We start from the raw sequence: 113,628 nt of genomic DNA on the forward strand, positions 1-113,628 counted from the left end.
GACACGTAGGTGAAGTCCGAGACCCATAACTGATTGGGCCTGTCGGCATGGAAGTGGCGATTGACGCGATCCAGTGGGCATGCCTGCGAACCGTCGGCAATGGTGGTGCGCACCCGCTTGCCTCGGCGCACGCCCTGCAGACCCAGGTGACGCATCAGGCGCTCAACCGTGCAGCGGGCCACGGCAATGCCTTCGCGCTGCAACTGGTGCCATACCTTGCGTACGCCGTAGACTTGCATGTTGGCTTGCCAGACACGCCGAATCTCAGCCATCAAACCCTCGTCGCGCTGGCTGCGCGCACTGCGCAGCTCCGGGCATCGTTGGCGGGCGGCATGACGCCGATACGCCGATGGGGCAACCTGCAACACCTTGCAGATCGGCTCGACCCCGTAGACGTCCCGGTGCCGGTCGATATAGGCGTTTACTTCTTCAGTTCGCGGTCGAGCGCCGCCTGGGCGAAAAAAGCACTGGCCGACTTCAGGATCTCGTTGGCCCGGCGCAGTTCTTTGACCTCGCGTTCCAGAGCCTTCATGCGCTCTCGTTCACTGGTGCTCATGCCATCACGCATGTCGCTGTCGATCTCGCTGCGCTTGACCCATTCCAACAGCGTGGCCGGCACGCAGCCGATCTTCGGCGCTATGGACTCGACGGCCGCCCACAGCGATGGATACTCGCCACGATGCTCTTGTACCAGACGCACGGCGCGGTCACGGACTTCCGGGGAAAACTTGTTCTGCTTGCTCATAAGGGCTCCATTCTCTCAAAGGTTGGAGCCTCCGCAAAACCCGGGGCAATTCAGAATCCCTGGGGGAACGAAAGCAAGGCGCGTGCGGATGCGCTGGTCGATGCCGGGCTGCTGAACAAGCAGGATACCGAAACCAAGGCGATGCTCGGCAACAGGACGGCGCCGGCCAGACGCAAGGCAGCATTCAAGGCAAGGCCGCGCTCGTGCTGACCAATGATGGATGGATGTACGAACGCTTGTTCCGGCACGGATCTGCAGCAGCCGGGCCGCCCCTCTTATTAAAAAAAGCAGCCCTGGCGACGCAGGCTCTGAACAACCCTGGCCCGGCAGGCAGCCCGCTCACGCCGAAATCAGCGTACGTCTTCTTCCACGTGTAAAAGGTCGCCTCCGACACGTCAGGCTGGCGAGATATATGTCGCCCCCCGCCTGCCACTCGCTGAGAAGCAGCCTTACCTCCGGTTCTGACCTGTACGGATTTCCCGAAGGCACGTCACTGCGGGCCAATACCAAAGAGCTGCGCAATAGTTTTATGCGCAAGCCGAAGCTCATGCCGGCCGCCTGCCGGGATTCAGGAGCGGCGTCACGGCGGGCGGCATCTTCTTTGACGAGCTGGCGCCAGGGATTCAGAAGCGCCAGCTCATATTCGCCTTTAATCCATGCTCCTGTTGCAAGTTTGCGATCTGCCCCATGTATGAGAGCCCGAGGATCATGGTTTTGGAGACCTTGGCGTCGAAGCCCGCCTCAAGCTGCAAGGCGTTCTTCGCAATGGGGGTCCCGAGAATATCGAATGCGGAACCGCCCGCAAATGCAAAGTTCGAGTCCGGGCGGACATCGCCGAACGCATGGCGCCAGCCGAGGGCGCCGCGAGCAAGGACGGAAACGCCATTATCGAAGGTGTGGGTCGTCTGCCCACGCAGACCCAGCGTGGTGTAGGTAACGCTGTCATTGGCGCTGCGCGATGAGAGCCGCGCAATGCCTCCCCGCTCGGTGAAGCCGTCGGTGTCGAGATTGACATAGGAGAGATTGACGAATGGTTCGAGTGCCGCCGCGCCAAGCGCTGTGCGGCCGAGATCGAAGCGGTATCCGAATTCTCCGAAGACCTGCGTGGTCCGGGCAGAATAATCGGCCGACAGATGATCCTGGAAACCTGGGAAGACCGCCGACCGTTTCGTCGACAGCCGATGCCAGGTCAGGGCAACGCCGCTCCTGAAGGAGAGATTGTTCCGTTGCGCGCCAGCATATGCGCCGAGATGATAGTTGTCGCTGTCGGCCGACGAGGAACGGCCACCGACCCGGAGATCGGTCTCGGAGTAACCGCCCAAAGCGCCCACGCGCCAATGATCGCTCACTGCACCATCCGCGCCGATGAAAATGCCTCCGATAGACCGGGACATGCGGGCGGCGTTTCCGTCGCCATCGACATGTCCCCACGCCCCGAAACCCTGCGCCCAGACCGCCGCCCGCTCGCCATGCGCCGCTGAGCCGGCCGTACCCGCGCCACCCGCAGCCGGTGTGCCGGCCGTGCCCACTGCGCCAAAGGCATAGCGCAGGCGTTCGTTCATCGCGCCGCGTATAAAGCCGCTGTCATCGAAAATGGCGGCCTTTGCCGATGCGTGGATTTCCCCGGAAAGCTGGTCGAAGGCATAAGCCGCCGCCTTCCCGTCGGTTTGGGAAGCCACGTTGTCGTAGAGGGCATCGCCCTGGCCGAGGCTCTCCACCCCATTGGCTATCGCACATTGATTGTGGTTGAAGCCGGGCAGGCAGAATGCGATGTCGTTTCGCTGAATATGCAGATAGACGTTGTTGGGATCATATTCGAGCATCAGCCCGACGTAGGGCAGGTTTTCGGAAATCGAACCGAAAGCTCCCGAAACGGCGCCGCTCGCATTGAGTATCGTCCAACGGCTTCCCGGCACATAGACCCCGCCGATCTTCTCGACCGCGACATTGCCTCCCTCGATCGTGGCCGAGCCGGAAACGTTGACACGGTCTGACGCCGAAGGCGAAATATCGACCGAGAACGTCGATCCGGACTTGAACGTCAAGTCGCCACTTACGGCCAAAGTGCCGAGTGTTTCGCCGCCGATCGAGTCCTTGCTCAGCAAGGGCTGCCCCGGCGACAGAACGCCGCCTGCTTCGATCGTCGTGGAGCCTGCCGTCCCGGCTCCGCCGAGCGTGCCCCCGCTGGCGACAGCGACCGATCCTCCCAGCGTGCCGTTCACGTAGAGGGTTCCCGCATTGACGGCAGTCAGGCCCGAAAAGGCCACATTGTCTTCCAGCAGAAGCAACGCAGCCCTGCCTGCCTTTTCCAGGGTGCCGCTGCCGGAGATAAGGCCGGCATAGCTCGCATTCACGTCCTGGTCGAACGTCATCGTACCGCCACGGAGGTGCACGTTACCGTCGAAGCGCTCGGCCGAGGAGATCAGTTTTCCGTCGTCGACCGTCCAGTCGAGGGCCGAATTGCCCGAAAGCCTCAGCGTTCCCCCTCCCCTCTTCACCATCACCCCTTGTGTTTGCGAGAGGCCGGCGATGTTTCCCGCAAAGGTTCCGCTGGTGGACTGGTCGAAGATGGCGATCCCCGCGTTGCCAATGCTTTCGGAAATCGAGTTCGAGTCGCCGATCAGCGTGCCCGCGAGCACGCCCGTGTTCCGGTAGGCATTGGCCCCCGTCAAGGCAAGGGCGCCGCCGCCGAGTTTCATCAGATCGCTGGCGCCCGACACGGGTCCGGCAAGGTCCAGCGTGGTTCCGCCGTCCACGTCAAAAAAGCCGGTGGTATTGAGGGCGACCGGGCGCGACATGCCGAAGCTGGATGTGGTGTGCAGCACCCCGCCATCGAAGTCGAAGGCGAGTTTGCCGCCAGCCGCGCCAAGATTGGCGTCGGCGCTGATCTGCAAGGTGCCGCCTTCGATCGATGTACCTCCGGTATGGTTGTTGGCGCCGCTGAGGACCAGCGTGCCGCCGTCCGCTTTCACCAACATGCCGTCGCCGACGAGCGGGGAGGCGATTTTCGCCGCGAAGTTCGCGCCGGACGCGCTGCCATCGCCCACTCGTATGGGCGTTTCGCCGCTCAGCAAGGTAACGGCGCCGCCCTGGATGCGATAGCCGCTCGTCGCGAACTGCATGCCCCCCACCATGACGGGGCCGTGCGTGTTATCGACCGTCACGGTGCCGGCCGCGCCGCTGAATACGGCATAGGCGCCATCGCTCAAGGCGCCGTTGAGGGCTCCGGTCTTCTCTGTCCAGTTGTCGTTGCCACCGGACGCGTGCCAGATGCCGTTGCCGCCGTCGATGACGCTATTGAATTTGGAGCCCGCGTCTCCATCCCAGAACCGCAGGGCCGGCCCCGAGGCGTTGATGAGGTTGACCTGGCCAGCCACCGATGTCTGAATGGAATTGGAACTCCCCGCCGGCATGGCCCCCAAGGCCAGGCCGTTATCCGTCAGCGTGCCGCCATAGTTGATCAACCTGTATATTCCGGCGCCGAAAGCGCTGCCGGTGGTCGAGCTGACATTCAGGACGCCGTCCAGCGTCAGATCGCCGCTGACGTTGACCAGGTCATTCAGCGCGCTGCTGCCTTCCTCGTCTGGCGGCTGCCCGACCAGCCTTGGCCGCCCAAGCTGGAAATTGAGGGCGGAGCTTGACGCCAGGACGAGGTCGCCATTGACGGTCAATGTGCCGACCTCTCCCTCGGCTCCGGGAGCGATGGTGCCAAGGTTAGAGACATTGCCGTTTATGGTTCCGCCGCCGCCGAGGATCGTCCCGGCCTTCACGGACACCGAGGGCGAGCTGAGCGTGCCGTTGACGGTAAGGCGGCCTGCCGTCACGTTGGAGGATTGCGAGAATGAGGAATCGCCTGTGAGCCTCCAGGCCGCGCCGTTGATGCTCAAGGTTTCGAAATTCTGGAACTTGCCGCCGTCCTCGATGCCGCTTCCGAGAAGGAGGAGGCTGTCGCTGCCTGCGCCACCCAGTACCTTGCCATGCAGAACGGAGCCGGTGTCCAGCGTCAGCGAGTTGGAACTCGCGCGCGTCTGATCAAAGCGGATGGCGACGCCGCCGGACCCGGCAATCGTTCCGGAATTGGTGATGAATGCGGGCGCATCATTGACCGAAATACCAGTGTCGCCCTGGATGGTGCCGGCATTGACGATCGACATCGCCGGCGCATCATCGGGCTCGAGCGCGCTGCCGCTATAGATGCCATATGCGCCGCCCTGGATAATGCCACCGGCGAGGTTGCGGATCGAACCGCCCGCGGCGGCCGCGCCAACGTAGACGCCTGCGCCCACTCCCGCCTCGAGGCCGTCGCCTCCGATGAAAGTCGTCCCGGTTGCGGTGATGGTTCCGTCATTGGTGAGGTCGACATCGCCATACCGGCTGCGCGTATAGGAGACGCCCCCGAGGCCCGAGATCACGCCGTCTTCGAAATTGGTGATCATGCCCCCGCCGTAGGTCCAGACGCCGAGGCCGTTCGTGCCCTCGATGGCGCCCCAATTGTTGAGCAGAATCTCGGTCGACAGGTCCCCGCCATGAATCCCATGCAACCCTGCCTTGATGATACTGCCGCTTCCATTGGTGACGGTGCTCGATCCGAGCGCCACATACAGCCCCACGCTTATGGCATCAGTCGCCAGGATCTGGCCGCCGTCGAAGTTCCGGATCGTGTTGGTGGACCCGGGATCGGAGTTGCCTAAGAGGCGAATGCCCACCTGGCGGCCCTGAAGGGTGCCGGTGTTCCGGACGTCGGCGCCGAACCTGCCTGACCGCTGGCGGCCTTCAACCGCGGTGAATTCCGATATTATGGATCCCGCATTGTCGAGCGTAAGCGGTCCGTAGGTTTGCACGCCGGCATCTTTGCCGGAGATCCTGCCTCCGGCTTCATTTCGCACGAACAGGTCCGATCTGCTCCAAATCCCCACCCCGCCGGAGATCTGTCCATGGTTGATGACGCCGCTGCCGGGACCGTCCAGGCTAATCCCGTCCGAGTGCGCCTCGACGGAGCCTTGGTTCGTGAGGATCCAGGTATCGCCCGGTGCCCCTTGTATCCCATTAGCACCGCCAAATCCCAAGGAGGAGGCCACGGAAATCTCGGCGCCCGGCGCCACGAGTACGGTCGTCCCGGGCTTGGCGAGAAGGACCATACTCGACTGATTGGCGTTGATGGTCTGGTCGTAGCTCTGCGCAGAAGCGCTGCAAACCGAGACTGCTTGAGCGAATAGCGCCACGGCATATGACTGGGTTAAAAGTGAATTCCGTTTCGACGAGATCATGAACACCTTCCAATTTTCGCCTCCAAAACGTGCGGATTCTCCGTGAATATCGTTAACGACTACCGGAAAATTACTGTGGAGTGCGCTGGTGGCCATGATAGTCAGCGCGGATGATCTACCCAGCGAAGAAAACCTAGTACAAGTACGATCAGCGCGTAAATTCGCAAGATATAAGACCAATCCCACGAATAATTTTTCTGTAATACAGAACTGTGTCTCACCAGCCCCGAGACGAACGTGCAGAAGGCGACGAAACCCATAAGACGATTCCGTGGCACCGCAAGAATAATGCGACAGCCCTACCTGGCGGCATTCAGAATAATCGCCAGCGCGTCCACGCAGACATGAAAATCTCCGAATACCAACAAGTTGATCGAGGTGATTTAAAAAAGAAAATTTATAAAGGAAGAAAAAACCAATGATCCGCACCATATGAAATACAAACGGCGCACAGGCGTTCCGTGCCCGGCGCCTGTAAAAACGGAAAATGAATGCAGATTATCTGGCTTGAAGGCAAGCGCATCGTCGCTTGCCCAAAATTCCAATGGCGGCCCTGCCCGTTTTAATCTTCTTGAACAGCAGAGGTTCCGAAAGCATGGGTGCACACATGCCGACACGCCGGGGGGAGCGCGCCGTTGTCATGGCCTGCCAGCCCTCAAGCCGCCGGCAATATCAACATCACCCTCAACCCGCCCAGATCCGGCGACCTGAGCGCCTGGACGTCGCCGCCATAGGTGCAGGCCAGGTCGCGCACGATGTCCAGGCCCAGGCCGGAGCCGGGCTGTTGTTCGTCCACGCGCACGCCGCGCTTGAAGATGCGCTCGCGTTCGGTGTCGGCAATGCCGGGGCCGTCGTCGTCGACGTGGATGGAGAGACGGCCCCGGGCATCGCGCCGGGCGGTGACGCGCACCTGCCGCCTGGCCCATTTGCAGGCGTTGTCGAGCAGGTTGCCCAGCATCTCCTGGAAGTCGTGCAGTTCGCCGCGAAAGCACAGGTCGGCCGGCTTCACGGCAAGCGCGATGTCGAGCTGGCGGTCGGCGTGCAGGCGCCGCATGGCGCGCAGCAGCCCTTCCAGGGGCTCGCGCACGGGGGTGCGCAGGTCCGTCGCGCCCGAGGAGGCCGCGGCGCGGGCGCGGGCCAGGTGATGGTCGATCTGCCGGCGCGCCACGCCAACCTGTTCGCGCACCAGGTCCGCCAGCGGCCCGCGTTCGGCGGCCGCGGCGTTGGCGAGAATGGCCAGCGGGGTCTTGACCGCGTGGGCGAGGTTGCCGGCCTGGGTGCGGGCGCGCTGGATGATCTCGTCGTTGACGGCGAGTACGCGGTTGAAGTCGTCCACCAGGGGCTGCACTTCGTCGGGGTAGCGGCCTTCGATGCGCATGCTGCTGCCGGGCGGCTGCTGCGCGAGCTGGCGGCGCAGGCGCGCGAGCGGGCGCAGTCCGATGACCACTTGCATGATGGCGGCCAGCACCAGCCCTCCGGCCAGGCCGCCGAGCGAAATAACGAGTATGTGGGTGAAGCGCTCCATGGGTTCGGCCAGCACGGTGCGGTCGGCGGCCACGACCAGCCGCAGCCGGGGCGCGTCGGTTTCGGCGGGCGTGAGCAGGCGCGCCACGGCGTAGAGGTCGCGCCCTTCGGGGCCCGTCAGCTCGTATCCGTTTTCGGCGCCGGGCGGCGCAGCGGGCAGGGTCTGGTCCCACAATGAGCGGGACCGCGCGACGCCGGCGCGGGGGCCGGGGCCGAGGCGGTCGATCTGCCAGTAGAGGCCGGACAGCGGCTGGTCGAATCTCGGGTCGCTGAGCGGCGGGGACACCCGCACCTGCGCGGCGGGCCCGAGGTTGACGGCGGCCGTGAGCTGGTTCAGGTGCAGCATCAGCTCCGAACGCAGTTGTTCGGTGATGTGCTGGCGGAACAGGTTGGCCAGGCCCCAGCCCGCCACGATGACGGAGAGGGAGATCCAGGCCAGCGTGCCGATCAGCAGGCGCCAGCGCAGCGACCCGGCGCCGTCCAGCCCGGCCCGCGGGCGCCGCGGCGCGGCGGCGCTCATGATCCGCCCGCCAGCCGGTAGCCCAGCCCGCGCACGGTCTCGATGGTGTCGGGCGGAAGTTTCTTGCGCAGCCGGCCGATGAATACGTCGATGGTGTTGGAGTCGCGGTCGAAGTCCTGCGCATAGAGATGCTCGACCAGCTGCTGGCGCGACACGACCTCGCCGGCATGCTGCATCAGCATGGCCAGCACCTTGAATTCGTGGCTGGTGAGCGAAACCGCGACGCCGTCCAGCGTCACCCTGGCCTGCCGCGTGTCCAGCATGAGCGGACCGCAACGCCATTGCGCGCTGGCGTGCATGCTGTCGCGCCGGATCAGGGCGCGCACGCGCGCCAGCAGCTCTTCCATGTGGAACGGCTTGGCGAGGTAGTCGTCGGCGCCGGCGTCGATGCCGGCGACCTTCTCGTGCCAACTGTCGCGCGCGGTGAGGATCAGCACCGGCATGTTGCGCGCGGCGGCGCGCCAGCGCTTGAGCACCGTGAGACCGTCCAGCACGGGCAGGCCCAGGTCCAGCACCACGGCATCGTAGGTTTCCACTTCGCCCATGTAGTGGGCGGTCTTGCCGTCGGCGGCGCGGTCCACGGTGTAGCCGGCGTCGTCCAGGGCGCGCTCGAGCTGCGCGGCCAGTGTCGGTTCGTCCTCGATCAGCAGGATGCGCATCAGTCGTCGTCCCGGAATTGCATATGCTTGCCCTTGACGCCCAGCACCCGGCCGTCGCGGGCGTCGATCTTCAGCTTGAGCAGATTGCCGCTCGCTTGCAGCAGCCGGATCTCATAGAGATATTCGCCGTCGTCTTCCTCGAATTCTACCTTGACGACCTGCCCGGGATAACTGCGCTCGACGATGTCGAGCACCGTGCGCAGCGGCAGGATCTTTCCTTCCTGCAGGGCCTCGCGCGCGCGATCGTGATCGTCGTCGGCCCTTGCGGGAGACGGCCCGACCAGCGTCGCGCACGACAGGAGAATCGCAAGACAGGAACGCAGCGGCATGGGGAATCGGACGGGAGATCGGCTCATCGGGAAGGCATGCCGGCAATGCGGCGGATGTGCCGCACGTTATACCGCGGCCAACATGAACGGCGGGTGAACGGGGGCTTCAGACCGGGTTCATGAGGAGGTTTCCATAATGTCGTCCAGGGTCTGCAAGACCTGTCCCGATCGATTCGATCTCAATCCGCAAGACCAAGGAGTCCCACATGAAGCTCATCCGCACCCTCGTCTCCGGCGCCGTCCTCGGCGCCGCCGCCCTGGCCGCCCACGCCCAGACGCAGGCTCCCGCCCCCGCTCCCGCGCCGGCCGCGCGCACGGCGCCGGCCTCGATACTGTCGATCAGCCAGATCCATGACGCCATCACGGCGGCCGGCTACCGCGACGTCACCGAGATCGAGCTGGAACACGGCCGCTACGAGGCCAAGGCGCGCGACGCGCAGGCCCAGCGGGTGAAGCTCTACGTCAACGCGCATACCGGCGCCATCGAACGCACCAAGTTCGACGACTGACGCCTACGGCGGCCGCGCGCCCCGCCGTCCGCCCCCCCCTTTCTTGCGGCCCGCGCGCCCGCGCGGGGCCGCCGTTGCACCGGACACGTTTCATCATGCATACCCGTACCGCTATCGGCCTGTTCCTGGGCGCCCTCACGCTGGCCTGGGGATGGGATCTCGCCTGGCAGGCGCCGCTGCAAGGCGGCTGGCCGTGGCTGCTGCGCCAGCAGGGCCTGTACCTTACCGGCATCTGGTCCATCGGCCTGATGTCGCTCGCGATGATCCTGGCGCTGCGCCCGCGCCCGCTCGAGCGTCCGCTCGGGGGCATGGACAAGGTCTACCGCCTGCACAAATGGGCAGGCATCCTGGCCGTGGCCACGGGCCTGGCGCACTGGCTGATCGAGCTTTCCAAAGGCCCGTTGAACGCGCTGGCCGGCATTGCCGGCCGACCGCCGCATCCGGCGTCCGTCACGCTGTTCGACAGCGTCCGCGGCTACGCCAAGGACTTGGGCGAATGGGGGCTGTATCTGTTGCTGGCCATGCTGGTCATCACGCTGTGGCGGCGCTTTCCGTATCACGCATGGCGCTGGGTCCATCGCGCCATGCCGCTGCTCTACCTGGCGCTGGTGTCGCATGCCGCGGCGCTCTTGCCGCGCATGCACTGGCAGGGCGTCACCGGCGCGCTGCTGGGGCTGCTGATGGCCGGCGGCACCTGGGGCGCCGTGTCCGCGCTGGCCGGCCGCATCGGGCGGCGACGCCGCCACGCGGGCACGGTGGCCGCCGTGCGGCGCCAGGATCCCGGCGTGCTGGAAGTCGTGTGCGAACTCGATGCCGGCTGGCCGGGGCATAAGCCGGGCCAGTTCGCGTTCCTGACGCTGGACGAGCGCGAAGGCGCCCATCCCTACACCATTGCCAGCGCGCCCGGACCGGACCGCCGGATCGCTTTCCAGATCAAGGCGCTGGGCGACTATACGCGCGGCCTGGCCGCCCGCGTGCAGGAGGGACAACGGATCACGGTCGAAGGCCCCTACGGCTGCTTCCGGCCGGCGCCCCCGGAGTCCGGCACGACCCAGGTCTGGATCGCGGGCGGCATCGGCGTCACGCCTTTTCTGTCCTGGCTGGAATCGATGCAGGCCGATCCGGCCGGCGCGCCCCGGGCGCATCTGCACTATTGCGTGCGCGACGCGGGCGCCGATCCGTTCGTCCCGCGCCTGCGCGCGCTGTGCAATGCCCTGCCGTCCGTCGCGCTGACGGTGCACGACAGCCATGCGGGCCAGCGCCTGGACGCCTCCCGACTGGCGTCGGACGCCGCCGGGCACGCGCAGGACATCTGGTTCTGCGGCCCGCCGGGGCTGGCCAGGACGCTGCGCCGCGCGTGGCGGCGGGCCGGAGGGGCCGGCGAGGGCTTTCATCAGGAAGCGTTCGAAATGCGATAACGCCGGAAAAGCCGGCGTCATGCGAAAGGCGGACGGGACGCCTGCGCGCAAGCCCCGCGCGCTCAGTTGCCGAATACCCGCCGCAGCCGCGCGGATTCCGCGCGGTTGAGCCGCTTGGCTTCTTCTTCGGCGTAGTCGCGCTCTCCCGGTTCGTATGAGCCCTCGTAGAGGCAGCGGCTGCGATTCCCTCTGCATTCGTCGCTGACACGGGCGGCGGTTCGCTCGCGGTCCGAATCGCCGGAGCCGAAGAAAGAACAGCCGGATACCAGCGCGGCGAGAAACAGCGCGACGCCGCACCGGCTCAGTGTTTGCATGGACATGTGCTGACCCTGGAGAGATACCGTAGACCTCTTTATAGCAACCTGGCGCACGCCCCTACAAACCACGGGCGGTTTCGCCGAAGCAGTCGTGGCGGGGAATCCGGCCCTACGCTGCCGCGCCCGGGGAAAACGGCGGCCGCCCGGCGCCGCCGCCGTTTCCGGCCGCCGCGCCGCGCGTCTTGCCCTCTACCCCGCCGGCAGCCATTCCTCCAGCGTGACCTCGAAGGTCATGCAGATGGGGTTGGCGCCCGGCACGAAAGGCCCGCCATGCACCTCGCCCCGCGGGTCGGCGACCACGCCCGACAGGCTGGCGCGCAGGGAGCCATCCGGCTGGGCCCGGACTTCGCCGGCGAGACTGACGATTTCCACGGCGGGGCCGGCGATGCAGCGGTAGTCGCCTTGGGCGGTGTAGAGGCAGGCGTCGACCAGGCTGCCCAGGGCGCCGCGCACGAAGGCGTGGCGAAAGCCGAGCGAGAGGCAGAATTTCTCCACGCCCCGCACCAGGTCTTCGTTGGGGCCGATGCGGGCGTAGGCGACGCGGCCCATGCTGCCGCGCTCGATTTCAGCGTCGTCCATGGAGGTTTCCCCTGAAGGGTTGCAGCAGCCGGATGTGGGTTTCTTCGTCGTAGCGGGCCCGCAGCTCGAAGCCGTCCAGCGAGGTGGCGAGTACGGCGATGGCGCGGGGACCGATGATGCTGGTCTGCGGCACGATGTGGCCGCCGGCGAGGCGGCCGGCCCGGTCGCGGAAGACGGCGTGGCAATGCACCAGGGGCGCGCCGCTGTCGGATGCGCCCAGGGTGGCGTTGCCGAAGACGAGGTCGGCCGCGCCGGCCTCGATGGGCGCGGTGTAGGCGACCACGGCCTGGCGGGAGGGATCGGGCGGCGCGGTGCAATAGTCGAGCCGCGCGAAGGCGCCGCCCAGCAGGGTCATGGATGCGCAGGCGACGCCGGCGCCGGCCAGGGGGCCGACCAGGGCGTCGTAGAGGGTGGCGCCCGGCCGCAGCGCCAGGCGGATGTGACGCCCCCGCGGGGCGGTGCAGCTGTGGATGCGCACCGGGTTGTAGGCGCCCGGGTGGATGAGGGTCCGGGGACGCGGCAGGACGCCGCCTCCGGAACGATGCACGGTGGTGTATCGCATTGCAGGGCTCCCCGCGCTTGTGGCGCAGTTCGTGGAACGAGGGGTGGTCGCTGGCTTCAGTGGGCGAGCATGCCGGCGGCGGTGAAGCCGCCGTCCACGCAGATGATCTGCCCGGTCACGTAGCTGGAACGGCTGTCGTCGAGCAGCCAGGACACGGCGCCGTTGAGTTCCTCGGGCGCGGCGTAGCGGTGCTGGGGCACGACACTTTCCCAGGCTTCGCGCGCCTTGCTGGTGTGCATCTGCGACACCAGCGGGGTTTCGACGGGGCCGGGCGCGACGGCGTTGACGCGGATGCCGTAGGCGGCCAGTTCCACGGCCATGACGCGGGTAAGCGTGACCACGCCTCCCTTGGACGCGCCGTAGGCGGCGCGGCCGGCATTGCCGCGCAGGCCGGACACCGAGGCGATGTTGACGATGGCGCCTCGGCGCCGCTCGCGCATGCGGCGCGCGGCTTCGCGGGCCACGACGAAGGAGCCCACCAGGTTCACCTCCAGAATGCGCCTGAGCAGGGCCGTGTCGGTGTCGAGAAACGGCACGTCGCGGCCGATGCCGGCTGAGTTGACGAGGCCGGAGATCGGGCCGAAATCCTGCTCCATGCGGTCCAGCGCCTGCAACACGCTGTCTTCGTCGGCCACGTCCATGAGAATGCGCCCGAGCCGCGCGGGCGGCGCGAGACTGGCGATGGCGTCCAGCCGCTCCTGGGCGACGTCGGCCACCAGCACGCGGCGTCCGGCCTCCAGCAAACCCTGCGCCACGGCCAGGCCGATGCCCGAGGCGCCTCCCGTCACGAGTACCGCTTCCTGCGTTGCTTGCATGTCTGCTCTCCTTTTGGGGTCAGGCGGCCTGGGATAGGTGGCCGCGTTCGTACAAGGCATCCCGCACCAGCTTTTTTGTGATCTTGCCGTAGCCCGACCGGGGCAGCGCTTCCCAGAAGAAGATGCGCCGCGGCAGCTTGTAGCGCGCCAATCGGGGCGCGAGCCATTCCAGCAGGGCCGCTTCGTCCAGGGCGTGGCCGGCGCGCAGCACGCACACCATGACGCCGACCTCGCCCCAGACCGGATCGGGCACGCCCAGCACCGCGGCTTCCGCGACGGCCGGATGGGCGAGCACTTTTTCTTCGATTTCGCGCGGATAGATGTTGGAGCCGCCCGATATGTACATGTCGGACTGGCGGCCCGTGATGTAGAGAAAGCCCTCGGCGTCGAGATAGCCCAGGTCGCCCGTGCGGAACCAGCCGTTGCGGAAAGACTTGGCATTGGCGTCGGGATTGGCGTAATAGCCCGCGAAGACCGCCGGCCCGCAGACGCAGATCTCGCCGCTTTCTCCGGCGGGCAGTTCGCGGCCGCTGTCGTCCTGGATGCTGATCTGCATGCCGGTGCGGGCGTAGCCGCAGCTGCCCACGCGCGCCTCGGGGCCGTCTTCGGCGCGGTGCAGCGCAGGCGGCAGCACGGTGATGTTGCCGGTGACTTCGCCCAGGCCGAAATACTGCGCCAGCACCGGCCCCAGCTTGGCCAGGGCGCGCTTCTGGTCTTCGCGGTACATGGGCGCGCCGGCATAGATCACGTAGCGCAGGCTGCGGTGGTCGTAGCGGTCCACGGACGGGTGCTCGACCAGCATCTTGACGATGGTGGGCACGGTGAACATGTTGCTCACGCGGTGGCGCTCCACCAGCGACCAGATCGTTTCGGCATCGAATTTGTCCTGGCCCGGCAGGACGCTGCGCGCGGCGCGCGCCACCTGGGTCAGGAAATGGATGCCCGCGCCATGCGAAAGCGGCGCCACCACGAGGCTGACGTCTCGCTCCGTGGTGCCGGGCATGAGGTCGCACAGGTGATTGGTGATGACGAACGCCATCTGGCCGTGGGTGAGCACGGCCGCCTTGGGACGGCCCGTGGTGCCGGACGTGAAGAAGAACCAGCACGGGTCGTCGCGCTCGACGCCGGCCGCGGGGCGGGCCTCGGCCGCATGCGCGGCGATCAGCGTGGCGGTGTCGGTTTCGCCGAGCTCGCCGTCGCCCAGGCGCGCCAGCAGGCGCAGGTCCGGCACGGCTTGGGCCACCGCGCGCGCGTGCGCCTCGAACAGGCCGTCGCACAGAAAAGCCTTGGCGCCCGACGCCGTGGCCAGATAGGCGGCCTCGTCCGGCGAAATGCGGAAATTGGTGGGCACCCATACCGCGCCCAGGCGCAGCACGGCGAACAGGGTTTCGATGTAGGCGATGCTGTTGCGGCCGTGCACCAGCACGCGGTCGCCCTTGGCGATGCCGCGCGCGGCCAGGGCGGCGGCCAGCGCGCCGCAGCGCGCGTGCAGCTCGGCCCAGGTGATGTCGCGCTCGCCTTCGGAGACGGCGATGCGCGCGGGGTGGCGGCGCGCGGCCTGGGCCAGAAATTCGGCGAGGTTCATGACGCGGCGCGACACGGGCGCCACGCCGCCGTCGGGTGCGGTGTGCGGCTGGCTCATTTGCGGCGCTCCAGCAGGCTGACGTAGTTGGCGACGGCCGCGCCGCCCATGTTGAACACGCCGGCCAGCGCAGCGCCGGGGATCTGCATGCCGCCCGCCTCGCCCATGAGCTGCATGCAGGCCATGACGTGCATGGACACGCCGGTGGCGCCCACCGGATGGCCCTTGGCCTTGAGGCCGCCCGAAGGATTGACGGGCAGGCGCCCGTCTTTTTCGGTCCAGCCCTCGCGCAGCACTTTGTACCCCTGTCCGCGCGGGGCCAGCCCCATGGCTTCGTACTCCAGCAGTTCGGCGATGGTGAAGCAGTCGTGCGTTTCGACCAGGCTGAGGTCGTCGAGCGTCAGCCCGGCGGCCGACAGCGCCTGGCGCCAGGCGCGCGCCGCGCCTTCGAAGGCCGTGGGATCGCGGCGGCTGAGCGGCAGGATGTCGTTGACCTGCGCCCGCGCGCGGAACGCGATGGCGCGCGGCAGGCCGGCTGCCGTGTCTTCGTCGGCCAGCACCAGCGCGGCCGCGCCGTCGGAGATCAGGGAGCAGTCGGTGCGGCGCAAAGGCGGCGCGACGTAGGGGTTCTTGTCGGAGACCGTGCGGCAGAAATCGAAGCCCAGGTCCTTGCGCAGCTGCGCATAAGGATTGTCCACGCCGTTGCGGTGGTTCTTGGCCGCGATGCGCGCCAGCGCGTCGCCCTGGTCGCCGTGGCGGGCGAAATAGGCTTGCGCGATCTGCGCGAACAGGCCGGCAAAGCCGCCGTCCACGCCGGCTTCTTCCTTGCGGTAGCTGGCGTTGAGCAGGATGTCGCCCACCTCGGCCGTGGGGCGGGCCGTCATTTTCTCGGCCCCCACCACCAGGGCCACCCGGCCCCGCCCGGATTCGATGAAGTCCATGGCGGCATACAGCGCGGCCGATCCGGTGGCGCAGGCGTTCTCCAGGCGGTTGGCCGGCACGTGCGCGAGCGCGGGCAGCGAAGTGGCCACCAGCGCGCCCTGGAAGTCCTGCTTCTGAAAGCCGCTGTTCATCACGCCCACGTAGACGCCGTCCACGGCCGAGGCGTCCAGGCCGGCGTGTTCCAGGGCGGGGCCGGCCACCCGCGCCATCAGGCTCTCGGTGTCGGGGTCATCCAGTTTGCCGAAGGGGATGTGTTGCCACCCCACGATTACGGCGCGCTTGCTCATTGCTGTCTCCTCAGGTTGTGCCCGAGGCCCGCCCCGTCTGGCGGACTCAGGACTTGGGTCGGTTCGGCGGGTCCGCCGGATGCAGCTGGGCCTGCAGGCGCCTGACCTCGCGCGCCAGCAGCTTGGCCAACTGGAACAGCCTGTCTTCGTCCATGCGCGACTCCACGGCGGCAATGCTGAGCGCGCCCAGCACGTGCCCCGCGGCGTCGCGCACGGGCATGCCGATGCCCCACGATCCCGGGATCACCAGGCCGCGGTTCACGGCGTAGCCCTGCTCGCGCGCCTCCCGGACCAGGCTGCGCAGCAGGGGCAGGGAGTAGCGCGGATAGCGCGCCTCGATGAGCGCGGCGTTGGCCTGCAGGCAAGCCTCGGCGTCGTCGTCGTCCAGCGCAGCCAGAATGGACAGGCTGCCCGCGCCCACGCCCAGCGGGTGTCGGTCGCCCGGCATGAGCACGTGGGTCTTGAGCGGGTAGTCGCCGTCTTCGCGCATGGCGCACACGGCGAACACGTCGCGCCGGATGGAGAAGAACGCCGAGTCGCCGCATTCGTGGGCCAGGCGCGCCACGATGGGCGCGGCCAGCCGGTTGATGCCGAAGCGGGCGCTGGCGATGCTGCCCAGCACGTGGCACTCGGGGCCCAGGTAATAGCGGCGCGAGACGGGGTCTTGCTCGACCATGCCCTCGGCGGCCAGCGCGGCCAGCAGGCGGTGCACGGTGGGCTTGCTCATGCCGGTGTCGCGCGTGAGCGCGAGCAGGCCCGCGCCGTCGCCGCGCGACACCGCGCGCAGCACCTGCATGGCGCGCGCCAGGGTCTGCGCGCCTTCCACCTGGGCGGGGATCTCCTGCACCTTGTCTCCAGAATCGCTTTTATAAGGTCCATTTTGTGGACCAGCCTTTTTAAGACGCTTGATCACTTGGCCTCCGATTTTACGCATTTACGCTTGATATTCAATATGCTTAAATAAATCCAGACAGAATTATATGGTCCATATATTGGACCCAGCAATTCAGAATTGCAAAGATGCCGCACACGGCACACCCCAGGGCGACCGCCCTTCCACACAAAGGAGACAGCATGGACAAGACCCGACGCAATCTCATGCGCGCCACGGGCGGCGCGGCGCTATTGGCCGTTGCGCCCTTTCACCGCGCCCTGGCCGCGCCGCAGTACCGGTACAAGTACGCCAACAACCTGCCCCCCACGCACCCCATGAACGTGCGGGCCCGCGAAGCGGCGCAGAACATCGCCCGCGATACGGACGGCCGCTTCGAGCTGGCCATCTTTCCCAGCAGCCAGCTCGGCTCCGACACCGACACCCTGAGCCAACTGCGTTCCGGCGCGGTGGAGTTCTTCACGCTGTCGGGCCTGATCCTGTCCACCCTGGTGCCCTCGGCCTCGATCAGCGGGGTGGGCTTCGCCTTCCCCGACTACGACGCCGTCTGGAAAGCCATGGACGGCGCGCTCGGCGCCCACATCCGCAGCGAGATCCGCGCCAAGGGCCTGCACGTCATGGACCGCATCTGGGATAACGGCTTCCGGCAGGTCACGACCAGTTCGCGCCCCATCAACGGCCCGGCCGACTTCCAGGACCTGAAGATCCGCGTGCCGGTCAGCCCGCTGTGGACCTCCATGTTCAAGGCGCTGGGCTCGTCGCCGGCCAGCATCAATTTCAACGAAACCTATTCGGCGCTGCAGACCAAGGTGGTCGATGCCCAGGAAAACCCGCTGGCCATCATCCAGACCGCCAAGATCTACGAAGTGCAGAAGTACTGCTCGCTTACCAACCACATGTGGGACGGCTTCTGGTTCCTGGCCAACCGGCGCGCCTGGGAGAAGCTGCCGCGGGACATCCGCGAGGTGGTCGCCCGCCACATCGACGCCGCCGGCATGGCCGAGCGCGCCGACGTGCTGGCCCTGAACAACCAGCTCCAGACCAAGCTCGCCGAGGAAGGGCTGGCGTTCAACCAGCCCGACCCTGCGCCCATCCGCGCCGCGCTGGCCAAGACCGGGTTCTATGCCGGCTGGAAAGAGAAGTACGGCGACCGGGCCTGGGCGCTGCTGGAGCAGTCCGCGGGGAGCCTGTCATGAGGGCCGCCGGCATCGCCGCGCCGGCGCGCGCGTCGGCCCAGGGCCAGGGCGTGATCGCCGCGCTGGACCAGGCCCTGGGCTGGCTGGTGGAAGTCCCGGCCGCCATTCTGGTGGTGGCCGAGATCGTCATCCTGTTCGCGGGCGTGGTGGCGCGCTATGCGCTGCACACGCCGCTGGTGTGGTCCGACGAACTGGCCTCGCTGCTGTTTCTCTGGCTGGCCATGCTGGGTGCGGTCGTGGCCCTGCGGCGCGGCGAACACATGCGCATGGCGGCCCTCGTCAACCGCGCCGGTCCGGCCGCGCGGGCCGTGCTGGAAATGGTGGCCATCGCCGCGGCGCTGGCTTTCCTGCTCATGGTGCTGGCTCCAGGCTACGACTATGCCCTCGAAGAACAGTACGTCACCACCGCGGCGCTGGAGATTCCCAACATCTGGCGCGCCGCCGCGCTGCCGGTGGGCACGGCGCTGATGATGGCGGTGGCGCTGCTGCGCTTGCTGGCCCAGGCGCAATGGCGCGTCACCGGCGCGGCGCTGCTGCTGGTGGCGGCCGTGGTCGGCGTCATGGCGCTGCTGCAGCCGGCGTTCGCGCCGCTGGGCAACGCCAACCTGCTGGTCTTCTTCGTGGGCATCGTCGCCGCCTCGGTGTTCGCGGGCGTGCCCATCGCCTTCGCCTTCGGCCTGGCCACGTTCGGCTACCTGGCGCTGACCACCGACGTGCCGCTCATGGTGGTGGTGGGCCGCATGGACGAGGGCATGTCGCACCTCATCCTGCTGGCGGTGCCGCTCTTCGTCTTCCTGGGGCTGCTCATCGAGATGACGGGCATGGCCACCCGCATGGTGGCGTTCCTGGCCAGCCTGCTGGGCCATGTGCGCGGCGGGCTGTCGTATGTGCTCATCGGCGCGATGTACGTGGTGTCGGGCATATCGGGCGCCAAGGCGGCCGACATGGCGGCGGTGGCGCCGGTGCTGTTTCCCGAGATGCGCAAGCGCGGCGCCCGGGACGGCGAACTGGTGGCCCTGCTCTCGGCCACGGGCGCGCAGACCGAAACCGTGCCGCCCAGCCTGGTGCTCATCACCATCGGCTCGGTGACCGGGGTGTCGATCACGGCGCTCTTCACCGGCGGTCTGCTGCCCGCCGTGGTGCTGGGCGCCATGCTGTGCATGGTGGTGTGGTGGCGGCACCGCCGCCACGACCCGGGCCGGGTCCGCAAGGCCACGGGCCGCGAGATCGGCCGCAGTTTCGTCGTCGCGCTGCCGGCGCTGGCGTTGCCCTTCGTGATCCGCGCCGCCGTGGTCGAGGGCGTGGCCACCGCCACGGAGGTGTCCACCATCGGCATTGTGTACGCGGCGCTGGTGGGCCTGCTGGTGTACCGCTGCTTCGACGCCAGGCGCCTCATGCCCATGCTGGTCGATACCGCCTGCCTGTCCGGCGCCATTCTGCTCATCATCGGCACGGCCACCGCGATGGCCTGGGCGCTGACGCAGTCGGGCTTTTCCAGCCAGCTCGCCCAGTTCATGGGCGGGCTGCCGGGCGGCGCCTATACCTTCATGGCGGTTTCCATCGTGGCCTTCATCGTGCTGGGCAGCGTGCTCGAGGGCATTCCGGCCATCGTGCTGTTCGGCCCGCTGCTCTTTCCGATCGCGCACCAGATGGGCATACACGAGGTGCACTACGCCATGGTGGTCATCCTGGCCATGGGCATCGGCCTGTTCGCGCCGCCGTTCGGCGTGGGCTACTACGCGGCCTGCGCCATCGGCAAGGTTTCGCCCGACGCCGGCATCCGGCCCATCATCGGCTATATGTGCTCGATCGCCGCGGGCACCGTCATCGTGGCGGCCATACCCTGGATCTCGACGGGGTTCCTGCGCTGAAGCCAGCGCCGACGAGGCGCCCCGGCCCGCCGGCCGGGGCGGCCGCTGCCGCTCGCCGGCGGGCCGGGGCTATCCGCGGCGACGGTTGTCCGGGTGCCGGTCGTAGCGGTTGGGGATGCCGTCGCGGTCGCGGTCCCAGCAGCCGGCGGCATACACCCAGCGCCCCTGGGCGCGGCGCCATTCGGGCGCGTGGTACACATAGCCCGGACGCGCCCTGAGCCAGTTGCCGCCTATCCACACATGATGGTTGCCGCGCCATTCCCAGTGGCCCGGCGCCCAGACATAGCCGGCGCGGGGCGGAGGCACGACCTCGACGCGGGGAGGCGGCGGCGCCGCGCCGATGCTGATCGACACGGAGGTGTGCGCGGCGGCGGGCATGGCCGCGGCGCCCAGCGACAGGAGAGCCGCGATGCCGCCGGCCATGGCGATTCTGGCGAGTCTGTTCATGTTGGAACCTCTGCGGTAAGCGCCCTGCTTCTGGCGCGGTGAAACCAGTTTGCCGCCGCAACCTTGTCGCAATGGTTACGCGCGCGGCGTAAAAATTTCAGCGCGTTTCGGGTGAAAGCGCACCATATGGGTGCGACGCGGGGGCTCGCGCCGGGCGCGCGGCGGATTGCGCCGCGGCTTCCCCGCGAGAGACAGGCGCGCGCCGCCGGAAAGAGGGCCCGATCGCGCCCCGGCGCGCGCGAAGCGGACTATCATCTTCCACCTATCCCGACTCCGCGCGCCTTGCGCCGCGCGGCCACGCCGAAGCTGGGCCATGCGTTATAGACTTCCTCCCCTGAATACCCTGCGCATCTTCGAAGCCGTGATGCGGCAGGGCTCCATCCGCCAGGCCGCGGGCGAGCTCTGCCTGACGCCGCAGGCGGTAAGCCAGCAGCTCAAGCACCTGGAATCGCACCTGGCGCGGCAGCTTTTTCACCGTGACGTGCGCAGCCTGAAGCCCACGGCGGCGGCGCAGGCGCTCTACCCGCACGTGCGCGACGGGCTGGACCGTTTCGCCGAAGGCGTGCAGGCCCTGCAGGCCGCGCGCGGCCAGCAGCTCTATCTCTATGTCAGCCCGTACTTCGCGACGGAATTCCTGGTGCCGCGGCTGGGGCAGTTCACTGCCTCCATGCCCGAGCTGGATTTCCGCATGGCGGTGGGCGTGGATCTGGTGGAGCTCGACGCCAAGGGCATGGACGCCGCCATCCACTGGGCCTACAGCGCGCCCCCCGGCTATGTGGAAACGCCGCTGCTGGACGACCTGAAAGTGCTGGTGGCCACGCCGGCCCTGCTGGAACGCCTGCCCGTGGATGAGCCGCGCGATCTGCTGAAGCACAGCGTGATTTCCTCGCTGGTGGCCAATACGCTCTGGGAAGACACGCTCGACCTGCTGGGCGTGCACGAGCGGACCGCGCAGCCCATCATGCGGCTGCACACGCACGCCGCCATGATGGAGGCGGTGCTCGCGGGGCTGGGCGTGGGCTTCATCTCGTATGCCGACGCCGTGCGCAACGTGAAGGCCGGCCGGCTGGCGGCGCCCTTCGGCATGGACCTGCTCAAGCAGTTGCCGCTGGGGCACATTCCGCGCTTCAGCCTGCTGGTCAAGCCGGACCATCCTTACTCGCCGGTGCTGGAACGCTTCCGCCAGTGGCTGCTGGACGACGTGTGCACCGAAGCGGTGGCCGGCTTCGCCTCGAAGTGCCGCCAGGCCCCCATGCCGGAGCCCGGCGGGGCGGCGGCGCGGCGCGCCTGAAGGCGCGGCGGCCGCGCCGCTTCAGGGCCGTGCCTCGTCGCCCGGCATGGGCTGGCCGGTGCGGTCGCGGCTGTGGAGCAGGGCCACGATGCCCATCGCCGCGCCCAGCATCAGGTAGTAGGCCGGCATCATGGCATTGCCGGTGCGTTGGATGAGCCAGGCATTGAGCATGGGCGCGGTGCCGGCAAACAGCGCCACCGACACGTTGTAGCTGACCGCCATGCCGGTAAAGCGCACGCGGGTGTCGAACAGCGCCGGCACGGCGGCGAAAATGCAGCCCAGCAGCGCGGCCAGGCACAGGTTGAGCACCAGCAGCGCCGCGACCTTGGCCCCGTAGCCGCCTTCGGCCAGCAGGTGAAAGCACGGCAGCGCCAGGACCAGCACGCCGATGCTGCCCAGCAGCATGGTGGCCTTGCGCGAAATGCGGTCCGCCAGCGCGCCCATGACCGGAATCATGGCAATGAGAAACAGCTGCGGCCCCAGAGACAGCAGGAACCCGTCGGACGCCTTCATGGACAGCGTGCTGATCAGGTAGGTGGGGACGTAGGTCGTGACGGTATAGAGCGTGATGTTGGTCACGATGATGAAGCCGCAGGATTGCAGCAGCTCGGCCCGGTGCGTGGAGAACAGGTGCGCCCAGCCCGAGCGCGGGTGGGAGTCGCGGCTGGCGCGCACGGCCTCGAAGGCCGGGGTTTCTTCCAGGCGGTTGCGGATGTAGAGCCCGATGGCGCCCAGCGGCAGCGCCAGCAGGAACGGCACGCGCCAGGCCCATTGGCCGATCTGCTCGGCGGTGAAGAACGCCGTCAGCACCGTGGTGATGGTGGCGCCGAACGCAAAGCCGCTGATGCAGCCGACTTCGATCCAGCTCGTGATCGCGGTGCGGCGCTTGTCGGCGCAGTATTCGGCCACGAAGATGGCCGCGCCGCTGCCCTCGCCGCCCGCCGAGATGCCTTGCAGCAGGCGCAGCAGCACGAGCAGCACGGGCGCCGCGATGCCGATGCTGTCGTGGCTGGGAATGAGACCGATGGCGAAGGTCGCGATCGCCATCATCAGGATGGTCACGGTGAGCACCTGCTTGCGCCCGTAGCGGTCGCCGATCGGCCCGAAGATGAAGCCGCCGAAGGGCCGCGCGAAGAAGGCGATGGCGAACGCGGCCAGCGAGGCGATGAGCTGGGTGCCGGGCGCGCTGGCCGGAAAGAACACCTTGCCCAGCACGCCGGCCAGATAGCCGTAGACCGAGAACTCGAACCACTCCACGAAACTGCCCACCACCGACGCCAGGACGACGCGGTTGAGCTCCTTCTTGCCGACCTGCCGCACGGCGCCCGCGCCGCGCTCCGGATTGCCGCGGGCGACGGCGGCCGCCCGCGGGGCCGCTGCCCGCACTGCATTGGTATTCATGGATTTCCCCTTGTGATTGATGTTGCGTCCGCCGGGCCGGGCAGGCGGGCGCGCCGGCCCGCATGCCGCCCCGCCCCGCTACTCGAAGGCATGCGGATAATCCCGCCGCGCCTGCGCTTCGCTGATGTACCCGTAGGCCACATCGCGCCGCACGAGTTCCACCGGCCGCGCCGAGGGATCGCCGTATCCGCCGCCGCCCGGCAGTTCCAGCACCAGCCGCCGGCCCTCCGGAACGAGCTGCGAGCCCTTGGCCTTCATGGCCACGCCATCGTCCATGCCCACCCGGCCGGCCGCGCCGCTGCCGCCGCCCCGGTGGCCGCGGGCCGGATGGTCGACCCGGTCGAACATGGCATTCAGCGTGAACTGGTAGCCGTCGTGGGCGCCGATCTCGATGCGCTGGCCCAGCCCGCCGCGCCACGCGCCCGCCCCGCCGGAGTCTGGCCGCAGCTCCTTGCGCCAGATCACGATGGGACCGATGCTCTCGGTCACCTCGGACGACATGGAATGCACGCCGCTCGGAAAGGCGGTGGCGCTGAGGCCGTCGCTGGATGGCCGCGCGCCGGTGCCGCCGGTATTGAATATGAGCATTTCATGGCGCGACCGGCGGTTCTCCGCGCGCGTGCCCTGGAAACGCATCTGCAGGTTCCACAGCGCGCTGGCGCCTTCGGCCGGGATCAGCTCCGGGCGGCAGGCCTGCAGTGCCCCCAGCACCACGTCCGGGATCAGGTGGCCGAGCACGTGGCGCACGGCCACCGGGTATGGCCTGGGCGCGTTGAGGATGCAGCCTTCGGGCGCGGTGATCTCGAACGGCCGCAGCGACGCCCAGTTGTTCGGGATGTCGGGCGCGATGGCGCACTTGAGCGCGTAGCAGGCATAGGCCTTGGTGTAGGTCAGCGGCACGTTGATGCCGAAGCGGCTGGGGCCCGAGGTTCCGGCGAAATCGGCATACATCGTGCCGTCGCGCGCCTGCACCCGCACGCGCAGGTCGATGGGCCGCTCGTAGCCGTCGACCCGCATCTCGTACCCGTGCAGGCCGCCCGGCAGGGCCGCGATGCGCTCGCGCGTCGCGCGCTCGCTGTGGCTGAAGATGAACTCCGCCAGCTCCTGCAGATCGGTCAGGCCGAACTCATCCATCATGGCTTCCAGGCGGCGGCGGCCGGTTTCGTTGCAGGCCACCAGCGAATGGAAGTCGCCTATCACCTGGTCGCGTTCGCGCACATTGCTGCGCAGGATCCCGATCAGGTCTTCATTGAGCGCGCCCGCCTTGTAGAACTTCATCGGCGGAATGCACAGGCCCTCTTCGTAGACTTCGCCCGCGTCCGGGCCGAAGCCGCGTCCGCCGATGTCCACCACGTGCGCGGTGGACGCGAAGAAGCCGATCAGGCGCGCCGCCGCGCCCTGCCCGCCCGGGCGGAAAACCGGCGTCACCATGGTGATGTCGTGCAGGTGACCGGTGCCCATCCAGGGATCGTTGGTGACCAGCACGTCGCCGGGCGACAGCGCATTGCCGAACCGGCGCACGAAATGCCCCACGGACTCGGCCATGGAGTTCACGTGGCCGGGCGTGCCGGTCACGGCCTGGGCGATCATGCGGCCCTGCGCGTCGAACACGCCGGCCGACAGATCGCCCGCCTCGCGCACACTGGTGCAGAAGGCGGTGCGCACCAGCGTGACGGCCTGCTCCTCGACCACGGCGATCAGCCGGTTCCACATGATTTGTTCGCGGACACGTATGCTTGCGCTCATCTCACGCCCCTTCGTTTTCGTTGCGTTGGACCAGCAGGCAGCCGTCCTGCTGCAGGACCAGCCCATAGGCCGGGCTGACATAGGTGGAGGTTTCTTTCTCGGTCACGATCAGCGGCCCCTCCAGCCGCACGCCCACCGGCAGGCTGGCGCGGTCGTGGATGGCGCAGTCCAGGAACTTCCCGGCGCGCGCGTCGAATACCCGTCGCCGGTCGATGGGCGGGCGGCTCTGCCCGGCGTCCGCCGTGCCCGGGTCGGCGCGCATGCGCTCGGGCGCAGCGACCTCGCTGCGCAGCGACAGCGCCCAGCTCACCACCTCCACGTCCAGACCCTCGACCTCGTGCCCGAAAAGCTGGGTGTAGGCCTGCACGAAATTCCGGCGCAGGGCTTCCAGCGCCGCGTCGTCCATGAGGCCGGCGGGCGCGTCCACGGGTATTTCCCAGCCCTGTCCCGCATAGCGCATGTAGGCGCGCAGCTCGCGCAGCGTCTGGCCCCGGTGTCCCGTCTCCCGCAGGAAGCCCGAGACTTCGTCGTTCATGTCGGCAATCATCCGGTTCACGACTTCCGCATCGAAACGGCTCAGGCGCATGACCGCGCTGCGCAGCGATTCATAGCCGAAGGGCGCGCGCAGAAAGCCGATGGCCGAGCCCACGCCCGCGCCCGGCGGCACCAGCAGCCGGTCCATGCCGAGCTTTTCGCATAGCCGGGCGGCATGCAGCGGCGCCGCGCCGCCGTAGGCGATCATGGTGAATTCGCTCAGGTCGCGGCCGCTCTCCACGGCATGCATGCGCGCGGCGTTGGACATATTCTCGTCCACCATCTCGGCCACGGCATACGTACGCGGCCTGCACGGCGTCGCCGTCCAGCGGCCCGGCCACATGCCGGCGCAGCGCGGCCTGCGCGGCTTCGGCGTCCAGCGTGATGGAACCGCCCGCGAAACGCCGGGCGTCCAGCTTGGCCAGCACCAGGTCCGCATCGGTGACCGTGGGGCGGTCGCCGCCGCGCCCGTAGCAGGCCGGGCCCGGCTCCGAACCGGCGCTTTCCGGGCCCACGCGCACTTGCCTGAGATCGTCCACGTGCGCGATGGAACCGCCGCCCGCGCCAATCTCCACCATTTCGATCACGGGGATCGAGATGGGCATGCCGCTGCCCTTCTTGAACCGGTAGGTGCGCGCCACCTCGAACGTGCGCGCCGTCTTGGGATGCAGGTCTTCGATGAGGCAGATCTTGGCCGTCGTGCCGCCCATGTCGAAAGAAAGCACGCGGTCCAGCCCGTAGCGCGCCGCCACGTGGCTGGCGTAGATGGCGCCGCCCGCGGGCCCGGACTCCAGCAGGCGCACGGGGAACTCCGCCGCGCTGGCCAGCGACATCAGGCCGCCGCCGGAATGGATCATGTACAGCGGGCAGCACATGCCTTCGGCTTCCAGCGCGTTGGCCAGCCGCCCGAGGTAGGAGGACATCAGCGGCTTCACGTAGGCGTTGGCGCAGACGGTATTGAAGCGCTCGAACTCGCGGATCTGCGGCGAAACCTCGCACGACAGGGAAACCGACACGTCGGGCAGCGCCTGGAGCAGGCGCTCGCGCACCAGCCGTTCGTGCGCCCCGTTGCGATAGCTGTGCATCAGGCCCACCGCCACGCTTTCGAAGCCGCCGGCGCGGATCGACGCGATGATGCGGTCCAGTCCGGCCAGGTCCAGCGGCACCAGCTCCCGCCCGCCCGCATCGAGCCGGCCCGCAAGCGCATAGCGGTCGCAGCGCGGAATGAGCGGAGCGGGCAGCTGGATGGAAAGATCGTATTGCTCGAAGCGGCCCTCGTTGCGCATCTCGATCACGTCGCGAAACCCTTCGCTGGTGATGAACGCGGTGCGGGCGCCGCGCCGTTCGATGAGCGCGTTGGTGGCCAGGGTGGTGCCGTGCACGATGGAACGGATCGCCGAAGGCGCGATGCCGGCCTCGCGCGCGGCCAGCTTCAGGCCCTGCACGATGGCCCTCTCGGGTTTCCCGTAATCGGTGAGCACCTTGGCGGTGTACAGCCGCCCTTCATGTTCCAGGGCGACGTCGGTGAACGTGCCGCCGATGTCCACCCCTGCCCTGCATGCGGTTTGCGTATCTTTCATGGTCTGCCGTGTGACGATGATTCGGACCGGCGGCGGACCCGGAAGAACCGGACGCGCCGCCGTATGCCGCGCCATCATGGGCTGAGCACAAGAACGATGACAAACAAGAAATTGCGGGGTCCAGGACAAGCTGCGCTGTGCCCGCAAATACCCGGATAGGGTTTGCCCATGGCCGCCTGCCGGCGCGGGACGGGAGGGCCTTATGCGTCCCCATTGCAAATACGTTACTCTTTCCGTTTAGCCCCAAGAAGGAGCCTCTCATGGCACAAGCCACTGCCCGCCACATCCTCGTGTCCACCGAGGAAAAGGCCAACGAACTGAAAACCGCCATCGAGAACGGCGCGGATTTCGCCCAACTGGCGAAGGAAAATTCGAGCTGCCCGTCCAGCCGCGACGGCGGCAACCTGGGCTCGTTCGGCCGTGGCCAGATGGTCAGGGAATTCGACGAAGTCGTGTTCACCGCCCCGGTCGGCAAAGTCCAGGGCCCGGTGAAGACCCAGTTCGGCTACCACCTGGTCGAAGTGACCAGCCGCAAGGACTGATCCGGCATCGCGTGCGCCCGGCCTGCGCCGGGCGGCACGGAAAAGCCCCGCCATGCGCATACCGCGCGCGGCGGGGTTTTTTTGTGCGCCAGGCGCGCGCCTGGGCGGCCTCGCGCAGGCACTCGGAGAAAGCGGCAAGCGCGGGGCTGTCGCGGCGGCGCGAAGCGGAAAGGGCCACGGCATTCCTGGCGATGGGGAAGATGCGCCGATTGCAGGGGAGGCCCGCGGGATCGGCCCCGGGGCCCGCCGCCCTTCGCTGCGCCGCAACACCGGAATCCCTATCAATTGATAATTTCTCTTCAGCTGACAGGGCCGGCGGGCTGCGACAGAATGAGCCACGCCCGGAGGAGACGACCTGGGCCCAGACCGCGATATCTACAACCACACAGGCGCGCCGCGCGCCCCAGGCCCATGAAGACACCCCGCAACAAGGTCATCATCACCTGCGCCATCACGGGTTCGGTGCATACCCCGTCGATGTCGCCCTATCTGCCCGTCACGCCGGAAGAGATCGCGCAGTCCGCGCTGGATGCCGCCGAGGCCGGCGCGGCCATCGTGCATCTGCATGCGCGCCAGCCCGGGAACGGCCGGCCCACCCAGGACCCGGCGATCTACGAACGCTTCCTGCCGCGCATCAAGGATGCCTCGGACGTGGTGGTCAACATCACCACGGGCGGATCTCCCGTGCTGCCGGTGAGCGAACGGCTGCAGCCCGCCGCACGCTTCCAGCCGGAAGTGGCCTCGCTGAACATGGGCTCCATGAATTTCGGCATGTACGAGCTGCTGGAACGCTTCAAGGAGTTCCGGCACGACTGGGAACGCCCATACCTGGAAGGCAGCGCCGACCTCATCTTCCGCAATACGTTCAAGGACATCGCGCACATCCTGGCCGCCTGCGCCGACAACGGCACCCGCTTCGAGATCGAGTGCTACGACATCGGCCATCTCTACACGGCCGCGCATTTCGTGGACCGCGGCCTGCTCGAGCCGCCGTTCCTGATCCAGTCGGTGTTCGGCATCCGGGGCGGCATCGGCACGCACCCGGAAGACGTGATGGCAATGAAGCGCACGGCCGACCGCCTGTTCGGCGACGCCTATGTCTGGTCGGTGCTGGCGGCCGGACGCAAGCAGACGCCGCTGGCCACCATGGCCGCCACCATGGGCGGCAACGTGCGCGTGGGGCTGGAGGACTCGCTGTGGGACGGCCCGGGCGAGCTGGCCCGCTCCAATGCCGACCAGGTGCGCCGCATCCGCGGCATTCTCGACGGCCTCTCGCTGCAGCCCGCCACGCCGGACGAGGCCCGGCAGATTCTCTCGCTCAAGGGACGCGACAACGTCGCCTTCTAGGGCGCGTTGACGCGTCCCGGTCGGCGCCGCCACGCGCATTCACAATAAAACCAGGGAGACAGACAAATGAAAAACACACTGACCGCCGCCGCGCTCGCCATGCTGCTGGGAACCGCCACGACGGCCCGGGCCGACGACGGCGTGATCCGCATCGGCTTCATTACCGACATGTCGGGCCTGTCGGCCGACGCCGACGGCCCGGGAGGCGCCGAGGCCATCAAGATGGCGGTGGCGGACGCGGGCGGCCTGGCGGCCGGCAAGCGCGTGGAAGTGCTGGTGGCCGACCACCAGAACCGCGCCGACATCGCCTCGTCGCGCGCCCGCGAATGGCTGGACCAGAAAGGCGTGAACATGCTGATCGCGGGCGCCAATTCGGCGGCCGCGCTGGCCATGGCCAAGGTGGCCCACGAGAAGAAGACCCCGTTCTTCGTGGTGAGCGCCGGGGCCTCCGAACTCACCAACGCCCAGTGCACCCCCTACACGGTGCACTACGCCTACGACACGGTGTCGCTGTCGCGCGGCACGGCCACGGCCATGGTGAAGGAAGGCCACAAAGACTGGTTCTTCCTGACCGTGGACCACGCCTTCGGGCACGCGCTCGAGCGCGACGCCGCCAAAGTGGTGACGGCCAATGGCGGCACGGTGAAAGGCCGGGTGCGCCATCCGCTCAACGCCTCGGATTTCTCGTCCTTCATCCTGCAGGCGCAGGCCTCCGGCGCCACGGTGCTCGGGCTGGCGAACTCGGCCAGCGACACCAGCAACGCCGTGAAGGCGGCCGGCGAGTTCGGGCTCACCCCGCAGATGAAGCTGGCCGGCCTGCTGGTGCTGCTGACCGACATACACGCGCTGGGCCTGCCGGCCGCGCAAGGCATGTATCTCACCACGGCCTGGTATTGGGACCAGGACGACGCCTCGCGGCAATGGGCGGCCCGCTTCGAACAGGTCATGAAGAAAAAGCCCACCATGCTGCAGGCGGCCGACTATTCCGCCGCTTCCACCTATCTGAAAGCGGTGGCGGCCACCGGCGGCACCGATGGCGACGCCATCATGAAATGGCTGCGCGCCAATCCCGTCAACGACTTTTTCGTGCAGGGCGGCAAGCTGCGCGCCGACGGCCTGCTGGTGCACGACATGTACCTCATGCAGGTCAAGAAGCCGTCCGAATCCAAGGGCCCGTGGGACTACTACAAGCTGGTTTCCCGCGTGCCGGGCGACCAGATCTACACCTCGCCTTCCGAGTCCGCCTGCCCCCTGATGAAGCCCTGACGCGATGAATACGAACCCTCAGCCGGATGCCCTGCCGGTGGATTTCCAGGGCAAGCGGGTCATCGTGACCGCCGGCGCGGCCGGGATCGGCGCGGCACTGGCCGGCGCCTTCGCCGCGCGCGGCGCGCGCGTGCACATCTGCGACGTGGACGAGGCCGCGCTGGCGGCCTGCCCGCATCCCTGGATGCGGGCCGACGTGCGCAGCCACGCACAGATAGACGCCTACATGCGCGCCGCGCTGGACCACCTCGGCGGGCTGGACGTGCTGGTGAACAACGCCGGCATCGCCGGCCCCACCGCGGGCATCGCCGAACTCGATCCGGACGAGCTGGCCGACACGCTGGACATCAACCTGGCCGCGCAGTTCCACACGCTGCGGCACGCCGTGCCCGCGCTGCGCACGGCCGGAGGCGGCAGCATCATCAACATCAGCTCGGTGGCCGGGCGCATGGGCATTCCCATGCGCACGCCGTATGCCGCCACCAAATGGGGCGTGGTGGGCCTGACCCGCTCGCTGTCCATCGAACTGGGCGGCTACGGCATCCGCGTCAACGCGCTGCTGCCGGGCCTGGTGGCGGGGCCTCGCATCGAGCGCGTGATCGCGGCGCGCGCGCGCAACATGGGCATCAGCGTGGAAGAGGAAACGCGGCTGGAGCTGGCGGGCGTGAGCCTGGGCCGCTTCGTGCAGCCGGCCGACATCGCCAACATGGCGCTGTTTCTCGCCAGCCCGTTCGGCGCCATGGTAAGCGGCCAGGCCATCAGCATCGACGGCGACCTGCAATCGCTGCCCTGGCAGCCGCCCGCCGGCTGAGCCGCGCGGGTCAGTCCAGCAGTTCGATGGCGTCGCGGAACGGGCCCGCTCGGCGGGCCTGCGCCTCGGCGCGCAACACCTCCAGCATGCGGGCCTGCAACTGCGGATTGGCGGACTCCTTGCGCGAGATGAGCAGGAAGTCGAACCACTGCCGCTCCGCCAGCGGCACGGCCACCAGGTCCGGGTACAGCGCGACGATGTCGCAGGCCGATACGGCGTTGACCAGCGTGACGCCGCGAAAGGCGTGCACCATGCCCGGCAGCAGCAGCATGTGGCCCTGCATGGCCGAGCGCAGGCGCGCGGACTCGCCCGTGTCGCCCTGGGCCACCACATAGTCGGACCACAACGGCCGGACGAAGGTATCGGCCGGGATGTCGCCTACGGCCACGTACTCGCGCCGCGCCAGCGGGTGCTCGCGATGCGCCAGCGCCACGATGTAGGCGCGGGCGTAGGGCCGCACGCTCAGGCGCGCGCTGTCGCTGCCGACCGCGCCCACCCCGAAATCGGCGCGCATCGTTTCCACGGCGCTGACCAGCTGCACCGACGACTCGGTGTCGAGCGAGAACGGGCGCGCGCCATGCTCGCGCACATAGCGCCGCATGGCGTCGGGCGCATACTTCATGGCCAGCGCGGGCGACACCGACACGCGCAGGTTCTGGCCGCCGAACTGCTGGATGCTGTGCAGCGCCTCGTCGATGCGCACCAGCTCGTCCAGCACGGCCCTGGCCTCGCCGTGCAGGTAGAGGCCGGCCTCGGTGGGACGCAGGGTCTTGTTGGAACGGTCGAAGAGCTGCACGCCCGTGGCGCTCTCCAGCCGCGAGATCGCGTGGCTCACGGCCGGCTGGGTCAGGTGCAGGACCTGCGCCGCCTGCCGCGCGGAACCCGTGGACACCACGGCGGAGAAGATGCGCAGATCGTGGATATTGAAGTTCCGCTTCATACGGCCTCGACGCCTGCCACGTGCCGGCGCCCCGTCAAAGACGCAGCGCCGCGTCGCTCTGCGCGCCCACCGCGCGCGAGAGATAGTCGTTGCCCAGGGTGGCGCGATTGCCGCGCAGCGGGCGGGCGTCGCCGGCCAGGGCCTGGCGGCGGGCGTCGATGGCTGCCTGGCCCTGCTGCATGCCCTGGGTCATGGCGCGCCGCAGGCCGGGATGCAGCCGCTGCGGGTCGATGGGTTCTCCCGGCCGGATGCCGATGCTGGCGAAACGCTCGCGCGCCCACGCCTCGGTATGGATCTCTGGCGCGAATTGCAGCAGGAAGGCCAACTGGTCGTAGAAGCGCAGCGAGGTGCGCGCCTCGGTTTCGTCGAGCGGCCTGGGCCAGGAAACGTCCGACGCGGGCGCCGGCGCGGGCCGCCCGAGATAGGCGGAAAGCGGCTGGACGGAAAGCCCCGCGGGCGCCGCGCCCGCGGCGCCCGGCGCCCGCTGGACGCCCAGGCTGGCGAGCTGCGTCTCGGAACGGATGACGGCGGCGATGCCCGCCGGCGCGTGTCCGCTCCAGCCGGGACCGGCGACGAGATAGCGCCCCCCGGTCCGGCCGAGCGTGGCGAGGCGGAAGGTGTAGAGGTCGTCCACGTGCACCGCCGGCGCGGCGCCGGCGGGCGCGGGCACGGCGACGACCACGGGCTCGGCCCGCAGGTCGAGCGCCGCGTAGGCGGCGACATCGCCGCGGGTTTTCGTGCCGTCCAGCCCATGCAGCGTATTGAACGGCCCCAGATAGGCCGGGCCGGCGCGGTCGATGGCGCGCTCGTACATGACGCGGTAGCTGGCGATGAGAGGCGTGCCGTAGAGGTAGGCTTCCCTGGCGATGGAACGCGCTTCCTGGGCCGTGACGCCGATAATGCCGGCGAACTGCGAACCGCTCGCCGCATCGGGCGAGGTGAACGAGCATGCGGACAGGCCCAGGCAGAAAAAAACGCTGGCTGCCAGCAGGCGGCCCGCCCGCGGCGGCTGTCCGCAGCGGCGATGAACGTGCATGGATGACTCCGGCTTTGCGGCATGACGCGCGCCAGCAAGCGCGCGCCGGGCTTCTGTTTCAACGAAGCCCGCGGGGATTCTGGCACATTTCGATTTCACCGAGAAGCGCGCGGGCGCGAACGCAACACCGGCTTCTGCGCGGCGTCAAACCGCCGTGGCGCCCGCCTGCGCGCCGTCGAGCGCCACGCGGCGCGGCTCGATGGCCGCGATGGCGCTTTCGAAGGCGGTGGCCCCGGTGGACAGGTGCTGGATCAGGTCCAGCGTGGTCGACCGGCGCGTCAGCATCAGGCAGGCGACTTCGCCGTTCGCCACGCGGGTGGCGTGCCAGCACCCGGGCCGCATGCACACGCCCTGCCCCTGCCTCACGCGGAATGCCGCCAGCGTGGAAAGGTCGGGGCCGCCGTCGGCGTCGCTGCGGGCCACCACGTGGATGATTTCGCCGGTGAGCGGCACCACGGCCTGCTGCGTCAGCAGGTGCTTTTCGAGGCTGGCGATCTCGGGCGAGGCATCGCGGTAGTTCACCCAGAGCACTTCGGCGTCGCCGCCGGCGCCCGTATTGAACAGGTGCTCGCGCCAGAAATCGGTGGTTTCGCAGGCATAGCTGGGCACGCCGTTGCCGGCCGGCCGGGGCTTGCCCAGCATCCAGCCATAGGGCGCAAAGGCTTCGGGAACGAGATCGTCGGGTTGCAGCAGATCGGTGTCGCTCGTCATCATGGTTCCTGGGCAGGCGGACGGGCGCCGGAGCGCCGGGGGAATTCCCGGGCGTAGTCGAACTCGCCCCGCTCGATGGCGCGCAGGATCGCCGCGCGGCGTTCGGCCGCGCGCTTCAGGTTGGCGGCCGTGGGCTTGGCGCGGATGCGTTCCACGCAATGGCGGCCCTGATAGGTGAAGCCGATCTCGATGGACGATTCGGACGCGGGACGCACGCCCTCGAATCCGGAATGCATGGTGCGGTTCCTCATTTCCCGGGAACGTCACTATATCGCCAGCGGCCGTTGATACGTGGATGGCTTTAGTTACATTCTCAGGGCGCATAGCGGCCATCCGTGGTTGCAGCGCCGGCTTCGCCCGCTGCCCTGTCCGGCCATGCCGCGCCTTCCGATTCCGCGCTTTCCCGTCCGACCCGCGTCCGCTTCCCTCTCCGCGCCGCCGCGTCCCGGGCTCGCGCAAGCCGCCGTGCCGGCCGACGGCTCCATCGTCACGGACCCGTCCTGGAGCGGCCTCGTCGAACTGGGCGCCGAATCCGATGACGACGGCATGCAGCTGCTGGATGCGCGCGGCCGGCCCCTGCCCCTGCCCCTGCCGCCGCAGCAGCACATCGGCCGCTTCCACCAGGGCTATGCGCTGGTCTACTCGCGGGGCGCGGCGCGCATGGCGGACCGCGCCGGCAAGACCTATGCCCTGCCGGACGCGTTCGACACCGAAGTGGCGGCGGCCGGCCTCGTGCGCTTCGCGGCAAGCGCCGCCGAAGACGCGCCCTGGGGCCTGTACGGTTTCATCGAGGACCGCGAGGCGGCCGCGCCGCAATATACGAGCATAGGCTCGTATCGTGGGGAGCGGGCCGCCGCCTCGCTGGGACCGGACCGCCCGAGCTGATCCACCCGGCCCAGGACGGCGAAGGACCGCACGCCGAACACTACGACGCGCAGGGCAGGCGGCTGCGCAGCGTAAAAGCGAAGGCCGCGCCTGCGCGGGCAGCCACGGCGTAACCGTCGCCGCGCAGCGCTACCGCGCCGTGGACGCGCAGGGTCGGATTTCCGGCCCCCGCTTCGGCCACCTGGACGCGCCGCGCCCCGGCGGGCCGGATCAGTCGTCGTGCGATTCGTGAACGGCCGCGGCGCCGCGTTTCCAGTAGCTGGCGGCCCGGATGCGGGACTTGTCGATGCCGTGGCGCTCCACCATGACGGCGCGCACTTCCCTGGCGACGGCGGACTCGGCGGCGACCCACACATAGCCCTCGCCGGCGGGCAGCCGCAGCTCGGCGGCCGCCTGCGCCAGGCCGGGGCCGCCCTCGTCGCGCGGCAGCCAGCGGACCTGCGCCCGGGCCCGACACGCCAGCGGCATCTGGTTGCGGACCGAGGGCACTTCGATCAGCACGATGGCCTGGGCCTGCCCGGGCAATTCTTCCAGACGCCGCGAAATGGCCGGCAAGGCGGTTTCGTCGCCGATGAGCACATGCCAGTCGAACGCGAGAGGCACCACGAAGGAGCCGCGCGGCCCGCCGATGCCCAGCTTCTGGCCGGGGCGCGCCTGCGCGGCCCAGGCGCCGGCGGGACCGTCGCCGTGCAGCACGAAGTCGAGCACGAGCTCGCGCGCGGCGGCGTCGTAGCGGCGCGGGGTGTAGTCGCGCGCGGCCGGCCGCGGCGCGCCTTCGGGAAAGCGCAGGCCGTCCGGCCCGATTTCGGGCAGCGCCGGCGGCTGGGACGGATCGGCGGGAAAGAACACCTTGACGTGGTCGTCGAAGGAAGCGGAGACGAAGTCGCGCAGGCCGTCGCCGGTGAAAGTAATGCGCGCCAGCAGGCCGCCGGCGAGCGTCTCCACGCGAGCGACGGTGAGTTCGCGCATTTTCAGCGGATGACGCACGCGCTCGACGCGCAGGTCGGTTTGGCTCATGGATTCTCCAGTTGAAATCAGGAACAGGCGGGCTCGTTGATCTCCCGCACCGCGCGGCGCAGGATGGCGGCGACGCGGCGCTGCTCGGCGGGCGCGGCGCCGCTGGTCTTCAGCAGCGCGTGCCGCAGCGCCGAATGCGCCTGCACGTATTCCTCCACCCAGCCCGTGGCCAGGTCCTCGCCTTCGGGGCCGGTTTCGCGCGGCTCGCCGCTCCAGGCCTGGCGCATCCATTCCATTTTGCGGGCGATGTGCCTGAGCTTGTCGAACATCAGCGACAGGCGTTCGCGATTCGCGTCCAGATGGGCGCGGCCCGGCTCCGCCAGGTGATAGCGTTTCTTCGCGCCGGCCTGCTCGACCGTGGCGTAGCCCAATTCTTCGAGATAGGTCAGCGCGGGGTAGACCATGCCGGGGCTGGGCGAGTAGTAGCCGTTGCTCAGCGTACCCAGCGCCTTGATGAGCTCGTAGCCGTGGCTGGGGTTCTGCTCCAGCAGCCCCAGCAGCATGAGCTGGAGATCGTCGGCGCTGACCTTGCGGCCGCGCGTCCAGCCCCGCCCGTCGCCGAAGCCATCGGGGCCGCCGCGGTGGCCGGCAAAGCCGGAGGATCTTCCGCCTGCCGCGCTGGCGTGCAGCGGATGGCGGCCCTGGCGGCCGCCGCGGAAATGGGAGCCGCCGTGGGGGAAGCCGGCCGGAAAATGGGGAGAGTGGCGCATGGGAAGCCTCGATATATATCTTAAAATATATATCGTAAGATATACCCGCGCCTGACCGGCCGTCAACCCCGGCGTGCGAGGCGCTCAGGGCGGCGTGCGCCTCCAGCGCACCGCGCCCGCATCCAGCGCCTCGACGCGGCAACGGCCCAGCAGCCTGAGGGTGGTTTCAAGTTCGGCGCGCAGGATCGACAGCACTTCGCGCACGCCAACCGGCCCGCGCGCCGCGAGCCCGTAGAGGGGCGCGCGCCCCAGCAGCACGGCGCGCGCGCCCAGCGCCGCAGCCTTGGCGATGTCGCTGCCGCGGCGCACGCCGCCGTCCACCAGTATTTCGAGCGACCTGCCCAGGCTCGCCGCGACTTCCGGCAGGATTTCCAGCGGACAGGGCGCGCTTTCCAGCTGCCGGCCGCCATGGTTGGACAGGACGATGCCGTCCATGCCGCAAGCCTGCGCGCGGCGCGCGTCGGCCAGCCCCTGAATGCCCTTGACGACAATGCGTCCGCGCCATGCGCGGCGCAGCCATGCGAGGTCTTCCCACGTCAGTGCCAAGTCCATCTGGCGGCTGAGGACCGCGGCCTGTTCGGTGATGTTTTCGCGCGCGTTGGCGCTGACCGCCAGGTTCTTCAACTGCGGCCCGCCATGGCGCAGCATGCGCCAGCACCAGCCCGGATGCGAGGCCAGGTCCAGCAACAGGCGGCGCGACGGCCGCAAGGGCAGCTTGAAACCATTGCGCTTGTCGTGATCGCGGTTGCCGTGCACCGGCACGTCCACGGTAAGAAAGAGCACGGTGTAGCCATTCCGCCAGGCGCGGTCCATCAGATGCTCCGCGATGCGGCGGTCGCGCTGCACATAGAGCTGCAGCCAGAGTTCGCCGCTCGTGGCCGCGCGCACCGCTTCGAGCAGGGAGGTGGAAGCGGTCGACAGCACAAACGGCAGGCCGGCTTCGTGCGCCGCGCGCGCCAGATGGATGTCCGCCTCGGGCCAGAACAGGCCGTTCAACCCGGTCGGCCCGACTATGGCAGGCATGGCCGACGCGGCGCCAAGCACCTGCGTCTCCAGCCGGCATTCCGACACGTCCACCAGCACATCGGGGCGGAACTCGAGTTCCGCATACGCCGAGGCATTGCGCGCCATCGCGATGCCGTCCTCTGCGCCGCCCTCCAGGTAGTCGAACGCCAGCCGGGGCAGGCGTTTCCGCGCGCGCCGCCGGTAATCCATCACATTGGGCAGCATGTTCCTTCCCTTTCCCCGTGCGTTGGGTTTTTGAATCGTATAACGAGCGATTCAATTGTATTTCGATTGTTTTTATCACAACAACCGGGCGCACTGCTTTTCTTTCCCGCGCGGCCGGCCCGGCGGCAATCTCCCGGCCAATGTGCTAGGACATACCCTAAATTTAATCGCAATAAGATTATTTAAATCGAAGAGCGATTCAAGCGATCGTATGCTGTGCCTGAACGCGCTCGGGCGAAGTCGATGGCCCGGGCCCCCTCCGGAACCACAGATATGACCGACGGCATGACTCTGCGAAACGCGCTGGCCCAGACCCTGGGCGAAAACGCCCTGCTTCATTCCGAGGCAGACCTGGCTGGCTATACCGAAGACTGGCGGGGCCGGTACAAGGGCCCGGCGCTGTGCGTGGCGCTGCCCGGCGATACGGGACAAGTGTCGGAAGTCGTGCGCCTGTGCCGCGCGCACGGCGTGCCCGTATTGCCCCAGGGCGGCAACACCAGCCTGTGCGGCGGCGCCGTGCCGGCGGCCGAGGGTCCGACGCCCGTCATCGTCAACCTCTCCCGCATGCGCCGCATCCGGAACCTGGATGCCGCCAACAACACGATGGAGGTCGAGGCCGGCTGCATATTGGCCATGGTGCAGGAGGCGGCCGAGGCCGCGGGCCGGCTGTACCCGATCAGCCTGGGCGCGGAAGGCTCATGCCAGATCGGCGGCACCATCGCCACCAATGCCGGCGGCACCGGCGTGCTGCGCTACGGCAACACGCGCGACAACATCCTCGGTCTGGAAGTGGTGCTGCCCGACGGCGCCGTCTGGAACGGCCTGACCGCGCTGCGCAAGAACAACACGGGCTACGACCTCAAGCACCTGTTCATCGGGGCCGAAGGCACGATGGGCATCGTCACGGCCGCCGTGCTGAAGCTCCATCCCCTGCCCACCGCCCACGCCGTGGCCTGGCTGGCGCCGGGCAGCCCGCAAGACGCGCTGCGCATCCTGGACCTGTTCCAGCGCGCCTGCGGGTCGCGCCTGTCAGCCTTCGAGATGATCGACCGCAACCAGCTTGACGTGGTGATGGCGCACGTGCCGGGCCGCAAGAACCCGCTGGCCGGCGTCCATCCCTGGCATGTGCTGGTGGAACTGTCCGACACGGGCGGCGACGCCGGACTCCAGGCCCTGCTGCTGCGGATCCTGGAGCAGGCCGCCGGGCTCGGTCTGCTCCAGGACGCGGTCGTCGCCAGCAACGGCGCCCAGCGCGCCGCGTTCTGGGAAGTGCGCCACAGCGTGTCCGAAGGCAATAAGAAGGCCGGCGTGGGCCTCACCACCGACACCGCCGTGCCCGTGTCCACCGTGCCGCGCTTCATCGACGAAGCCACGCAAGCGGTGCACCGGCTGGTGCCGGGCCTGCCCGTGCTGATTGTGGCGCACCTGGGCGACGGCAACGTGCATTTCATTCCGTTCTTCAGCTTCGATGCCTGGAACGCCCTGCCCGACCGCGACGCCATGGCCGCCGCCATCCGGCGCGCCGTCAACGACGCGGCCCACGCGCTGGGCGGCACGTTCAGCGCGGAACACGGCGTGGGCCGCAGCTCGCTGGCCGAAATGGCGCACTACAAGTCGCCGGTCGAACTGGCAATGATGCGCGCTGTGAAACAGGCTTTCGACCCCGACCGTCTTTTCAACCCCGGCCGCTTGCTGCCCTGAGCCGTCGTTCTCGACCCGTAGGAGCCCTCCATGAAACCGACCTCCCTTAACGCCTCGCGCCGCAATGCGCTCAAGACGGTGGCCGCCGGCGCGGCCGCCCTGGCCCTGCCCATGATCTGGACGCCCTCGCGCGCGGCTTCCAAGCGCATCGTCGTGCGCGACGACGGCGGCATCTACAGCAAGGCCTACGGGGCCGTGTTCTACCGGCCCTTTACCGAAGCCACCGGCATCCAGGTGGTGGGCGTGCAGGCCAATGCCGAACCCACTGCGCAGATCCGCAGCATGGTGGAGACTGGCAACTACACCTGGGACATGGCCAAGATCAGCCAGCCCGCCATCCTGATGCTGACCGAAGGCGGCAAGGTGTACCTGGAAAAGCATGGCCTGGAATCCGATCCGGTCGTGGCCGCCATTCCCGGGCAGTACATGTCGCCATACGGCGTGGGCAACAACGTGTATGCCACGGTGCTGGCCTATCGCGCCGACGCCTTCAAGGGCCGGCGCGCGCCCGCCTCGTGGGCGGATTTCTGGGACGTGAAGAACATCCCCGGCCGGCGCGGCCTGCGCAAGCATCCGTTCGACACCATCGAGGAAGCGCTGATGGCCGACGGCGTGCCCACCGGCAAGGTCTACCCCTGCGACATCGACCGCGCGCTGGCCAGCCTGGACAAGATCAAGCCCGCCGTCGAAGTGTGGTGGAACACCGGCGCGCAAGTCGAGCAAATGCTGGGGTCCGGCGAGGTGGACATGATCGCCACCTGGGTATCGCGCGCGCAGTCCGCGATCGCCAATGGCGCGCCCGTGCAGATCGTGTGGGACCAGAACATCTGGGGCTGCGACAACTGGTCCATTCTCAAGGGCACGCCGAACGCCGACGCCTGCCGCGAGTTCATCAAGTTCGCCTCCGACCCCAAGCGCCAGGCCTCGCTGGTCGAATACTTCGCCGCCGGCGTCACGCAGCCGGCCGCCTTCGACTACATCAAGCCCGACGTGGCCCGCGATTGCCCTACGCACCCCGACAACATCAAGACCGGCCTGCACATTAACGCCGCCTATTGGCTGGAAAAACAGCGCGACGTGCTTGAGCGCTTCAACAGCTGGGTCCTGAAGTAATTCCTTTCCGACTGAACGCCATGTCTTCCTCCAATCTGCAAATCTCGGGCCTGGGCAAACGCTATGGAGACTTCGTCGCCCTGGCGCCCACGCACCTGGACGTCGCTCGCGGCGAATTCCTGACCCTGCTGGGCCCTTCCGGCTCTGGCAAGACCACCCTGCTCAGCCTGATCGCCGGCCTGGCCCGGCCCGACGAGGGCCGCGTGCTGATCGACGGCGCCGACGTGACCTACGGCGCGCCGTACGAGCGCGACATCGGCATGGTGTTCCAGAACTACGCATTGTTCCCGCACATGACCATCGAGGAAAACATCGCGTTTCCGCTGAAGATGCGCAAAGTGCCGGCGGCCGAGGCGCGGCGCCGCGCGATGGACGCGCTGGAGATGGTGCGCCTGCCGCACGTGGCGGCGCGCCTGCCGCGCGAGCTTTCCGGCGGCCAGCAGCAGCGCATCGCGCTGGCCCGCTGCATGGTCTACCGCCCCGCCATCATCCTCATGGACGAACCGCTGGGCGCGCTGGACAAGAAACTGCGCGACCAGATGCAGCTGGAAATCAAGCGCATCCACCGCGAGCTCGGCACGACCATCGTCTACGTGACGCACGACCAGGAAGAGGCCATGACCATGTCCGACCGCATCTGCCTCATGAACGGCGGCGCGATCGAGCAGCTGGGCACTCCGGCCGACCTGTATTTCCGTCCGCGCACCCTGTTCGTGGCCGACTTCCTCGGCGAATCGAATCTGCTGCGGGGCGAAGTCGCCTCGGTGGACGGCGACATGCTGTCGGTCAGGCTGGAACGCCACGGCATAACCGGACCGGCGCTGTCCAACGGCGCGCCCATCAAGGCGGGGCAGAAAGTCACCCTGATGCTGCGTCCGCAGAACCTGCGCGTGCGCGAGGCCGGCGACGGCGGCCCGCTGCTGACAGGCAAGCTGCTGGACGTCATGGTCACCGGCAGCCTGACCAAGCTCTATCTGGACACGGGCGCGGCGGATGCCGCCCCCATCGTGGTGGCCTACCCCACCCGGCGCCATGCCGATCACTACGCCATCGGCCAGTCCCTGTCGGTCGGCTGGCAGGCCGCCGATGCCGTCGCCATCCCGGAGTAAGCCATGACCTCCTCCGCCTCTTCCCGCAAGCGCGCCGGCCAGGGGCGCCGCCATTTCCTGATGGCCGCTCCCCTGGCGGCGCTGCTGCTGGCGCTGCTCATCTATCCGGTGGGACAACTGCTGCTCCTGAGTTTCCACGGCGACCAGGGTTTCTCGCTGGCGCAATACCACCGGCTGTTCCAGTCGACGGTCTACGTGAACGTGCTGCTCATCACGCTGAAGATCTCGCTGTGGACGACGTTCTTTTCCGTAGTCGCCGGCTATCCGGTGGCCTACCTGATCTCCGGCCTGTCGGCCCGGCGCAAGACCTCGCTGCTGTTCTGGGTGCTGCTGTCGTTCTGGACCAGCTTCCTGGTGCGCACCTTCGCCTGGGTGGTGCTGCTGGGCCGCAACGGCGTGGTGAACCAACTGCTGCAGGCGCTGGGCATCCTGGATGCGCCGGCCAACCTGCTCTACAACTTCGGCAGCGTGCTGGTGGGCATGGTGCATGCGCTGATGCCGCTGGCCGTGCTGACCATGCTGTCGGTCATGGAAAACATCGACCGCAACCTGCCGCGCGCCGCCGCCACCCTCGGCGCGCGCCCCGGCACGGCGTTCTGGAAGATCTATTTCCCCCTGTCGATGCCCGGCGTGGCCGCGGCCGCCATCATGGTGTTCGTGACCGCCATCGGCTTTTTCATCACGCCCGCGCTGCTGGGCGGGCGCAAGGAGACGATGATCACGCAAATCATCATCGACCAGGTCCAGCAGACCATGAACTGGGAGTTCGCCGGCACGGTGTCCGTCCTGCTGCTGGTGGTGGTGCTGGCGGTGTTCGCCATCTACGACAAAGTGCTGGGGCTCTCCACGATGACCGGCGCCGCCTCGGCCCGGGTCCGCGCATCGGGCGGGGCCAGCCTGAGCCGCCGGGCCGGCGATGCCGTGCTGACGCTGCTGGCCGGCGTCTCGGACCGCCTGTTCGACCTGCTGCCCCGGCGGCTGCGGCGCTCGGTGTCGGGCACGGGGCAGTCACGCACGCTGTGGTGGATCGTGCTGCTGGTGCTGGCCTTCCTGGCCGCCCCCGCCTTCCTGATGATCCCGCTGTCGTTCGATTCCGGATCGGGCCTGACCTGGCCGCCCAAGGGCTTCTCGCTGCAATGGTATGAGCAGATGTTCACCTCCGCCGTGTGGATGCAGGCGATTACCCGTTCGCTTATCGTCGGCGTGGGCACGGGCCTGCTGGCCATGCTGATCGGCACGCCCGCCGCCTTCCTGCTGGTGCGCGCCGACCTGCGCGGCAAGTCGGCCATGCTGGCCTTCGTGCTCTCGCCCATCGTGGTGCCGCGCATGATCATCGCCGTGGGCATGTTCTATTTCTTTGCGCGGGTCGGCCTGGTGGGTTCGAGCATCGGCCTGATCCTGGCGCATACGGTAGTGGCCGTGCCCTATGTGGTGATCACCATGATGGCGGTGCTGCGCAACTACGACACGCGCCTGGACCTCGCGGCGCAGAGCCTGGGCGCGGGCCCGTGGGCCACGCTGCGGTTCGTCACGTTTCCCATCCTGGCAGCGGGGCTGATGTCGTCGTTCCTCTTCGCATTCGCCACCTCGTTCGACGAGCTGACCATCGCGCTGTTCGCAACCGGCGGCCTGAACGCCACCCTGCCCAAGCAGTTCTGGGACGAGGTGACCTTGCAGATTTCCCCGGTGATCGCGGCCGTCTCCACTTGCCTTTTCCTCTTTATCGCCACGCTGATCTGGCTGGCCGACCGGCTGCGGCGCCGCAGCCTGGCCGGCTGATCCGCGCCCGTCTCATCTCTCAGGACACGATTCATGCTGAACGCAACCCGACTGCGCGGAATCTTCCCCGCCATCCCCACTCCCGTCAACGCCGACGACACGATCAACGTCCCGGCCGCCCGGGCCCTGGTCGCCTACCTGCTCAAGCAAGGCATCGACGGCATCGTCCCGCTGGGCGGCACCGGCGAATACGGGGCCCTGGCGCGCGACGAACGCGTGCGCATGTGCAAGCTCACGGTCGACGCCGTGCAAGGCCGCGTGCCGGTCGTCCCCGGCGTGCTGGACCCCGGCTTCCACGATGCCCTGCAGGCCGGCCAGGCATTCGCCGACGCCGGCGCCGACGCCTTGATGGTGCTGACGCCCTACTACACCACGCCCACGCAGGCCGGCATCCGCGATTACTTCCTGCGCTACGCGGACGCCTCGCCGCTGCCCGTGATGATCTATGAGATCCCCTACCGCACCCGCATCGCCATCGCGCCGGAGGTCCTGCACGAACTCTCGCGCCATGAGAACATCATCGGCATGAAGGCCTGCAACACGGACATGTACCATTTCCTGCGCACCGTGGCCGGCGTGGACGAGTCCTTCGCGGTGCTCAGCGGCGAAGACACGCTGTTGCCCGTCCATCTCGCCGCCGGCGCGCGAGGCGGCGTCGTGGTCACCGCCAGCCTGCTGCCCACGGCCTGGCGCAAGGTCTACGAGCTGGGGGCCCAGGAACGCACGCGCGAGTCCATGGCGCTGCACCGCCGGCTGATCCCGTTGATGAATCTGGCTTTCGCCGAGACGAACCCGGGGCCGATGAAATCGGTGATGGACTTGATCGGGGTGGATGCGCCGGAAGTGCTCGATCCCCTCGTGGCGCCGGCGGATGGACTGCGGGCGGCGCTGCGGGCGGAATTGATCCCCTTGCTCAAGGAGTTCGAAGGGATTGCCTGAGCGCGGCGCCGGCGCGGGGCCCGGCGGCCTCCTATCTCGAATACCCTGAAAACTTGGACTTGGAAATCGAGGTGGCCGCCACCTGCACATGCGGCGCCAGTTCCGCCTCGACCCGCGCCACCGTCCAGCGCGTCGTGGGCACGGAGATATTGATCGCGGCCGCCGCCAGCCCGCGATGATCGATGACCGGCGCCGCCACCGAGATGTCTCCCAGCACCGTCTCGTTCGCGATGATCGCGTAGCCTTTCTCCGCCACGCGCCGCACGCGCGCCAGCAGCTTCTCCGGATCGGTTTCGGTATGGGGCGTAATGGGCTTCAGCCGCGTCCGCGCCAGGATTTCGCGCCGCTGTTCGTCCGACAAGCGCGACAGAATCGCGGTGCCCGAGGCCGTGAAGTAGGCGGGCAGCCTGCTGCCCACCGCGATATCCACATTGACCAGGTGATGGCCGGGAAACCGCGCCACGAACACGATCTCGTGGCCATCGAGCTCCTGCAGGTTGGTCGTCTCGCCCAACGTGCGGCTGATGTCCAGCAGATACGGCGAAGCCTTGTCGATCAGTTCGTTGGCGCGCACGTAGTTGTACGAAAACTGCAGCACCTTCGGCGTCAGCCCGTAATTGCGGGTATCGGGGATGCGGCGCAGATAGCCCAGCGTTTCCAGCGTATAGACCAGGCGCTGTGTGGCGCTGCGGTCCAGGCCCGAGGCCCGGGCGATATCGGCCAGCGTCATGTGGCGCTTCGGCCCGTCGAACGCATGCAGCACCTGGAAGGCTTTTTCGGTCGAGCCCACGAAAAGCGAAGACCGGGACTCGGCCGTTGCCTGCGATTTTTCCGTGTCGTCTGGGAGTGGGTTGCGCACAGGGAAGAGCCTATTCGAGTTCTGGCAGCGGCGCGGAAAACCGCGCAGGGCCGATGCCAGGACCGGCTCAACCATGCGCAGTGCGCTGACTTTAATTGTAGTTCAATTATTAATAGCAGATTCCAATCGGCATGAGCGCTATGGCGCCGGCTCCAGCGGCACCCCCGGACGCGAGGCCGAGCGCGTGCCCGGCACCGGCCGGCACGACTGCGGATGGTAGGTGTGCACCAGCGACAGCTTCACCTGGCCGCTGGCGTTGCCCTGCGCGGCATGCAGCGTGCGGCAATGGAAGAACACCACGTCGCCCGCCTCCAGCTCGGGACAGACCGCGCGCGCGATCCAGGGCGCGTTCTCAGGCAGGTCGTCCAGAAAAAACTTCTGCTCGTCGAATTGCCGCGCCTCGAAAGCGGCGGCGTGCGAGCCGGGAATGAACGACAGCCCGCCGTTCTCGCGCCGCTCCGACCCCAGGGCCAGCCAGCAGGACACCAGGGAAGGTTCGGTGAACGACCAGTAGCGCACGTCCTGGTGCCAGCCGGTGAGGCTGCCGTAGGCCGGGTGCTTGGTCATGACACAGTTGTGGTGCACCGTGGAGAGCACCGGCGCTTCGCCGAAACAGGCCGCCAGCCACGCCCCGACGCGCGCATCGGTGGCCCAGCGCGCGAACAGCGGCCCCCGGCCGTAGGCGTCGAGCAGGCGGCGCGCGGTGTGGCCGCCTTCGGCCCGGCGCGAGGCCGGCGCGCCGGGATAGCGCACGTCGGCTTCGTATTCGATGGGTTCGATCCGCTCGCGCAGATGGCGCTCGGCCTGCGCGCGCAGGGCCTGCACTTCGTGGGGACGCGCGAAACCGCGCATCACCACGAAACCCTGCTCGCGCAGGGTGGCGATTGCTTCTTCTTGCCTGGACGGGGACATCATGACTACCTCGCAACCCGCGGCATCAAGCTGCAAGCGTCTGCGGGCGGGGCAGGCGCGCGCCGGGCGGACGCCGGCCTACGCGGGGATGCCTAGGTTAGCAAATCGTGCAACCGGCCAGGGCGACCGGCCAGGCCGGCCGGCCCCGGACCGCTACGGCGCGGGCGGCGGATCGGAGGCCGCAGCCAGCCGGACAGCGTCGCGCTCCTGCACTTCGTAGCGCACCCATTCGCGCCACACGGCCACCAGCAGGGCCATGAGCACCGGCCCCACGAAAAGTCCCACCAGGCCCATGGTCTTCACGCCGCCGACCAGGCCGAAGAAGGTGGGCAGGAACGGCAGCTTGACCGGGCCGCCCACCAGCCGCGGGCGCAGGGTCTTGTCCACGATGAAGAGCTCCACGCTGCCCCAGACCATGAGCGCGATGCCCGCGGCCACGTGGCCCGAGCCCACCAGATACAGGGAAACCAGGGTGAACGAGAGCGGCGCACCGCCGGGCACCAGCGCCATGATGCCGGTGACGACGCCCAGCAGCACGGGCGAAGGCACGCCGGCGATCCAGTAGGCCGTGCCCAGCACCACACCCTCGCCCAGCGCGATCAGGCCCATGCCGGTGACGGTGGAGTTGATGGTGGCCGGCACCACGCGCGAAAAGCGCATCCAGCGCTGCGGCAGGATGCGCTCGCCCAGCACGTCGAGCTGCGCGACCATGCGGTCGCCGTCTTTGTAGACGAAGAACAGCGTGATCAGCATGAAGAGCACGGTCAGCAGCAGCTGGAATACGTTGCCCGTGGCCGCCAGGACCATGCGATAGATATTGCCCAGGTGCTCGCCGCTCACGGCCTCCACCAGCGCGCCCAGCGCATGGGGCTCGCCGATGTAGGCGCGCCAGTATTCGGCCAGCTTCTCGCCCGCCACGGGCATGGAGGTGATCCAGGCCGGCACCTCCACTCCGTGACGGTTGGCGGCCAGCGCCCAGGCCACGAACGAGCTGGCTTCCTTGATGGCATAGGAAAGCGCCAGCGACAGCGGCACGATGAGCACGCCGATCACCACCACCAGGGCCAGGCTGGCCGCCAGGGCCGTGCGGCCTCCGCAGCGCGCCACCAGCCGCTGGTAAAGAGGCCAGCTCGCCAGCCCGATGATGAGCGCGGCCAGCGCCGGCACCAGGAACCCGCTCAGGAAATACACCCCCGCCAGCAGCACGAGCAGCAATAGCCAGCGGGCGATCAGGTAGGCGGGTAGTACAGGCTGCATATGGGAAGCGGGCGATGGAAGCTTTGAGCTTGACTGTCGGACTATACAGACGTTTGCGGCGGGCGTAGCGGCGGACACCCTGGCGCCGCTATAGGGTCGCGGCGCGGGCAGGGGCGCCGGCATTTGCGGCGAAATCGTCAATTAACCCGGATTTTCCAGAAGATAGCCGATTTTGGCGCAACAAAAAACAATAAGGGCCGCACTAGCGACCCTTAAACGTTGCTGAACGAAGGTGGATCAAAGCGCGTATTCGGCGGCTTCTTCGCGTGCGCTGCGCCGCCGCGCGGCCGGCGCCTCGGCGGGCGCCTGCCAGGCGGCGAGGGCGGCGGGCCTGCCCTGGGCGCGCTCGCGCACGACGCAGGCGGCCGCCGCGGGGTCGTTCTCGTCGCGGCCGCTCAAAAGCGGGCAGCCCGCGAACAGCTCCGCCACCCAGTCGGCGAACGCGCGCACCTTGGGCGACAGTTGGCGGCTCTGGGGGTAGAGCAGGGAAATGGGCACGGAACTGGGCTTCCACTGGGGCAGCACCTCGATGAGCTCGCCCGATTGCAGATGCGGCAGCGCCATGTAGCGCGGCGTCTGGATCAACCCGAATCCCTTGAGCCCGCAGTCCAGGTAGGCGCCGGCCTCGTTCACCGCCACCGCACCCTTCATTTCGACTTCCTGGTGCTTGCCGTCCACCCTGAAGTCCCAGGCGCAGTTGCGGCCGGTGCGGCTGGAGAAATAGTGCACCGCATGGTGGTTGCGCAGGTCTTCGATGGTCTTGGGCATGCCGTGGCGCGCCAGGTACGAGGGCGCGGCGCAGGTGACGGTCTGCAAGGTGCCGATGCGGCGCGCCACCAGGCTGGAGTCTTCGAGCTCGCCCGCGCGGATCACGCAGTCCACGGCTTCCTGCACCATGTCCACCGGACGGTCGCCCATGCCCAGCACCAGCTCCACGTCGGGGTATTTGTCGTGGAAATCGCACAAAGACGGAATGAGGATGAGCCGGCCGATACAGGTGGGCACGTCGATGCGCAGCCGGCCTTTCAGGCGCAGCGCGGCCTCCTGGAAGCAGGCTTCGGTTTCCTCGACGTCGGCGAGGATGCGCACGCAGTGCTGGTAGTAGCCGGCGCCGTCGGGCGTGAGGCCGATGCGGCGGGTGGTGCGGTTGAGCAGGCGCACGCCCAGCAGGCGTTCGAGGTTCTGGATGATGGTGGTGACGGTGGTGCGCGGCAGGGAGAGGCTGTCGGCCGCTCGCGTGAAGCTGTTGCAGTCCACGACGCGCACAAACACCTGCATAGCCTGGAAACGGTCCATGTCGGCGTCCTTGGGGAGTGTCGGGGTTGAGACGGTTGACGCAGCATACCGCGAATTCTCCGTTTATTAGTCGACTGCGACGAATAGTGTTGCCGAGCAGCACAGGTTTATCCGCCCGGCCAAAACACTCAAAATTCGTTCCATCTTGAAGTGCCCTCGCCTCCCGGCCGCGTCGGAGGGCATGCCTTTTCCACGACATCCGTCCCCGCGCGCTGCGTCCCGTTCCCGGCCAGCGTTGCATCGCTCCCTCGACTCCGGATATTGCTGCAATGCAACATTCTCCGGACCGCCGGCCTGGCGCGGAATGTCCCGGCATGCCCCCGCCGCCCGGCGCTTCGTCCTCTTGTTGGAAGGAAAACATCATGGTTACGCGTCATCGCATTGCTGTCATCGCCGCCCTCGCGCTCCTGGTCGCCGCGGGCGGAGGCTATACGCTGCTGCGCGCGCCCGCCGGGGCCAGCGCCGCCGCGGCCGCGCAGGCGCCCGCCGCCCCCCAGGTGGAAGTGGCCGAAGTCGTCAACAAGACCATCGTGGACTGGCAGCGTTATTCCGGCCGGCTCGAAGCCATAGACCGGGTGGAAATCCGCCCCCTGGTTTCCGGCACGCTGACCCAGGTGCACTTCAAGGACGGCAGCATCGTCAAGAAGGGCGACCTGCTCTTCACCATCGACCCGCGCCCCTACGCCGCCGAAGTGGACCGCGCCGCCGCGGCCCTGGCCGCCGCCCAGGCCCGGGTCACCTACACGCGCTCGGAACTGGCGCGCGGCAAGCGGCTGCTGACCGACAACGCCATCGCCCGGCGCGATTTCGAGGAAAAGCAGAACGCCGCCCGCGAAGCGGAAGCCAACCTGCAGGGCGCCCGGGCCGCGCTGGACTACGCGCGCCTGAACCTGGGCTATACCCGCATCGAAGCGCCGGTCGACGGCCGCGTCTCGCGCGCCGAAGTCACGGTGGGCAACGTGGTGGCCGCCGGCGCCAGTTCGGTGCCGCTCACCACGCTGGTGTCGGTGTCGCGCATGTACGCCTCCTTCGACGTGGACGAGCAGAGCTTCCTCAGGTATGTGAACGCGGCCCGCGCCCGCGGCGCCGAAGTGCCGGTGGAGCTGGGCCTGGCCGATGAGGACGGCTATTCCCGCACGGGCTACGTACAGTCGGTGGACAACCGTCTCGACACGTCTTCCGGCACCATCCGCGTGCGCGCCGTGTTCGACAACGCCGACGGACGGCTCGTGCCCGGCCTGTACGCGCGCATCCGCCTGGGCGGCAGCGAGCCGCGTCCGGCGCTGCTGGTGGACGAACGCGCCATCGGCACCGACCAGGACAAGCGCTACGTGCTGGTGCTGGACGCGGAGAACCGCGCCGTCTACCGCCAGGTGAAGCTGGGCGCCAACCAGGACGGCCTGCGCGTGGTGGACAGCGGCCTGCAGCCGGGCGAGCGCATCGTCGTCAACGGCCTGCAGCGCATCCGCCCCGGCGACGCCGTCACGCCCAAGCTCGTGCCCATGCTGGCCTCCGAACGCCAGTCCGTGAAGACCGCGCAGGCGTCGCTGAACTGAGCGCCGCCGTCCGAGGATTCCCATGAACATCTCGAAATTCTTTATCGACCGGCCCATCTTCGCGGGCGTGCTGTCGGTGCTGGTGCTGCTGGCGGGCCTGCTGGCCATGTTCCAGCTACCCATCTCCGAATACCCGGAAGTGGTGCCGCCCTCGGTGGTGGTGCGCGCGCAGTACCCGGGCGCCAATCCCAAGGTCATCGCCGAAACCGTGGCCTCGCCGCTGGAAGAGTCCATCAACGGCGTGGAAGACATGCTGTACATGCAGTCGCAGGCCAATAGCGACGGCAATCTCACGCTGACGATCAACTTCAAGCTCGGCGTGGATCCGGACAAGGCCCAGCAACTGGTGCAGAACCGCGTGTCGCAGGCGCTGCCGCGCCTGCCGCCCGACGTGCAGCGCCTGGGCGTGACCACCGCCAAGAGCTCGCCCACCCTGACGCTGGTGGTGCACCTGATCTCGCCCAACGACCGCTACGACATCACCTATCTGCGCAACTACGCCATTCTCAACGTGAAAGACCGCCTGGCCCGCATCAGCGGCGTGGGCGAAGTCACGGTGTGGGGCTCGGGCAACTACTCCATGCGCATCTGGCTGGATCCGCAGAAAGTGGCCCAGCGCGGCATGACGGCCAGCGAAGTGGTCAACGCCATCCGCGAGCAGAACGTGCAGGTCGCCGCCGGCGTGATCGGCGCCTCGCCCACCGCGGGCGACGTGCCGCTGCAGCTCAACGTGAACACGCGCGGCCGCCTGCAGACCGAGGACGAGTTCCGCGACATCATCCTCAAGACCTCGCCCGACGGCGCCGTGACTCGGCTGTCCGACGTGGCGCGCGTGGAGCTGGACGCCCAGGAGTACGGCCTGCGTTCGCTGCTGGACAACAAGCAGGCGGTGGGCATGGGCATCATGCAGTCGCCGGGCGCCAATGCGCTGGACGTGTCCACCAAGGTGCGCGCCGCGATGGCGGAACTGGCCCAGGATTTCCCGCCGGGCGTGGAATACCGCATCGAGTACGACCCCACCCAGTTCGTGAGCGCCAGCATCGAGGCCGTGGTGCACACGCTGCTCGAAGCGATTGCGCTGGTGGTGCTGGTGGTGATCCTCTTCCTGCAGACCTGGCGCGCGTCCATCATTCCGCTGCTGGCGGTGCCGGTGTCCATCGTGGGCACGTTCGCCCTGCTGCTGGTGTTCGGCTACTCCATCAACGCGCTGTCGCTGTTCGGCATGGTGCTGGCCATCGGCATCGTGGTGGACGACGCCATCGTGGTGGTGGAAAACGTGGAGCGCAACATCGCGGCCGGGCTGACGCCGCGCGAGGCCACCTACCGCGCCATGCGGGAAGTGAGCGGCCCCATCATCGCGATCGCGCTCACGCTGTGCGCGGTGTTCGTGCCGCTGGCGTTCATGACGGGCCTGACCGGCCAGTTCTACAAGCAGTTCGCCATGACCATCGCCATCTCCACGGTGATCTCCGCCTTCAACTCGCTCACGCTTTCGCCCGCGCTGTCGGCCCTGCTGCTCAAGGGCCACCATGACGAGCCCGACTGGCTGACCCGCGCCATGAACCGGGTGTTCGGCCGCTTTTTCGGCTGGTTCAACCGTTCGTTCGGCCGCGCCTCGGAATCGTATGGCGTGGGCGTGTCCGGGGTGATCCGCCGCAAGGCCGGCGCCATGGCGGTTTACGCCGTGCTGGTGGCGGCCACCATCGGCGTGTCGTACCTGGTGCCCGGCGGTTTCGTGCCCGCGCAGGACAAGCAGTACCTGATCGGCTTCACGCAGCTGCCCAACGGCGCCTCGCTGGACCGCACCGACGCCGTCATCCGGCGCATGAGCGACATCGCCCTCCAGGAACCCGGCGTGCAGAGCGCCATCGCCTTCCCGGGCCTGTCCATCAACGGTTTCACCAACAGCTCCAGCGCCGGCATCGTGTTCGTGATGCTCAAGCCCTTCGGCGAGCGCAAGAGCGCCGAGCTGTCGGGCGACGCCATCGCGGCCTCGCTGAACCGCAAGTTCGCCGCCATCCAGGATTCGTTCATCGCGGTCTTCCCGCCCCCGCCCGTCATGGGCCTGGGCACGCTGGGCGGCTTCAAGTTCCAGATCGAGGACCGCAGCGCGGCCGGCTACGCCGCGCTGGACCAGGCCAAGGCCGCCTTCCTGGCCAAGGCGCGCGAAACGCCCGAACTGGGGCCTGCCTTCTCCAGCTACGAGATCAACGTGCCGCAACTGGACGTGGACCTCGACCGCGTGAAGGCCAAGCAACTGGGCGTGCCCGTGACCGAAGTGTTCGACACCATGCAGATCTACCTCGGGTCCATGTACGTGAACGACTTCAACCGCTTCGGCCGCGTGTTCCAGGTGCGGGCCCAGGCCGACGCGCCATTCCGGGCGCATGCCGACGACATCCTGCAGCTCAAGACGCGCAACGCCGACGGCGAGATGGTGCCGCTGTCGTCGCTCGTGACCGTGAAGCAGACCTTCGGCCCCGAAATGGTGGTGCGCTACAACGGCTACACCGCCGCGGACATCAACGGCGGCCCCGCGCCGGGCTATTCGTCGAACCAGGCCCAGGCCGCGGCCGAACGCGTGGCGGCCGAAACGCTGCCGCGCGGCATGAAGCTCGAATGGACCGACCTGACCTACCAGCAGATCCTGGCGGGCAATGCCGGGCTGTGGGTGTTTCCCATCAGCGTGCTGCTGGTGTTCCTGGTGCTGGCCGCGCTGTATGAAAGCCTGACGCTGCCGCTGGCGGTCATCCTGATCGTGCCCATGAGCATCCTGGCGGCGCTGACGGGCGTCTACCTCACCGGCAACGACAACAACATCTTCACGCAGATCGGCCTGATGGTGCTGGTGGGGCTGTCGGCGAAGAACGCGATTCTCATCGTGGAATTCGCGCGCGAGCTCGAAATGAACGGCCGCGGCCCGCTGGAGGCCGCCATCGAGGCCAGCCGCCTGCGGCTGCGCCCCATCCTGATGACCTCCATCGCCTTCATCATGGGCGTGGTGCCGCTGGTGCTGTCCTCGGGCGCGGGCTCGGAAATGCGCCATGCCATGGGGGTGGCTGTGTTCTTCGGCATGCTGGGGGTGACGCTGTTCGGGCTGTTCCTGACGCCGGTGTTCTACGTGCTGCTGCGCTCGATGGGCGCCCGCCGGCTGCACTCGGCCGCGCCCCACGAAGCCCCGGTATGCGTGCCCCACCTCGACGCCGGCGCGCCCCCGGCCGCGCACCGCGGATAAGCCGCCGCAAACCGAATACGAGAATGCCATGAAGAAAACGCAACTGATACGCAGGCTGGCCCTGCTGCCTCTGGTGCTGGCGCTGGCCGCCTGCGCCGTGGGCCCGGAGTACGAACGCCCCGCCAGCGCCACGCCGGCCGCCTACAAGGAAGCCGCCCTGCCGCCCGCCGAGGCGGGCTCCTGGAAAACCGCGCAGCCTTCGGAAGCGGCGCTGCGCGGCGCCTGGTGGAAGATCTTCAACGACGAGACGCTGAACCGCCTCGAAGACGAAGCGCAGCAAGCCAACCAGGACCTGAAGGCCGCGGCCGCCCGCCTGGCCCAGGCCCGCGCCCTGCAGCGTGAAGCGCGTTCGGGCTTCTTCCCCAGCGTGGACGCGGGCTTCGGCCCCACGCGCCAGCGGCCTTCGGCCGTGTCGCAGGGGCTGCCCGACGGCACGCCGACGCAGCCGGTGACCACCTGGCGCGCCCAGGGCACGGTGTCGTACGAGGCGGACCTGTTCGGCCGCGTGGCCTCCACCGCCGAGGCGGCGACGGCCGACGCCCAGCAGAGCGAGGCGCTGTACCGGTCGGTGCTGCTCGCGCTGCAGGCCGACGTGGCCACCATGTATTTCCTGGCGCGCGAGCAGGACGCCGAGTCGCGCCTTTACCGGCAGACGGTGCAGCTGCGCACGGAGACGCTGCAGCTCATCCAGCGCCGCTACGACGCGGGCGACATCAGCGAACTGGACCTGGCCCGCGCGCGCGCCGAGCTGGCCTCGGCGCAATCCGAGGCGCTGGGCATCGAACGCCGCCGCGCCGCCTCGGAGCATGCGCTGGCGGTGCTGCTGGGACGCGCGCCATCGGATTTCAGCCTGCCGCCGCAGCCGCTGGAAACCGTGGCCGTGAGCGTGCCCGCCGGCCTGCCCTCGGCCCTGCTGGAGCGCCGGCCCGACATTGCCGCCGCCGAACGCGCCATGGCCGCGGCCAATGCGCGCGTGGGCGTGGCGAAGTCGGCGTTCTTCCCCCGCCTGGACATTACCGGCGCGTTCGGCTTCGAGTCGTCCGAGCTGGGCAATCTGTTCGAATGGTCCAGCCGCAGTTTCCTGCTCGGGCCGCTGGTGGGCACGGCGCTCTCGCTGCCCCTGTTCGACGGCGGCCGCCGCCAGGCCGGCCTGGACCGCGCCCGCGCGGTGTACGAGGAAGACGTGGCGCGCTACCGCCAGACCGTGCTCAACGCCTTCCGCGAGGTGGAAGACAATCTGGCCAACCTGCGCATCCTGGCCGACCAGACGCGCGCCCAGGACGACGCGGTGCAGGCGGCGGCGCGCGCGGCGCGGCTGTCGCACACGCAGTACCGCGAGGGTTCGATCAGCTACCTCGACGTGATCGAGGCCGACCGCAGCGTGCTGCTGCAGCAGCGCGTGGCGGTGCAGCTCTCCGGCGAACGCGCCCGCTCCACCGTGGACCTGGTCCGCGCGCTGGGCGGCGGCTGGGAAAACCCGGTGCCGGCGGAACAGGTGGCGGCAAGATAGGCGGAGCAGGCTGGTTCTGCGCTCGCCGGCCAAGGCGCTCGCAGGCCGCGCGGGCGGCTTCGACCGGCATGCGCACTGGCGCAATGCGCCGCCCGGCCGCTGCGCGCTTGCGGAAATCCCGCAATACAATCCTGCTCCATGTCCACCATGCGCCTTTTCTACGCCCTCTGGCCCGCGGCCCCGCTCGCCGGGAAACTGGCCGAGTGGGCCAGGCAGGCCGCTCCCGCCATGGGCGGGCGGGTCATGCGCACCGAAACCCTGCACCTGACCCTGGCGTTCCTGGGCGATATCGACGCCGCCACGGCGGAGGAACTGATCGACGCCACGCCCGCCCTGCGGGTGCAGCCCGGCGCGCTCACGCTGGACCGCTACGGCGTTTTCGCGCGCCAGCGCATCCTCTGGGCCGGGCCCGCGCAGACGCCCGAAGCCCTGCAGGCGCTCTACGACGGCCTGTGGCTGTGGCTGTCGGGCTATGGCCTGCAGCCGCCCACCCAGCCCTTCCGCCCCCACGTCACGCTGGCGCGCCACATCGAGACCAAGACCCCGCCCGAAGCCGTGCCCGAACCGCTGACGTGGCGCTATGACCGCCTGGTGCTGGCGGCCTCCGAATCGCTCACCGGCGGCAGCCGCTACCGCGTTGTGGCGCAGACCGCGCCGCGCGCCTGACGCGCCGCTCTGGCAAAATCCCCAGGTCGCCACTCCCCGGATCTCCATGATCATCCTGCTCGACCAAGACGGCGTGCTCGCCGATTTCGAACACGCTTTCATCGACGCCTGGAAGGCGCGCTACCCCCACATCGCGCCCATCGCCTACGAAGACCGCAAGTCGTTCTACATCCGCGAAGACTACGGCCCCGAACTGCGCGGCATGGCCGAGGCCATTTACACGGCCCCGGGCTTCATCCGCGACCTGCCGCCGGTGCCGGGCGCGCTGGAGGCGGTGCGGGAGCTGCTGGCGCTGGGCCTGGACGTGCGCATTTGTTCCTCGCCGCTGTCCCAGTTCGAGAACTGCGTGGCGGAGAAGTATCTCTGGGTGGAAAAGCACCTGGGACGCGAGGCCACCAGCCGCCTCATCCTCACCAAGGACAAGACCCTGGTGCGCGGCGACCTGCTCATCGACGACAAGCCGCGCATCGAGGGCGCGGTGGCGCCGCGGTGGAAGCACATTCTCTACGACGCCCCCTACAACCGGCACGTGACGGACGCGCCCCGCCTCACCTGGGCCAACTGGCGCAACGTGCTGGCGGGCGAACTGTATACGGCGGACGAGTGACGCCCATCCCGGCGTCACGATTTGGGACTATTCTTTGCTGACGGCGGGCGGCGGGTACGCCGCCCCGGCGTTCCCCTGGAGGAGTCCGCGCCATGAATCTGTACCGCCTGCTCAAGCAGCGTGAATCCGACAACAAACCCCTGCGCGTCGCCCTGCTGGGCGCCGGACGCATCGGGTCCATGTTCATGAGCCAGGTGCCCCGCACCCCCGGCATCCGGCTGGTGGGGGTGGCGGACCTGGCGCCGGACCGGGCGCGCGCGGCGCTGACCCGGGTGGGCTGGCCGGCTTCGGCGCTCAACGCCGCCAGCACCGGCGAGGCGCTCAAGGCGGGCAAGGTGTTCTTCACGGACGACGCCGAGGCGCTCATCGCCAGCCCGGAAGTGGATATCGTGATCGACGCCACGGGGCAGGCGGCCGCCGGCATCGGCCACGCGCTGGCCTGCTGCGAGCACGGCAAGCACATCGTCATGGTCAACGTCGAGGCCGACGCCCTGGCCGGCCCGCTGCTGGCGCGCCGGGCGCGCGAGGCCGGCATCGTGTATTCCCTGGCCTACGGCGACCAGCCCGCCCTCATCTGCGAAATGGTGGACTGGGCCCGGGCCAGCGGTTTCGAGGTGATGGCGGCCGGCAAGGGCACCAAGTACCTGCCCGAATTCCACACCTCCACCCCCGACACGGTCTGGCCCTATTACGGCTTCACCCCCGAGATGGTGGCGGCGGGCGACTTCAATGCGCAAGTGTTCAACAGCTTCCTGGACGGCACCAAGAGCGCCATCGAGATGGCCTCGGTGTCCAACGCCACCGGACTGCTGCCCTCCCCCTCGGGCTTGCGCTTTCCGCCCTGCGGCGTGGACGACCTGGCGCGCGTGCTGCGCCCCCGCGAAGACGGCGGCATCCTGCACCATCGCGGGCAGGTGGAGGTGATTTCCTCGCTGGAGCGCGACGGCCGGCCGGTGTTCCGCGACCTGCGCTGGGGCGTGTACGTGACGCTGGCGGCCGATAGCGACTACGTGCGGCGCTGTTTCCGCGAATACGGCGTGGCCACCGACCCCAGCGGCAACTACACCGCCATGTACAGGCCCTACCACCTGCTGGGCCTGGAACTGGGCGTAAGCGTGGCCAGCGTGGGCATCCGCCGCGAGCCCACGGGCGCCGCCGCGGGCTGGCACGGCGACGTGGTGGCCACGGCCAAGCGCGACCTGGAGGCCGGCCACATGCTGGACGGCTAAGGCGGCTATACGGTGTACGGCCGCCTGATGCCGGCGCGCGACTCGGTGCGCGACGGCTACCTGCCGATCGGCCTGGCGCACGGCGTGCGGCTCAAGCAGGCGGTGCGCCAGTCGCAGCCCATACGCTGGAGCGACGTGGAATACGACGAGAACAGCGACGCCGTGCAGTTCCGCCGCGAAATGGAGCAAACCTTCGGGTGAGCGGGCAGGCTTTCGGCTGAGTCCTACACCGGCGGGGGCCGCTCGGCCTGGAACAGCCGCAGGCGGTCGGCCGCGTTGCGCAGATGCGTCTCGGCCGCGCGGCCCGCGGCGTCGGGGTCGCCGCTCTCGATGGCCGAGAAAATGGCCTGGTGCTCGTTCTGCACGGCCGCCATGCGCTCGGCGAACATGCGCGCCGTGTTGTGGCGCGCGCTGCGGATGACCCGCCGCACGTTGGCTTCCAGATAGTCGTTCAGCGCCACCAGGTGGGGGTTGTGGGTGGCCTGCACGATGGCCTGGTGGAATTGGTAGTCTTCCTCGTCGCCCAGCCGGTCGTGGAGCAGCGCGTATTCCATGCCCACCAGGGCCTGGCGGATCTTCTTCAGGTCGGCCTCGGTGCGGCGCTGCGCCGCGTAGCGCGCGGCGGTCACCTCGATGGACAGCATCAGCTCCAGGATGTGCTCCAGCTCCTGGGTGTCGCCGGGCGCGGGCGCGGCGATGCGGAAGGCGTTTTTCTGGAAGTTGGGGTCCACGAATACGCCGCTGCCCTGCTGGGAAGTGACCAGCCCCTCCGACTTCAGGCGCGCGAGGGCCTCGCGCACCACGGCGCGGCTGACGTTGTGCGCCTCGGTGAGCTGCTTCTCGGTGGGCAGGCGGTCGCCCGGGGCGAGCACGCCCTGGCGGATCTGGTCCGCCAGCGTCTCGGCCAGCCCGGCGGAGAGCGAGCTCCGGGGCGCGGGTCGGGTCGGTTCCTGGTCTTGGCTGGGCTGCATGATGCAACTTTACGCGATATAGATGCCGCCGTTGACCTGCATGACCTCGCCGGTGACGAATCCGGCCAGCGGCGAGCACAGGAACGCGATGGCGCCGGCGATCTCCCCGGCCGTGCCGAACCGGCGCAAAGGGGTGCTTTCCAGAAGCTGGGCGCCTTTCTGGCCGATGAGGTCGCTGGTCATGGACGTGGCGATGATGCCGGGCGCCACCGCGTTCACGCGGATGGCGGGCGCCAGCTCCAGCGCCAGGCTGCGCGTAAAGCTCTGCACCGCGCCCTTGGACGCCGCATACGCCGCGTGGGCGTAGCTGCCGCGCTGCGCGGCAAGCGAAGTCATCAGCACCACCGAGCCGCCGTCGCGCAAATGGGGCTGCGCGGCGCGGCACACGTAGAAGGTGCCGTCCAGATTGACCGCCATCAGCTTGCGCCAGGCTTCGTCGCTGGTGTCCTTGACCAGTTTTTCGGGGTAGATGCCGGCGCAATGCACCAGGTGGTCCAGCCCGCCGAAGTGCGCCGCCGCCTCGGCCATGAGGCGGTCGCACGCGGCCGGATCGGCCACGTCCAGCGCGCGGGCGAGTACGCGCTGGCCGCCCGGGTCCAGCTCCGCCGCCACTTCCTGCAGGCGCGCGCCGTCGAGGTCGGCCAGCGCCAGCCGCGCGCCATGCGCGGCCATCAGTCTGGCGGCGGCCAGCCCGATTCCATTGCCCGCGCCGGTGATGGCGGCCACTTTTCCTTCGAACGAAATCACGAATGTCTCCTTGTGTCTGCGTGGCCCGCGGGCGGACCGCCGATGCCTTATTGGAACGCTGCCGGCCTTGCTTGACACGCCAAAAATGCATGCCCTATGATTTATCGGACAACTTTTTAAAGTTGACTGACAACTTGCCGGCTAGCGTAATTCACCCGGAGCGCGCAGGCAAGGCCGTCGGAAAAAAACAGGGCCCCAGGCCCGTAAGCGCAACGCGCCACCAAGGCAGGAGACAGACCGCAAGACCCGCGCCGCGCGCATGCGCGCCGCATCGGGCGTGCCTGTCCCTATCCGCCAATCAACACTTCCGCCCCACGGAGGAGACACGCATGAAACTGGGACTCACCACCGGCCTGCTCTGCCTGGCGGGCCTGGCCGCCACGGCCCAGGCCGCGCCCGTCAAGGTCGGCCTGATCGAAACGCTTTCGGGCCCGCAGGCCTCCACCGGCCTGATTTTCCGGGCCGCCGTGAAGTACGAGCTGGACCGCATCAATGCCGCCGGCGGCTGGAACGGCCAGCCGGTAGAACTGGTGGAATTCGACAACCAGGGCGGGCCGGTGGGCGCGTCCGATCGCTTCCGCGCCGCCGTGGCCGAAGGCGTGCAGGTGATCGTGCAGGGCGCCTCCTCGGCGATCTCGGGCCAGCTCACCGAAGACGTGCGCAAGCACAATCTGCGCAACCCGGGCAAGGAAGTGCTGTTCCTGAACGTGGGCGGCGAGGCGCTGGAACTCACCGGCCAGAAGTGCCACTTCTACCACTTCCGCTTCACCACCAACGCCGACCTGCGCGTCAAGGCGCTGACCGCCGTCATGTCGGCCGACGGCACGCTGGGCAAGCGCGTCTACGCCATCAACCAGAACTATTCCTGGGGCCAGGACATGGAAGGCGCCACCGAGCGCTTCGCCAAGCAGTACGGCTACGAGGTGGTGGGCAAGACCCTGCACGAGGTCAACAAGATCCAGGACTTCGCGCCCTACGTGGCCCGCATCCGCGCGGCCAGTCCCGACACCGTGGTCACGGGCAACTGGTCCAACGATCTGCTGCTCCTGATGAAAGCCACGCAGTCGGCCGGCCTGAAGGTGCGCTTTGCCACCGTGTTCCTGGACCAGGTGGGCAACCTCGCCAACGCCGGCAGCGTGGCGCTGGGGCACTACATCGCGCATCCGTACAACATCCAGGCCGCCGGCGAAGAAGGCGCGAAGTTCGCCGAAGACTACAAGGCCAAGACCGGCCATTACCCCAGCTACACCGAGCCGCAGACCGTGATCGGCATGCGCTTTCTGGGCGAGGCGCTCAAGCAGGTGCCGGCGCAAGACGGCAGGCTGCCGGTGCCGGCGCTGGCCAGGGCGCTGGAGAAGGTCCGCTACACCAACGCGCTGGGCACCTACTCCATGCGCGCCGAAGACCACCAGGTGCTGCTGCCCATGGTGGTTTCCAAGGTAAGCAAGAACGCCGAGTACAAGGCCGACGGCACGGACATGGGGTTCGAGCCCGTGAAGGTGCTGGCCGCCGCGGACGTGGCCGCGCCCGTGCAAGCGACCTGCAAGATGCAGCGGCCGCAATGACGGCATGGCCGCCGGGCGCGCCCGGCGGCCGGGGCGACCGACCCCTGACCGGCGCGGGGCCGCAACAGGGGCATGAAGGAGTTATGGAGCGGACATGGAATACTTTACCGTCTCGCTGTTGAACGGCGTGATCTACGGCCTGCTGCTGTTCATGGTGTCGGCGGGCCTGACACTGATCTTCGGGATGATGGGCGTGCTGAACTTCGCCCATGCCTCGTTCTACATGATAGGCGCTTACGCGGCCTACACCCTCGCGCCCGTCACGGGCTTCTGGGCCGCGCTGGCGCTGGCCACGCTCATCGCCGGCGTGCTGGGCATGGGCGTGGAACGCTTTTTCCTGCGCCGCGTGCACAAGTTCGGCCACGCGCAGGAGCTGCTGGTCACGTTCGGGCTGGCCTTCATCGTGGCCGAGCTCGTCAAGCTCTTCTACGGCGATTTCCCGGTGGACTACCGCGTGCCGCAGTTCCTCAATTTCGCGGCCTTCCGCGTCTTCAACGCGGACTATCCTTTTTACCGCCTGCTCATGGGCGGCGTGTCGCTGGCCATGTTCGGCGTCATCTACCTGCTGCTGTCGCGCACCCGCGTGGGCATCGTGGTGCGCTCGGCCATCTACCGCCCGCGCATGGCCGAGGCGCTGGGCCACAACGTGCCGCTGGTGTTCATGAGCGTGTTCGGCGTGGGCGCGGCGCTGGCCGGCCTGGCCGGCGCGGTGGCCGGGGCGTTCTACACCACCAACCCCAACATGGCGCTGGAGCTGGGCGTGCTGGTGTTCGTGGTCGTGGTGGTGGGCGGGCTGGGCTCGCTGGAAGGCGCCATGATCGCCTCGCTGCTCATCGGCCTGCTCAGTTCCTTTTCGGTGGGCATCGACGCCAGCCTGGCCACGCTCTTCGGCCTCTTCGGCGCGGGCGAATGGGCCGAAAGCGTGGGCGGCCTGATGACCGTGAAGACTTCCAGCCTGGCGGCCACGCTGCCCTTTCTGCTCATGCTGGTGGTGCTGATGGTCAAGCCTTCGGGCCTGAAGGGAGAACAGGCATGAGCCGGGCCCGACACGCAACCGGAATCGTCCTGCTGGCGCTGTGCGTGGCGCTGCTGTGCGCCCTGCCCTGGCTGCTGCCGGCGGGCCAGATCGTGGCGGCGGTGCAGATGCTGATCGCCGCGCTCTTTGCCTGCGCCTTCAATCTGCTCGCGGGCCAGGGCGGCATGCTGTCCTTCGGCCACGCCGCCTATTTCGGCGTGGGCACCTTCGCCACCATCCACGCCATGAACGCGCTGGGCGGCGCGGGCCTGCTGCCCACGCCCCTGATGCCGCTGGCCGGCGGCGCGGCCGGCCTGGTGTTCGGCCTGCTGGCGGGTTGGTTCGCCACCATGCGCTCCGGGGTGTACTTCTCGATGATCACGCTGGCGCTGGCCGAGCTGCTGCATGCCCTGGCGCCTCACCTGAAGAGCGTGTTCGGCGGCGAGGCGGGACTGTCCGCCATGCGCATGCCGGCCTGGGGCTTCGGCTTCGGCTCGGACACGGAAGTGTATTTCCTGGTGCTGGCCTGGGTGCTGGCCTCGCTGGCCGCGCTGTACGGCCTGACGCGCACGCCGCTGGGGCGGCTCACGCTCGGGCTGCGCGAAAACGCCCACCGCCTGCGTTACCTGGGCTACCGCCCCCATACCCTCAAGACGCTGGTGTTCGCGCTGTCGGCCATGTTCGCCGGCATCGCGGGCGGGCTGCAGGCGCTGAACATCGAGGCCGGCAACTACGTGCTGTTCGACGTCAAGCTGTCCACCGACGCCGTGCTGTTCGCCTACATCGGCGGGGTCAATGCCTTCCTGGGGCCGGTGCTGGGCGCGTCGGTGCTGACTTTCCTGTCGCAGACGCTGGCCGACATCACACGCTCGTGGCTGCTGTACCAGGGCATCCTGTTCGTGCTGGTGATGCTCTTCGTGCCCGACGGCCTGGTGGGGCTGGTGCAGCGCGCCGCCCGCTCGCTGCGCGAGCGCGGCCTGGCCGACTGGCTGCCGCGCGCGGCTGTCTCGGCGGCGGCGGGCCTGCTGCTGGCGGCGGCCACGGTGTTCACGGTGGAAATGCTGCAGCGCATTTTCGCGCGCGACTACCGCTCGCTGCTCGCCATGAACCCCGACGCCGCCTGGCCGGCCATTCCGCTTTTCGGCAGCGAATGGGCGCCGCGAGCCGTCTCGACCTGGCTGTGGCCGCTGGCGCTCTTCCTCCTGGGGCTGGCTGCCTGCCGCTGGGCGTCCGCGCTCTGGCGCGCCGAGCCCGGCCCCGCCCGCAAGCTGGAGACGGCGCAATGACTCACGACATTCTCACCCTGACCGACGTGCGCAAGTCCTTCGGCGACGCGCAGATCATCCGCGGCGTGAACCTGAGCGTGCATGCCGGCGAGCGCCACGCCGTCATCGGCCCCAACGGCGCGGGCAAGTCCACGCTGTTCCACCTGATGTCGGGCTCGTTCGCGCCCACCTCGGGCCGCATCGAACTGCGCGGCCGCGCCATCGGCGGCCTGCCGCCCGAGCGCATCAACCGCCAGGGCCTGGCGCGCTCGTTCCAGATCACCAACGTCTTCCCGCGCCTGTCGGTGCATGAGAACCTGCGCCTGGCCGTGCTGCGCATGCACGGACGGGTCTATGACTTCTGGCGTCCGGTGGCGCGCAACCGGGCCGTGAACGAGGACGTGGACCGCCTGCTGGAGAAAGTGCGCCTGGCCGCCAGGCGCGACACCGCCGCCGGCGATCTCAACTACTCCGAGCAGCGCTCGCTGGAAATCGGCATGACGCTGGCCTCGCGCCCCAAGGTGATCCTGCTGGACGAACCCATGGCCGGCATGTCCCAGCACGAAGTGGACTACACCGTGGCGCTCATCAAGGAAGTGACGCGCGACTGCACCCTGCTCATCGTGGAGCACGACATGCAAGTGGTGTTTTCGCTGGCCGACCGCATCAGCGTGCTGGTCTACGGCGAAATCCTCGCCACCGGCACGCCCGCCGAGATCCGCGCCGACGCGCGGGTGCGCGAGGCCTACCTGGGAGAGGAAACAATATGAGCGCGCAAGACAGCACGCCCCTGCTCACGCTGCAAGGCGTCCACGCCCACTATGGCAAAAGCCACATCCTGCACGGCATCGACCTGTCGGTGGGCCGCGGCGAGGTGGTCAGCCTGCTGGGCCGCAACGGCGCGGGCCGCTCCACCACCATGAAAAGCATCATGGGGCTGGTGGACGTCACCGCCGGGCGCATCGCCATGCAAGGGCGCGACATCACCAACAGACGTCCCTTCGAGATCGCCCGGGCCGGCCTGGGCTTCGTGCCCGAGGAGCGCGAGGTGTTCGCCAACCTGACGGTGGACGAAAACCTGCGCATGGGCATGCAGCCCGCGCGCTCCGACGCGCCGGCCTGGACGGTGGATCAGATGTTCGATTATTTCCCGCGCCTGAAAGAGCGCCGCGCCACGCGCGCGGGCAATCTGTCCGGCGGCGAGCAGCAGATGCTCACTATGTGCCGCTCGCTGCTGGGCAATCCCAAGGTCATGCTGATCGACGAGCCCACCGAGGGGCTGGCGCCCAAGATCGTCGAAGTGATCGCCGACGTGATCCGCGACATCCACCGTCGCGGCGTGTCGGTGGTGCTGGTGGAGCAGAAGCTGACCATCGCCCTCAAGGTGTCCACGCGCGTAAGCGTGATGGGGCACGGCCGCATCGTTTTCGAGGGCCCGCCGCCGGCGCTGCAGGAGCGCCAGGACGTGGTCCAGGAATGGCTGGCGGTCTGAGCGCCGACCGCATCTCAACAAGAGGCTATCAACGTGCACAAGATCGACGCCGCCCCGGCGGATTCCGGAGTCAGGCATACCGACCTGGTCGGCAAATCGGTGATGGTGACGGGCGGCGCCCGGGGCATAGGCCTGGCCACCGCCCGGGCCTATGCGCGCCAGGGAGCGCGCGTGGCCCTGCTGGACCTGGACGAGGACGCCCTGCGCAGCGCTGTCGCCGGCATCGCCGCGCAGGGCGGACAGGCCCTGGCCTGCCCGGCGTCCGTCACCGACGCCGATGCGGTGGAGCGGGCCTTTGCCCAGGCCGAGGCCGCGTTCGGCGGCCTCGACGTGCTGGTCAACAATGCCGGCGTCTCCGCCAACAAGCCCACGCTGGAGGTGACGGTGGACGAATGGCGGCGCGCCGTGGACATCAATCTCACCGGCGTGTTCCTGTGCGCGCAGGCGGCCGGGCGGCGCATGGTGCCGCGCGGCGCGGGCTGCATCATCAACCTGGCTTCCATGTACGGCGTGGTGGCCGCGCCCGACCGCGCCGCCTACTGCGCCACCAAGGGCGCGGTGGTGCTGCTGACCGAAACCCTGGCGGTCGAATGGGGGCCGGCGGGCGTGCGCGTCAATGCGCTCGCGCCCGGCTATGTGGAAACCGACCTGGTGCGCGACTTGGCCGCGCGCGGCCGGCTCGACCCCGAACGCCTGCGGCAGCGCACGCCGCTGCGCCGCCTGGCCCAGCCCGGCGAGATGGCCGAACTGGCCGTTTTCCTGGGTTCGCGCCAGGCCGCCTACATCAACGGACACACCCTGGTGGCCGACGGCGGCTGGAGCCGCTACTGCTACCTCTGAACCCACCCGCGACACATTCTGGAGACCGACTCATGGCCACCCACCACCCGCTTGCGCCGCAGGCGCCCTGGCGGCAACTGACGGCAGACGCGCAGGACTGGCAGCAGGCCGACCCGGCGCTGCTGGCCACCATGCTGACCCAACTGCACTGGATCCGCGCATTCGAGGAAACCGTGCTCGAACTGGCCGCCGAAGGGCTGGTGCACGGCCCTGCGCATTCTTCCATCGGCCAGGAAGGCGGCGCCGTGGGCTCGGTGCTGGCCCTGGGCCCGGGCGACCAGGTCAACGGCTCGCACCGCGGCCACCACCAGTTCCTGGCCAAGGCCCTGCAGCACGCGGCGCCCGGCGGCCTGGACCCCGCCGACCCGCTCACGCCCGCCATCGACGAGGTGCTGCAGCGCACGCTGGCCGAGATCATGGGACTGGCGCAGGGCTACTGCCGGGGCCGCGGCGGCTCCATGCACCTGCGCTGGCTGGAGGCCGGCGCGCTGGGCACCAACGCCATCGTGGGCGGCGGCGTGCCGCTGGCGGCCGGCGCGGCCTGGGCGCACCGGCACGCCGGCACCGACCGCGTGGCCGTCACCTACTTCGGCGACGGCGCGGTGAACATCGGCTCCGTGCTCGAAACCATGAACCTGGCCGCGGCCTGGAAACTTCCGCTGTGCTTCTTCATCGAGAACAACCGCTACGCGGTCTCGACCACCGTGGAGGAATCCACCGCCGAGCCGCGCCTGTCGGCCCGCGGCCTGGGTTTCGGCATCCCGTCCTGGCAGGTGGACGGCATGGATCCGCTGGCCGTGCACCTGGCCATGTCGGAAGCGGTGGCGCACATGCGCGCCGGCAACGGCCCCGTCATCGTGGAAGCCGACGTGTACCGCTATTTCCACCAGAACGGCCCCTTCCCCGGCAGCGCCTTCGGCTACCGCAGCAAGGAAGAGGAGGCGCAGTGGCGCCGCCGCGATCCGCTGGACCGCCTGGCGGCCGAAATGACCGCGCGCGGCCTGATCGCGCAGGCCGGCGTGGACGCGCTGCGCCAGCGCTGCAAGGAGGCGATGAAAGACATCGCCGGCCGCCTGACCGAGGCCGGCGACGGCGGCAAGCGCCGCGTGCGCGCCGACCTCTGGCCGCGCCCGGACTTCCGCGACGTGGGCCTGCGCAGCGACGGCTCGGAACTGCAGGGCCTGCGCTACCAGGAAACGGACGACTACGGCGGTCCGCGCGTCGAGCGCAAGTTCGTCGACGCCGTGGCCGACGTGCTGGACCGCCGCATGGAAACCGATCCGGGCGTGGTGGTGCTGGGCGAGGACGTGCACCGCCTCAAGGGCGGCACCAACGGCGCCACGCGCGGCCTGAAGGACAAGTACCCCGACCGCGTGCTGGGCACGCCCATTTCCGAGAACGCCTTCGCCGGCCTGGGCGGCGGGCTGGCCATGGACGGCCGCTACCGGCCGGTGGTGGAGTTCATGTACCCCGACTTCATGTGGGTGGCGGCCGACCAGGTTTTCAATCAGATCGGCAAGGCCCGCCACATGTTCGGCGGCGACATAGACGTGCCCTTCGTGCTGCGCACCAAGGTCGCCATGGGCACCGGCTACGGCTCGCAGCACTCCATGGACCCGGCCGGCATTTTCGCCACCGCGCCCGGCTGGCGCATCGTGGCGCCGTCCACGCCCTACGACTACGTCGGCCTCATGAACACGGCGCTGGCGTCCAAGGATCCGGTGCTGGTCATCGAGCACGTGGACCTGTATGCGTCTTCCGGCGAAGTGCCCGAGGCCGACCTCGACTACTGCATCCCCTTCGGCAAGGCGCGCGTGCGCCGCGCGGGCGGCAAGGTCACGGTGCTGACCTATCTCTCGATGGTGAGCCGCGCGCTCCAGGCGGCCGAGCAGGCCGGCGTGGACGCCGAGGTGATCGACCTGCGCACGCTGGACCGCGCCAGCCTGGACTGGGACACCATAGGCGCCAGCATCCGCAAGACCAACAACGTCCTCATCGTGGAGCAGGGCGCGCGCGGCACCTCTTACGGCGCCATGCTGGCCGACGAGATCCAGCGCCGCTACTTCGACTGGCTGGACCAGCCCGTCAAGCGCGTCACCGGCGGCGAAGCCTCGCCCAGCATCTCCAAGGTGCTGGAGCGCGCGGCCTTCGCCGACACCGGGGAAATCGTCGCCGGCCTGCAAGACGTGCTGGCCGACCTGGGAGAACGGACATGAGCGAACCGCTGCTGTCCATGGCCGTACCCATGGAAGTGGGCATCTGCTGCGCCGACCTGGACGCGCAACTAGCCTTCTACACCGGCGTACTGGGCCTGGCGCTGGTCAACCGCGTGACGGTGCCGCCGGCCAAGGCGGCCGCCACCGGCCTGAGCCCGCACGGCTACGACGTGGCGCGCCTGCAGACTTCCTACGGCGAGCGCATCAAGCTGCTGCAGCCGCACGCCGCGCCGCAGGCGCGCGAGCGCGGCGGCGCCATCCTCGACCGCCAGGGCTCGGCGTACCTTACCTTCATCGTGCGCGGCCTGCCCGGCGTGGTGCGCGCGCTGCGGGCGCGCGGCGTGCGCTTCGACAGCCAGCCCGCCCCGATGGAAGTGCGGCCCGGCACCTGGCTGGCCTTCTTCCGCGACCCCGAGGGCAATGTCCTGGAGCTCGTGGAGTACGACGACCCCGCCGGCTACCGACCCGACCTGGCGAGCCAGGCTGAATAGGAAAGAACATCGTGGCATCCCTGATCAAACTCCCCGCCGTGGCCGCCGACGCGACCGGCGGCACGCTGCACCAATGGCTCAAGCAGGAAGGCGACGCGGTCGCCGCGGGCGAGGCCATTGCCGAAGTCGAAACCGAAAAAGCCATCGTGGAGATCAACGCCGAGCAGGCCGGCGTGCTGGGCCGCATCGTGGTGCCCGCCGGCACGGCCTCGGTCGCGGTGAACACCGTGCTGGGCGTGCTGCTGGCCGAAGGCGAAGATGCCGGGGCCATCGACCGCGCGCTGGCCCAGGCCGGCGCGGGCGCGGCGGCAGCCCCCGCGCAAGCCGCCCGTGCGCAAGACGGCGAGCCGCCAGCGCCCCCGGCCAGCCCGCAGGCGGCCTCCGGCGCGCCGGCCGGCCGCCGCTTCGCCAGTCCGCTGGCGCGGCGGCTGGCGGCGCAGTGGCAGGTGGATCTCGCCGGCGTGAAAGGCTCGGGCCCGCGCGGGCGCATCCTGCGCCGCGACGTGCAAGCCGCGCGCGGCAGCGCGGCGCCTGCCTCCCCGGCCGCGCCTGCCGCCACGGCCGCATCCCCGCGCGCGGGCCGGCGCGTGCCGCACACCGGCATGCGCCGCGCCATCGCCCGCCGCCTCAGCGAAAGCAAGCAGCAGGTGCCGCACTTCTACCTCACGGTGGACTGCCGCATGGATGCGCTGCTGGCCCTGCGCGCACAGGCGAACCAGGGCGTCGCCGTGAAAATTTCGGTCAACGACTTCATCGTGCGCGCCGCCGCCCTGGCGCTGCGCGCGGTCCCGGAAGTCAACGCCTGCTGGCAGGAAGACGCCATCGCGTTCCACGAGGCCGCCGACATCTCGGTGGCCGTGGCCACCGAGGGCGGCCTGGTCACGCCCATCGTGCGCGACGCGGACCGCAAGCCGCTCTCGGCCATCGCGGACGAGATCGCCGAACTGGCCGCGCGCGCCAGAATCAACCGCCTCAGGCCCGAGGAGTTCAGCGGCGGTTCGCTCACGGTGAGCAACCTGGGCATGTACGGCATCCGGCAGTTCGCCGCCATCGTCAATCCGCCGCAGGCCGCCATCCTGGCGGTGGGCGCGGCCGAGCGGCGCGCCGTGGTGGACGAGGACGGCGGCATCGTGGCGGCCTCGGTGATGACGGCCACCCTCTCGGCGGATCACCGCGTGGTGGACGGCGCGGTCGGTGCGCGCTGGCTGGCAGCCTTCCGCGCGCTGATCGAAAACCCCGTGCGCATCCTGGTGTGAGCCGCCCCATGTCCAAGACCGAATTCGATCTGGCCGTCGTGGGCGGCGGCCCCGGCGGTTACGTGGCCGCCCTCCGCGCCGCGCAGCTCGGCATGTCCGTGGCGCTGGTGGAACGCGCCGAGCTGGGCGGCATCTGCCTGAACTGGGGCTGCATTCCCACCAAGGCCCTGCTGCATAGCGCCGCCGTGCTGCGCGCCTGCCGCGAAGCCTCGGGCTACGGCGTGACGGGCGCGGACGCGGCCCGGCCCGACCTGGCGGCCATGGTGGCGCGCTCGCGCGCGGTGGCGGGCCGGCTGGGCCAGGGTGTGGCCCACCTCATGAAAAAGAACGGAATCGCCGTGTTCCGGGCCAGCGCGCGCCTGGACGGCGCCGGCCGGCTGGCGCTGGATGCCGGCCCCGCGCTGTCCGCCTCGCACATCGTGCTGGCCACGGGCGCCCGTGCGCGCGAACTGCCCGCGCTGCCGGCGGGCGAGCGCATCTGGTACTACCGCCAGGCGCTCGCGCCCGACATCCAGCCGCGCTCGCTGCTGGTGGTGGGCGCGGGCGCCATCGGCGTGGAGTTCGCCAGCTTCTACCGCGCGCTGGGCGTCGACGTCACGCTCATCGACATGACGCCGGAGATCCTGCCCCAGGAAGACGCGGAAATCGCCGCGCTGGCGCGCAAGTCTTTCGAGAAACAGGGCATCCGCGTCCTGACAGGATGCGCGGTGGCCTCGTCCTCGCCCTCGCACGACGGCGTGCGGGTCGTGCTGCGGCAACAGGGCCGGCAGCGCGAGCTGGAAACGCACCGCGTTATCGTGGCCGCCGGCATCGTGGGCAATGTGGAGAACCTGGGGCTGGAAACCACGCGGGTCAGGGTCGGGCAAACGCACATCATGACCGACGGCCTGTGCCGCACGGACGAGCCGGGCGTCTATGCCATCGGCGACGTGGCGGGCGCCCCCTGGCTGGCGCACAAAGCCAGCCATGAGGGCGTGCTGTGCGTGGAGGCCATCGCGGGCATGCCGGCGCATCCGCTGGACCCGCTGCGCATTCCCGCCTGCACATACTCGCATCCGCAGGTGGCCAGCATCGGCATGACCGAGGCGCGCGCGCGCGAGCACGCCGCCCGCACGGGCGCGGAAATCCGGGTGGGGAGATTCGGTTTCGCGGGCAACGGCAAGGCCATCGCCATGGGCGAAGACCAGGGCCTGGTCAAGACCGTATTCGATGCGAACTCGGGCGAGCTGCTGGGCGCGCACATCGTGCACCCCGAGGCGTCCGAACTCATCACGGGTTACGGCGTGGCGTCCGCGCTGGAAGCCACCGAAGAAGACCTGATGCACACCGTATTCGCGCACCCGACGCTGTCGGAAACGCTGCACGAATCGGTGCTGGCGGCCTTCGGCCGCGCGCTGCACGCCTAGCCGCGCGGGACCGCTCCGGGCGCGGCGGCGTCGCGCTCGCGCCGGAGCCTGCCAGCCGGGGCGGCGCGCCGCCCCGCCGGCGCGTCTCAGTTCAGGCTGGCGCCGGAGATCTTGACGATCTCCTGGTACTTGGTCATTTCGTTCTTGACGAAGGCGGCGAAGGCTTCGGGCGTCATTGGCGCCGCTTCGGAGCCCATGGTGAGCAGGCGCTGCTTCACGTCGGGCTGGCGCATGGCGTCGGCGTAGGCTTTGTTGAGCTTGGCCACCACCGGCGCGGGCGTGCCGCCGGTGGTGAACACGCCGAACCAGGTGCCCAGATCGAAGCCCTTCACGCCCGACTCTTCGACGGTGGGCACCTCGGGCAGCAGCGAAGACCGCCCGGCCGTGGTGACGGCCAGCGCCTTGACCTTGCCGTCCTTGATCAGGGGCGCCGAGGCGGCCAGGTTGTCGAACATGAAATCGGACTGGCCGGCCAGCAGGGCCAGTTGCGCGGGCGCGGCGCCCTGGTAGGGAATGTGCTCGACCTTGATGCCGGCGCGCGCCTTGAGCAGCTCGCCCGACAGGTGGCCGGCGCTGCCGTTGCCGCCCGAGCCGTAGTTCAGCTTGCCCGGGTTCTTCTTCGCGTAGGCGATGAGATCGGCCAGCTTGGCGATGTTGTTCTTCTCAGCGAATTCCTTGTTCACCACCAGCACGTTGGGCACCGACGCCACGATGGTGACCGGCGCGAAATCCTTGACCGGGTCATAGGGCAGGTTGGCGAACAGCCAGGGGTTGATGGCGTGCGTGGCCACCGCGCCCATCACCAGGGTGTAGCCGTCGGCCGGGGCCTTGGCCACCAGGTCGGCGCCGATGTTGCCGCCCGCGCCGGCCCGGTTCTCCACGATGACCGGCTGGCCCAGCGAGCCCCGCACCTTCTCGGCCAGCATGCGGGCCATCGTATCCAGCGGGCCGCCGGGCGGATAAGGCACGACGAAGCGCAGCGGCTTGGTCGGAAAATCGGCGCCCTGGGCCAGCGCGGGCGCGCCGGCGGACAGGGTGGTGGCGGCCAGCGCCACCGCGCCGGCAAGCAGGGCGCGGCGCGCGGCGCCGCGGCGGGATTGCATCATGGTCTTCTCCTCGCTTCGATGTGGATGGTCGGCACGTAGCATACCGCAGCGAGGCAACCGTAGTAACAAAGAGAAACGCCCGCCGGACCGCCCTGATCGTGCGATCCAGCAAAAGCCCCCCGGCAGAGGCGCCGCAGGCGCTTCCGGGGGGGCTTATCCCTCAGTGCAGGATCTGGCTCAGGAACAGCTTGGTGCGGTCGTTCTGCGGATTGTCGAAGAACGCGTCCGGCGTGTTCTGTTCGATGATCTCGCCGCGATCCATGAAGATGACGCGGTTGGCCACCTTGCGCGCAAAGCCCATTTCGTGGGTCACGCACAGCATGGTCATGCCGCTCTCCTGGGCCAGGTTCACCATCACGTCCAGCACTTCCTTCACCATTTCCGGGTCGAGCGCGCTGGTGGGCTCGTCGAACAGCATGATCTTGGGGCTCATGCACAGCGAGCGGGCGATCGCCACGCGCTGCTGCTGGCCGCCGGAAAGCTGTCCGGGGTATTTCTGGGCCTGGTCCGGAATGCGCACGCGCTCCAGGTATTTCATGGCCGTGGCCTCGGCCTCGGCGCGCGGCTTCTTCAAGACCCACATGGGTCCCAGCGTCAGGTTCTCCAGCACCGTGAGGTGCGGGAACAGGTTGAAGTGCTGGAACACCATGCCCACGTCCTTGCGGATGGTTTCGATGTGCTTGAGGTCGTTGGTGAGCTCGGTGCCGTCGACGATGATGTGGCCCTGCTGGTGCTCTTCGAGCCGGTTGATGCAGCGGATCATGGTGGACTTGCCGGAACCCGACGGGCCGCAGATCACGATCCGCTCGCCCGGCGCCACGTCCAGGTTGATGTTGCGCAACACGTGGAACTGGCCGTACCACTTGTTCACGTTCTGCATGCGAATGATGGCATCGGACATGCCTGTACTCCCATTAGTATCGCTGGGCGCGCCCGCCGCAAACGGCGGGCGCGCGGGTTTCTAGCGCGAGTGGCCGGTTTGGAGGCGCCGTTCGAGCGCCTGGCTGTATTTGGACATCGAGAAGCAGAACACGAAGTAGATAAGCGAAATGAATATGTACGCTTCCACGCCGAATCCGCGCCACGCCGCGTCCGACAAGGCTGCCTTGGCCGCCAGGGTGAGATCGAAGATGCCGATGATCACCACCAGCGAGGTGTCCTTGAACAGGGAAATGAAAATGCTGACCAGCGGCGGAATCACGATCTTCAGCGCCTGCGGCAGGATGATCTTGCGCATCTGCTGCCAGTAGGTCAGGCCCAGCGAATCCGCGCCTTCGTACTGCCCCTTCGGAATGGCCTGCAGGCCGCCGCGCACGGTTTCCGCGATGTAGGCCGCGGCGAACATGATGATGGCGATCTGCGCGCGCAGCAGCTTGTCGATCGAGAAGCCTTCCGGCAGGAAAAGCGGCAGCATCACCGACGACATGAACAGCAGGCTGATGAGCGGCACGCCGCGGATCAGCTCGATGTACACCACGCACAGCGCCTTGATCGCCGGCATCTTCGAGCGCCGGCCCAGCGCCAGCAGCACGCCGAACGGAAAGGCGAAGGCGATGCCGAACGTGGAGAGAATGAGCGTGAGCGGCAGGCCGCCCCAGCGCGCGTTCTCCACGTAGTCCAGGCCCAGGACGCCGCCCCACATCAGCACGGCCACGGCAATGAGCCCCACCGTCCAGATGATGGCCAGGCCCCAGTTCCAGAACCGCCGGACGCCGCTGCAGACGATGACGGCCACCAGGATGATGGTGGCCAGCAACGGCCGCCACTGCTCGTCGTACGGATAGGTGCCGAAGAGGATCAGCCGGTGTTTCTCGGCGATGAAGGCCCAGCACGCGCCCGCCGACTGGCGGCATTCCTGCGCATTGGTGGCGGTGAAATTGGCCTGGATGAAGGCCCATTCCACCAGCGCCGGAACCGCCATGAGCAGGAACCAGGCAACCAGCACCGTGATGATGATGTTCAGCGGCGAGGAAAACAGGCGCGACTTCAGCCAGGCCCACAGGCCGGTGTGCGAGCTGGGCGGCGGCAGACCCTCGCTGGGGATACGCGTAGTACTGCTCATGTCAACGCTCCACCAGCGCGATGCGCTTGTTGTACCAGTTCATGAAGATCGAGATCGACAGGCTGACCGTCAGGTAGGCCGCCATGATGATGAGAATGCCCTCGATGGCCTGGCCGGTCTGGTTCAGGGTGGTGTTCACCACGGACACGATGTCCGGGTAACCGATGGCCACGGCCAGCGAGCTGTTCTTGGTCAGGTTGAGGTACTGGCTCGTCATGGGCGGGATGATGACGCGCAGCGCCTGCGGCAGCACCACCAGGCGCAGCACCTGCTTGCGGCGCAGCCCCAGCGAGCCGGCGGCCTCCCATTGGCCCATGTTCACGGCCTGGATGCCGGAACGCACGACTTCGGCGATGAAGGCCGAGGTGTAGATCACCAGGCCCGCCAGCAGCGCCGCGAACTCCGGCGACAGCGTCAGGCCGCCCACGAAATTGAAGCCCTTGAGCTCCGGCATGTTGAGCGTGAGCGAGGCGCCGCTCACGAGCCAGCCGATCACGGGCAGTGCAATCAGCAGGCCGATGGCCACGCGCCCCAGCGGAAACACCTGGCCGGTGGCTTCCTGCCGCTTCCTGCCCCAATGGCCCAGGACCAGGATGGCCACGATCGCCAGCCCCAGTCCGCCCAGGATCCAGTCCAGCGAATGGCCTTCCAGCCCGGGCACCTTGAGGCCGCGGTTGGAAATGAACACGCCCGGCAGCGGATTGCGCGCCTGGCGCGGGCCCGGCATGTTCTCGGTGATGAGGGCATACCAGAAGAAGAGCTGCAGCAGCAGCGGAATGTTGCGCATGACCTCGACATAGATCGAGGCCATCTTGGCCACCAGCCAGTTCTTCGACAGCCGGGCGATGCCGATCAGCGTGCCCAGCAGCGTGGCCAGCACGATACCCAGCACCGCGACGCGCAGCGTGTTGAGCAGGCCCACCACGATGGCTCGGCCGTAGGTGTCTGCGGGGGTGTATGAAATCGGGGTTTCGCCGATCGCGAAGCCCGCCTCGCGCCCCAGGAAACCGAAGCCCGTGGCGATGTTGCGCACCGCCAGGTTGTGCAGCGTGTTGGAAACCAGGAACCAGACGGCCAGCGCGACCAGCGCCAGGGCCACCACCTGGTAGACCACGGCGCGCACGCCGGGATCGTTCCAGTTCAGACGCCGCGGGGGAGCCGGGATAGGGGCGTTTTTGTTGGAAGTCGTCATCGGATGCATCTACAGAAGTCGGACACCGGGCGGCAAAACCGGAAAGAGCCATCCCGCCCGCTCCTGCCGCCCGCGCACGGCGGGTCGGACAGAGCCCCCGGCGCGACCCAGGGCCGCGTTGGGGGCTCCATGCAAAACGGACCGCGGGGGTCCGTTCTGCATGGCGGGACCGGGATCAGCGCACCGGCCAGCCGTACATCAGGCCACCTTGCTTGTACGAGGCGTTCAGGCCCCGATCCAGCTTCATGGCGCTGCTCTTGCCCAGCGTGGCTTCAAAGCTTTCGCCATAGTTGCCCACCTGCTTGATGATGTTGTAGGCCCACTTGTCGTCCACGCCCAGGTTCTTGCCCATGCCGGGCGTCACGCCCAGGATGCGCTGGATGTTGGGATTGGTGCTCTTGGTCATTTCGTCCACGTTCTTGGACGTAATGCCGTATTCCTCGGCCTCGAGCATGGCGTTGAGCGACCAGCGCACCACGTTGAACCACTGCTCGTCGCCCTGGCGCACCATGGGGCCCAGCGGCTCCTTGGAGAAGTCTTCCGGCAGAATGACGTACTTGTCCGGATTTTCGAGCGTCGTGCGGGTGGACGCAAGCTGCGACTTGTCGGTGGTGAAGGCGTCGCAGCGGCCGGCCGAGAAGGCGCGCACGATTTCGTCGTATTTGTCGATCACGACGGGCTTGAATTCGATCTTCTGGCCGCGGAACCAGTCGGCGAGGTTGAGCTCGGTGGTGGTGCCGGGCTGCACGCAGATGGTGGCGCCGTTCAGTTCCTTGGCGCTCTTGACGCCCAGGTCCTTGGACACCATGACGCCCTGGCTGTCGTAGTAGTTGACGCCCACGCCGATCAGGCCCAGCGTGGTGTCGCGGGTGAGCGTGACGGTGGTGTTGCGGGTAAGCACGTCCACTTCGCCGGACTGCAGCGCGGTGAACCGCTGCTGCGTGTTCAGCGGCGTGACCTTGAACTTGGAAGCGTCGCCGAACATGGTGGTGGCGATGGCGCGGCACAGGTCCACGTCCAGGCCCTTCCATTGGCCCTTGCTGTCAGCAATGGAGAAACCCGGGATGCCCGTCGACACGCCGCACTGGACAAACCCTTTCTTCTTGACGCTGTCGAAGGTGGCACCCGCATTGGCGGCCGCGGAAACAGCGAACAGAGCGGCGCCGATCGCGGCGAGTTTCAGTACTTTCATTGTGATCTCCGTATAGGATGAAGCAATCAGTACGCGGGCCGGGTAGGCTGCACGCATGGGGCGGATGGTAGCGTCCACGCCGCAGACGGCGCATCCGGGAATTCCCTCGAAATATAGGGACACTGGTGGAAACGCTGCCCCGTGCCGCCCCGCAAAAAGGGACGCGTCAGGGGGCCCGCCACGGCCGCGGCGAGTTACTATTGCGGCTTCATCTGACAGCCGCCATGATCGAATTCCAGCACGTATTCAAATCGTATGGCCGCGGCCGGAACATCCTGGCCGACATCAATTTCCGCGTGAGCGCGGGAGAATTCGTTTTCGTATCGGGGCCCTCGGGCGCCGGCAAATCCACCCTGCTCAAGCTGATCGGCGGGCTGGAACCCGCCAGCCGCGGCTCCATACAGGTCAACGGCCAGCGGCTGGACAAGCTGCCGGCCCGCGCCCGCCCCTACCTGCGGCGCGCCGTGGGCGTCATCCTCCAGGACACCCACCTGCTCTTCGACCGCAGCGCCTTCGAGAACGTCATGCTGCCGCTGGCGGTGGTCGGCCAGGCCCGCGACGCGGCGGCCGCGCGCGCCCGGGCGGCGCTGGACAAGGTGGGCCTGTCGGGCAAGGAAGACCTCAACCCCATCGAACTGTCGGGCGGCGAACAGCAGCGCCTGGCGATCGCGCGGGCCATCGTGAACCGGCCCGCCATCCTCATCGCCGACGAGCCCACCGCCAATCTCGACCACGACAACGCGCAGCGCATCATGAACGTGTTCCGCGACTTCAACCGCGTGGGCGTCACCACGCTCATCGCCTCGCACGACCAGGAGCTCATGGCGAACTACGCCACGCGCACCCTGCGCATCGAACCGGGCAAGTTCTCCGACTCCCACCCCGGCGCGGCCCCGGCCGACGCCGCCGGCGTCCCCGCCGGACGCGCCGCCCCGCGCGCGCCCCACGCCGGAGACGCCGCATGAACGCCTGGCTGCGCCAACACCGCTATGCGCTCATGGTGACGATACGCCGGCTGCTCAAGCAGCCCTTCTCGTCGCTGGCCAACCTGCTCGTCATGGCCCTGGCGCTGGCCCTGCCGCTGCTGGGCACCGCCATCCTGGTGTCGGTGCAGCCGGTGGCCCGCCAGGTGTCAGTCACCCCCGAACTCACGGTTTTCATGCGGGTGGATGCCCCCGCCAGCGCCACCGCCGAAGTGGCCCGGCGCATCCAGAGCGACTACGCCGGCGACATCAAGGCGGTGCGCGTGGTGGGCCGCGACGACGCCCTGGCCGACCTGCGCGCCAATCCCGCCTGGCAGCAGGCGCTGGCCGTGCTGCCGGGCAACCCCCTGCCCGACGCGGTCGTGGTCACCCTGGCCGACGGCGACGACCTGTCCGGCCGGGCCGACAAGCTCGCCCGCGCCTGGAAACAATGGGACCAGGTCGACCTGGTGCAACTCGACAGCGCCTGGGTGCAGCGCCTGGAAGCCATCTTGCGCTTCGCCCGCATCGGCCTGGCCTTCCTGGCGGCGGCGGTGGCGGTGGTGGTGCTGGCCACGGTGTTCAACACGGTGCGCATGCAGGCCATGCTCCAGCGCGAGGAAATCGCGGTGGCGCGGCTGGTGGGCGCCACCGAGTCCTTCGTGCGCCGGCCCTTTCTCTACCTGGGCGGCCTGTCCGGCGCCCTGGCCTCGCTGCTGGGCATCGGCCTGGCGGCGATCTGCCTCGCGCCCCTGAACGACGCCCTGCTCGGCCTGGCCCGCAGCTACGGCGCCGAGTTCGCCCTGCACCTGCCCTCGCCCGCAATCCTGGCGCTGGCCGTGCTCGCCTCGGCGGCGCTCGGCGCGCTGTCCGCGCGCTGGTCGGTCACGCGCAACACGCGGTTCTAGGAAACCGCCCGCCGGCGCCGCCCCTTGCCCGCAGGGGCGCGTCGGCCAAACCGCCTGACTGGCCCCGCTTCCTCCCCGTGATCGGGAAAAAGAAACCGCGCAGGTGCGGCTAGGATGACCAGGCCATGCGCGGCCCCCGGCCGCGCCCGTTTCCGCTCCGGAGATGAGGGAAATCAGGGACACACATCGCCGTTACATAGCCGTTCTTGTGTCTGGCCCAGGATATGTAAGAATAAAGCGATAATTTTCTACATATTTTGAAACTTTTCTTCTTGCAGGCCGTGCCTTTTCGTGTCCAAACCGCTGTTCTCATCCTTCCTCCCGAGCCATGGTTTCCCGTCTTGATGCCCGCGCAACGCGCCATTACTTCGACAGCGCGTTCCAGTGCCAGGCGGTGAAAGTGCTGCCCAACGAGTTCTACGTCACCGACGAAGACATCATGATCTCGACGGTGCTGGGCTCTTGCGTGGCCGCCTGTGTCCATGACCCGGTCAACGGCGTGGGCGGCATGAATCACTTCATGTTGCCGGAAGGCGACATGCAATCGCCGGCGTCGGCCACCATGCGCTACGGGGCTTTCGCCATGGAAGTGCTCATCAACGAGCTGCTCAAGGCCGGCGCCGTGCGCGACCGCCTCGAAGCCAAGGTGTTCGGCGGCGGCGCGGTGCTCAGCGCCATGCAACAGATGAACATCGGCGAGCGCAATGCCCAGTTCGTGCTGAGCTACCTCAAGACGGAAGGCATCCCGGTGCGCGCGCAGGATCTCGGCGACGTGCATGCGCGCCGCATCAATTATTTCCCGCGCACCGGCCGCGTCATGGTGCGCAAGATGGCGCCGCACCACCAGCGCGCCGAAGAAATCATCGCCAAGCGCGAAGTGGCCGCGGCGCAGAGCGTGCAGGCCAAGACCCAGAGCCCGCCCCGCGTGGAGCGCTTCACGCGTCCGGGCGTGGAGCGCTTCGACCGCCCGGGCGTGGAACGCCTTGCCCCGGGGCGGCAGCCGGCGCCGCGCCCCGGCGTCGAGCGTTTCGACACCGGCCTCACCCGCCGCAAGACCGAGGCCGCCAGCAGCTAGGGCCGCGCCTCCTTATCTACCTTATCCATTTATGCCGCGCGGATGCCGCCCAGCTTCACCACCGTGGCGCTGAAGCCTTCCAGCAGCTTTTCGCGGCGCCGGGCCGCGCGCGCCATGGCGGCTTCCTTCACGGGACCGTAGCCGCGGATTTCCTCGGGCAGGCTGGCCAGCTCGACGGCGCGGTCCAGGTTGCCGCGGTTGAGCTTGCCCAGGATCGCCGCCATGGTTTCGCCGTACTCCCGCATGAGCGCGCGCTCGGCCTTGCGCTCGGCGGCGTAGCCGAAGGGGTCGAATCGCGTGCCGCGCAGAAAGCGCAGGCGCGCCAGCATGCGGAACACGCGCAGCATCCCGTGCCCGTAGGCATGCTTCCGGGGCCGGCCGTCGGGCCCCGGCCGCGCCAGCAGCGGCGGCGCCAGGTAGAAGCGCAGCTTCCAGTCCCCCTCGAACTGTTCGTTGACGCGGGCAAGGAATTCGCCGTCGCTGTAGAGCCTGGCCACCTCGTATTCGTCCTTGTAGGCCATGAGCTTGAAGTAATTACGCGCCACCGCGATCGCCAGCCGGTCGGTGCCGGTGGCCTCCCGCTCGGCGGCGGCCACCTTGCGCACCAGGGCCTCGTACTTCGCGGCATAGGCCGCGTTCTGGTATTGGGTCAGGTACGCCTTGCGCACGGCGACCAGCCGCTCCAGCTCGGCGGGCGGCTTCTTCAGTTCCAGCACCGGCTTGTGCGCGCGCGGACGGCTGATCTCGACGACCCCGTCGGGCAGCCCGGAAGCCGGCTCGTCGCGGTCCAGCTCGCGCAGCAGGCCGGCCAGGTCGTGCGCCGCGCGGCGGCCCCAGCCGAATGCCGCGAGGTTGCGCTCGACCTGCTGGCCGTTGAGCTCGATGGCGCGGCGCAGCGCCTGCGCGGACAGCGGCAGCCAGCCCTTCTGCCAGGCATAGCCCAGCATCAGCGGATTGGCGTAAATGGCGTCTCCCAGCAGACGCAGCGCCAGGCCCGAGGCGTCCACCAGCGCCAGGCGGTCCGGGCCGCAGGCCGCCCGCAGGTCGGCCAACAGGTCCGAGCCGGGCAGCGCCCAGTCCGGGTCGTGCACGAAGGCCGCCGTGGGCAGGGTTTCGCTGTTGAGCAGACCGTGCGTGCGGCCCGGCGCCAGGCGCGCGATCGCATCCGGCCCCGCCGCCACGACGAGATCGCCCGCCAGCAGCAGGTCGGCCTCGCCCATGGCCACGCGCGTATTGAGCAGGGCGCCCGGATCCGCCGCCAGCAGCACGTGCGAGTAGACCGCGCCGCCCTTCTGCGCCAGGCCCGCCATGTCCAGCACCGACGCGCCCTTGCCCTCCAGGTGGGCCGCCATTCCGACGAGCTGGCCGATGGTGACCACGCCCGTGCCGCCCACGCCCGCCACGAACACGCCGTACGGGCGGTCCAGGCCCGGCCGCGACGCCGGCCCGGGCAGACCCTCGTCGGGCGCCGTCTCGCCGCCGCGCATGGCCCGGGGCGGCTTCAGCCGCCCGCCTTCCACCGTCACGAAACTGGGGCAGAAGCCCTTCAGACAGGAAAAGTCCTTGTTGCAGCTCGACTGATTGATGCGGCGCTTGCGGCCGAATTCCGTCTCCAGCGGCTCCACCGAGAGACAGTTCGACTGCTCCGAACAATCGCCGCAGCCCTCGCAGACCCGCTCGTTGATAAGCACCCGGCGCGCCGGGTCGGGATAGGCGTTGCGCTTGCGGCGGCGCCGCTTCTCGGTGGCGCAGGTCTGGTCGTAGATCAGCACCGACACGCCCGGGTATTCGCGCAGCTCGCGCATCACGGCGTCCAGCTCGTCGCGGTGCCTCACGGGCACACCCGGCGCCATGCCCGCCATGCCGCGGTACTTGCCGGGATCGTCCGTCGCCACCACGATTTTCTCTATGCCCTCGGCCGCCATCTGGCGGCTGATCATGGGCACCGACAGCGGCCCGTCCACCGGCTGCCCGCCGGTCATGGCCACGGCGTCGTTGAACAGGATCTTGTAGGTGATGGGCACGCGCGCCGCCACCGCCGCGCGGATGGCGAGCAGGCCCGAGTGGAAATACGTGCCGTCGCCCAGGTTGGCGAATACGTGCTTTTCCTCGGTAAACGGCGCCTGGCCGATCCAGGGCACGCCCTCGCCGCCCATCTGGGTGCAGACCTGGGTGTTGCGGCCCATCCACGTGACCATGTAGTGGCAGCCGATGCCCGCCATGCCGCGCGAGCCATCCGGCACCCGGGTCGAGGTATTGTGCGGACAGCCCGAACAGAACCACGGCTTGCGCTCGGCCGTCACCCTCGGCCGCGCCAGCGCCGCCTCGCGCCCGGCGATCTCCGCCAGCCGCGCCTCGATGCCCGCGCGCACGTCCTGCGGCAGCGCCATGCGCAGCAGCCGGGCCCCCACGGCCTTGGCCACCATGGCCGGCGAGAACTCGTAGTGCGCCGGCAGCAGCCAGTTGCCCTGGGGCACCGACCACTCGCCGCCGTCCTTGTCGTCGAACTTGCCCACCACGCGCGGAATCTTGCGCCCGCTGCCGATCCAGCCGAACAGCTCCTCCTTGAGCTGGTACTCCAGGATCTGCCGCTTTTCCTCCACCACCAGGATCTCGTCCAGGCCCTCGGCGAAACGCTGCACGCCCGTGGCCTCCAGCGGCCAGACCATGCCCACCTTGAAAACCCGCAGGCCGATGCGCCGGCACACGTCTTCGGTCAGGCCCAGGTCGGCCAGCGCCTGCATGGTGTCCAGGTGCGCCTTGCCCGAGGTCATGATGCCGTAACGGGCCGTGCCGGCCGGCACCGTCCACAGTTCCCGGTTCAGGCCGTTGGCGCGCGCATAGGCCAGGGCTGCGTATAGCTTGTGGTCCAGCAGCCGCGCCTCCTGCTGCAGGGGCGTGTCCGGCACGCGGATGTTGAGGCCGCCGGGCGGCATGTCGAAATCCTCCGGCAGCGCGATCCGCACGCGCTCGGGGTCGACCTCCACCGGCGCCGAAGCCTCCACGATGTCGGTAATGCACTTCAGGCCGACCCACACCCCCGCGTAGCGGCTCATCGCCCAGCCGTGGATGCCGTAGTCCAGCACCTCCTGCACGCTGGCCGGAAACAGCACCGGAATCATGCAGGCCTTGAGTATGTGGTCGCTCTGGTGAGGCAGCGTGGAAGACTTGGCCGGGTGGTCGTCGCCGGCCACCGCCAGCACGCCGCCATGGCGCGAAGTGCCCGCCGCGTTGGCATGCTTGAAGACGTCGCCGCAGCGGTCCACGCCCGGCCCCTTGCCGTACCACATGCCGAACACGCCGTCGTATTTCGCGCCCGGAAACAGATTGACCTGCTGCGAGCCCCACACCGCCGTGGCCGCCAGGTCTTCGTTGACGCCCGGCCGGAACTCGACGTGGTGCGCCTTGAGATGGGCGGACGCCTTCCACATGTTCTGGTCCAGCCCGCCCAGCGGCGACCCCCGGTAGCCCGACACGAAGCCGGCGGTGTTCAAGCCCGCGCGCCGGTCGCGCATGCGCTGCATCATGGGCAGGCGCACCAGCGCATGGATGCCGCTCATCCAGGCGCGGCCGGATTCCAGGGTGTATTTGTCATCGAGCTGGACGGATTCGAGCGCCGCCCGCACCGCGGGCGAGAGGGGAGCATTCATGTCGCCTCCGAGGATCGTCTATCCCCGCCGCCGCCGCCCTGCATGCCCGCCGGACTCCCTTCGTGCCGCGCACGCCGGTATGAGCCCTTGGAGCGGCCCGGCGGCGGCTGTCAGCCCGCGGCGGCGCGTGAGCCGCGCGTCGCGCAGACAGGCGCCAGGCCGGACGATGCAAGCTGACGATGTGACGGGGCCGTGCAGTCCAGGCGCGGATGCGCTTGTGGTCCGTCCGTTGTAACCGCTACCCCGCCGCCCGGCAATAGTGCGGTGCGATAATGCCGGCCATGGACTTCGCCTCTCGCATCGCCGCCTGGCAGCGCCGGCATGGCCGCCATGGCCTGCCCTGGCAGCGCAGCCGCGACCCCTACCGGGTCTGGCTCTCGGAAATCATGCTCCAGCAGACGCAGGTGGCCACCGTCATTCCCTATTACGAGCGATTCCTCGAGCGCTTTCCCGACGTGCAGGCGCTGGCCGCCGCCGCCCAGGAAGACGTCATGCCCTACTGGGCGGGCCTGGGCTACTACGCCCGGGCGCGCAACCTGCACCGCTGCGCCCAGGAAGTCGCGCGCGACTGGAACGGCCGGTTTCCGCCCAGCGCCGAACAGATCGCCACCCTGCCCGGCATCGGCCGCTCCACCGCCGCCGCCATCGCCGCCTTCAGCTACGGCGAGCGCTCGCCCATCATGGACGGCAACGTCAAGCGCGTCTTCACCCGCCATTTCGGCATCGAGGGCGATCCCTCGCGGCGCGAGGTGGAACAGCGGCTCTGGGCGCTGGCCGAGGCCCAGGTCGAGGCCGCGCCCGGCCTGGACATGGCCGCCTACACGCAAGGGCTGATGGACCTGGGCGCCACCGTCTGCACCCGCGGCAAGCCCGCCTGCGGGGCCTGTCCGGTGGCGGCCACCTGCGTGGCGCGCCGCGATGGCCGCCAGGCCGAACTGCCTGCGCCCAAGGCGCGCAAGGCCATTCCCGAACGCCAGACCGCCATGCTGGTGCTGCAGCACGGCGGCGCCGTGCTGCTCCAGCAGCGCCCGTCGCCCGGCATCTGGGGCGGGCTGTGGAGCCTGCCGGAGTTCGATCCCGGGCAAGACCCCGGCGACGCCTCCCGCGCGCTCGGACTGGAGCCCGAAGGCCGCCACGAACTGGCCGCCTTCGCCCATACCTTCACCCACTACCGCCTGCACGTGCGGCCCTGGTACGTGCCCGTGCGCGCCGCCGGCCTGCGCGACGCCGGCCCGCCGCAGCGCTGGGTGCCTGCCGCCGAACTGCCGCGGGTGGCGCTGCCGGCGCCGGTGAAGAAGCTGTTGCTGGGCCTGATGGAAGCCGCCGCGCAAGGCAGCCTGCTGGAAGGCCCGCCCGGAATCGGTTAGCCGCCCTGCCCGCCCTGAGCCGCGCCGCTCAGCAACATCACCAGCTTCAGATCCGGATGCGTGGCGAGGCGGAAGGTGATCTGCTGGTAGGCCAGGCGGCCCTTGGCGGGATGCTGGAATTCGCGCACGCCGCCTTCGCGTTCGACCACGGCATGGCGCGTCCACCAGTGCGCGAAGACAGGGCTTTGGCGGTTGAGGCCGTCGATGAGGGCAAGCACGGCGGGTTCGTCGAGGTGGGCGCCGGCGTCGGCGCGGAACTCGGCCACCACGCGGCGGGCGCGCTGGTCCCAGTCCACCACCAGGTCGCGGGCGGCGGGGTCCAGGAAGATGTAACGCAGCAGGTTGGGCTCGGGGTCGCGGCGCGGCCAGTCGTCGAACAGCTCGCGCAGCGGCTCGTTATAGGCCAGCACGTTCCAGGCGCGGTCGAGCACGTAGGCGGGCGCCTGGATGGCGTCCACACAGGCCTGCAGCGTCCCGGGCACGCCGTTCGCGTCGCCGCGGTCGTGCTGGGGGTCGGCGCAGTCGGCCAGATCGAAGAGATAGGCGCGTTCGGCGCGGGCGAGCTGCAGCACGCCCGCGATGCGCGACCATACCGAAGGCGAGACGGACACTTCCCGGCCCTGCTCGATCCAGGTGTACCAAGTGACGCTGATGCCGCAAAGCTGGGCGACTTCTTCGCGGCGCAGGCCGGGCGTGCGCCGCCGCAGGCCCTCGGGCAGGCCGGCCATCTGCGGCGTAATGCGCGCGCGCGCACTGCGCACGAATTCGCCGAGCGCCTGGCGGCGCAGGCGCGATCCTTCCTGGCCCGCGGCCGCTTGAGGGGAAGTATTCATACCAGGATGAACAATGGTCTTGTACGTGTATGGGAGGCCGCCTATCTTAGCGCCATGCGCCTGCGAGCAGGCGCGGTTTCCCATGCGCACCTGCCTTCGAGGACTCCCCCATCATGCTGAACCACACCCATGACGACGCCGTGCAACGCCAGTTCAGTCCGCAGGCGCGGGCCTACCTGGCCAGCGCGGTGCATGCGCAAGGCGAAGACCTGCGCCAGATAGCGGACATCGCCCGCGCGCATCCCGGGGCGCGGGTGCTGGACCTGGGCTGCGGCGGCGGCCACGTCAGCTTCCACGTGGCGCCGCACGCGGGCCAGGTCGTGGCCTACGATCTGTCGCAGCAGATGCTGGACGTGGTGGCGGCCGAGGCGGCCCGGCGCGGCCTGTCCAATCTTGCCACCTGTCGCGGCAAGGCCGAGACGCTGCCGTTCGCCGACGGCGAATTCGACCTGGTGATGTCGCGCTACTCCACCCACCACTGGGAAGACCCCGGCCGCGCGCTGCGCGAGGCCCGGCGCGTGCTCAAGCCGGGCGGCACGGCAGTGTTCGCCGACGTGGTGTCGCCGGGCGAGGCGCTGCTGGACACCTGGCTGCAGACCATCGAAGTGCTGCGCGACCCCTCGCATGTGCGCGACTATTCGGTGTCGGAATGGACCCGCATGCTGGCCGAGGCGGGCTTCGTGGTTCAGGGCGTGACGGCGCGCCGCCTGCCGCTGGAATTCGGCGCGTGGGTGCAACGCATGCGCACGCCGGACGCGCTGGTGGCGGCGCTGCGGCACATGTTCGGCATCGCGCCCGACGTGGTGCGCGCGCATTTCGACGTGCAGGGCGACGGCTCCTTCACCAGCGACAACGCGGTCATCGTGGCGAAGAAGCCGGGCTGATCCATCCCGACAGCCGCCTCGCGTATCGCCGGCGGACCTGACCGCCACGCAGGCCGCCGCCCTGGTCCGCCAGGGCGGCCTCAGCAGCGTCGCGCTGACGCAGGCATGCCTGGACCGCATCGCCGCCCGCGGGGAGCTCAACGCCTTCATCACCGTCGACCGGGACGGCGCGCTTGTCCAGGCCGCGGCCCCGCGCGCCAGGGCCGGCGCACCCCGGCGCGCCCGCAAATGCAAAGCCGGCCCGCAGGCCGGCTTTGCGCGGGGGGGGGGCCCCGATCATCCCAGGTTGGGCGCCAGCGTGCGGCGCAGATCCTCGATGCTGCGGCCGCTGCGCGCCGCGTAGTCGGCGAGCTGGTCTTCGCCGATGATGCCCACATTGAAGTACTGCGACTGCGGGTGGCTGAAGTAGAAGCCCGACACGCTGGAAGCGGGGTACATGGCGTAGCTGTCGGTGAGCATCATGCCGATCTCGCCGGCGTCCAGCACGCGGAACATATCGGTCTTGACCACGTGTTCCGGGCAGGCGGGGTAGCCGGGCGCGGGCCGGATGCCCGCGTATTTCTCGGCGATCATCTCCTCGTTGGACAGGCGCTCGTCGGGCGCGTAGCCCCAGAGATCCTGGCGCACGCGGGCGTGCAGGCATTCCGCGAAGCCTTCGGCCAGCCGGTCGGCGAGCGACTTGAGCATGATGCTGGAGTAGTCGTCCAGCGCCGCTTCGAATTCGGCCTCTTTCTTTTCGATGCCCAGGCCGGCCGTGACGGCGAACATGCCGATGTAGTCCAGCTTGCCGCTGGATTTCGGCGCGATGTAGTCGGCCAGGCATTTGTTGCTCACGCCCTCGCGCTTGGCGCCCTGCTGGCGCAGGTTGCGGTAGGTGAAGAGCACCTCGCTGCGGGTTTCGTCCTTGTAGACCTCGATATCCTCGTCGTTGACGGCATTGGCGGGATAGAAGCCGATCACGCCGCTGGCGGTGAGCCAGCGGCCCTCGATGATGCGCTTCATCATGGCCTGGCCGTCGGCGTAGACCTTGCGCGCCTGCTCGCCGACGACCTTGTCGTCGAGAATCGCGGGGAACGGCCCGAACAGGCTCCAGGTCTGGAAGAACGGGCCCCAGTCCACGTAGCGCGCGATTTCGGCCAGGTCGTAGCTCTTGAAGGTGCGGCGGCCGATGAATTTGGGGCGCGGCGGCGTGTAGGCGTCCCAGTCGATGACGGGGCGCGAGGCGCGCGCCTCGGCCAGCGGCAGGATGGGCGCGGCCTTGCGGTTGGCGTGGCGGCGGCGCACGTCTTCGTATTCCTCGGCCAGTTCCTTGAGATAGGCTTCGCTCTGGTCGGACATGAGGCTGGTGGCCACGCCCACCGAGCGGCTGGCGTCCGGCACGTAAATGACCGGCCCTTCGTAGTTGGGCGCGATCTTCACGGCGGTGTGCACGCGGCTGGTGGTGGCGCCGCCGATCATGAGCGGAATCCGGCGGCTGCGGAAGTACTCGTCGCGCTGCATTTCCGAGGCCACGTACGCCATCTCCTCGAGGCTGGGCGTGATGAGGCCGGACAGACCGACGATGTCGGCGTTCTCTTCCTTGGCCTTTTCGAGGATCTGCGCGCAGGGCACCATGACGCCCATGTTCACCACCTCGAAGTTGTTGCATTGCAGGACCACCGACACGATGTTCTTGCCGATGTCGTGCACGTCGCCCTTGACGGTGGCGATGACGATCTTGCCCTTGGCGCGCACGTCGCCGCCCGCGGCCGCGATCTGGCGCTTTTCTTCCTCGATGAAGGGAATGAGGTGGGCCACGGCCTGCTTCATGACGCGCGCCGACTTCACCACCTGCGGCAGGAACATCTTGCCCGCGCCGAACAGGTCGCCCACCACGTTCATGCCGTCCATCAGCGGGCCCTCGATCACTTCGATGGGGCGTCCGCCGCGCGCGGCGATCTTCTGGCGCACTTCCTCGGTATCTTCGACGATATACGCGGTGATGCCGTGCACCAGCGCGTGCGAGAGCCGCTCTTCGACACAGGCCGCGCGCCAGGACAGGTCTTCTTCCTTCTTGGCGCCCGAGCCCTTGATGGTTTCGGCGAACTGCACCAGGCGCTCGGTGGGCGTGCGCTCGTCGGCGGGGTCGGTCTTGCCCACGGGCTCGGGGCGGTCGAGGATGACGTCCTCGACCAGGTCGCGCAGATGCGGGTCCAGGTCGGCGTAGACGCCGAGCTGGCCGGCATTGACGATGCCCATCGTCATGCCTTCCTTGATGGCGTAGTACAGGAAGACCGTGTGGATGGCCTCGCGCATGGGCTCGTTGCCGCGGAACGAGAAGCTCACGTTGGACACGCCGCCCGAGATGCGGGCGTGGGGCAGGTTCTCGCGGATCCAGCGCGTGCCCTCGATGAAGTCCATCGCGTAGTGGTTGTGCTCGTCGATGCCGGTGGCCACGGCGAACACGTTGGGGTCGAAGATGATGTCTTCGGGCGGGAAGCCCTCTTCTTCGACCAGGATGCGGTAAGCCCGGCCGCAGATCTGCTTGCGGCGCTCCAGCGTGTCGGCCTGCCCTTCCTCGTCGAAGGCCATGACCACCACGGCGGCGCCGTAGCGGCGGCACAGGCGGGCATGGCGGCGGAACGGCTCCTCGCCCTCCTTCATGGAGATGGAGTTCACCACGGCCTTGCCCTGCACGCATTTCAGGCCGGTTTCGATGACTTCCCACTTGGAGCTGTCGATCATGATCGGCACCCGGGCGATGTCGGGCTCGGAGGCGATCAGGTTGAGGAAGCGGTGCATGCAGGCCACCGAATCCAGCATGGCCTCGTCCATGTTGATGTCGATGATCTGCGCGCCGTTCTCCACCTGCTGGCGCGCCACGGCCAGCGCCTCGTCGTACTTCTCCTCGCGGATCAGGCGGGCGAACATCTTGCTGCCGGTGACGTTGGTGCGCTCGCCCACGTTCACGAAGAGCGTTTCCTCGTCGATGTTGAGCGGCTCCAGGCCCGACAGCCGGGTCTTCACCGGAATCTCGGGCACGGCGCGCGGCGGCAGCTCGCGCACTTTTTCGGCGATGGCGCGGATGTGGTCCGGCGTGGTGCCGCAACAGCCGCCCGACATGTTGACCAGCCCCGCGCGGGCGAACTCCTCCAGCAGCGCCGAGGTGTCGGCCGGGGTTTCGTCGAAGCCGGTTTCGGCCATGGGGTTGGGCAGGCCGGCGTTGGGATAGACGCAGACGTAGGTGTCGCAGATCTTGGCCAGCTCGGCGATGTAGGGGCGCATGAGCGCCGCGCCCAGCGCGCAGTTCAGGCCGATGGTGACGGGCCGCGCGTGACGCACCGAATTCCAGAACGCCTCGACCGTCTGGCCCGACAGGATGCGGCCGGAAGCGTCGGTGACGGTGCCGGAGATCATCACCGGCAGCCGGATGCCGCGTTCCTCGAACACCAGCTCGGTGGCGAAGATGGCCGCCTTGGCGTTGAGGGTGTCGAAGATGGTTTCGATGAGGACGATGTCGATGCCGCCATCGAGCAGGCCGTTGAGCTGCTCGACGTAGGCGTCGCGCAGCTCGTCGAAGGTGACGTTGCGCGCGCCAGGATCGTTCACGTCCGGCGAGATGGAGGCGGTCTTGGGCTGGGGCCCGAGCGCGCCGGCCACGAAGCGCGGCTTGTCGGGCGTGCTGTAGGCGTCACAGGCGGCGCGGGCGAGCCTGGCCGACTCCAGGTTCATTTCGTAGGCCAGCTCCGGCAGGTCGTAGTCGCCCTGCGCGATGAAGGTCGCGCCGAACGTGTTGGTTTCGATAACGTCGGCGCCCGCCTCCAGGTACTGGCGGTGGATCTCGGAGATGACGTCCGGCCGCACCAGCGAAAGCAGTTCGTTGTCGCCCTTGAGATCCTTGCCGTGGCCGGCGAAGCGCTCGCCGCGGAAATCCGCCTCTCCCAGCTTGTAGCGCTGGATCATGGTGCCCATGGCGCCGTCCAGGATGAGGATGCGCTCTCCCAGCAGGCGGGCGAATTCGCCGCCGCGGGTATAGGCTTCGGGCGGATAGGGCAAGCGGGGATAGGACACGGTCGGAGCGGACAGGAAATGGATGGATGGAAAAGCCGGGGCCGCCGCGCGCCGGCGGGGCGGACGGCGGCCGTCTGTGGCGAAAAAGGGAATTCCGCCTCAAAAAGCAAGCCCTGATCGTAACAAAACGGGCCGCCCCCCGCCTGCCAGTGTTACAGTTCTCGCCCCGAACAGGTGCTTTCGGCGCAACCCGCCATGCAGGCAAGACCCGCATGGCCGCGCGCGAAAGGTAAACGGGAAACAGGAAGGCCCGCCCCCGGCCGCGCCGTCCGCCCACGAGGCGCGACGCCCGCGCCGCGGCCCGCCCAGCCTGTGCTGCCCCCGCAACGGTCCCCATGCGCGCCGCCCGGCGCCATGGCAGCCCGATACCGGCCCGTTCGATCGCCAGGATGACCGTCGCGGCCCGCCCGCGCGCATCCTCCCATCGTGTCTGGCCTGCGGGGTCGCGGGCCGCCTCGAGGTCATGTAGATGAAAACCCGCACCTTCCGGCGCCGCGCAGGCGCTCTTGCAGGCGCTCTCGCCTGCGCCGCTCCGGCGCTCTCCGCCGCCCAGCAGTCCGCCCCCGAGCCCCCCGAGCTGTCTCCCGTCACCGTCACCGCCGCGCGCGTGCCCGCCGACGGCCGCACCTTGCCGGTGTCGATCTCGGTCATCACCGCCCGGGACATCGCCGCCAGCAGCGCGCGCACCATGCAGGACCTGCTGTCCACCCAGGCCGGCATCCACCTCATCAATACGAGCAGCTCCAGCGACAACGCCATCGTGGACCTGCGCGGCTTTGGCATCACGGGCGCGAGCAACACCCTCGTCCTCGTCGACGGCGTGAAGCAGAACACCAACGACCTGTCCGCGCCCAGCCTGGGCGTGGTGCCGCTGGACCAGGTGGACCGCATCGAGATCGTGCGGGGCAGCGGCTCGGTGCAGTACGGCGGCGGCGCCACCGGCGGCGTGATCAACATCATCACGCGCAAGGATTTCTCCAAGGAGCCGGCGCGCGCGCGCGCCACCGCCACCTTCGGCAGCTACGGGCTGCGCCAGTACGATGCCGCGGCCGCTTTCAACAACGAGAAAGTAGGCGTGGACGCCTACATGCAATCGCTGCATACCGACAATTACCGCGACCACAGCGGCGAGCGCCGCGAGGGCGGCGGCGGGGGCATCACGCTGCGCCACGACGGCGGCTCCATCCGCCTCTACGGCCGCACCACCACGCAGAAGCTGGAGCTGCCCGGCCCGCGCCTGGTCGATCCGTACACGGGCGCGAACGAGTTCGAGGACGACCCGCGGGGCGCCAAGAACGACATCGACTACATCAAGACCACCACCACGGCCTTCGGCCTGCAGGTGGAGCAGGAGATCGGCCCCGGCACGCTGTATGCCGACGCCTCCACCCGCACCAAGAAGCTGAGCGGCCTGTCCTACGACGGCTACGGCGACACGCTGCGCGACCAGAAGCTGGAAGAATCCGTCGCCAGCCTGCGCTACCGCCTGCCCATCCAGGGCGGCCACAGCGTGGTGGTGGGCGCGGACGGCCAGCGTGCCAAGACCACCGCCGCACAAAACGCCTATTACGATTTCGAGCCCACGCAATGGCGGTCGCGCCAGCGGCAGCACGGCCTGTTCGCCGAAGGCCAGGCGCGCGCCACCGACAGCACCTACGTGACCCTGGGCGTGCGCCGCCAATACGCCTCCGACGACCTGGACGTCGTCTCCGGCTCGGGCACCGAGTCCGACAAGGGCCGCCATCTCACCGCCTGGCAGTTGGGCGTGCGCCAGGACCTGGCCGGCGGCTTCGGCCTGTACGGCAAGATCGGCCGCAGCTTCCGCCTGCCCAACGCCGACGAAATGCTCTCGGTGCAACAGCCGCTGGCGCCGCAGACCTCCACCGACAAGGAGCTGGGCGTGACCTGGCGCTCGCCCGGCACCAGCGTGCGCCTGTCGTGGTTCCGCTACGACCTGACCAACGAGATCCAGTACAACCCGCTGGCCGACGGCATGTGGGGCCCGGGCACGGGCGCCAACGTCAACCTGGATCCGACCCGCCGCCAGGGCGTGGAACTGGAAGCCCGCCATGCCATCGCGCCCGGCCTGACGCTGGATGGCAACCTCACCTGGATGCAGGCCGAGTTCCGTTCCGGCGCCTACCACGGCGTGGACCTGGCGGGCAAGACCGTGCCGCTGGTGCCCAAGTGGCTGGCCAACGCCGGCGTGACGTGGCGGCCCACCGATGCGCTGCTGTGGAACGTAAGCGCGCAGTACGTGGGCAAGTCGCGCATGGACAACGACCAGGCCAACCAGTTCGGCAAGCAGCTCGACGCCTACGTGCTCTTCAATACGAAGGTGGCGTACACGTTCACCCGCAACATCGAAGGCGCGCTGGGCGTGAACAACATCTTCGACCGCCGTTATGCGAGCTACGGCGTGCGCGGCGCGAACGCGGCCTTCGAGTACCTGGGCTCCACGGCGCGCTACAACCTGTACCCGGCGCCGGGCCGCAACTTCTACGCCGCGCTCACGGTGCGGTACTGAGGAGGCGACGTGCGGCGGCGTTCTTCCGGCCATCCGATATAGTCGGCGCTCCGCCCGCCGCACCGCCATGCCCATGTTCCTTTCCCCCGCCCGCTTCGCCGCCGCGCTCACGCTGACGGCCTCGGCCGCGACCGCCGCCGCGCCCATCCAGGCGCGCGACGACCTGGGCCGCGTGGTAACGCTGGCCGCGCCAGCCCGGCGCGCCGTGACGCTGACGCCGCACGCCACCGAACTGGCGTATGCCGCGGGCGCGGGCCGGTACATCGCGGCCACGGTGCTGGGCAGCGACTACCCGCCCGCCGCGCGCGCCCTGCCCGTGGTGGGCGACGGCACGCGGCCCGACCCGGAACGCCTCGCGGCGGCGCGCCCCGACCTGCTGATCGCCTGGCAACCGGCTGCGGCCGGCTCAGGCGCGGCCGGCTCAGGCGTGGCCGGCTCAGGCGCGGCCGGCTCAGGCGCGTCGGATGCGGCGCTGCGCTTCATGGAACGCCTGGGCGTGCCGGTGTACTACAGCGACCCGCGCACCCTGGCCGCGATTCCCGACGCCGTGGAGCGCCTGGGCGTGCTGTTCGGCACCGAGCCGCAGGCGCGGGAAGCCGCCCGGGCGCTGCGCGGGCGCCTGGCCGCGCTGTCGGCGCGCTACGCCGGCAGGCGGCCCGTGCGGGTGTTCCTGCAGGCGGGGCTCGAACCTGTTTTCACCCTCAGCGACGCCAGCATCGTGGGCGACGCGCTGCGGCTGTGCGGCGGGGTGAACGTGTTCGCCCGGATGCCCGCGCTGGCGCCGCGGGTCGGGCTGGAAAGCGTGCTGGCCGCCCGGCCCGAGGCGGTGATCGCGGGCGTGATGTCGCCGTCGGACGCGGCGCGCGACCTGCGCGTGTGGCAGGCGCGCGGCCTGCCCGCCGCCCGCGCCGGCCATGTGTATGGCGTGGACGCCGACGCGCTCTACCGGCCCGGCCCCCGGCTGGTGGACGCCGCCGAAACCATCTGCGCGGCGCTGGACCGGGTGCGCGCCGGCGACGCGAAAGCCGAATAGTGGAACGCTGCCCTGCCGCGGCGGCGCGTGTCGGCGGCCCGGTGCTATATCATTCACGCAGACAAAGCCTTCTTTCCGCGGGCCGCGCCGCGCGCCCCGCCCTGCAGACACCGCCATGACCACTCAAGACACGCTCATCATCGCCGGCCGCGCCTACCGTTCGCGCCTGCTCGTCGGCACCGGCAAATACAAGGACTTCGAACAGACCCGCGCCGCCCTGGACGCCAGCGGCGCCGAAATCGTCACCGTGGCCATCCGCCGCACCAACATCGGCCAGAACGCCGGCGAGCCCAACCTGCTGGACCACGTGCCGCCCTCGCGCTTCACGCTGCTGCCCAACACCGCCGGCTGCTACACGGCCGACGACGCGGTGCGCACGCTGCGCCTGGCCCGCGAGCTGCTCGACGGGCACGACCTCGTCAAGCTGGAAGTGCTGGGCGATCCGCACACCCTGTTTCCCAACATGCCGGAAACGCTGAAGGCGGCCAAAACGCTCGTCGACGAGGGCTTCAAGGTCATGGTGTACTGCACCGACGACCCCATCCAGTGCCGCATGCTCGAAGACCTGGGCGTGGTGGCGGTGATGCCGCTGGCCTCGCTGATCGGCTCCGGCATGGGCATTCTCAACCCCTGGAACCTCAAGCTCATCATCGAGCAGTCCAAGGTGCCGGTAGTGGTGGACGCCGGCGTGGGCACGGCCTCCGACGCCGCCATCGCCATGGAGCTGGGCTGCGACGCCGTGCTGATGAACACCGCCATCGCCGCCGCCCGCGATCCCATCCTGATGGCCAGCGCCATGAAGAAAGGCGTGGAGTCCGGCCGCGAGGCCTACCTGGCCGGCCGCATGCCGCGCAAGCTCTACAGCGGCTCGCCCAGCTCGCCCACCGAAGGGCTGATCACCGCCGCGCCGGCCCACGCCAAATGAGCGCCGGCAAGACGGGCGCGCGCCCCGTTCCGAACGCGCTGACCATCGCCGGGGTGGACCCCTCCGGCGGCGCGGGCATCCAGGCCGACGTCAAGGCCATGAGCGCGCTGGGCGCCTACGGCTGCGCGGTCATCGCCGCGCTCACCGCGCAGAACACGCAGGGCGTCACGGGCATCTCGCCCGTGCCGCCGGCCTTCGTCGGCCAGCAGATCGACACGCTGTTCGCCGACGTGCGCATCGACGCCGCCAAGATCGGCATGCTGGGCCAGCGGCCGGTGATCGAAGTGGTGGCCGACCGGCTCGCCCACTGGAAGCCCGCCCACGTGGTGCTGGACCCCGTCATGGTGGCCAAGAGCGGCGACCTGCTGCTCGAACGCGACGCCGTGGGCGCGCTGCGCGACGCGCTGCTGCCGCTGGCCACGCTGCTCACGCCCAACCTGCCCGAGGCCGGCGTGCTGCTCGACGAGCGGCCCGTGGAAACGCTCAAGGAAATGCGCCGCGTGGCCGAGCGGCTGCGCAACCGCATGGCCTACGACGGCCAGCGCTGGGTCATGGTCAAGGGCGGCCACCTGCCCGGCAGCGACACGGTAGACCTGCTGCACGACGGCGACCGCATGATCGAGTTGCCCGGCCACCGCATCGACACGGCCAACACGCACGGCACCGGCTGCACCCTGTCGGCCGCGCTGGCGGCCCTGCTGCCGCAGCTGAACGACGTGCCCGAGGCGGCGCGCCGCGCCAAGGCTTACCTGACCGAAGCCATCCGCCAGGCCGACCGCCTGTCGGTGGGCTCCGGCCACGGCCCCGTGCACCATTTCCACGCCTGGTGGTGAATCGTTCCCGGTTACAAATACCGGGCCCCGGGCGGCCTCGCGCCGCCCCCCGTCACACCGCGCTACGAATCGGTACAATGGGCGGCTGATTCTCCCCCTGTTTTTTCCAGACCGTCATGAACGCTTCGACCCTGCCCGACGTAGAACAAGCCCGCTTCAACATGGTGGAACAACAGATCCGCCCGTGGGATGTTCTGGACCCCAACGTGCTGCAAGCGCTGTTCGACGTGCGCCGCGAGCAGTTCGTGCCCCCCGCGCTGCGCGCGCTGGCGTTTTCCGACCTGGAAATCCCGCTGGAAATCAACGGCGTCAACACGCGCCAGAACATGCTCGCGCCCAAGCTGGAAGCCCGCCTGGCGCAAGACCTGCAGCTGACCAAATCCGACTGCGTGCTCGAAATCGGCACCGGCTCGGGCTACCAGGCCGCCCTGCTCGGCTACCTGGCCCAGCAGGTCACCTCGGTCGAGATCGACAGCCGCCTGGTGACCTTCGCGCAGCAGAACCTGCAGATGAACAACGTCGCCAACGTCAAGGTCGAGACGGGCGACGGCCGCAACGGCTGGGGCTCCACCGAATACGACGCCATCCTGGTCACGGGCTCGGTGCCGACGGTGCCCGATGCGCTCAAGTACCAGCTACGCGTGGGCGGCCGCCTCGTCGTGGTGGTGGGCCAGACTCCCATCATGACCGCCTGTCGCATCACCCGCACCACGGCGGCCAGTTTCGAAACCGTCAATCTCTTCGAAACCGTCATCAAGCCGCTGCGCGGCGTCACGGTATCCCAGTTCAAATTCTGATCTCATGCGCGTCCGGCAGCTAGCGGCTTTACTGGGTTTTGCCATCGCCGCCGGCGCCGTCGCGCCCGCATCCGCCGCGCAAGACCTCATGCAGGTCTGGCAGGCGGCCCTGAGCCGCGACCCGATCTATGCGGCAGCCCGCGCCAGCTACCGGGCCGGGCTCGAAAAAGAGCCCCAGGCCCGCGCCGGCCTGCTGCCCGCCGTGGGCGCCGAGATCACCGGCGGCTACAACGAAACGCGCAGCTCGCGCGGCTTCGGCGTGGCCTACGACCGCGGCCGCGGCACCTGGGACCTGGTTCTCACCCAGCCCCTGTTCGACTGGGCGCGCTGGCAGAACTACGAACAGTCCAGGCTCGTCACGGCCGACACCGAAGTACAGTTGCAGCAAGCCTACCAGTCGCTGCTGCTGCGCGTGGCCGAAGCCTACTTCAACGTGCTTTCCGCCCAGGACGCGCTGGCGGCCACCGAGGCCGAGAAGGCCGCCGTGGCCGGCCAGCTCGAGGCGGCCAAGCGCAATTTCGAGCTGGGCAACGCCACCGTCACCGACACCTACGAAGCGCAGGCCCGCTACGAGCTGGTCGAGGCCGAGGAGCTGCGCCTGCAGAACCAGGTGGAGGTGCGGCGCGACGAACTGGCCCGCATCATCGGCGCCGCGCCGGGCGCGCTGGCCGAGCTGCCGCCCGCCGTGCAACTGCCCGCGCCCACGCCGGCCCGCCTGAACGACTGGAGCGTGCAGGCCGAATCCTCCAACCTGGACGTGCTGCGCGCCCAGCTGCAAACCCGCATCGCCGCGCGCGGCATCGAAATCGCGCGCAGCGGGCACTACCCCACGCTGGCGCTGCGGGCGGCCAGCGGCACGTCCAGCGACGCGGTCATGGACAGCTCGGCCACGGCGCCGGGCAAGCCCATCAACAACTCCATCGGCGTGGTGCTGTCCATTCCCCTGTACTCGGGCGGCGGCGTGTCGTCGCAGGTCACCGAACAGGTGCAGCTCGAACAGAAGGCGCGGCACGATTTCGAAACGGCGCGGCGCCAGGCCATCCAGGCGGCGCGCGAATACTACACCGGCGTGATAACCGGGCTGGCGCGCATCCGCGCCCTGGAGGCGGGCGAAAAATCCAGCCGCGCCGCCGTGGAGGCCAACCGCACGGGCTACGAGGTGGGGGTGCGCATCAACCTGGACGTGCTCAACGCCCAGCAGCAGCTCTACGCCACCCAGCGCGACCTGGCCCTGGCCCGCTACGGCACCGTGCTTTCGGGGCTGCGCCTGAAGGCGGCCAGCGGCATCCTGGCCGAAAGCGACCTCGAAGCCATCAACCGCCTGCTGCGCGAGCCGCGCTGAAAGACGCCGGCGCCTGCCCTGCCCGCCATGCATGAACCGGCGAGCAGCGGGCTGCTCTACCCCGCCTGTATCTTGCGCACCAGCGCCGTGGTGGAGCGCTCGAATTCGAAAGGAATCGCCACCGCCCTGCCGCCCCACGACTTCACGAGCGCGGTTTCGGGCAGTTTTTCCATGTCGTAGTCGCCGCCCTTGACGATGAGATCGGGCCGCAGCTCGCCGATAAGCGCCTCGGGCGTGTCTTCGTCGAAAGACGTCACCAGGGTGACGCAACCCAGCGCGGCCAGCAGGGCGGCGCGGTCTTCCATGCGATTGAGCGGCCGCTCCGGCCCCTTGCCCAGGCGGCGCGCGGACGCGTCGGTATTGACGGCCACGACCAGCGTGGCGCCCAGCTGGGCGGCCTGGTCGAGGTAGGTGGCATGCCCCCGGTGCAGGATGTCGAACACGCCGTTGGTGAACACCAGCGGGCGCGGGTAGCGGCCCGAGGCGATGGCGGCGACGCACTCGGCGCGGGACAGGACTTTGGATTCAAAGCGGGCGGCGGTCATGGGCGAATTGTACGACGCCGCCCTCCCGGGGCGGCCGGGGCCAGCCGGCGCCCGAAGCTGCCCCGTGCGGGCGGCCCTAGGCGCCCGCCGGCGCGATCTCGCGCTCGCGCGGCGCGACCAGCGCGGTCATTTCCTTGCGGTAGCGGTTGAGGTCCTTGACCGTCTCGAAGCTGCGGTCCATGAGCTTGGACAGCACGTGCAGGATGCGGCTGGCCACCTTCTGTTCCCAGACGCCGTCGAAGCGGATCTGCTGGTCCAGCCAGTGCTCCAGCCAGCCCGGCTCGGGCAGGCGGGACTGCACCGTGTCGTTGGGAAACAGGGCCTTGTTCACGTGCAGATTGGTGGGGTGCAGGGCCTGCTGGGTGCGCGAGGCCGAGGCCATGAGCACGCCGATCTTGGAAAACGCCAGCCGGGCCTGCTCGCTGACGCGCTGGCCGCGGTCGTGCAGGGCGCGGCGCATGTATTGCAGGTAGGCGCCGGCGTGGCGGGCCTCGTCCTGGGCCACGGTGCGGTAGATGGACTTGATGACCGGCTCGGTATGCCATTCGGCCGCGCGGCGGTACCAGTGGTTGAGGCGGATCTCGCCGCAGAAGTGCAGCATCAGCGTCTCCAGCTCTGGCGCGGGGTCGAACTCGAAACGCACCTTGTGCAGCTCCTCTTCGGTGGGCGCCAGATCCGGGCGGAAGCGGCGCAGGTATTCCATGAGCACCAGCGAATGCTTCTGCTCCTCGAAGAACCACACCGACATGAAGGCGCAGAAGTCGCTGTCGCCGCGGTTGTCGCGCAGGAACATCTCGGTGGCCGGCAGCGCCGCCCACTCGGTGATGGCGTTCATCTTGATGGTGTGCGCCTGCTCGTCCGAGAGCTTGCTGCGGTCGAAATCCCCCCAGGGGATGTCGTGCGCCATGTTCCAGCGCACGGCTTCCATGGTCTTGAAGAGTTCGGGATAAAGCATGGTCTGCCCTTGTGTCGCCCCCGCGGGGCGTTGGTGATCGTGGTGGACGGCGCCCGGGGAACCCGCATGCCCCCCGGGGCGCCGGCCCTCGCTGGTCCGGCCCCAGGCCGCAGGCGCGGCGCAGGAACATTCTTTCCGCCGTTGGCGTATATCTGATGACGGTTTCGTGACCGAAACGTGACGATGGCGCTAGAACATGAAACCGCCTACCGTGTCAGCGCCCAAAGGGCGACCGCGATGCCCAGGGCCACGACGCCCACCAGGGCGGCGACCAGCCGGTTGTTCTGCTCCTGCGCGCGGCGCAGCTGCGTCAGCTCCGCCAGCATGGCCGGCGACACATTGGGCCGGCCCAGGTAGTCGTGGACCAGGCGGGGCAGCGCGGGCAGCGTCTGCGACCACTGCGACGCCTCTTTCTCGAGGCTCTGGCGCAGGCCCTGAATGCCCACCCGCTGGCGCATCCAGCGCTCCAGGTAGGGCTTGGCGGTTTTCCAGAGGTCGAGGTTGGGGTCGAGCTGGCGGCCCAGCCCCTCCACGTTGAGCAGGGTTTTCTGCAGCAGCACGAGCTGCGGCTGGATTTCCACGTTGAAGCGGCGCGACGTCTGGAAGAGCCGCAGCAGCACCTGGCCCAGCGATATCTCGGACAGCGGACGGTCGAAGTACGGCTCGCACACGGCGCGCACCGCGCCTTCCAGTTCTTCTTCGCGCGTGTCCGGCGGCACCCAGCCCGATTCGATGTGCAATTGGGCCACGCGCCGGTAATCGCGGTGGAAGAACGCCAGGAAGTTCTGCGCCAGGTAGTTCTTGTCGAACTCCGAGAGCGAGCCCACGATGCCGAAATCCAGCGCGATGTAGCTGCCCAGGGTATCGGGGCGGTCGGAAACGTAGATGTTGCCCGGGTGCATGTCGGCATGGAAGAAGCCGTCGGTGAACACCTGGGTGAAGAAGATTTCCACCCCCGTGCGGGCCAGCCTGGGGATGTCGATGCCCGCGGCGCGCATGCGTTCCACCTGGCCCACGGGCACGCCGTACATGCGCTGCATGGTGAATACGGTGGAAGCGGTGTATTCCCAGATCACCTCCGGCACGATGAGCATGTCGCCGCGCCCGGATTCCGGGCCGAAATTGCGGCGCAGCTGGCTGCAGTTGGAAGCCTCGCGCACCAGGTCCAGCTCGTCGTGCAGGTATTTGTCGAATTCGGCCACCACCTCGCGCGGCTTCAGGCGGCGCCCGTCCGGGCCCAGGCGCTCGATGACGCGCGCCACGATCTTCAGCAGCGACAGGTCTTTTTCGATGATGTCCAGCATGCCGGGGCGCAGCACCTTGACGGCCACCTCGCGGCCGTCGCGCAGCACGGCGAAATGCACCTGGGCGATGGAGGCCGAGGCCACGGGGTCCACGTCGAACTGGGCAAAGAGCTTGTCGGGCGGCGCGCCCAGCGCGGCTTCGATGCAGGCGGCCGCCTGCGCCGAGGGGAACGGCGGCACGCGGTCCTGCAGCAGCGCCAGCTCGTCGGCGATGTCGGCGGGGATGAGATCGCGCCGGGTGGAAAGCACCTGGCCGAACTTCACGAAAATCGGACCGAGCGACTCCAGCGCCCGCCGCAGGCGCAACCCGCGCGGCTGGCGCGGGCGCGTGCCCAGGCGGATGACCCGCAGCAGCAGCGTGGCCAGGGGATGGTTCAGACTGGAAAGCACCAGCTCGTCCAGGCCGTAGCGCAGCGACACCAGGGTGATGCGAAGCAGACGGAACAAGGGAAACATGGATCAGCCGCCCCGCTTCGCGCCGGCCGGGGCCAGCCGGGATTCCAGGGAAGCCGCCGCCCGCGCCAGCGCGTCGGCGCGCGCGTTCAGCTCGGCGAGGTCCAGGCGCCATTGCTCCAGGGCCGGACGGCCCAGCAGCACGCCGCTCTCCTCGGCCAGGTATTCGCCCACATTGCCCGCCAGGCGCTCGCCCGCCGTGCGCATGCCGCCGACCGCCGCCCGCGCGCCGCTCACCAGTCGCACGGCGGCGATGTCGCCCACCACGCGCGCCAGCGCGTCTTCGGGATCCCAGCGCAACTGCCTGGCCAGGTCGGCCACCACCTGGGCCAGCGCGGCGTCGCCCGAGATATGGGTGGCGTCGGCGAAATCGGGCGCATGGCCGCCCGCCGCCGGCAGGCCTGGCACCGGCAGCTTCCCGGGCGAAACCGTCAGCGTCACGTCGGGCACCACCGCCGCGTCGGCCAGGTCGGCCAGCCCTTCGCTGTCGATGGTCAGCCCCAGCGTGAACCCGCCCAGCGCGAACCGCACCGTCTTGCCGGCGTGCCGGACCAGGCGCTCGCGCGCCCAGGCTTCGCGCCGCAACAGGGCGTTGAGCGCATTGACGGCCAGCCGCGAGGGAGTGGGCAGAAACGAAAAAGGCAGCATGATACGCAGGGACACCCGAAGACGGGTCCGCCGGACGGAGTTGATGACTAAACCGGGAGTGTACCGGGTCGCCGGCGTTTTCGACCGGGCATGCGAAAACCGGCCCTTGCGGGCCGGTTCATGGGTTCGGCAAACCGGCCGGCGGGCGGGCCCGCCGGCGCGGGGCGCCGCGTCAGCTCGCGTATTCGACCGGAATCTGCTGGATGCCGGCCAGCAGCCAGCCGCCGTTGGACGGCTTGAACAGGTTCCAGACTTCTTCGAAGCGGAAGGCCTCGGCGCCCGGGGTTTCGCGCAGCATGCCGGAGAAGCGCACGCTGGCGAGATGGCCGTCGGACACGGTTTCGATACCCAGCAGCTCCGCGTTGAGCAGCACCACTTCGGTCTTGTTGGCGGCGCTGCCGCGCTCGGCCAGCTGGGGCATGAGTTCGGCGATGAGATCGTCGGTGAGGAATTCGCGCAGGCGGTCCGTGTCGCCGCTGTCCCAGACGGCCTGGATGCGGACGAACTGCTCCTTGGCCTGCTTCAGGAAGCCGACGGTGTCGAAGTCGCCGGGAATGAACCAGTTGCCGTCCTCGCCGGCCTTGGGCAGCGCCGCGGCCGGGGCGGCGGCCGCGACAGAGGCCGCCGGGACCGCCGCCGGCGCAGCCGGGGCAGCCGGTTTCAGGCTTTCGCGCCACAGGGACTGCTGGCCCTGCTGGCCGGCGCCCTGGCCGTACGCGCCCTGGGCGGCAGGCCGCGGGCCGGCGCCGCGCAGGCGGCGCACGATGAACATGATGGCGAAGACGACCAGCGCGATCAGCAGCGCGGAAGACAGGAATTCGGCAAAGGCGCCCGACAGGCCCAGGTGCGAAAGCAGCGCGGCGATGCCCAGGCCGGCGGCGATGCCGGCGATGGGGTCGAGCCAGCGCGACGCGCCGCTCTTGGCGGCGGCGCCCGCGGTCGCCGCGCCCGCCGTGGCGGCGCCGGCGGCCGGCGCCGCGGCGGAATTCGCGGCGTTGGGACGCGCGGCCGGCGGCGTAACCGCCTGGCGCTGCTGGGTGATGTTGGTGGACTGGCGGCCCACGCTGGCGCCGCCGCCCATGCGCCGGGCTTCGGCGTCAAAGGATGCGGTCACCATTGCCGTGCCGGCGACGGCGACGAGCGCCGCGGCCAGAAACCGCGAAAAACAGATCTTCGACATAGATAGGGGCTCCCTCGTGCTTGCGCCCGCCTTTTTGGGGGACGAAGTATTCTTACAGAAATCTGAATGGCGTAAGAATAACGGACAAGGCGTCCCCCCACAAGTTCCCTTGCGGGTGCGCGGCCTGTCCGTGGACGAACGGGGTTCAGCTCAGCTTTACGCCCTCGTGCAGCGCGGCGATGCCGGCCGTGAGGTTGAAGTACTGGACGCGCTCCAGTCCCGCCGTGCGCAGCATGTCGGCCAGCGTCTCCTGGTCGGGGTGCATGCGGATGGATTCGGCCAGGTAGCGGTAGCTGGCCTCGTCCTTGGCGATCTTGCGGCCCAGCCAGGGCAGCACGTTGAAGGAATACCAGTCGTAGGCGGGCGCGAGCGGCTTGGCGATGCGCGAGAATTCCAGCACCAGCAGCTTGCCGCCCGGCTTGAGCACCCGGGTCATCTCGGCCAGGGCGCGGTCTTTGTGCGTCATGTTGCGCAGGCCGAAGGCCACGCTGACGCGGTCGAAATAGCCCGTGGGAAATGGCAGGCGCTCGGCGTCGCAGACGGCCACCGGCAACAGCAGGCCGTCGTCGGTGAGGCGGTCGCGCCCCACCCGGAGCATGGAATCGTTGATGTCGGTGAGCCAGACTTCCCCGGTGGGGCCGGCCCGCTTGGCGAAGGCGCGCGCGAGGTCGCCCGTGCCGCCGGCGATGTCCAGCACCTTCATGCCCGGACGCACGGCGGCCCGGCCGATGGTGAAGGCCTTCCATACCCGGTGCAGGCCCGCCGACATGAAGTCGTTCATGATGTCGTAGCGCTGGGCCACCGAATGGAAGACTTCCGCCACCTTGCGGGCCTTTTCGCTTTCAGGGACGGTCTGGAAGCCGAAATGCGTGGAGCCGGCGGCATCCGCCGATTGTTGCGGTTCGGAGGGGTTTTGCATGGTGTGTTCCCGATATATCGTGAAATGGTAGCCTATCGGGCGCGAACCGGCGCGCAAAACGCCCGGGCGGCGGTCACATACCTGAAATATTGCGGCCATACTATCGCAACGTTCGCGCCGCGCCGGCGCTTCGAGATGTTTCAATTTCCGCCATGTCCAGCACCATACTCGTCGTCGAAGACGAACCCGCCATCCAGGAACTCATCGCGGTCAACCTGTCGTTTGCCGGGCACAAAGTGCTGCGCGCTTTCGACGCCGACCAGGCCCAGACGCTCATCCGCGCCGAACTGCCCGACCTGATCCTGCTCGACTGGATGCTGCCCGGCACCTCGGGCCTGGCGCTGGCGCGCAAGCTGCGCAACGATGAGCGCACGCGCGCGGTGCCGGTCATCATGCTCACGGCCAAGGGCTCCGAGCAGGACAAGGTCGACGGCCTGGAGGCCGGCGCCGACGACTACATCACCAAGCCCTTCTCGCCCAAGGAGCTGATGGCCCGCATCAAGGCCGTGCTGCGCCGCCGCGCGCCCCAGCTCACCGACGACGTGATCGACGTGGGCGGCCTGAAGCTGGACCCGGTCACGCACCGGCTTTCGGGCAACAGCCAGGCCCTGCAGATCGGCCCCACCGAATTCCGGCTGCTGCATTTCTTCATGACCCACCCCGAGCGGGTCTTCTCGCGGTCGCAACTGCTCGATCAGGTCTGGGGCGACCACGTCTTCGTGGAGGAACGCACGGTGGACGTGCACATCCGCCGCCTGCGCAAGGCCCTCGAACCCACCGGCCACGACGCGCACGTGGAAACCGTGCGCGGCAGCGGCTACCGTTTCACGGCCCAGCTCCCGACGCGCTGACACGCCGCTTTCGATGATCTGGCTGCGCACGCTTTTCCTGGTCGCCCTGTGGGCGCTGGCCGCGCTCGCCGCGCATTGGCTCATCGGAGAGCCAGCCGGCTGGATCGTCTTCGCTTCGGCGCTGGTCGCCATGCTGTTCTGGCGCAGCTGGCGGCTGCAGAAAGTGTCGTACTGGGCGCGCCACCCCGATACCGCGCCCCCGGCCTCGGTCGGCCCCTGGGACGACATCCTGGCGCCGCTCTACCGTTACACGCGCGCCCGCGCCCGCGAGCTGGCCGACACCCAGCGCGCCATGCAGGGCATGCTGGCGGCCGCCCAGGCCCTGCCCGACGGCGCCGTCACCATGAACGAGGATTTCCAGATCGACTGGTGCAACCGCATGGCGCGCCAGCACCTGGGCCTGCGCCTGCCCGCCGACCGCGGGCACAACCTGCTCAACCTGCTGCGCGCCCCCGAGTTCGTGGAGTACGCGCACCGGGGCTCGTGGCCCGAGCCCATTCTCGTGCGCCTGGGGCAGAACGGCCAGGAGCGGCTCATGATGATGCAGCTCACGGCCTACGCCAGCAATCAGCGCCTGCTCATCACGCGCGACGTGACGCAGATCGAGCGGCTGGAAACCACGCGCCGCGATTTCGTGGCCAACGTCTCGCACGAGCTGCGCACGCCGCTCACCGTGCTGGCGGGCTTTCTCGAGACGCTGCGCGAAATGCCCGACGAGGCGCTGCCGGCCGAGCAGCGCGCGCAATACCTGGCCATGATGCACGAGCAGGCGCAGCGCATGCAGGCCATCGTCGAAGACCTGCTGACGCTGTCCACGCTGGAATCGTCGCCCGGCGGCGACCAGCGGCCCGTGGACATGCGCGCCCTGCTCGAAAAGGCCCGCCAGCAGATCGAGGCCCTGTCCGGCGGACGGCACACGCTGCGCTGGCACATCGACGAATCGCTGGACGTGGTGGGCACCGAAACGGAATTGGCCTCGGCCATCTCCAACCTGCTCACCAATGCGGTGCGCTATACGCCCGAGGGCGGCGAGATCACCGTGCGCTGGGAGCGCGACGAGGACGGCGGCGCGCGCTACAGCGTGCGGGACACCGGCATCGGCATTGCCGCCCGGCACCTGCCCCGGCTGACGGAGCGCTTCTACCGCGTGGACCGCGGCCGCTCGCGCGCCGTGGGCGGCACGGGCCTGGGCCTGGCCATCACCAAGCACATCGCCATGCGGCACGATGCCGAGCTGCTCATCAGCAGCGAGCCCGGCAAGGGCAGCGTGTTCACGCTGCGGTTCCCGCCCGAGCGCATCGCCGGCGACGCCGGCTGAAGCGGCCGCGCCGGCCGCCCGGGTGGTACATTTCCGCCCATGCGCATCCTGGTCATCGAAGACGAACCCAAGCTGGCCGGCTATCTCAAGAAGGGACTGTCGGAGCAGAGCCACGTCGTGGACCTGGCTCACGACGGCATCGACGGCCGCCACCTGGCGCTGGAAGGCAGCCACGACCTGATCGTGCTGGACGTCATGCTGCCGGGGGTGGACGGTTTCGAGGTGCTGGCCTCGGTGCGCGCCCGCAAGAACACGCCCATACTCATGCTCACCGCCCGCGACGCGGTCGAGGACCGGGTCCGCGGCCTGGAAGGCGGCGCCGACGACTACCTGGTCAAGCCCTTCGCTTTTTCCGAGTTCCTGGCCCGCGTGCAGGCGCTGCTGCGGCGCGGGCGCGCGCAGGAGCCGGTGGTGCTGCGCCTGGCCGATCTGGAGCTGGACCTGGCCCGCCGGCGCGCCACCCGGGGCGGCCAGCGGCTGGACCTCACGGCCAAGGAGTTCAACCTGCTCGCGCTGCTGCTGCGGCGCCAGGGCCAGGTGCTGTCGCGCACCACCCTGGCCGAACAGGTGTGGGACATGAATTTCGACAGCGACACCAACGTCATCGACGTGGCCGTGCGCCGCCTGCGCGGCAAGCTCGACGATCCCTTCCCCGCCAAGCTGCTGCACACCGTGCGGGGCATGGGCTACGTGCTGGAATCGCGCGGCCCATGAAGCCGCCGCGCATGGGCTCGATGCAGGCCCGGCTGACGCTGCTGCTGGGCGCGATCGCCCTGCTGGTTTCCAGCGTCGCCGGCGCCACGCTGTTCTGGGCGCTCAAGCGCGAAGTGGCGCGGCAGGAGATTACCGAGGCCAGCGGCAAGTCCGAGCTCGTGGAGCACCTGATCGACATGCAGGGCGGCGCGGGCGGACTGGACGAGCTGGCCGCGGCCCTGGATGGCATGCGCGCCGGCCACGGCCACCTGGGCATCTGGATCGAAGACGGGCGCGGCGCCCTGCTCTACGGCGGCGAGCCGCCTCGCATCCTGCAGGCGCTGCCCGGCCGGGAAGTCGTGCTGCAGGCCGCCGACGGCGCGCGGCTGCGCGGCCTGCGCATGCCGCTGGACGAGCGCCTGGCGCCGGGCGGCCAGCTCACGGTGGCGGTCGGCACCGATGCCGGCGCCCGGCTGCTCTACGCCTACGGCACGGCGCTGCTGCTGATCTGCGCGCTCTGGGTGGGCGCCACGGTGATGCTGGCGGCCTGGGCCGTGCGCCGCAGCATGGCGCCCGCCCGGCGGCTGTCCGAGCAGGCCGCGCGCATCCAGCCCGACAACCTGGCCCTGCGCCTGCCCCTGCAGGACACCGACCGCGAACTGCACGATCTGGTGCGTTCGTTCAACCGCACGCTGGAACGCCTGCAGGCGGCCTACCAGCAGATGGAAGGCTTCAATGCCGACGTGGCCCATGAGCTGCGCACGCCGCTGGCCACCCTCATCAACGGCACCCAGGTCATGCTGTCTTCGCCGCGCGAGGCGGCCGAGCTGCGCGATGCGCTGGAATCCAACCTGGAAGTGCTGGAAGACCTGAAGACCCTGGTCAACGACATGCTGTTCCTGGCGCGCGCCGATCGCGGCGAGCGGGCCGCCGAACTGGCGCCGGTATCGCTGGCCGCCGAGGCGCGCCGCGTGGCCGAGTTCTACGAAGCCGCGCTGGAAGAGCGCGGGCTGCGGCTGCGCTGCGAGGGCGATGCCGTGGCGGCCGCCAACCCCGGGCTGCTGCGCCGCGCGCTCGCCAACCTGGTTTCCAACGCCATCCAGGCCACGCCGCGCGGCGGCGAGATCGTGCTGGCCTGCCGGCAGACGCCGGCCGGCGCGCGCGCCGAAGTGCGCAATCCCGGCCCGCCCATCGCGCCAGCCGACCTGCCGCGCATCTTCGACCGCTTCTTCCGGGCCGGGGCGCCCCATGCCGCGCGCGGCGAGGGGCACGGGCTGGGCCTGGCCATCGTGCGCGCCATCGCGCTCATGCACGGCGGCGGCGCCGATGCCCGGTCCGACGCCGCGGGCACGGTGGTCGGCATCACGCTGCGCGGGCCGGACCGCGCCAACATTACAGAAAAGTAATCCGGCCGACAGCCTGGGGTCATCCCGGCTTCTCTACAGTGCCATCACCGCAACTCCCGCAACAAGGAAGACAGTGACAGGCACTCCGCCCCGCGCCGCCCGCCGCCGCTTCGTCCAGGGGCTGGCCGCCGGCGGCGCGCTGGCCGCGATGGGCGGCTGGCGCGCCGCCATGGCGCATGCGCATCCGCCCGCCGACGAACTGCGCGGCACCGAATTCCACCTGGAGATCGGCGAGACGCCCGTGAATTTCACGGGCGCGTCCCGCATGGCCACCACGGTCAACGGCCGGCTGCCCGCGCCGCTGCTGCGCTGGCGCGAGGGGGACACGGTGACGCTGCACGTCTCCAACCGCCTGCGCGAGCAGACCTCCATCCATTGGCACGGCATATTGCTGCCCTCGGACATGGACGGCGTGCCCGGCATGAGCTTCGAGGGCATCGCGCCGGGCGCGACCTTCACCTACCGCTTTCCGGTGCGCCAGAGCGGCACCTACTGGTATCACAGCCATTCCGGCTTCCAGGAGCAGACCGGGCTGTACGGCCCCATCGTGATCGAACCGCGCGGCGGCGAGGCCGCGGCCAGCGACCGCGAATACACGGTGCTGCTGTCCGACTGGACCGATGAAGATCCGATGCGCGTCTTCCGCAAGCTGATGGCGATGCCCGACTACTACAACCGCCTGCAGCCCAGCGTGGAAACCCTGGTGCGCGCCGCGCGCGCCGAAGGCTGGGGCGCGGCGCTCTCGGAGCGCCTGATGTGGGAACGCATGCGCATGAGCCCGGCCGACCTGGCGGACGTCTCGGGCGCCACCTACACCTTCCTGGCCAACGGCGTCACGCCCGCAGGCAACTGGACGGGGCTCTTCCGGCCGGGCGAGAAAGTGCGGCTGCGCTTCGTCAACGGCTCGGCCATGACGTATTTCGACCTGCGCATCCCCGGACTGAAGATGACGGTGGTGGCGGCCGACGGCCAGGACGTGCGCCCCGTGGAAGTGGACGAGTTCCGCATCGCCGTGGCCGAAACGTACGACGTCATCGTCGAGCCCGCCGAAGACCGCGCCTACACGATCTATGCGCAGGCCATGGACCGCTCCGGCTACGCGCGCGCCACGCTGGCGCCCCGGCCCGGCATGCAGGCCGAAGTGCCGCCCCTGGACCCCGTGCGGCTGCTCGGCATGCGCGACATGGGCATGGCGCACGGCGCGGCCCATGGCATGCCGCGCGGCCAGGCGGCGGCGCAGGACATGCCCGGCATGGCGGACCACGCCATGCCGGGCCATGCCGCGCAAGGCCATGCCATGCAGGACCATGGCGGCGCGGCGGACGGCATGGTCCCGCAGGCGCACCCCTATCCGGCCGAGCGCGGCGTGGGCAACGCCATGCTGCCCGATGCGGTTTCCACCCGGCTGGACGACCCGGGCGTGGGACTGCGCAACAACGGCAGGCGCGTGCTGACCTACGCCGACCTGCGCTCGCTGCGCGAGCCCGCCGACAACCGGCCGCCCACGCGCGAGATCGAACTGCATCTCACAGGCAACATGGAACGCTATATGTGGTCTTTCAATGGCGTGAAGTTCTCGGACGCCAGGCCCATCGTGCTGCGCCTGGGCGAGCGGGTGCGCTTCGTGCTGGTCAACGACACCATGATGACCCACCCCATTCACCTGCACGGCCTGTGGAGCGACCTGGAGTCGCCCGACGGCGCGTTCCAGGTGCGCAAACACACGATCTCGCTCAACCCGGCGCAGCGCCTGAGCTATCGCGTCAGCGCCGACACCCGGGGCAAATGGGCCTATCACTGCCATTTGCTGTATCACATGGAGGCCGGCATGTTCAGGGCGGTCGTGGTGGAGTAGCCATGCGGAACCGGACTATCATCGCGGCCCTGGCGCTCGCGCTGGCCGCCCCGCCCGCCTGGGCGCAGCCGATGGACCACGCGTCGATGGCGCACGGCGCGTCCGGGCCAGCGTCCCCGGACGCCGCCGCGGATCACGCGGACCATGCGGGCCATGCGGGCCACGGGAATCCTCGCGGCATGGACCCCGCCGGCCGGGACGCCGCCGCCCCGGGCCATGCCGGCATGGATCACGCCCGGCGCGGCGCGCCGGACTCGCCCGCCCCCGATGCCGTTCCCGTGGGCAGCCTGCCTTCCGGCGACGGCGCGGGAACGGGCGACTATGCAAGCTACGGCATCCATCCGCACATGATGGACAACGCGCCCGCCTGGCAGTTGCTGATGGACAAGTTCGGCTGGGCCGGCGACCGCGACGGCCGCGACGCCCTGCAATGGGACGGCCGCTTCTGGTTCGGCACCGCCACCGACCGTCTGCTCATAAAGAGCGAGGGCGAGCGGCAAGGCGGCCGCGGCGACGGCAGGCTGGAGGCTTACTGGAGCCGTGCCGTCTCCCCCTTCTGGGATCTGCAGCTCGGGGCGCGGCGCGACATCGGCGCCGGCCCGCGGCGCAACTGGGCCGCGCTGGGCATGGGGGGCGTGCTGCCGTACCGCATCGACCTGCAAGCCACGGCCTATGCCGGCGGCTCGGGCCGCACCGCGCTGGGCCTGAAGGCCGAATACGACCTGCGGCTCACGCAGCGCCTGGTCTTCACGCCCGAACTGCAAGCCAGCCTGTATGGCAAGAACGACCCGGCGCGCGGCGTGGGCTCGGGCCTGTCGTCCGGCTCGCTGTCGCTGCGGCTGCGCTATGAGGCCACGCGCGAGTTCGCGCCCTATGTGGGCGTGTCCTTCGAGCGCAAGTTCGGCCGCACGGCCGGCTACGCGGCGGACGCGGGCGAGGGGCGCTCGCAGGTGCGCGCCCTGGCCGGCGTCCGTTTCTGGTTCTGACGCTTCCCCTCCCCCTGCTTTCATGAGAACCGCCGCCATGATGTCCGCTACCCTCGTCCGCCGCCTCGCCGCGGCAACCGCCCTGGCCGTCCTCCCGGCCCTGCCCGCCCTGGCGCCCGCCCAGCCTCCGGTGTCCGTGCAGGTCTGGAAAACCCCGGCCTGCGGCTGTTGCGAGGACTGGATCCGCCACATGCGGGAAAACGGCTTCGACGTGGCGGCGCACGAGGTGAACGACACCTCGGCGGTGCGCCGCCACGCCGGCATGGACGGCTACGGCTCCTGCCACACGGCCGTCGTGGACGGCTACGCCATCGAAGGCCACGTGCCCGCCCGCGACGTACGGCGGCTCCTGGCCGAGCGCCCCGACGCCGCCGGGCTGGCCGCGCCGGGCATGCCGCTGGGCTCGCCCGGCATGGACGGCCCGGAATACGGCGGCCGCAAGACGCCGCACGACGTGCTGCTGGTGGACAGGACCGGCCGCGCCACGGTGTGGCGGCCCTACCGTTGAAATCATTCGCCCCTGCCGGCTTAATGGCTACTTGCTGCAGCGCGGCGGAAATGCGCCACAATAAATAGAACGCATTCTCCGCCCGCGTTCGCCCGTCCGCGTTTTCTCCATCCGTTTTTCCACCCCTGCAGGCAGCCATGGCAAAAATCGTCCTGTTCGAGAACATCCATCCCAGCGCCCGCGCCGTCTTCGAAGCGGCCGGCTACACCGACATCGTCACGCATGCGTCCGCGCTGCCGCCCGAGCAGTTGCGCGACGCGCTGCGCGGCGCGCACGTGGCCGGGATCCGCTCTCGCACCCACCTGGACGCCGACCTCATCGCCGCCAACCCCGAGCTGCGCGTGGTGGGCTGCTTCTGCATCGGCACCAACCAGGTCGACCTGGACGCCGCCATGCAGCGGGGCGTTCCGGTTTTCAACGCCCCCTTCTCCAACACGCGCTCGGTGGCCGAGCTGGTGCTGGGCGAGGCCATCCTGCTGCTGCGCCGGATTCCCGAGAAGAACGCCCGCGTGCACCAGGGCCATTGGGACAAGACCGCCTCCGGCGCCTTCGAAACGCGGGGCAAGACGCTGGGCATCGTGGGCTACGGCAACATCGGCTCGCAGATCAGCACCCTGGCGGAAAGCCTGGGCATGCGCGTGGTGTTCTACGACGTCGAAGCCAAGCTGCCGCTGGGCAACGCGCGCGCCGTGTCCACGCTGAACGAGCTGCTGGAGCAGTCCGACGTGGTCACGCTGCACGTGCCGGGCGGCAAGTCCACCGAGAACATCATGAACGCGGACACCATCGCGCGCATGCGGCGCGGGGCCATCCTCATCAATGCCTCGCGCGGCACGGTGGTGGACATCGACGCCCTGCATGCCGCCCTGACGTCCGGCCACCTGGCCGGCGCGGCCCTGGACGTGTTCCCGGTGGAGCCCAAGGGCGCGGGCGAGCCGCTGGCCAGCCCGCTCATCGGCCTGCCCAACGTCATTCTCACGCCGCACATCGGCGGCAGCACGCAGGAATCGCAAGAGAACATCGGCCGCGAAGTGGCCGAAAAGCTGGTGCGCTTCCTGCAGGCCGGCACCACCAAGGGCGCGGTGAACTTCCCCGAGCTGCCCTACCTGGAGCCCGCCGGCGGCGCGCGCATCCTGCACGTGCACCGCAACGCGCCCGGCGCGCTGGGCACGCTGGACAACCTCATGGCGCAGCACGGGCTGAACATCGTCAGCCAGAGCCTGCAGACCAAGGGGCAGATCGGCTATGTCATCACCGATGTCGAGGGCCAGGTGGACGACGTGGTGATGAGCACGCTGCGCAACCACCCCATCACCGTGCGCTGCGACCGCGTCTGAGGCCCGGGCCGCCGGCCCGCTTTCAGGGCTCGGCGGCCGCCTCGGCCAGGCAGTCGGCCATTTTCTGGCGCACGCTGCCCGGTTCGAAAGGCAGGCGGCCGATGATGCCGATCTCCCGATAAAAAGCCGCCTCGCCCAGCGGCAGCAGGCGCAGCCCGGTTTCGTCCAGGCCGCGCAGGTGCGGCAGCAGCGCCACGCCCAGGCCGTGGCGCACCAGACCGGCGATGGCCTCGATCTCGTCCAGCTCCACCGCTTCGTGCGTGTGGATGCGGTGCTTTTTCAGGAAGCGGTCGACCGCGCGGCCGCCGAAAGACGCGCGATCGTAGCGGATGAACGGCTGCGTGGACAGCAGCTCGCGCCAGGAAGCCTGCGGCGCGGCGGCCGGCGCGGCCAGCACCATGGGCTCGCGCAGCAGCGGCAGCCAGCCCAGTTCGGGCGGCAGCGCGAAGGGCGGCCGGATGACCACGGCCATGTCCACCTCGCCCGCGTCCACCTGGCCCAGCAGCGACAGCGACACGCCCGGCACGATGCGCACCCGCACATCCGGATAGGCGGCGCGCAAGCCGCCCAGCGCGCGCACCATCAGATCCTGCTGCGCCGACACGATGGCGCCGATGCGCAGCGAACCGCTCACCTGCCCCGCCCCCGCCGCCATGCGCTCGGCCATGGCGACCAGCTCTTCGGCCTGGGGCAGCATGTCGCGGCCATGGGCGTTGAGCACGGCCGCGCGGGCGCCGCGGTCGAACAGCGCCACACCCAGGTATTCCTCCAGCCGCCGGATCTGCGCGCTGACGGCGGACTGCGTCAGGCCGAGCTGCGCCCCCGCGCCCGTAAACGTGCCGTCGCGCGCCACGGCGATGAAGGTTTTGAATTCCTTTATCACAATCGATTTTTTTGTTGCTTAGTCTCAAAAAATATCGTTTTTCAATCAAAAAAACAATCTCTACACTAAGTCTGCCTTTATTCCGGAACGCGGAGCGCGGGCTTGCCGCCCGCATCCGCGTTTTGATTTAATCTTTGCCTTCTGGAGCCTTGCATGTCCGCCCAAACCTCCCTCCCGCCGTTCCACCTCGCCTTCCCGGTCCGCGACCTGGAAGAAGCCCGCGCCTTCTATGGCGAAAAACTGGGCTGTCCGGAGGGGCGCAGCTCGTCCGAATGGGTGGACTTCAATTTCTACGGCCACCAGATCGTGGCGCACCTGTCGCCCGGCGAATGCGGCCACAAGGCCACCAGCGCCGTCGATTCGCACAATGTGCCGGTGCGCCATTTCGGCGCCGTGCTCTCCATGGAACAATGGGAAGCCATGGCCAAGCGCCTGACCGACGCCGGCACCGAATTCGTCATCAAGCCCTACATCCGCTTCAAGGGCGAGGTGGGCGAGCAGGCCACCAT

General features: G+C 69.0%; 94 protein-coding genes, 3 pseudogenes and 1 other annotated feature (1 of these 98 only partly in view). Of the genes and pseudogenes, 52 read left to right on the forward strand and 45 right to left on the reverse strand.

Annotated elements, in window-relative coordinates; translation table 11 throughout:
* Positions 1 to 745, reverse strand: a pseudogene (locus tag NGJ44_RS00005) (IS3 family transposase); the annotation flags it as partial.
* Positions 351 to 467 (reverse strand) — a sequence feature (AL1L pseudoknot). It overlaps the preceding pseudogene by 117 nt.
* A 623-nt stretch (positions 746 to 1,368) precedes the next feature.
* The gene (locus NGJ44_RS00010; RefSeq protein ID WP_251862738.1) at positions 1,369 to 6,012 is read right to left on the reverse strand and encodes an autotransporter domain-containing protein; all 4,644 of its coding nucleotides are present in this window, start codon (positions 6,010 to 6,012) and stop codon (positions 1,369 to 1,371) included.
* A 212-nt stretch (positions 6,013 to 6,224) separates the two neighbouring features.
* Between NGJ44_RS00010 and NGJ44_RS00015 the strand changes: the two genes are divergently transcribed.
* Entirely contained in the window at positions 6,225 to 6,434 is a 210-nt protein-coding gene (locus NGJ44_RS00015) for a hypothetical protein (protein ID WP_160318553.1), read from the forward strand.
* A gap of 233 nt (positions 6,435 to 6,667) precedes the next feature.
* Here NGJ44_RS00015 and NGJ44_RS00020 read toward each other — a convergent pair whose 3' ends face one another.
* Genes NGJ44_RS00020 through NGJ44_RS00030 form a run of 3 tightly spaced genes read right to left on the reverse strand, consistent with a single transcriptional unit; the run spans position 6,668 to position 9,044 of the window.
* On the reverse strand, positions 6,668 to 8,056 hold the full coding sequence (locus NGJ44_RS00020) for a sensor histidine kinase (protein WP_053244696.1): 1,389 nt from the start codon (positions 8,054 to 8,056) through the stop codon (positions 6,668 to 6,670).
* Positions 8,053 to 8,715, reverse strand: coding sequence for a response regulator transcription factor (locus NGJ44_RS00025; protein WP_053244695.1), 663 nt, complete (start codon positions 8,713 to 8,715; stop codon positions 8,053 to 8,055). The genes NGJ44_RS00020 and NGJ44_RS00025 overlap by 4 nt, the downstream gene beginning before the upstream one ends.
* Positions 8,715 to 9,044, reverse strand: a complete 330-nt coding sequence (locus NGJ44_RS00030; RefSeq protein ID WP_053244694.1) for a PepSY domain-containing protein — start codon at positions 9,042 to 9,044, stop codon at positions 8,715 to 8,717. Before NGJ44_RS00030 ends, NGJ44_RS00025 begins: the two co-directional genes overlap by 1 nt.
* 206 nt (positions 9,045 to 9,250) lie before the next feature.
* Between NGJ44_RS00030 and NGJ44_RS00035 the strand changes: the two genes are divergently transcribed.
* Together NGJ44_RS00035 and NGJ44_RS00040 are read left to right on the forward strand one after the other, a co-directional pair.
* On the forward strand, positions 9,251 to 9,553 hold the full coding sequence (locus NGJ44_RS00035; RefSeq protein ID WP_053244693.1) for a PepSY domain-containing protein: 303 nt from the start codon (positions 9,251 to 9,253) through the stop codon (positions 9,551 to 9,553).
* A 95-nt stretch (positions 9,554 to 9,648) separates the two neighbouring features.
* Positions 9,649 to 10,971: a ferredoxin reductase family protein gene (locus NGJ44_RS00040; protein WP_251862739.1), complete on the forward strand. Its 1,323-nt coding sequence runs from the start codon at positions 9,649 to 9,651 to the stop codon at positions 10,969 to 10,971.
* Positions 10,972 to 11,033: 62 nt separating this feature from the next.
* Here NGJ44_RS00040 and NGJ44_RS00045 read toward each other — a convergent pair whose 3' ends face one another.
* From NGJ44_RS00045 to NGJ44_RS00075, 7 genes are all read right to left on the reverse strand, one after another.
* Positions 11,034 to 11,291 (reverse strand): hypothetical protein, encoded by a 258-nt coding sequence (locus tag NGJ44_RS00045; protein ID WP_053244691.1) that lies wholly within the window; start codon positions 11,289 to 11,291, stop codon positions 11,034 to 11,036.
* Between the two features lie 186 nt (positions 11,292 to 11,477).
* Entirely contained in the window at positions 11,478 to 11,867 is a 390-nt protein-coding gene (locus NGJ44_RS00050) for a PPC domain-containing DNA-binding protein (protein ID WP_200908009.1), read from the reverse strand.
* Entirely contained in the window at positions 11,854 to 12,429 is a 576-nt protein-coding gene (locus tag NGJ44_RS00055; RefSeq protein ID WP_053244690.1) for a PPC domain-containing DNA-binding protein, read from the reverse strand. The genes NGJ44_RS00050 and NGJ44_RS00055 overlap by 14 nt, the downstream gene beginning before the upstream one ends.
* Before the next feature lie 56 nt (positions 12,430 to 12,485).
* On the reverse strand, positions 12,486 to 13,244 hold the full coding sequence (locus tag NGJ44_RS00060) for an SDR family NAD(P)-dependent oxidoreductase (protein WP_251862740.1): 759 nt from the start codon (positions 13,242 to 13,244) through the stop codon (positions 12,486 to 12,488).
* Positions 13,245 to 13,263: 19 nt separating this feature from the next.
* Positions 13,264 to 14,886 carry an acyl-CoA synthetase gene (locus NGJ44_RS00065; RefSeq protein ID WP_053244688.1) on the reverse strand — a complete coding sequence of 541 codons (1,623 nt, stop codon included), beginning with the start codon at positions 14,884 to 14,886 and terminating at the stop codon, positions 13,264 to 13,266.
* Positions 14,883 to 16,055, reverse strand: a complete 1,173-nt coding sequence (locus NGJ44_RS00070) for an acetyl-CoA acetyltransferase (protein WP_251862741.1) — start codon at positions 16,053 to 16,055, stop codon at positions 14,883 to 14,885. The genes NGJ44_RS00065 and NGJ44_RS00070 overlap by 4 nt, the downstream gene beginning before the upstream one ends.
* A 46-nt stretch (positions 16,056 to 16,101) precedes the next feature.
* On the reverse strand, positions 16,102 to 16,902 hold the full coding sequence (locus NGJ44_RS00075) for an IclR family transcriptional regulator (RefSeq protein ID WP_235489380.1): 801 nt from the start codon (positions 16,900 to 16,902) through the stop codon (positions 16,102 to 16,104).
* 227 nt (positions 16,903 to 17,129) lie between these two features.
* Here NGJ44_RS00075 and NGJ44_RS00080 point away from each other — a divergent pair, with 227 nt between their 5' ends.
* Both NGJ44_RS00080 and NGJ44_RS00085 read left to right on the forward strand, forming a co-directional pair.
* Complete coding sequence (locus NGJ44_RS00080) at positions 17,130 to 18,143, forward strand: TRAP transporter substrate-binding protein (protein WP_251862742.1); 1,014 nt, start codon at positions 17,130 to 17,132, stop codon at positions 18,141 to 18,143.
* Complete coding sequence (locus NGJ44_RS00085; protein ID WP_053244685.1) at positions 18,140 to 20,014, forward strand: TRAP transporter large permease; 1,875 nt, start codon at positions 18,140 to 18,142, stop codon at positions 20,012 to 20,014. The genes NGJ44_RS00080 and NGJ44_RS00085 overlap by 4 nt, the downstream gene beginning before the upstream one ends.
* Before the next feature lie 69 nt (positions 20,015 to 20,083).
* Here NGJ44_RS00085 and NGJ44_RS00090 read toward each other — a convergent pair whose 3' ends face one another.
* Positions 20,084 to 20,461, reverse strand: coding sequence for a hypothetical protein (locus tag NGJ44_RS00090; RefSeq protein WP_251862743.1), 378 nt, complete (start codon positions 20,459 to 20,461; stop codon positions 20,084 to 20,086).
* 313 nt (positions 20,462 to 20,774) lie between these two features.
* Between NGJ44_RS00090 and NGJ44_RS00095 the strand changes: the two genes are divergently transcribed.
* Positions 20,775 to 21,752 (forward strand): LysR substrate-binding domain-containing protein, encoded by a 978-nt coding sequence (locus NGJ44_RS00095; RefSeq protein WP_251862744.1) that lies wholly within the window; start codon positions 20,775 to 20,777, stop codon positions 21,750 to 21,752.
* 21 nt (positions 21,753 to 21,773) lie between these two features.
* Here the strand turns inward: NGJ44_RS00095 and NGJ44_RS00100 are convergent, their stop codons facing one another.
* From NGJ44_RS00100 to NGJ44_RS00115, 4 genes and pseudogenes are all read right to left on the reverse strand, one after another.
* A complete protein-coding gene (locus NGJ44_RS00100) occupies positions 21,774 to 23,153 on the reverse strand; it encodes an MFS transporter (RefSeq protein WP_251862745.1) in 1,380 nt (459 codons plus the stop codon).
* Positions 23,154 to 23,231: 78 nt separating this feature from the next.
* On the reverse strand, positions 23,232 to 24,899 hold the full coding sequence (locus tag NGJ44_RS00105) for a hydantoinase B/oxoprolinase family protein (protein ID WP_053245641.1): 1,668 nt from the start codon (positions 24,897 to 24,899) through the stop codon (positions 23,232 to 23,234).
* A gap of 1 nt (position 24,900) precedes the next feature.
* Positions 24,901 to 25,872: a hydantoinase/oxoprolinase family protein gene (locus NGJ44_RS00110; protein ID WP_353506943.1), complete on the reverse strand. Its 972-nt coding sequence runs from the start codon at positions 25,870 to 25,872 to the stop codon at positions 24,901 to 24,903.
* Positions 25,793 to 27,091, reverse strand: a pseudogene (locus NGJ44_RS00115) (hydantoinase/oxoprolinase family protein); the annotation flags it as partial. The pseudogene NGJ44_RS00115 and the gene NGJ44_RS00110, both read right to left, overlap by 80 nt.
* 182 nt (positions 27,092 to 27,273) lie before the next feature.
* On the opposite strand from NGJ44_RS00115, the gene NGJ44_RS00120 reads away from it, so the two are divergent.
* The 4 genes from NGJ44_RS00120 (at position 27,274) to NGJ44_RS00135 (ending at position 30,979) form a co-directional block, all read left to right on the forward strand.
* On the forward strand, positions 27,274 to 27,555 hold the full coding sequence (locus tag NGJ44_RS00120) for a peptidylprolyl isomerase (RefSeq protein WP_053245637.1): 282 nt from the start codon (positions 27,274 to 27,276) through the stop codon (positions 27,553 to 27,555).
* A 411-nt stretch (positions 27,556 to 27,966) separates the two neighbouring features.
* The gene (gene kce / locus NGJ44_RS00125; RefSeq protein WP_053245638.1) at positions 27,967 to 28,902 is read left to right on the forward strand and encodes a 3,5-dioxohexanoate:acetyl-CoA acetone transferase; all 936 of its coding nucleotides are present in this window, start codon (positions 27,967 to 27,969) and stop codon (positions 28,900 to 28,902) included.
* A 66-nt stretch (positions 28,903 to 28,968) separates the two neighbouring features.
* A complete protein-coding gene (locus NGJ44_RS00130; RefSeq protein WP_251862746.1) occupies positions 28,969 to 30,168 on the forward strand; it encodes an ABC transporter substrate-binding protein in 1,200 nt (399 codons plus the stop codon).
* Between the two features lie 4 nt (positions 30,169 to 30,172).
* The gene (locus NGJ44_RS00135) at positions 30,173 to 30,979 is read left to right on the forward strand and encodes an SDR family oxidoreductase (RefSeq protein WP_251862747.1); all 807 of its coding nucleotides are present in this window, start codon (positions 30,173 to 30,175) and stop codon (positions 30,977 to 30,979) included.
* 10 nt (positions 30,980 to 30,989) lie between these two features.
* Here the strand turns inward: NGJ44_RS00135 and NGJ44_RS00140 are convergent, their stop codons facing one another.
* The 4 genes from NGJ44_RS00140 to NGJ44_RS00155 form a co-directional block, all read right to left on the reverse strand.
* Positions 30,990 to 31,919, reverse strand: coding sequence for a LysR family transcriptional regulator (locus NGJ44_RS00140; RefSeq protein ID WP_251862748.1), 930 nt, complete (start codon positions 31,917 to 31,919; stop codon positions 30,990 to 30,992).
* 34 nt (positions 31,920 to 31,953) lie between these two features.
* Positions 31,954 to 32,955, reverse strand: a complete 1,002-nt coding sequence (locus NGJ44_RS00145; RefSeq protein WP_251862749.1) for a DUF1254 domain-containing protein — start codon at positions 32,953 to 32,955, stop codon at positions 31,954 to 31,956.
* Between the two features lie 144 nt (positions 32,956 to 33,099).
* A complete protein-coding gene (locus NGJ44_RS00150) occupies positions 33,100 to 33,666 on the reverse strand; it encodes an ureidoglycolate lyase (RefSeq protein WP_251862912.1) in 567 nt (188 codons plus the stop codon).
* Positions 33,666 to 33,902, reverse strand: coding sequence for an Arm DNA-binding domain-containing protein (locus NGJ44_RS00155; protein WP_251862750.1), 237 nt, complete (start codon positions 33,900 to 33,902; stop codon positions 33,666 to 33,668). Before NGJ44_RS00155 ends, NGJ44_RS00150 begins: the two co-directional genes overlap by 1 nt.
* Positions 33,903 to 34,131: 229 nt before the next feature.
* Here NGJ44_RS00155 and NGJ44_RS00160 point away from each other — a divergent pair, with 229 nt between their 5' ends.
* A complete protein-coding gene (locus tag NGJ44_RS00160) occupies positions 34,132 to 34,551 on the forward strand; it encodes a hypothetical protein (RefSeq protein WP_251862751.1) in 420 nt (139 codons plus the stop codon).
* Positions 34,552 to 34,761: 210 nt separating this feature from the next.
* Here NGJ44_RS00160 and NGJ44_RS00165 read toward each other — a convergent pair whose 3' ends face one another.
* The 3 genes from NGJ44_RS00165 to NGJ44_RS00175 form a co-directional block, all read right to left on the reverse strand.
* Positions 34,762 to 35,568 (reverse strand): siderophore-interacting protein, encoded by an 807-nt coding sequence (locus NGJ44_RS00165; protein ID WP_251862752.1) that lies wholly within the window; start codon positions 35,566 to 35,568, stop codon positions 34,762 to 34,764.
* Between the two features lie 17 nt (positions 35,569 to 35,585).
* Positions 35,586 to 36,278, reverse strand: coding sequence for a PadR family transcriptional regulator (locus NGJ44_RS00170; RefSeq protein ID WP_251862753.1), 693 nt, complete (start codon positions 36,276 to 36,278; stop codon positions 35,586 to 35,588).
* Between the two features lie 84 nt (positions 36,279 to 36,362).
* A complete protein-coding gene (locus NGJ44_RS00175; protein WP_251862754.1) occupies positions 36,363 to 37,508 on the reverse strand; it encodes an alpha-hydroxy acid oxidase in 1,146 nt (381 codons plus the stop codon).
* 285 nt (positions 37,509 to 37,793) lie between these two features.
* On the opposite strand from NGJ44_RS00175, the gene NGJ44_RS00180 reads away from it, so the two are divergent.
* The 5 genes from NGJ44_RS00180 to dapA are packed head-to-tail and all read left to right on the forward strand — an operon-like array spanning position 37,794 to position 44,149.
* Positions 37,794 to 39,209 (forward strand): FAD-binding oxidoreductase, encoded by a 1,416-nt coding sequence (locus NGJ44_RS00180; protein ID WP_251862755.1) that lies wholly within the window; start codon positions 37,794 to 37,796, stop codon positions 39,207 to 39,209.
* A gap of 30 nt (positions 39,210 to 39,239) precedes the next feature.
* Positions 39,240 to 40,322, forward strand: a complete 1,083-nt coding sequence (locus NGJ44_RS00185; RefSeq protein WP_053246005.1) for an ABC transporter substrate-binding protein — start codon at positions 39,240 to 39,242, stop codon at positions 40,320 to 40,322.
* 20 nt (positions 40,323 to 40,342) lie between these two features.
* Positions 40,343 to 41,431: an ABC transporter ATP-binding protein gene (locus NGJ44_RS00190; RefSeq protein ID WP_053246004.1), complete on the forward strand. Its 1,089-nt coding sequence runs from the start codon at positions 40,343 to 40,345 to the stop codon at positions 41,429 to 41,431.
* A gap of 3 nt (positions 41,432 to 41,434) precedes the next feature.
* On the forward strand, positions 41,435 to 43,210 hold the full coding sequence (locus tag NGJ44_RS00195; RefSeq protein WP_251862756.1) for an ABC transporter permease subunit: 1,776 nt from the start codon (positions 41,435 to 41,437) through the stop codon (positions 43,208 to 43,210).
* A 33-nt stretch (positions 43,211 to 43,243) separates the two neighbouring features.
* Positions 43,244 to 44,149, forward strand: a complete 906-nt coding sequence (gene dapA / locus NGJ44_RS00200) for a 4-hydroxy-tetrahydrodipicolinate synthase (protein ID WP_053246002.1) — start codon at positions 43,244 to 43,246, stop codon at positions 44,147 to 44,149.
* Between the two features lie 31 nt (positions 44,150 to 44,180).
* On the opposite strand, the gene NGJ44_RS00205 is transcribed toward dapA, so the two are convergent.
* The 4 genes from NGJ44_RS00205 to NGJ44_RS00220 form a co-directional block, all read right to left on the reverse strand.
* The gene (locus NGJ44_RS00205; protein WP_251862757.1) at positions 44,181 to 45,008 is read right to left on the reverse strand and encodes an IclR family transcriptional regulator; all 828 of its coding nucleotides are present in this window, start codon (positions 45,006 to 45,008) and stop codon (positions 44,181 to 44,183) included.
* A gap of 138 nt (positions 45,009 to 45,146) precedes the next feature.
* Positions 45,147 to 45,920, reverse strand: coding sequence for a phytanoyl-CoA dioxygenase family protein (locus NGJ44_RS00210; protein WP_251862913.1), 774 nt, complete (start codon positions 45,918 to 45,920; stop codon positions 45,147 to 45,149).
* A 153-nt stretch (positions 45,921 to 46,073) separates the two neighbouring features.
* Positions 46,074 to 47,177: an AI-2E family transporter gene (locus tag NGJ44_RS00215; protein WP_251862758.1), complete on the reverse strand. Its 1,104-nt coding sequence runs from the start codon at positions 47,175 to 47,177 to the stop codon at positions 46,074 to 46,076.
* A gap of 237 nt (positions 47,178 to 47,414) precedes the next feature.
* Positions 47,415 to 48,473 (reverse strand): LysR family transcriptional regulator, encoded by a 1,059-nt coding sequence (locus NGJ44_RS00220; RefSeq protein WP_053244681.1) that lies wholly within the window; start codon positions 48,471 to 48,473, stop codon positions 47,415 to 47,417.
* Positions 48,474 to 48,835: 362 nt separating this feature from the next.
* On the opposite strand from NGJ44_RS00220, the gene NGJ44_RS00225 reads away from it, so the two are divergent.
* The 6 genes and pseudogenes from NGJ44_RS00225 to NGJ44_RS00250 all read left to right on the forward strand — a co-directional run bounded on the left by NGJ44_RS00225 (position 48,836) and on the right by NGJ44_RS00250 (position 57,477).
* Positions 48,836 to 50,029, forward strand: a complete 1,194-nt coding sequence (locus tag NGJ44_RS00225; RefSeq protein ID WP_082308303.1) for an efflux RND transporter periplasmic adaptor subunit — start codon at positions 48,836 to 48,838, stop codon at positions 50,027 to 50,029.
* 22 nt (positions 50,030 to 50,051) lie between these two features.
* Positions 50,052 to 53,264 (forward strand): efflux RND transporter permease subunit, encoded by a 3,213-nt coding sequence (locus NGJ44_RS00230; protein WP_053244680.1) that lies wholly within the window; start codon positions 50,052 to 50,054, stop codon positions 53,262 to 53,264.
* A 28-nt stretch (positions 53,265 to 53,292) separates the two neighbouring features.
* Complete coding sequence (locus tag NGJ44_RS00235; RefSeq protein WP_251862759.1) at positions 53,293 to 54,774, forward strand: efflux transporter outer membrane subunit; 1,482 nt, start codon at positions 53,293 to 53,295, stop codon at positions 54,772 to 54,774.
* 138 nt (positions 54,775 to 54,912) lie between these two features.
* Positions 54,913 to 55,440, forward strand: coding sequence for an RNA 2',3'-cyclic phosphodiesterase (gene thpR, locus NGJ44_RS00240; RefSeq protein WP_082308302.1), 528 nt, complete (start codon positions 54,913 to 54,915; stop codon positions 55,438 to 55,440).
* 46 nt (positions 55,441 to 55,486) lie between these two features.
* Positions 55,487 to 56,047 carry a 5' nucleotidase, NT5C type gene (locus NGJ44_RS00245; RefSeq protein ID WP_053244678.1) on the forward strand — a complete coding sequence of 187 codons (561 nt, stop codon included), beginning with the start codon at positions 55,487 to 55,489 and terminating at the stop codon, positions 56,045 to 56,047.
* A gap of 92 nt (positions 56,048 to 56,139) precedes the next feature.
* Positions 56,140 to 57,477: pseudogene (locus NGJ44_RS00250) on the forward strand (NAD(P)H-dependent oxidoreductase).
* Positions 57,478 to 57,500: 23 nt separating this feature from the next.
* Here the strand turns inward: NGJ44_RS00250 and NGJ44_RS00255 are convergent.
* Complete coding sequence (locus NGJ44_RS00255; protein WP_053244676.1) at positions 57,501 to 58,247, reverse strand: FadR/GntR family transcriptional regulator; 747 nt, start codon at positions 58,245 to 58,247, stop codon at positions 57,501 to 57,503.
* Between the two features lie 9 nt (positions 58,248 to 58,256).
* Positions 58,257 to 58,994: an SDR family NAD(P)-dependent oxidoreductase gene (locus NGJ44_RS00260; RefSeq protein WP_053244675.1), complete on the reverse strand. Its 738-nt coding sequence runs from the start codon at positions 58,992 to 58,994 to the stop codon at positions 58,257 to 58,259.
* A 329-nt stretch (positions 58,995 to 59,323) separates the two neighbouring features.
* Here NGJ44_RS00260 and NGJ44_RS00265 point away from each other — a divergent pair, with 329 nt between their 5' ends.
* The 10 genes from NGJ44_RS00265 to lpdA all read left to right on the forward strand — a co-directional run bounded on the left by NGJ44_RS00265 (position 59,324) and on the right by lpdA (position 70,540).
* The gene (locus NGJ44_RS00265; RefSeq protein ID WP_251862760.1) at positions 59,324 to 60,559 is read left to right on the forward strand and encodes a branched-chain amino acid ABC transporter substrate-binding protein; all 1,236 of its coding nucleotides are present in this window, start codon (positions 59,324 to 59,326) and stop codon (positions 60,557 to 60,559) included.
* Between the two features lie 94 nt (positions 60,560 to 60,653).
* Positions 60,654 to 61,595: a branched-chain amino acid ABC transporter permease gene (locus tag NGJ44_RS00270; protein ID WP_251862761.1), complete on the forward strand. Its 942-nt coding sequence runs from the start codon at positions 60,654 to 60,656 to the stop codon at positions 61,593 to 61,595.
* Positions 61,592 to 62,860, forward strand: a complete 1,269-nt coding sequence (locus NGJ44_RS00275; RefSeq protein WP_251862762.1) for a branched-chain amino acid ABC transporter permease — start codon at positions 61,592 to 61,594, stop codon at positions 62,858 to 62,860. Before NGJ44_RS00270 ends, NGJ44_RS00275 begins: the two co-directional genes overlap by 4 nt.
* The gene (locus NGJ44_RS00280; RefSeq protein WP_053244671.1) at positions 62,857 to 63,609 is read left to right on the forward strand and encodes an ABC transporter ATP-binding protein; all 753 of its coding nucleotides are present in this window, start codon (positions 62,857 to 62,859) and stop codon (positions 63,607 to 63,609) included. The genes NGJ44_RS00275 and NGJ44_RS00280 overlap by 4 nt, the downstream gene beginning before the upstream one ends.
* Positions 63,606 to 64,331, forward strand: a complete 726-nt coding sequence (locus NGJ44_RS00285) for an ABC transporter ATP-binding protein (protein ID WP_053244670.1) — start codon at positions 63,606 to 63,608, stop codon at positions 64,329 to 64,331. The genes NGJ44_RS00280 and NGJ44_RS00285 overlap by 4 nt, the downstream gene beginning before the upstream one ends.
* 33 nt (positions 64,332 to 64,364) lie before the next feature.
* Entirely contained in the window at positions 64,365 to 65,171 is an 807-nt protein-coding gene (locus NGJ44_RS00290) for an SDR family NAD(P)-dependent oxidoreductase (RefSeq protein ID WP_502802091.1), read from the forward strand.
* Between the two features lie 32 nt (positions 65,172 to 65,203).
* A complete protein-coding gene (locus tag NGJ44_RS00295) occupies positions 65,204 to 67,387 on the forward strand; it encodes an alpha-ketoacid dehydrogenase subunit alpha/beta (protein ID WP_251862763.1) in 2,184 nt (727 codons plus the stop codon).
* Positions 67,384 to 67,878, forward strand: coding sequence for a VOC family protein (locus NGJ44_RS00300; RefSeq protein WP_251862764.1), 495 nt, complete (start codon positions 67,384 to 67,386; stop codon positions 67,876 to 67,878). The genes NGJ44_RS00295 and NGJ44_RS00300 overlap by 4 nt, the downstream gene beginning before the upstream one ends.
* A gap of 11 nt (positions 67,879 to 67,889) precedes the next feature.
* Positions 67,890 to 69,134: a pyruvate dehydrogenase complex dihydrolipoamide acetyltransferase gene (locus NGJ44_RS00305; RefSeq protein WP_251862765.1), complete on the forward strand. Its 1,245-nt coding sequence runs from the start codon at positions 67,890 to 67,892 to the stop codon at positions 69,132 to 69,134.
* Positions 69,135 to 69,142: 8 nt separating this feature from the next.
* Positions 69,143 to 70,540 carry a dihydrolipoyl dehydrogenase gene (gene lpdA, locus NGJ44_RS00310; protein ID WP_251862766.1) on the forward strand — a complete coding sequence of 466 codons (1,398 nt, stop codon included), beginning with the start codon at positions 69,143 to 69,145 and terminating at the stop codon, positions 70,538 to 70,540.
* An 86-nt stretch (positions 70,541 to 70,626) separates the two neighbouring features.
* On the opposite strand, the gene NGJ44_RS00315 is transcribed toward lpdA, so the two are convergent.
* From NGJ44_RS00315 to NGJ44_RS00335, 5 genes are all read right to left on the reverse strand, one after another.
* Positions 70,627 to 71,646, reverse strand: coding sequence for a Bug family tripartite tricarboxylate transporter substrate binding protein (locus NGJ44_RS00315; protein WP_251862767.1), 1,020 nt, complete (start codon positions 71,644 to 71,646; stop codon positions 70,627 to 70,629).
* Between the two features lie 160 nt (positions 71,647 to 71,806).
* The gene (locus NGJ44_RS00320) at positions 71,807 to 72,547 is read right to left on the reverse strand and encodes an amino acid ABC transporter ATP-binding protein (RefSeq protein WP_053245874.1); all 741 of its coding nucleotides are present in this window, start codon (positions 72,545 to 72,547) and stop codon (positions 71,807 to 71,809) included.
* A gap of 60 nt (positions 72,548 to 72,607) precedes the next feature.
* Positions 72,608 to 73,708, reverse strand: coding sequence for an amino acid ABC transporter permease (locus NGJ44_RS00325; RefSeq protein ID WP_251862768.1), 1,101 nt, complete (start codon positions 73,706 to 73,708; stop codon positions 72,608 to 72,610).
* Between the two features lies 1 nt (position 73,709).
* Positions 73,710 to 74,900, reverse strand: a complete 1,191-nt coding sequence (locus NGJ44_RS00330; RefSeq protein WP_053245876.1) for an amino acid ABC transporter permease — start codon at positions 74,898 to 74,900, stop codon at positions 73,710 to 73,712.
* 175 nt (positions 74,901 to 75,075) lie between these two features.
* Positions 75,076 to 76,092: an amino acid ABC transporter substrate-binding protein gene (locus NGJ44_RS00335; protein ID WP_053245877.1), complete on the reverse strand. Its 1,017-nt coding sequence runs from the start codon at positions 76,090 to 76,092 to the stop codon at positions 75,076 to 75,078.
* 224 nt (positions 76,093 to 76,316) lie between these two features.
* Here NGJ44_RS00335 and NGJ44_RS00340 point away from each other — a divergent pair, with 224 nt between their 5' ends.
* From NGJ44_RS00340 to cheD, 3 genes are all read left to right on the forward strand, one after another.
* Complete coding sequence (locus NGJ44_RS00340) at positions 76,317 to 77,057, forward strand: cell division ATP-binding protein FtsE (protein ID WP_251862769.1); 741 nt, start codon at positions 76,317 to 76,319, stop codon at positions 77,055 to 77,057.
* Positions 77,054 to 77,962, forward strand: a complete 909-nt coding sequence (locus tag NGJ44_RS00345; protein ID WP_251862770.1) for a cell division protein FtsX — start codon at positions 77,054 to 77,056, stop codon at positions 77,960 to 77,962. The genes NGJ44_RS00340 and NGJ44_RS00345 overlap by 4 nt, the downstream gene beginning before the upstream one ends.
* A gap of 328 nt (positions 77,963 to 78,290) precedes the next feature.
* On the forward strand, positions 78,291 to 79,037 hold the full coding sequence (cheD, locus tag NGJ44_RS00350) for a chemoreceptor glutamine deamidase CheD (protein ID WP_053246779.1): 747 nt from the start codon (positions 78,291 to 78,293) through the stop codon (positions 79,035 to 79,037).
* 29 nt (positions 79,038 to 79,066) lie between these two features.
* Here the strand turns inward: cheD and NGJ44_RS00355 are convergent, their stop codons facing one another.
* Positions 79,067 to 82,687 carry an indolepyruvate ferredoxin oxidoreductase family protein gene (locus NGJ44_RS00355; RefSeq protein WP_251862771.1) on the reverse strand — a complete coding sequence of 1,207 codons (3,621 nt, stop codon included), beginning with the start codon at positions 82,685 to 82,687 and terminating at the stop codon, positions 79,067 to 79,069.
* A gap of 272 nt (positions 82,688 to 82,959) precedes the next feature.
* On the opposite strand from NGJ44_RS00355, the gene mutY reads away from it, so the two are divergent.
* The gene (gene mutY / locus NGJ44_RS00360) at positions 82,960 to 84,054 is read left to right on the forward strand and encodes an A/G-specific adenine glycosylase (protein ID WP_251862772.1); all 1,095 of its coding nucleotides are present in this window, start codon (positions 82,960 to 82,962) and stop codon (positions 84,052 to 84,054) included.
* Here the strand turns inward: mutY and NGJ44_RS00365 are convergent.
* On the reverse strand, positions 84,051 to 84,887 hold the full coding sequence (locus NGJ44_RS00365; RefSeq protein ID WP_251862773.1) for a helix-turn-helix transcriptional regulator: 837 nt from the start codon (positions 84,885 to 84,887) through the stop codon (positions 84,051 to 84,053). The genes mutY and NGJ44_RS00365 overlap by 4 nt on opposite strands.
* Positions 84,888 to 85,000: 113 nt before the next feature.
* On the opposite strand from NGJ44_RS00365, the gene NGJ44_RS00370 reads away from it, so the two are divergent.
* A complete protein-coding gene (locus NGJ44_RS00370; protein ID WP_251862774.1) occupies positions 85,001 to 85,771 on the forward strand; it encodes a class I SAM-dependent methyltransferase in 771 nt (256 codons plus the stop codon).
* 276 nt (positions 85,772 to 86,047) lie between these two features.
* On the opposite strand, the gene metH is transcribed toward NGJ44_RS00370, so the two are convergent.
* Positions 86,048 to 89,821 carry a methionine synthase gene (gene metH, locus NGJ44_RS00380; RefSeq protein ID WP_053246525.1) on the reverse strand — a complete coding sequence of 1,258 codons (3,774 nt, stop codon included), beginning with the start codon at positions 89,819 to 89,821 and terminating at the stop codon, positions 86,048 to 86,050.
* A 469-nt stretch (positions 89,822 to 90,290) separates the two neighbouring features.
* Between metH and NGJ44_RS00385 the strand changes: the two genes are divergently transcribed.
* From NGJ44_RS00385 to NGJ44_RS00410, 6 genes are all read left to right on the forward strand, one after another.
* Positions 90,291 to 92,348 (forward strand): TonB-dependent receptor, encoded by a 2,058-nt coding sequence (locus NGJ44_RS00385; protein WP_251862775.1) that lies wholly within the window; start codon positions 90,291 to 90,293, stop codon positions 92,346 to 92,348.
* 73 nt (positions 92,349 to 92,421) lie between these two features.
* Entirely contained in the window at positions 92,422 to 93,381 is a 960-nt protein-coding gene (locus tag NGJ44_RS00390; protein ID WP_251862776.1) for a cobalamin-binding protein, read from the forward strand.
* Positions 93,382 to 93,496: 115 nt separating this feature from the next.
* Positions 93,497 to 94,306: a thiazole synthase gene (locus NGJ44_RS00395; RefSeq protein ID WP_251862777.1), complete on the forward strand. Its 810-nt coding sequence runs from the start codon at positions 93,497 to 93,499 to the stop codon at positions 94,304 to 94,306.
* Positions 94,303 to 95,139, forward strand: coding sequence for a bifunctional hydroxymethylpyrimidine kinase/phosphomethylpyrimidine kinase (gene thiD / locus NGJ44_RS00400; RefSeq protein ID WP_251862778.1), 837 nt, complete (start codon positions 94,303 to 94,305; stop codon positions 95,137 to 95,139). The genes NGJ44_RS00395 and thiD overlap by 4 nt, the downstream gene beginning before the upstream one ends.
* Before the next feature lie 116 nt (positions 95,140 to 95,255).
* Positions 95,256 to 95,936: a protein-L-isoaspartate O-methyltransferase family protein gene (locus NGJ44_RS00405; protein ID WP_251862779.1), complete on the forward strand. Its 681-nt coding sequence runs from the start codon at positions 95,256 to 95,258 to the stop codon at positions 95,934 to 95,936.
* A 4-nt stretch (positions 95,937 to 95,940) separates the two neighbouring features.
* Complete coding sequence (locus tag NGJ44_RS00410; protein WP_251862780.1) at positions 95,941 to 97,278, forward strand: TolC family outer membrane protein; 1,338 nt, start codon at positions 95,941 to 95,943, stop codon at positions 97,276 to 97,278.
* 56 nt (positions 97,279 to 97,334) lie between these two features.
* Here NGJ44_RS00410 and NGJ44_RS00415 read toward each other — a convergent pair whose 3' ends face one another.
* The 6 genes from NGJ44_RS00415 to ubiE all read right to left on the reverse strand — a co-directional run bounded on the left by NGJ44_RS00415 (position 97,335) and on the right by ubiE (position 103,282).
* Positions 97,335 to 97,823 (reverse strand): adenylyltransferase/cytidyltransferase family protein, encoded by a 489-nt coding sequence (locus tag NGJ44_RS00415; protein WP_053246583.1) that lies wholly within the window; start codon positions 97,821 to 97,823, stop codon positions 97,335 to 97,337.
* Positions 97,824 to 97,899: 76 nt separating this feature from the next.
* Complete coding sequence (locus tag NGJ44_RS00420; RefSeq protein ID WP_053246582.1) at positions 97,900 to 98,778, reverse strand: ferritin family protein; 879 nt, start codon at positions 98,776 to 98,778, stop codon at positions 97,900 to 97,902.
* Between the two features lie 206 nt (positions 98,779 to 98,984).
* Positions 98,985 to 100,538, reverse strand: coding sequence for a ubiquinone biosynthesis regulatory protein kinase UbiB (gene ubiB / locus NGJ44_RS00425; RefSeq protein WP_053246581.1), 1,554 nt, complete (start codon positions 100,536 to 100,538; stop codon positions 98,985 to 98,987).
* Between the two features lie 3 nt (positions 100,539 to 100,541).
* Positions 100,542 to 101,183 carry a ubiquinone biosynthesis accessory factor UbiJ gene (locus tag NGJ44_RS00430; RefSeq protein WP_053246580.1) on the reverse strand — a complete coding sequence of 214 codons (642 nt, stop codon included), beginning with the start codon at positions 101,181 to 101,183 and terminating at the stop codon, positions 100,542 to 100,544.
* Positions 101,184 to 101,355: 172 nt separating this feature from the next.
* Positions 101,356 to 102,363 carry a Tim44 domain-containing protein gene (locus NGJ44_RS00435; protein ID WP_251862781.1) on the reverse strand — a complete coding sequence of 336 codons (1,008 nt, stop codon included), beginning with the start codon at positions 102,361 to 102,363 and terminating at the stop codon, positions 101,356 to 101,358.
* Positions 102,364 to 102,508: 145 nt separating this feature from the next.
* Entirely contained in the window at positions 102,509 to 103,282 is a 774-nt protein-coding gene (ubiE, locus tag NGJ44_RS00440; RefSeq protein WP_251862782.1) for a bifunctional demethylmenaquinone methyltransferase/2-methoxy-6-polyprenyl-1,4-benzoquinol methylase UbiE, read from the reverse strand.
* 152 nt (positions 103,283 to 103,434) lie between these two features.
* Between ubiE and phoB the strand changes: the two genes are divergently transcribed.
* The 8 genes from phoB to serA all read left to right on the forward strand — a co-directional run bounded on the left by phoB (position 103,435) and on the right by serA (position 112,236).
* Entirely contained in the window at positions 103,435 to 104,133 is a 699-nt protein-coding gene (gene phoB / locus NGJ44_RS00445) for a phosphate regulon transcriptional regulator PhoB (protein WP_053246744.1), read from the forward strand.
* 13 nt (positions 104,134 to 104,146) lie between these two features.
* Positions 104,147 to 105,451, forward strand: coding sequence for a phosphate regulon sensor histidine kinase PhoR (gene phoR, locus NGJ44_RS00450; RefSeq protein WP_053246745.1), 1,305 nt, complete (start codon positions 104,147 to 104,149; stop codon positions 105,449 to 105,451).
* Positions 105,452 to 105,490: 39 nt separating this feature from the next.
* Positions 105,491 to 106,165, forward strand: coding sequence for a heavy metal response regulator transcription factor (locus NGJ44_RS00455; protein WP_053246746.1), 675 nt, complete (start codon positions 105,491 to 105,493; stop codon positions 106,163 to 106,165).
* A complete protein-coding gene (locus NGJ44_RS00460; RefSeq protein WP_251862783.1) occupies positions 106,162 to 107,550 on the forward strand; it encodes a heavy metal sensor histidine kinase in 1,389 nt (462 codons plus the stop codon). Before NGJ44_RS00455 ends, NGJ44_RS00460 begins: the two co-directional genes overlap by 4 nt.
* 73 nt (positions 107,551 to 107,623) lie before the next feature.
* Positions 107,624 to 109,405, forward strand: a complete 1,782-nt coding sequence (locus NGJ44_RS00465; RefSeq protein WP_251862784.1) for a copper resistance system multicopper oxidase — start codon at positions 107,624 to 107,626, stop codon at positions 109,403 to 109,405.
* Between the two features lie 2 nt (positions 109,406 to 109,407).
* Positions 109,408 to 110,391 (forward strand): copper resistance protein B, encoded by a 984-nt coding sequence (locus NGJ44_RS00470; protein ID WP_251862785.1) that lies wholly within the window; start codon positions 109,408 to 109,410, stop codon positions 110,389 to 110,391.
* A gap of 37 nt (positions 110,392 to 110,428) precedes the next feature.
* A complete protein-coding gene (locus NGJ44_RS00475) occupies positions 110,429 to 110,899 on the forward strand; it encodes a DUF411 domain-containing protein (RefSeq protein WP_502802092.1) in 471 nt (156 codons plus the stop codon).
* Between the two features lie 137 nt (positions 110,900 to 111,036).
* On the forward strand, positions 111,037 to 112,236 hold the full coding sequence (serA, locus tag NGJ44_RS00480; RefSeq protein WP_053246268.1) for a phosphoglycerate dehydrogenase: 1,200 nt from the start codon (positions 111,037 to 111,039) through the stop codon (positions 112,234 to 112,236).
* Positions 112,237 to 112,258: 22 nt separating this feature from the next.
* Here serA and NGJ44_RS00485 read toward each other — a convergent pair whose 3' ends face one another.
* Positions 112,259 to 113,119 (reverse strand): LysR family transcriptional regulator, encoded by an 861-nt coding sequence (locus NGJ44_RS00485; protein ID WP_251862786.1) that lies wholly within the window; start codon positions 113,117 to 113,119, stop codon positions 112,259 to 112,261.
* A gap of 153 nt (positions 113,120 to 113,272) precedes the next feature.
* On the opposite strand from NGJ44_RS00485, the gene NGJ44_RS00490 reads away from it, so the two are divergent.
* Positions 113,273 to 113,628: the 5' portion of a VOC family protein gene (locus tag NGJ44_RS00490; RefSeq protein ID WP_053246266.1), read on the forward strand. 76 nt of this gene lie beyond the right edge of the window; only the first 356 of its 432 coding nucleotides appear in the window; its start codon is at positions 113,273 to 113,275; the stop codon falls past the right edge of the window.

The sequence above is a fragment of the Achromobacter sp. Marseille-Q4962 genome, assembly GCF_943737005.1.
Taxonomy (GTDB): Bacteria; Pseudomonadota; Gammaproteobacteria; order Burkholderiales; family Burkholderiaceae_B; genus Achromobacter.

Excerpts from the sequence above, each read along its gene's own strand:
- NGJ44_RS00010 (WP_251862738.1), bottom strand. The coding sequence starts at position 6,012 with ATGATCTCGTCGAAACGGAATTCACTTTTAACCCAGTCATATGCCGTG.
- NGJ44_RS00020 (WP_053244696.1), bottom strand. The coding sequence starts at position 8,056 with ATGAGCGCCGCCGCGCCGCGGCGCCCGCGGGCCGGGCTGGACGGCGCC.
- NGJ44_RS00025 (WP_053244695.1), bottom strand. The coding sequence starts at position 8,715 with ATGCGCATCCTGCTGATCGAGGACGAACCGACACTGGCCGCGCAGCTC.
- NGJ44_RS00030 (WP_053244694.1), bottom strand. The coding sequence starts at position 9,044 with ATGCCGCTGCGTTCCTGTCTTGCGATTCTCCTGTCGTGCGCGACGCTG.
- NGJ44_RS00035 (WP_053244693.1), top strand. The coding sequence starts at position 9,251 with ATGAAGCTCATCCGCACCCTCGTCTCCGGCGCCGTCCTCGGCGCCGCC.
- NGJ44_RS00040 (WP_251862739.1), top strand. The coding sequence starts at position 9,649 with ATGCATACCCGTACCGCTATCGGCCTGTTCCTGGGCGCCCTCACGCTG.
- NGJ44_RS00045 (WP_053244691.1), bottom strand. The coding sequence starts at position 11,291 with ATGTCCATGCAAACACTGAGCCGGTGCGGCGTCGCGCTGTTTCTCGCC.
- NGJ44_RS00050 (WP_200908009.1), bottom strand. The coding sequence starts at position 11,867 with ATGGACGACGCTGAAATCGAGCGCGGCAGCATGGGCCGCGTCGCCTAC.
- NGJ44_RS00055 (WP_053244690.1), bottom strand. The coding sequence starts at position 12,429 with ATGCGATACACCACCGTGCATCGTTCCGGAGGCGGCGTCCTGCCGCGT.
- NGJ44_RS00060 (WP_251862740.1), bottom strand. The coding sequence starts at position 13,244 with ATGCAAGCAACGCAGGAAGCGGTACTCGTGACGGGAGGCGCCTCGGGC.
- NGJ44_RS00065 (WP_053244688.1), bottom strand. The coding sequence starts at position 14,886 with ATGAGCCAGCCGCACACCGCACCCGACGGCGGCGTGGCGCCCGTGTCG.
- NGJ44_RS00070 (WP_251862741.1), bottom strand. The coding sequence starts at position 16,055 with ATGAGCAAGCGCGCCGTAATCGTGGGGTGGCAACACATCCCCTTCGGC.
- NGJ44_RS00080 (WP_251862742.1), top strand. The coding sequence starts at position 17,130 with ATGGACAAGACCCGACGCAATCTCATGCGCGCCACGGGCGGCGCGGCG.
- NGJ44_RS00085 (WP_053244685.1), top strand. The coding sequence starts at position 18,140 with ATGAGGGCCGCCGGCATCGCCGCGCCGGCGCGCGCGTCGGCCCAGGGC.
- NGJ44_RS00090 (WP_251862743.1), bottom strand. The coding sequence starts at position 20,461 with ATGAACAGACTCGCCAGAATCGCCATGGCCGGCGGCATCGCGGCTCTC.
- NGJ44_RS00095 (WP_251862744.1), top strand. The coding sequence starts at position 20,775 with ATGCGTTATAGACTTCCTCCCCTGAATACCCTGCGCATCTTCGAAGCC.
- NGJ44_RS00100 (WP_251862745.1), bottom strand. The coding sequence starts at position 23,153 with ATGAATACCAATGCAGTGCGGGCAGCGGCCCCGCGGGCGGCCGCCGTC.
- NGJ44_RS00105 (WP_053245641.1), bottom strand. The coding sequence starts at position 24,899 with ATGAGCGCAAGCATACGTGTCCGCGAACAAATCATGTGGAACCGGCTG.
- NGJ44_RS00110 (WP_353506943.1), bottom strand. The coding sequence starts at position 25,872 with ATGCGGACCTGGTGCTGGCCAAGCTGGACGCCCGGCGTTTCGCGGGCG.
- NGJ44_RS00120 (WP_053245637.1), top strand. The coding sequence starts at position 27,274 with ATGGCACAAGCCACTGCCCGCCACATCCTCGTGTCCACCGAGGAAAAG.
- kce (WP_053245638.1), top strand. The coding sequence starts at position 27,967 with ATGAAGACACCCCGCAACAAGGTCATCATCACCTGCGCCATCACGGGT.
- NGJ44_RS00130 (WP_251862746.1), top strand. The coding sequence starts at position 28,969 with ATGAAAAACACACTGACCGCCGCCGCGCTCGCCATGCTGCTGGGAACC.
- NGJ44_RS00135 (WP_251862747.1), top strand. The coding sequence starts at position 30,173 with ATGAATACGAACCCTCAGCCGGATGCCCTGCCGGTGGATTTCCAGGGC.
- NGJ44_RS00140 (WP_251862748.1), bottom strand. The coding sequence starts at position 31,919 with ATGAAGCGGAACTTCAATATCCACGATCTGCGCATCTTCTCCGCCGTG.
- NGJ44_RS00145 (WP_251862749.1), bottom strand. The coding sequence starts at position 32,955 with ATGCACGTTCATCGCCGCTGCGGACAGCCGCCGCGGGCGGGCCGCCTG.
- NGJ44_RS00150 (WP_251862912.1), bottom strand. The coding sequence starts at position 33,666 with ATGACGAGCGACACCGATCTGCTGCAACCCGACGATCTCGTTCCCGAA.
- NGJ44_RS00155 (WP_251862750.1), bottom strand. The coding sequence starts at position 33,902 with ATGCATTCCGGATTCGAGGGCGTGCGTCCCGCGTCCGAATCGTCCATC.
- NGJ44_RS00165 (WP_251862752.1), bottom strand. The coding sequence starts at position 35,568 with ATGAGCCAAACCGACCTGCGCGTCGAGCGCGTGCGTCATCCGCTGAAA.
- NGJ44_RS00170 (WP_251862753.1), bottom strand. The coding sequence starts at position 36,278 with ATGCGCCACTCTCCCCATTTTCCGGCCGGCTTCCCCCACGGCGGCTCC.
- NGJ44_RS00175 (WP_251862754.1), bottom strand. The coding sequence starts at position 37,508 with ATGCTGCCCAATGTGATGGATTACCGGCGGCGCGCGCGGAAACGCCTG.
- NGJ44_RS00180 (WP_251862755.1), top strand. The coding sequence starts at position 37,794 with ATGACTCTGCGAAACGCGCTGGCCCAGACCCTGGGCGAAAACGCCCTG.
- NGJ44_RS00185 (WP_053246005.1), top strand. The coding sequence starts at position 39,240 with ATGAAACCGACCTCCCTTAACGCCTCGCGCCGCAATGCGCTCAAGACG.
- NGJ44_RS00190 (WP_053246004.1), top strand. The coding sequence starts at position 40,343 with ATGTCTTCCTCCAATCTGCAAATCTCGGGCCTGGGCAAACGCTATGGA.
- NGJ44_RS00195 (WP_251862756.1), top strand. The coding sequence starts at position 41,435 with ATGACCTCCTCCGCCTCTTCCCGCAAGCGCGCCGGCCAGGGGCGCCGC.
- dapA (WP_053246002.1), top strand. The coding sequence starts at position 43,244 with ATGCTGAACGCAACCCGACTGCGCGGAATCTTCCCCGCCATCCCCACT.
- NGJ44_RS00210 (WP_251862913.1), bottom strand. The coding sequence starts at position 45,920 with ATGTCCCCGTCCAGGCAAGAAGAAGCAATCGCCACCCTGCGCGAGCAG.
- NGJ44_RS00215 (WP_251862758.1), bottom strand. The coding sequence starts at position 47,177 with ATGCAGCCTGTACTACCCGCCTACCTGATCGCCCGCTGGCTATTGCTG.
- NGJ44_RS00220 (WP_053244681.1), bottom strand. The coding sequence starts at position 48,473 with ATGGACCGTTTCCAGGCTATGCAGGTGTTTGTGCGCGTCGTGGACTGC.
- NGJ44_RS00225 (WP_082308303.1), top strand. The coding sequence starts at position 48,836 with ATGGTTACGCGTCATCGCATTGCTGTCATCGCCGCCCTCGCGCTCCTG.
- NGJ44_RS00230 (WP_053244680.1), top strand. The coding sequence starts at position 50,052 with ATGAACATCTCGAAATTCTTTATCGACCGGCCCATCTTCGCGGGCGTG.
- NGJ44_RS00235 (WP_251862759.1), top strand. The coding sequence starts at position 53,293 with ATGAAGAAAACGCAACTGATACGCAGGCTGGCCCTGCTGCCTCTGGTG.
- thpR (WP_082308302.1), top strand. The coding sequence starts at position 54,913 with ATGTCCACCATGCGCCTTTTCTACGCCCTCTGGCCCGCGGCCCCGCTC.
- NGJ44_RS00245 (WP_053244678.1), top strand. The coding sequence starts at position 55,487 with ATGATCATCCTGCTCGACCAAGACGGCGTGCTCGCCGATTTCGAACAC.
- NGJ44_RS00255 (WP_053244676.1), bottom strand. The coding sequence starts at position 58,247 with ATGCAGCCCAGCCAAGACCAGGAACCGACCCGACCCGCGCCCCGGAGC.
- NGJ44_RS00265 (WP_251862760.1), top strand. The coding sequence starts at position 59,324 with ATGAAACTGGGACTCACCACCGGCCTGCTCTGCCTGGCGGGCCTGGCC.
- NGJ44_RS00270 (WP_251862761.1), top strand. The coding sequence starts at position 60,654 with ATGGAATACTTTACCGTCTCGCTGTTGAACGGCGTGATCTACGGCCTG.
- NGJ44_RS00275 (WP_251862762.1), top strand. The coding sequence starts at position 61,592 with ATGAGCCGGGCCCGACACGCAACCGGAATCGTCCTGCTGGCGCTGTGC.
- NGJ44_RS00280 (WP_053244671.1), top strand. The coding sequence starts at position 62,857 with ATGACTCACGACATTCTCACCCTGACCGACGTGCGCAAGTCCTTCGGC.
- NGJ44_RS00285 (WP_053244670.1), top strand. The coding sequence starts at position 63,606 with ATGAGCGCGCAAGACAGCACGCCCCTGCTCACGCTGCAAGGCGTCCAC.
- NGJ44_RS00295 (WP_251862763.1), top strand. The coding sequence starts at position 65,204 with ATGGCCACCCACCACCCGCTTGCGCCGCAGGCGCCCTGGCGGCAACTG.
- NGJ44_RS00300 (WP_251862764.1), top strand. The coding sequence starts at position 67,384 with ATGAGCGAACCGCTGCTGTCCATGGCCGTACCCATGGAAGTGGGCATC.
- lpdA (WP_251862766.1), top strand. The coding sequence starts at position 69,143 with ATGTCCAAGACCGAATTCGATCTGGCCGTCGTGGGCGGCGGCCCCGGC.
- NGJ44_RS00315 (WP_251862767.1), bottom strand. The coding sequence starts at position 71,646 with ATGATGCAATCCCGCCGCGGCGCCGCGCGCCGCGCCCTGCTTGCCGGC.
- NGJ44_RS00320 (WP_053245874.1), bottom strand. The coding sequence starts at position 72,547 with ATGTCCGATGCCATCATTCGCATGCAGAACGTGAACAAGTGGTACGGC.
- NGJ44_RS00325 (WP_251862768.1), bottom strand. The coding sequence starts at position 73,708 with ATGAGCAGTACTACGCGTATCCCCAGCGAGGGTCTGCCGCCGCCCAGC.
- NGJ44_RS00330 (WP_053245876.1), bottom strand. The coding sequence starts at position 74,900 with ATGACGACTTCCAACAAAAACGCCCCTATCCCGGCTCCCCCGCGGCGT.
- NGJ44_RS00335 (WP_053245877.1), bottom strand. The coding sequence starts at position 76,092 with ATGAAAGTACTGAAACTCGCCGCGATCGGCGCCGCTCTGTTCGCTGTT.
- NGJ44_RS00340 (WP_251862769.1), top strand. The coding sequence starts at position 76,317 with ATGATCGAATTCCAGCACGTATTCAAATCGTATGGCCGCGGCCGGAAC.
- NGJ44_RS00345 (WP_251862770.1), top strand. The coding sequence starts at position 77,054 with ATGAACGCCTGGCTGCGCCAACACCGCTATGCGCTCATGGTGACGATA.
- cheD (WP_053246779.1), top strand. The coding sequence starts at position 78,291 with ATGGTTTCCCGTCTTGATGCCCGCGCAACGCGCCATTACTTCGACAGC.
- NGJ44_RS00355 (WP_251862771.1), bottom strand. The coding sequence starts at position 82,687 with ATGAATGCTCCCCTCTCGCCCGCGGTGCGGGCGGCGCTCGAATCCGTC.
- mutY (WP_251862772.1), top strand. The coding sequence starts at position 82,960 with ATGCCGGCCATGGACTTCGCCTCTCGCATCGCCGCCTGGCAGCGCCGG.
- NGJ44_RS00365 (WP_251862773.1), bottom strand. The coding sequence starts at position 84,887 with ATGAATACTTCCCCTCAAGCGGCCGCGGGCCAGGAAGGATCGCGCCTG.
- NGJ44_RS00370 (WP_251862774.1), top strand. The coding sequence starts at position 85,001 with ATGCTGAACCACACCCATGACGACGCCGTGCAACGCCAGTTCAGTCCG.
- NGJ44_RS00385 (WP_251862775.1), top strand. The coding sequence starts at position 90,291 with ATGAAAACCCGCACCTTCCGGCGCCGCGCAGGCGCTCTTGCAGGCGCT.
- NGJ44_RS00390 (WP_251862776.1), top strand. The coding sequence starts at position 92,422 with ATGTTCCTTTCCCCCGCCCGCTTCGCCGCCGCGCTCACGCTGACGGCC.
- NGJ44_RS00395 (WP_251862777.1), top strand. The coding sequence starts at position 93,497 with ATGACCACTCAAGACACGCTCATCATCGCCGGCCGCGCCTACCGTTCG.
- thiD (WP_251862778.1), top strand. The coding sequence starts at position 94,303 with ATGAGCGCCGGCAAGACGGGCGCGCGCCCCGTTCCGAACGCGCTGACC.
- NGJ44_RS00405 (WP_251862779.1), top strand. The coding sequence starts at position 95,256 with ATGAACGCTTCGACCCTGCCCGACGTAGAACAAGCCCGCTTCAACATG.
- NGJ44_RS00410 (WP_251862780.1), top strand. The coding sequence starts at position 95,941 with ATGCGCGTCCGGCAGCTAGCGGCTTTACTGGGTTTTGCCATCGCCGCC.
- NGJ44_RS00415 (WP_053246583.1), bottom strand. The coding sequence starts at position 97,823 with ATGACCGCCGCCCGCTTTGAATCCAAAGTCCTGTCCCGCGCCGAGTGC.
- NGJ44_RS00420 (WP_053246582.1), bottom strand. The coding sequence starts at position 98,778 with ATGCTTTATCCCGAACTCTTCAAGACCATGGAAGCCGTGCGCTGGAAC.
- ubiB (WP_053246581.1), bottom strand. The coding sequence starts at position 100,538 with ATGTTTCCCTTGTTCCGTCTGCTTCGCATCACCCTGGTGTCGCTGCGC.
- NGJ44_RS00430 (WP_053246580.1), bottom strand. The coding sequence starts at position 101,183 with ATGCTGCCTTTTTCGTTTCTGCCCACTCCCTCGCGGCTGGCCGTCAAT.
- NGJ44_RS00435 (WP_251862781.1), bottom strand. The coding sequence starts at position 102,363 with ATGTCGAAGATCTGTTTTTCGCGGTTTCTGGCCGCGGCGCTCGTCGCC.
- ubiE (WP_251862782.1), bottom strand. The coding sequence starts at position 103,282 with ATGCAAAACCCCTCCGAACCGCAACAATCGGCGGATGCCGCCGGCTCC.
- phoB (WP_053246744.1), top strand. The coding sequence starts at position 103,435 with ATGTCCAGCACCATACTCGTCGTCGAAGACGAACCCGCCATCCAGGAA.
- phoR (WP_053246745.1), top strand. The coding sequence starts at position 104,147 with ATGATCTGGCTGCGCACGCTTTTCCTGGTCGCCCTGTGGGCGCTGGCC.
- NGJ44_RS00455 (WP_053246746.1), top strand. The coding sequence starts at position 105,491 with ATGCGCATCCTGGTCATCGAAGACGAACCCAAGCTGGCCGGCTATCTC.
- NGJ44_RS00460 (WP_251862783.1), top strand. The coding sequence starts at position 106,162 with ATGAAGCCGCCGCGCATGGGCTCGATGCAGGCCCGGCTGACGCTGCTG.
- NGJ44_RS00470 (WP_251862785.1), top strand. The coding sequence starts at position 109,408 with ATGCGGAACCGGACTATCATCGCGGCCCTGGCGCTCGCGCTGGCCGCC.
- NGJ44_RS00475 (WP_502802092.1), top strand. The coding sequence starts at position 110,429 with ATGATGTCCGCTACCCTCGTCCGCCGCCTCGCCGCGGCAACCGCCCTG.
- serA (WP_053246268.1), top strand. The coding sequence starts at position 111,037 with ATGGCAAAAATCGTCCTGTTCGAGAACATCCATCCCAGCGCCCGCGCC.